The organism is Prescottella agglutinans, assembly GCF_004011865.1.
In the GTDB taxonomy this organism is placed as follows: Bacteria; Actinomycetota; Actinomycetes; order Mycobacteriales; family Mycobacteriaceae; genus Prescottella; species Prescottella agglutinans.
This window is the reverse complement of the sequence record NZ_RKLP01000014.1, coordinates 1-115,343: the sequence shown is the minus strand read 5'-3', so window position 1 is coordinate 115,343 and position 115,343 is coordinate 1. Positions and strand designations below refer to the sequence as shown.

At 69.6% G+C, this 115,343-nt stretch carries 104 protein-coding genes, 2 pseudogenes and 1 riboswitch (1 of these 107 running past the window's edge); of the genes and pseudogenes, 71 read left to right on the top strand and 35 right to left on the bottom strand.

Annotated elements, in window-relative coordinates:
* Both EGT67_RS23450 and EGT67_RS23445 read left to right on the top strand, forming a co-directional pair.
* On the top strand, positions 1–1,172 hold the end of the coding sequence (locus tag EGT67_RS23450; protein WP_127918506.1) for a helix-turn-helix transcriptional regulator. It extends 1,432 nt beyond the left edge of the window; the window shows 1,172 of its 2,604 coding nt (coding positions 1,433–2,604); its start codon lies beyond the left edge, outside the window; its stop codon occupies positions 1,170–1,172.
* 106 nt (positions 1,173–1,278) lie between these two features.
* Positions 1,279–2,283, top strand: coding sequence for a malate dehydrogenase (locus EGT67_RS23445; RefSeq protein WP_127918505.1), 1,005 nt, complete (start codon positions 1,279–1,281; stop codon positions 2,281–2,283).
* 23 nt (positions 2,284–2,306) lie between these two features.
* Here the strand turns inward: EGT67_RS23445 and EGT67_RS23440 are convergent, their stop codons facing one another.
* From EGT67_RS23440 to EGT67_RS23430, 3 genes are all read right to left on the bottom strand, one after another.
* Positions 2,307–3,641 carry a hypothetical protein gene (locus tag EGT67_RS23440; protein ID WP_127918504.1) on the bottom strand — a complete coding sequence of 445 codons (1,335 nt, stop codon included), beginning with the start codon at positions 3,639–3,641 and terminating at the stop codon, positions 2,307–2,309.
* Positions 3,638–3,967, bottom strand: coding sequence for a type VII secretion target (locus EGT67_RS23435; protein WP_127918503.1), 330 nt, complete (start codon positions 3,965–3,967; stop codon positions 3,638–3,640). Before EGT67_RS23435 ends, EGT67_RS23440 begins: the two co-directional genes overlap by 4 nt.
* A gap of 78 nt (positions 3,968–4,045) precedes the next feature.
* Complete coding sequence (locus EGT67_RS23430; protein WP_127918502.1) at positions 4,046–4,744, bottom strand: TetR/AcrR family transcriptional regulator; 699 nt, start codon at positions 4,742–4,744, stop codon at positions 4,046–4,048.
* 242 nt (positions 4,745–4,986) lie between these two features.
* On the opposite strand from EGT67_RS23430, the gene EGT67_RS23425 reads away from it, so the two are divergent.
* The 7 genes from EGT67_RS23425 (at position 4,987) to EGT67_RS23395 (ending at position 13,326) form a co-directional block, all read left to right on the top strand.
* Entirely contained in the window at positions 4,987–6,510 is a 1,524-nt protein-coding gene (locus tag EGT67_RS23425) for an amino acid permease (protein ID WP_127918501.1), read from the top strand.
* A gap of 1 nt (position 6,511) precedes the next feature.
* Positions 6,512–7,393: an urea amidolyase associated protein UAAP1 gene (locus EGT67_RS23420; protein WP_127918500.1), complete on the top strand. Its 882-nt coding sequence runs from the start codon at positions 6,512–6,514 to the stop codon at positions 7,391–7,393.
* Positions 7,390–8,052 carry an urea amidolyase associated protein UAAP2 gene (locus EGT67_RS23415; protein WP_127918499.1) on the top strand — a complete coding sequence of 221 codons (663 nt, stop codon included), beginning with the start codon at positions 7,390–7,392 and terminating at the stop codon, positions 8,050–8,052. The genes EGT67_RS23420 and EGT67_RS23415 overlap by 4 nt, the downstream gene beginning before the upstream one ends.
* Positions 8,049–10,034: a 5-oxoprolinase/urea amidolyase family protein gene (locus tag EGT67_RS23410; protein ID WP_127918498.1), complete on the top strand. Its 1,986-nt coding sequence runs from the start codon at positions 8,049–8,051 to the stop codon at positions 10,032–10,034. Before EGT67_RS23415 ends, EGT67_RS23410 begins: the two co-directional genes overlap by 4 nt.
* Before the next feature lie 153 nt (positions 10,035–10,187).
* Entirely contained in the window at positions 10,188–11,672 is a 1,485-nt protein-coding gene (locus EGT67_RS23405) for an MFS transporter (protein WP_241566208.1), read from the top strand.
* Positions 11,673–11,686: 14 nt separating this feature from the next.
* The gene (locus EGT67_RS23400) at positions 11,687–12,244 is read left to right on the top strand and encodes a TetR/AcrR family transcriptional regulator (RefSeq protein WP_241566207.1); all 558 of its coding nucleotides are present in this window, start codon (positions 11,687–11,689) and stop codon (positions 12,242–12,244) included.
* A 131-nt stretch (positions 12,245–12,375) separates the two neighbouring features.
* Positions 12,376–13,326 (top strand): LysR substrate-binding domain-containing protein, encoded by a 951-nt coding sequence (locus EGT67_RS23395; protein ID WP_338324896.1) that lies wholly within the window; start codon positions 12,376–12,378, stop codon positions 13,324–13,326.
* Here EGT67_RS23395 and EGT67_RS23390 read toward each other — a convergent pair.
* The 7 genes from EGT67_RS23390 to EGT67_RS23360 form a co-directional block, all read right to left on the bottom strand.
* Entirely contained in the window at positions 13,302–14,153 is an 852-nt protein-coding gene (locus EGT67_RS23390; RefSeq protein ID WP_206612477.1) for an MBL fold metallo-hydrolase, read from the bottom strand. The two genes, EGT67_RS23395 and EGT67_RS23390, sit on opposite strands and share 25 nt — an antisense overlap.
* 9 nt (positions 14,154–14,162) lie before the next feature.
* Positions 14,163–14,453 carry a hypothetical protein gene (locus EGT67_RS23385; protein ID WP_206612476.1) on the bottom strand — a complete coding sequence of 97 codons (291 nt, stop codon included), beginning with the start codon at positions 14,451–14,453 and terminating at the stop codon, positions 14,163–14,165.
* A 42-nt stretch (positions 14,454–14,495) separates the two neighbouring features.
* Positions 14,496–15,041, bottom strand: a complete 546-nt coding sequence (locus EGT67_RS23380) for a sugar ABC transporter (protein WP_127918494.1) — start codon at positions 15,039–15,041, stop codon at positions 14,496–14,498.
* Between the two features lie 145 nt (positions 15,042–15,186).
* The gene (locus EGT67_RS23375) at positions 15,187–16,020 is read right to left on the bottom strand and encodes a F510_1955 family glycosylhydrolase (protein WP_127918493.1); all 834 of its coding nucleotides are present in this window, start codon (positions 16,018–16,020) and stop codon (positions 15,187–15,189) included.
* A 27-nt stretch (positions 16,021–16,047) separates the two neighbouring features.
* Entirely contained in the window at positions 16,048–17,559 is a 1,512-nt protein-coding gene (locus EGT67_RS23370; RefSeq protein WP_421958163.1) for a multicopper oxidase family protein, read from the bottom strand.
* Positions 17,560–17,713: 154 nt separating this feature from the next.
* Positions 17,714–18,670: a M56 family metallopeptidase gene (locus EGT67_RS23365; protein ID WP_127918491.1), complete on the bottom strand. Its 957-nt coding sequence runs from the start codon at positions 18,668–18,670 to the stop codon at positions 17,714–17,716.
* Positions 18,667–19,044, bottom strand: coding sequence for a BlaI/MecI/CopY family transcriptional regulator (locus EGT67_RS23360; protein WP_127918490.1), 378 nt, complete (start codon positions 19,042–19,044; stop codon positions 18,667–18,669). The genes EGT67_RS23365 and EGT67_RS23360 overlap by 4 nt, the downstream gene beginning before the upstream one ends.
* 775 nt (positions 19,045–19,819) lie before the next feature.
* On the opposite strand from EGT67_RS23360, the pseudogene EGT67_RS25410 reads away from it, so the two are divergent.
* Positions 19,820–20,188: pseudogene (locus EGT67_RS25410) on the top strand (M23 family metallopeptidase); the annotation flags it as partial.
* Positions 20,189–20,261: 73 nt separating this feature from the next.
* Here the strand turns inward: EGT67_RS25410 and EGT67_RS23350 are convergent.
* Entirely contained in the window at positions 20,262–20,627 is a 366-nt protein-coding gene (locus EGT67_RS23350) for a RidA family protein (RefSeq protein ID WP_127918488.1), read from the bottom strand.
* 106 nt (positions 20,628–20,733) lie between these two features.
* Here EGT67_RS23350 and EGT67_RS23345 point away from each other — a divergent pair, with 106 nt between their 5' ends.
* On the top strand, positions 20,734–21,759 hold the full coding sequence (locus EGT67_RS23345; protein ID WP_127918487.1) for an Rv2578c family radical SAM protein: 1,026 nt from the start codon (positions 20,734–20,736) through the stop codon (positions 21,757–21,759).
* Positions 21,760–21,765: 6 nt separating this feature from the next.
* On the opposite strand, the gene EGT67_RS23340 is transcribed toward EGT67_RS23345, so the two are convergent.
* On the bottom strand, positions 21,766–22,917 hold the full coding sequence (locus EGT67_RS23340) for an acetyl-CoA C-acetyltransferase (RefSeq protein ID WP_127918486.1): 1,152 nt from the start codon (positions 22,915–22,917) through the stop codon (positions 21,766–21,768).
* A 175-nt stretch (positions 22,918–23,092) separates the two neighbouring features.
* On the opposite strand from EGT67_RS23340, the gene EGT67_RS23335 reads away from it, so the two are divergent.
* Positions 23,093–24,235: an AI-2E family transporter gene (locus EGT67_RS23335; RefSeq protein WP_127918485.1), complete on the top strand. Its 1,143-nt coding sequence runs from the start codon at positions 23,093–23,095 to the stop codon at positions 24,233–24,235.
* On the opposite strand, the gene EGT67_RS23330 is transcribed toward EGT67_RS23335, so the two are convergent.
* Entirely contained in the window at positions 24,169–25,782 is a 1,614-nt protein-coding gene (locus EGT67_RS23330; RefSeq protein WP_127918484.1) for an AMP-binding protein, read from the bottom strand. The two genes, EGT67_RS23335 and EGT67_RS23330, sit on opposite strands and share 67 nt — an antisense overlap.
* 68 nt (positions 25,783–25,850) lie before the next feature.
* Entirely contained in the window at positions 25,851–26,792 is a 942-nt protein-coding gene (ypfJ, locus tag EGT67_RS23325) for a KPN_02809 family neutral zinc metallopeptidase (RefSeq protein WP_127918483.1), read from the bottom strand.
* Positions 26,793–26,960: 168 nt separating this feature from the next.
* Here ypfJ and aspS point away from each other — a divergent pair, with 168 nt between their 5' ends.
* From aspS to EGT67_RS23310, 3 genes are read left to right on the top strand one after another with little or no spacing between them, the layout of a single operon-like run.
* Positions 26,961–28,739 carry an aspartate--tRNA ligase gene (gene aspS, locus EGT67_RS23320; RefSeq protein WP_127918482.1) on the top strand — a complete coding sequence of 593 codons (1,779 nt, stop codon included), beginning with the start codon at positions 26,961–26,963 and terminating at the stop codon, positions 28,737–28,739.
* Between the two features lie 50 nt (positions 28,740–28,789).
* On the top strand, positions 28,790–29,755 hold the full coding sequence (locus EGT67_RS23315) for a DUF389 domain-containing protein (protein WP_127918481.1): 966 nt from the start codon (positions 28,790–28,792) through the stop codon (positions 29,753–29,755).
* A 48-nt stretch (positions 29,756–29,803) separates the two neighbouring features.
* Entirely contained in the window at positions 29,804–30,976 is a 1,173-nt protein-coding gene (locus EGT67_RS23310; protein ID WP_127918480.1) for a phosphotransferase family protein, read from the top strand.
* A 7-nt stretch (positions 30,977–30,983) separates the two neighbouring features.
* Here EGT67_RS23310 and EGT67_RS23305 read toward each other — a convergent pair whose 3' ends face one another.
* Entirely contained in the window at positions 30,984–31,757 is a 774-nt protein-coding gene (locus EGT67_RS23305; RefSeq protein WP_127918479.1) for a TetR/AcrR family transcriptional regulator, read from the bottom strand.
* A 168-nt stretch (positions 31,758–31,925) separates the two neighbouring features.
* Here EGT67_RS23305 and EGT67_RS23300 point away from each other — a divergent pair, with 168 nt between their 5' ends.
* The 12 genes from EGT67_RS23300 (at position 31,926) to aroQ (ending at position 44,162) form a co-directional block, all read left to right on the top strand.
* Entirely contained in the window at positions 31,926–32,582 is a 657-nt protein-coding gene (locus EGT67_RS23300) for a PIG-L family deacetylase (protein ID WP_127918536.1), read from the top strand.
* A 96-nt stretch (positions 32,583–32,678) separates the two neighbouring features.
* A complete protein-coding gene (locus EGT67_RS25180) occupies positions 32,679–32,837 on the top strand; it encodes a hypothetical protein (RefSeq protein ID WP_164877645.1) in 159 nt (52 codons plus the stop codon).
* 53 nt (positions 32,838–32,890) lie between these two features.
* On the top strand, positions 32,891–34,300 hold the full coding sequence (locus EGT67_RS23295; RefSeq protein WP_127918478.1) for a replication-associated recombination protein A: 1,410 nt from the start codon (positions 32,891–32,893) through the stop codon (positions 34,298–34,300).
* Between the two features lie 186 nt (positions 34,301–34,486).
* A complete protein-coding gene (gene alaS / locus EGT67_RS23290) occupies positions 34,487–37,159 on the top strand; it encodes an alanine--tRNA ligase (RefSeq protein WP_127918477.1) in 2,673 nt (890 codons plus the stop codon).
* Positions 37,160–37,221: 62 nt separating this feature from the next.
* Positions 37,222–37,746, top strand: a complete 525-nt coding sequence (ruvX, locus tag EGT67_RS23285; RefSeq protein ID WP_127918535.1) for a Holliday junction resolvase RuvX — start codon at positions 37,222–37,224, stop codon at positions 37,744–37,746.
* Positions 37,743–39,293, top strand: coding sequence for an endolytic transglycosylase MltG (gene mltG, locus EGT67_RS23280; RefSeq protein WP_127918476.1), 1,551 nt, complete (start codon positions 37,743–37,745; stop codon positions 39,291–39,293). The genes ruvX and mltG overlap by 4 nt, the downstream gene beginning before the upstream one ends.
* Positions 39,290–40,111: a shikimate dehydrogenase gene (locus EGT67_RS23275; protein WP_127918475.1), complete on the top strand. Its 822-nt coding sequence runs from the start codon at positions 39,290–39,292 to the stop codon at positions 40,109–40,111. The genes mltG and EGT67_RS23275 overlap by 4 nt, the downstream gene beginning before the upstream one ends.
* Positions 40,112–40,193: 82 nt before the next feature.
* Positions 40,194–40,790, top strand: a complete 597-nt coding sequence (locus tag EGT67_RS23270; protein WP_241566205.1) for a prepilin peptidase — start codon at positions 40,194–40,196, stop codon at positions 40,788–40,790.
* 71 nt (positions 40,791–40,861) lie between these two features.
* Positions 40,862–42,049, top strand: a complete 1,188-nt coding sequence (aroC, locus tag EGT67_RS23265; RefSeq protein WP_277750175.1) for a chorismate synthase — start codon at positions 40,862–40,864, stop codon at positions 42,047–42,049.
* 4 nt (positions 42,050–42,053) lie between these two features.
* The gene (locus EGT67_RS23260; RefSeq protein WP_127918473.1) at positions 42,054–42,623 is read left to right on the top strand and encodes a shikimate kinase; all 570 of its coding nucleotides are present in this window, start codon (positions 42,054–42,056) and stop codon (positions 42,621–42,623) included.
* Positions 42,624–42,627: 4 nt separating this feature from the next.
* Positions 42,628–43,737: a 3-dehydroquinate synthase gene (gene aroB / locus EGT67_RS23255; protein ID WP_127918472.1), complete on the top strand. Its 1,110-nt coding sequence runs from the start codon at positions 42,628–42,630 to the stop codon at positions 43,735–43,737.
* Entirely contained in the window at positions 43,734–44,162 is a 429-nt protein-coding gene (gene aroQ, locus EGT67_RS23250; RefSeq protein ID WP_127918471.1) for a type II 3-dehydroquinate dehydratase, read from the top strand. The genes aroB and aroQ overlap by 4 nt, the downstream gene beginning before the upstream one ends.
* 108 nt (positions 44,163–44,270) lie before the next feature.
* Here the strand turns inward: aroQ and EGT67_RS23245 are convergent, their stop codons facing one another.
* Positions 44,271–44,906, bottom strand: coding sequence for a B-4DMT family transporter (locus tag EGT67_RS23245; protein ID WP_127918470.1), 636 nt, complete (start codon positions 44,904–44,906; stop codon positions 44,271–44,273).
* Positions 44,907–45,053: 147 nt separating this feature from the next.
* On the opposite strand from EGT67_RS23245, the gene EGT67_RS23240 reads away from it, so the two are divergent.
* From EGT67_RS23240 to EGT67_RS23165, 16 genes are all read left to right on the top strand, one after another.
* Positions 45,054–46,172, top strand: a complete 1,119-nt coding sequence (locus tag EGT67_RS23240) for a M24 family metallopeptidase (RefSeq protein ID WP_127918469.1) — start codon at positions 45,054–45,056, stop codon at positions 46,170–46,172.
* A 17-nt stretch (positions 46,173–46,189) separates the two neighbouring features.
* Positions 46,190–46,753: an elongation factor P gene (gene efp / locus EGT67_RS23235; protein WP_127918468.1), complete on the top strand. Its 564-nt coding sequence runs from the start codon at positions 46,190–46,192 to the stop codon at positions 46,751–46,753.
* Positions 46,754–47,293: a transcription antitermination factor NusB gene (nusB, locus tag EGT67_RS23230; RefSeq protein WP_127918467.1), complete on the top strand. Its 540-nt coding sequence runs from the start codon at positions 46,754–46,756 to the stop codon at positions 47,291–47,293.
* Positions 47,294–47,462: 169 nt separating this feature from the next.
* Positions 47,463–48,071: a bifunctional pyr operon transcriptional regulator/uracil phosphoribosyltransferase PyrR gene (gene pyrR / locus EGT67_RS23225; RefSeq protein WP_127918466.1), complete on the top strand. Its 609-nt coding sequence runs from the start codon at positions 47,463–47,465 to the stop codon at positions 48,069–48,071.
* Positions 48,068–49,009, top strand: coding sequence for an aspartate carbamoyltransferase catalytic subunit (locus EGT67_RS23220; RefSeq protein ID WP_127918465.1), 942 nt, complete (start codon positions 48,068–48,070; stop codon positions 49,007–49,009). Before pyrR ends, EGT67_RS23220 begins: the two co-directional genes overlap by 4 nt.
* A gap of 41 nt (positions 49,010–49,050) precedes the next feature.
* Positions 49,051–50,370 carry a dihydroorotase gene (locus EGT67_RS23215; protein WP_127918464.1) on the top strand — a complete coding sequence of 440 codons (1,320 nt, stop codon included), beginning with the start codon at positions 49,051–49,053 and terminating at the stop codon, positions 50,368–50,370.
* A gap of 2 nt (positions 50,371–50,372) precedes the next feature.
* The gene (locus EGT67_RS23210) at positions 50,373–50,924 is read left to right on the top strand and encodes a PH-like domain-containing protein (RefSeq protein WP_127918463.1); all 552 of its coding nucleotides are present in this window, start codon (positions 50,373–50,375) and stop codon (positions 50,922–50,924) included.
* On the top strand, positions 50,921–52,081 hold the full coding sequence (gene carA, locus EGT67_RS23205; RefSeq protein ID WP_127918462.1) for a glutamine-hydrolyzing carbamoyl-phosphate synthase small subunit: 1,161 nt from the start codon (positions 50,921–50,923) through the stop codon (positions 52,079–52,081). The genes EGT67_RS23210 and carA overlap by 4 nt, the downstream gene beginning before the upstream one ends.
* The gene (carB, locus tag EGT67_RS23200; RefSeq protein WP_127918461.1) at positions 52,081–55,425 is read left to right on the top strand and encodes a carbamoyl-phosphate synthase large subunit; all 3,345 of its coding nucleotides are present in this window, start codon (positions 52,081–52,083) and stop codon (positions 55,423–55,425) included. The genes carA and carB overlap by 1 nt, the downstream gene beginning before the upstream one ends.
* Before the next feature lie 8 nt (positions 55,426–55,433).
* Positions 55,434–56,258, top strand: a complete 825-nt coding sequence (pyrF, locus tag EGT67_RS23195) for an orotidine-5'-phosphate decarboxylase (protein WP_127918533.1) — start codon at positions 55,434–55,436, stop codon at positions 56,256–56,258.
* Between the two features lie 499 nt (positions 56,259–56,757).
* Positions 56,758–57,078 carry an integration host factor, actinobacterial type gene (gene mihF / locus EGT67_RS23190; RefSeq protein ID WP_007535578.1) on the top strand — a complete coding sequence of 107 codons (321 nt, stop codon included), beginning with the start codon at positions 56,758–56,760 and terminating at the stop codon, positions 57,076–57,078.
* A 96-nt stretch (positions 57,079–57,174) separates the two neighbouring features.
* Positions 57,175–57,723, top strand: coding sequence for a guanylate kinase (gmk, locus tag EGT67_RS23185; RefSeq protein ID WP_127918532.1), 549 nt, complete (start codon positions 57,175–57,177; stop codon positions 57,721–57,723).
* Positions 57,724–57,809: 86 nt separating this feature from the next.
* A complete protein-coding gene (gene rpoZ, locus EGT67_RS23180; protein ID WP_207390550.1) occupies positions 57,810–58,094 on the top strand; it encodes a DNA-directed RNA polymerase subunit omega in 285 nt (94 codons plus the stop codon).
* 14 nt (positions 58,095–58,108) lie between these two features.
* Positions 58,109–59,368 (top strand): bifunctional phosphopantothenoylcysteine decarboxylase/phosphopantothenate--cysteine ligase CoaBC, encoded by a 1,260-nt coding sequence (gene coaBC, locus EGT67_RS23175; protein ID WP_241566204.1) that lies wholly within the window; start codon positions 58,109–58,111, stop codon positions 59,366–59,368.
* 175 nt (positions 59,369–59,543) lie between these two features.
* The gene (metK, locus tag EGT67_RS23170; protein ID WP_127918459.1) at positions 59,544–60,755 is read left to right on the top strand and encodes a methionine adenosyltransferase; all 1,212 of its coding nucleotides are present in this window, start codon (positions 59,544–59,546) and stop codon (positions 60,753–60,755) included.
* Positions 60,756–60,777: 22 nt separating this feature from the next.
* Positions 60,778–62,799 carry a primosomal protein N' gene (locus tag EGT67_RS23165; protein WP_206612480.1) on the top strand — a complete coding sequence of 674 codons (2,022 nt, stop codon included), beginning with the start codon at positions 60,778–60,780 and terminating at the stop codon, positions 62,797–62,799.
* Positions 62,800–62,852: 53 nt separating this feature from the next.
* On the opposite strand, the gene EGT67_RS23160 is transcribed toward EGT67_RS23165, so the two are convergent.
* From EGT67_RS23160 to corA, 4 genes are all read right to left on the bottom strand, one after another.
* Positions 62,853–64,193 (bottom strand): DUF1254 domain-containing protein, encoded by a 1,341-nt coding sequence (locus tag EGT67_RS23160; RefSeq protein WP_127918458.1) that lies wholly within the window; start codon positions 64,191–64,193, stop codon positions 62,853–62,855.
* Between the two features lie 93 nt (positions 64,194–64,286).
* Positions 64,287–64,517, bottom strand: a complete 231-nt coding sequence (locus tag EGT67_RS23155; RefSeq protein ID WP_127918457.1) for an EthD domain-containing protein — start codon at positions 64,515–64,517, stop codon at positions 64,287–64,289.
* Positions 64,518–64,563: 46 nt separating this feature from the next.
* Positions 64,564–65,295, bottom strand: a complete 732-nt coding sequence (locus EGT67_RS23150; RefSeq protein ID WP_127918456.1) for an MgtC/SapB family protein — start codon at positions 65,293–65,295, stop codon at positions 64,564–64,566.
* 131 nt (positions 65,296–65,426) lie between these two features.
* Positions 65,427–65,598: riboswitch (M-box (ykoK) riboswitch) on the bottom strand.
* A 47-nt stretch (positions 65,599–65,645) separates the two neighbouring features.
* Positions 65,646–66,662, bottom strand: a complete 1,017-nt coding sequence (gene corA, locus EGT67_RS23145; protein WP_127918455.1) for a magnesium/cobalt transporter CorA — start codon at positions 66,660–66,662, stop codon at positions 65,646–65,648.
* Between the two features lie 176 nt (positions 66,663–66,838).
* On the opposite strand from corA, the gene EGT67_RS23140 reads away from it, so the two are divergent.
* Complete coding sequence (locus tag EGT67_RS23140; RefSeq protein WP_127918454.1) at positions 66,839–67,846, top strand: esterase/lipase family protein; 1,008 nt, start codon at positions 66,839–66,841, stop codon at positions 67,844–67,846.
* A gap of 577 nt (positions 67,847–68,423) precedes the next feature.
* Positions 68,424–69,047, top strand: coding sequence for an ANTAR domain-containing protein (locus EGT67_RS23135; RefSeq protein ID WP_164877644.1), 624 nt, complete (start codon positions 68,424–68,426; stop codon positions 69,045–69,047).
* Positions 69,048–69,136: 89 nt separating this feature from the next.
* On the opposite strand, the gene EGT67_RS23130 is transcribed toward EGT67_RS23135, so the two are convergent.
* The 9 genes from EGT67_RS23130 to EGT67_RS23090 all read right to left on the bottom strand — a co-directional run bounded on the left by EGT67_RS23130 (position 69,137) and on the right by EGT67_RS23090 (position 79,761).
* Positions 69,137–69,775 carry an MspA family porin gene (locus tag EGT67_RS23130; RefSeq protein WP_127918452.1) on the bottom strand — a complete coding sequence of 213 codons (639 nt, stop codon included), beginning with the start codon at positions 69,773–69,775 and terminating at the stop codon, positions 69,137–69,139.
* 66 nt (positions 69,776–69,841) lie between these two features.
* Complete coding sequence (locus tag EGT67_RS23125) at positions 69,842–71,209, bottom strand: glycosyltransferase family 2 protein (protein ID WP_127918451.1); 1,368 nt, start codon at positions 71,207–71,209, stop codon at positions 69,842–69,844.
* 49 nt (positions 71,210–71,258) lie between these two features.
* On the bottom strand, positions 71,259–72,008 hold the full coding sequence (locus tag EGT67_RS23120) for a hypothetical protein (RefSeq protein ID WP_127918450.1): 750 nt from the start codon (positions 72,006–72,008) through the stop codon (positions 71,259–71,261).
* A gap of 106 nt (positions 72,009–72,114) precedes the next feature.
* Positions 72,115–73,692, bottom strand: coding sequence for a polysaccharide deacetylase family protein (locus EGT67_RS23115; RefSeq protein ID WP_206612474.1), 1,578 nt, complete (start codon positions 73,690–73,692; stop codon positions 72,115–72,117).
* A 113-nt stretch (positions 73,693–73,805) separates the two neighbouring features.
* A complete protein-coding gene (gene glmS / locus EGT67_RS23110) occupies positions 73,806–75,593 on the bottom strand; it encodes a glutamine--fructose-6-phosphate transaminase (isomerizing) (RefSeq protein ID WP_127918448.1) in 1,788 nt (595 codons plus the stop codon).
* Positions 75,594–75,653: 60 nt separating this feature from the next.
* A complete protein-coding gene (locus tag EGT67_RS23105) occupies positions 75,654–76,676 on the bottom strand; it encodes a glycosyl hydrolase family 18 protein (protein WP_164877643.1) in 1,023 nt (340 codons plus the stop codon).
* Between the two features lie 38 nt (positions 76,677–76,714).
* Entirely contained in the window at positions 76,715–77,716 is a 1,002-nt protein-coding gene (locus EGT67_RS23100) for a dTDP-glucose 4,6-dehydratase (protein ID WP_127918446.1), read from the bottom strand.
* Positions 77,717–77,757: 41 nt separating this feature from the next.
* Positions 77,758–79,095 (bottom strand): nucleotide sugar dehydrogenase, encoded by a 1,338-nt coding sequence (locus tag EGT67_RS23095; RefSeq protein ID WP_127918445.1) that lies wholly within the window; start codon positions 79,093–79,095, stop codon positions 77,758–77,760.
* 459 nt (positions 79,096–79,554) lie between these two features.
* Complete coding sequence (locus tag EGT67_RS23090; protein WP_127918444.1) at positions 79,555–79,761, bottom strand: hypothetical protein; 207 nt, start codon at positions 79,759–79,761, stop codon at positions 79,555–79,557.
* A 105-nt stretch (positions 79,762–79,866) separates the two neighbouring features.
* On the opposite strand from EGT67_RS23090, the gene EGT67_RS23085 reads away from it, so the two are divergent.
* From EGT67_RS23085 to EGT67_RS23070, 4 genes are all read left to right on the top strand, one after another.
* Positions 79,867–81,582 carry an alpha/beta hydrolase gene (locus EGT67_RS23085; protein WP_241566202.1) on the top strand — a complete coding sequence of 572 codons (1,716 nt, stop codon included), beginning with the start codon at positions 79,867–79,869 and terminating at the stop codon, positions 81,580–81,582.
* A 119-nt stretch (positions 81,583–81,701) separates the two neighbouring features.
* Positions 81,702–82,625, top strand: coding sequence for a methionyl-tRNA formyltransferase (gene fmt / locus EGT67_RS23080; RefSeq protein WP_127918443.1), 924 nt, complete (start codon positions 81,702–81,704; stop codon positions 82,623–82,625).
* Entirely contained in the window at positions 82,622–84,097 is a 1,476-nt protein-coding gene (locus tag EGT67_RS23075; protein WP_127918442.1) for an RsmB/NOP family class I SAM-dependent RNA methyltransferase, read from the top strand. Before fmt ends, EGT67_RS23075 begins: the two co-directional genes overlap by 4 nt.
* 112 nt (positions 84,098–84,209) lie before the next feature.
* The gene (locus tag EGT67_RS23070; protein ID WP_127918441.1) at positions 84,210–85,067 is read left to right on the top strand and encodes a mycofactocin-coupled SDR family oxidoreductase; all 858 of its coding nucleotides are present in this window, start codon (positions 84,210–84,212) and stop codon (positions 85,065–85,067) included.
* Between the two features lie 18 nt (positions 85,068–85,085).
* Here the strand turns inward: EGT67_RS23070 and EGT67_RS23065 are convergent, their stop codons facing one another.
* Positions 85,086–87,485 (bottom strand): phosphoketolase family protein, encoded by a 2,400-nt coding sequence (locus EGT67_RS23065; protein ID WP_127918440.1) that lies wholly within the window; start codon positions 87,483–87,485, stop codon positions 85,086–85,088.
* Positions 87,486–87,702: 217 nt separating this feature from the next.
* Between EGT67_RS23065 and EGT67_RS23060 the strand changes: the two genes are divergently transcribed.
* The 15 genes from EGT67_RS23060 (at position 87,703) to tpiA (ending at position 104,240) form a co-directional block, all read left to right on the top strand.
* Positions 87,703–88,704, top strand: a complete 1,002-nt coding sequence (locus EGT67_RS23060) for a zinc-binding alcohol dehydrogenase family protein (protein WP_127918529.1) — start codon at positions 87,703–87,705, stop codon at positions 88,702–88,704.
* Between the two features lie 76 nt (positions 88,705–88,780).
* A complete protein-coding gene (locus EGT67_RS23055; protein WP_127918439.1) occupies positions 88,781–91,156 on the top strand; it encodes a glycoside hydrolase family 65 protein in 2,376 nt (791 codons plus the stop codon).
* A 10-nt stretch (positions 91,157–91,166) separates the two neighbouring features.
* The gene (gene rpe, locus EGT67_RS23050; RefSeq protein ID WP_127918438.1) at positions 91,167–91,850 is read left to right on the top strand and encodes a ribulose-phosphate 3-epimerase; all 684 of its coding nucleotides are present in this window, start codon (positions 91,167–91,169) and stop codon (positions 91,848–91,850) included.
* A 10-nt stretch (positions 91,851–91,860) separates the two neighbouring features.
* On the top strand, positions 91,861–92,910 hold the full coding sequence (gene ribD / locus EGT67_RS23045) for a bifunctional diaminohydroxyphosphoribosylaminopyrimidine deaminase/5-amino-6-(5-phosphoribosylamino)uracil reductase RibD (RefSeq protein ID WP_277750172.1): 1,050 nt from the start codon (positions 91,861–91,863) through the stop codon (positions 92,908–92,910).
* A gap of 63 nt (positions 92,911–92,973) precedes the next feature.
* On the top strand, positions 92,974–93,594 hold the full coding sequence (locus EGT67_RS23040) for a riboflavin synthase (protein WP_127918437.1): 621 nt from the start codon (positions 92,974–92,976) through the stop codon (positions 93,592–93,594).
* Positions 93,595–93,692: 98 nt separating this feature from the next.
* Positions 93,693–94,940, top strand: a complete 1,248-nt coding sequence (locus EGT67_RS23035) for a bifunctional 3,4-dihydroxy-2-butanone-4-phosphate synthase/GTP cyclohydrolase II (protein WP_127918436.1) — start codon at positions 93,693–93,695, stop codon at positions 94,938–94,940.
* Positions 94,937–95,434 carry a 6,7-dimethyl-8-ribityllumazine synthase gene (gene ribH / locus EGT67_RS23030; protein ID WP_127918435.1) on the top strand — a complete coding sequence of 166 codons (498 nt, stop codon included), beginning with the start codon at positions 94,937–94,939 and terminating at the stop codon, positions 95,432–95,434. The genes EGT67_RS23035 and ribH overlap by 4 nt, the downstream gene beginning before the upstream one ends.
* Positions 95,431–95,892 (top strand): PH domain-containing protein, encoded by a 462-nt coding sequence (locus EGT67_RS23025; RefSeq protein WP_127918434.1) that lies wholly within the window; start codon positions 95,431–95,433, stop codon positions 95,890–95,892. The genes ribH and EGT67_RS23025 overlap by 4 nt, the downstream gene beginning before the upstream one ends.
* A 42-nt stretch (positions 95,893–95,934) precedes the next feature.
* A complete protein-coding gene (gene uvrC / locus EGT67_RS23020; RefSeq protein WP_127918433.1) occupies positions 95,935–98,067 on the top strand; it encodes an excinuclease ABC subunit UvrC in 2,133 nt (710 codons plus the stop codon).
* 29 nt (positions 98,068–98,096) lie between these two features.
* The gene (gene rapZ / locus EGT67_RS23015; protein ID WP_127918527.1) at positions 98,097–98,963 is read left to right on the top strand and encodes an RNase adapter RapZ; all 867 of its coding nucleotides are present in this window, start codon (positions 98,097–98,099) and stop codon (positions 98,961–98,963) included.
* A complete protein-coding gene (locus tag EGT67_RS23010) occupies positions 98,960–100,024 on the top strand; it encodes a gluconeogenesis factor YvcK family protein (RefSeq protein ID WP_127918432.1) in 1,065 nt (354 codons plus the stop codon). The genes rapZ and EGT67_RS23010 overlap by 4 nt, the downstream gene beginning before the upstream one ends.
* Positions 100,021–100,998: a DNA-binding protein WhiA gene (gene whiA / locus EGT67_RS23005; RefSeq protein ID WP_206612478.1), complete on the top strand. Its 978-nt coding sequence runs from the start codon at positions 100,021–100,023 to the stop codon at positions 100,996–100,998. Before EGT67_RS23010 ends, whiA begins: the two co-directional genes overlap by 4 nt.
* A gap of 217 nt (positions 100,999–101,215) precedes the next feature.
* A complete protein-coding gene (gap, locus tag EGT67_RS23000) occupies positions 101,216–102,235 on the top strand; it encodes a type I glyceraldehyde-3-phosphate dehydrogenase (RefSeq protein ID WP_127918430.1) in 1,020 nt (339 codons plus the stop codon).
* A 4-nt stretch (positions 102,236–102,239) separates the two neighbouring features.
* Complete coding sequence (locus tag EGT67_RS22995; protein ID WP_127918429.1) at positions 102,240–103,451, top strand: phosphoglycerate kinase; 1,212 nt, start codon at positions 102,240–102,242, stop codon at positions 103,449–103,451.
* Between the two features lie 3 nt (positions 103,452–103,454).
* Positions 103,455–104,240 carry a triose-phosphate isomerase gene (gene tpiA / locus EGT67_RS22990; RefSeq protein ID WP_127918428.1) on the top strand — a complete coding sequence of 262 codons (786 nt, stop codon included), beginning with the start codon at positions 103,455–103,457 and terminating at the stop codon, positions 104,238–104,240.
* A gap of 74 nt (positions 104,241–104,314) precedes the next feature.
* On the opposite strand, the gene EGT67_RS22985 is transcribed toward tpiA, so the two are convergent.
* The gene (locus EGT67_RS22985) at positions 104,315–105,226 is read right to left on the bottom strand and encodes a tyrosine-protein phosphatase (RefSeq protein ID WP_241566201.1); all 912 of its coding nucleotides are present in this window, start codon (positions 105,224–105,226) and stop codon (positions 104,315–104,317) included.
* A 21-nt stretch (positions 105,227–105,247) separates the two neighbouring features.
* Positions 105,248–106,138 (bottom strand): tyrosine-protein phosphatase, encoded by an 891-nt coding sequence (locus EGT67_RS22980; protein ID WP_421958164.1) that lies wholly within the window; start codon positions 106,136–106,138, stop codon positions 105,248–105,250.
* 239 nt (positions 106,139–106,377) lie between these two features.
* Between EGT67_RS22980 and EGT67_RS22975 the strand changes: the two genes are divergently transcribed.
* From EGT67_RS22975 to EGT67_RS22950, 6 genes are all read left to right on the top strand, one after another.
* Positions 106,378–106,686: a hypothetical protein gene (locus EGT67_RS22975; RefSeq protein ID WP_127918425.1), complete on the top strand. Its 309-nt coding sequence runs from the start codon at positions 106,378–106,380 to the stop codon at positions 106,684–106,686.
* A gap of 112 nt (positions 106,687–106,798) precedes the next feature.
* Positions 106,799–107,032 (top strand): preprotein translocase subunit SecG, encoded by a 234-nt coding sequence (secG, locus tag EGT67_RS22970; RefSeq protein WP_127918424.1) that lies wholly within the window; start codon positions 106,799–106,801, stop codon positions 107,030–107,032.
* A 2-nt stretch (positions 107,033–107,034) separates the two neighbouring features.
* Positions 107,035–107,445, top strand: coding sequence for a PPOX class F420-dependent oxidoreductase (locus tag EGT67_RS22965; RefSeq protein WP_127918423.1), 411 nt, complete (start codon positions 107,035–107,037; stop codon positions 107,443–107,445).
* 52 nt (positions 107,446–107,497) lie between these two features.
* Complete coding sequence (gene ppc / locus EGT67_RS22960; protein WP_127918422.1) at positions 107,498–110,296, top strand: phosphoenolpyruvate carboxylase; 2,799 nt, start codon at positions 107,498–107,500, stop codon at positions 110,294–110,296.
* Between the two features lie 8 nt (positions 110,297–110,304).
* A complete protein-coding gene (locus tag EGT67_RS22955; RefSeq protein WP_127918421.1) occupies positions 110,305–110,871 on the top strand; it encodes an ankyrin repeat domain-containing protein in 567 nt (188 codons plus the stop codon).
* Positions 110,872–111,171: 300 nt separating this feature from the next.
* The gene (locus EGT67_RS22950) at positions 111,172–111,582 is read left to right on the top strand and encodes a hypothetical protein (protein WP_127918420.1); all 411 of its coding nucleotides are present in this window, start codon (positions 111,172–111,174) and stop codon (positions 111,580–111,582) included.
* A gap of 100 nt (positions 111,583–111,682) precedes the next feature.
* On the opposite strand, the gene EGT67_RS22945 is transcribed toward EGT67_RS22950, so the two are convergent.
* Entirely contained in the window at positions 111,683–112,591 is a 909-nt protein-coding gene (locus EGT67_RS22945) for a LysR family transcriptional regulator (protein WP_127918419.1), read from the bottom strand.
* Between the two features lie 70 nt (positions 112,592–112,661).
* Here EGT67_RS22945 and dapA point away from each other — a divergent pair, with 70 nt between their 5' ends.
* Positions 112,662–113,555, top strand: a complete 894-nt coding sequence (gene dapA / locus EGT67_RS22940; RefSeq protein WP_127918418.1) for a 4-hydroxy-tetrahydrodipicolinate synthase — start codon at positions 112,662–112,664, stop codon at positions 113,553–113,555.
* Here the strand turns inward: dapA and EGT67_RS22935 are convergent.
* Positions 113,552–114,446: pseudogene (locus tag EGT67_RS22935) on the bottom strand (IS5 family transposase). The gene dapA and the pseudogene EGT67_RS22935 overlap by 4 nt on opposite strands.
* A gap of 72 nt (positions 114,447–114,518) precedes the next feature.
* Positions 114,519–114,977: a hypothetical protein gene (locus EGT67_RS22930; protein ID WP_127918417.1), complete on the bottom strand. Its 459-nt coding sequence runs from the start codon at positions 114,975–114,977 to the stop codon at positions 114,519–114,521.
* Positions 114,978–115,343 lie beyond the last annotated feature (366 nt).

Below are 115,343 nucleotides of genomic sequence, written 5' to 3'. Positions count from 1 at the left end.
TCGGCGAGGCCATCGCCTTGGCCCGGGAGGTCGAGGCGGCACCCGAGGCACACCCGTGGGCCCGGGCCAGCGGCGTGTTCGCCGGGGTCGCCGCCCTCACCGTGTCGGGGCGCGGCTTCGAGGTCGGCGCGCTCGCGTCGTCCGCGTGGGAGGCGATCTCGCACGGTGACGGCCTGCTCCGGTTCCACATCGGCTACTTCGAGGTGCAGGCGCTGACCCTGGTCGGGCGGCTCACCGCGGCGCGGGACACCGCGGCCCGGTACCGCGATCTCGCCGCCGGGCAGCCGAACAGTGCCGCCCTGGCGGACGTGGCGTCGGGCGTGGTGGAACTGACCTCGGGCCGACTCGACGACGCCGCCACCCACCTCACCGAGGCGCTGGCGGTCCTCGACCGGAAGACTCGGTCGGAATGGATGCTGCTCGCCGCGGTCAGCCTGTGCCAGGTGCGGGCGGCGCAGGGCCGGCCCGAGGACGCCGCCGCGGCGCTGGCGATCGCCGAGCGGAACACGGGACCCGAACTCGCGTTCTTCGATCCGCTGGTCGACATCGCGCGCGCGTGGGTGGCCGGCGCGGACGGTGAGGTGTCCGCGGCGGTACACGCGGCCCGGCGTGCCGCCGTCCTGGCCGCCGAGTCGGGGCAGTTCGCGGTGGAGGCGCTCGCCCTCGACGTCGCGACGACGTTCGGTGACTACTCGACCGTCGAGCGACTGAGCGAGCTCGAGACGCTGGTGGACGGGCCGTTCGCGAAGGTGGCGACCGCGCGGGCGCGGGCGTTGGCGAAGGCCGACGGTCCGGCCCTGGACGCGCTCGCGGCCGAGTTCGAGCGGGTGGGAGCGCTGCTCGCCGCGGCCGACACGTTCGCCCAGGCGGCGACCGCGTACTCACGGTCGAACGACCGCCGGGGCGAGTTGGCGGCCGCGGCGAAGGCGCACTGGCTGTCGTCGCGCTGCGACGGTGCGACCACGCCGGCCCTCGCGAAGGCCGCGCGCCCGCTGCCGCTGACCGACCGCGAGCGGGAGGTGGCGGTGCTGGTGGGCCGGGGGCTCTCGAACAAGGACATCGCCCGGCGTCTCGTCCTGTCGGTGCGGACGGTCGAGGGGCACATCTACCGCGCCTGCGAGAAGCTGGCGCTCAGCCACCGGAGCGACCTCGCGAAACTCGTCCAGGTGTGACGGACCGCACTTCGGGCGACGGTCGTGGGGTGTGACCGACGTCCTTCTCCCGCCACGCAATTGATGACTAGCGTGGAAGCAGCCGACTACGACGCGAGGAGGCGGTATGAGTACTGCAGCTGTCGGTAGCGCACCGGTCACGGTCACCGTCACGGGGGCATCGGGGCAGATCGCCTACGGTCTGCTCTTCCGGATCGCGGCGGGCGACATGCTCGGCCCCGACACCCCGGTTCGACTGCGACTGTTGGAGATTCCCGCGGCGGTTCGGAACGCCGAGGGCGTCGCGATGGAACTCGAGGACGGCGCGTTCCCGCTGCTCGACGGGATCGAGATCACCGACGACCCCCGCGTCGGATTCGACGGGGCGGAGATTGCACTGCTCGTCGGGGCGCGGCCTCGCACCCAGGGCATGGAACGGTCGGATCTGCTGGCCGCGAACGGTGCGATCTTCACCGACCAGGGACGGGCGATCCAGGACCGCGCCTCGGGCGACATCAAGGTCCTGGTGGTGGGCAACCCCGCCAACACCAACGCACTGATCGCGATGAACAACGCGCCGGACGTGCCACGCGCCCGTTTCTCGGCGCTCACCCGCCTCGACCACAACCGCGCGATCGCTCAGCTCGCACGCAGGACCGACGAGGCCGCCGCCGACATCCGGCGAATGACGATCTGGGGCAACCACTCCGCAACCCAGTACCCGGATCTGTCGCACGCGCTCGTCGGTAACAAGCCCGCCGAGGACGCGGTGTCCGACCGGACGTGGATCGAGAACGACTTCATTCCCACCGTGCAGCAGCGCGGGACCGCGATCATTGCGGCCCGGGGGTCGTCCTCCGCGGCGAGCGCCGCCAGCGCCGCCATCGACCACGTGCGCGACTGGGTTCGCGGCACCGCCGACGGGGACTGGGTGTCGATGGCGGTGTGCTCCGACGGGTCGTACGGCGTCCCGGACGGGCTGATCAGCTCGTTCCCGGTCACGTGCGCCGACGGGGACTTCCGCATCGTCGAGGGCCTCGACATCGACGAGTTCTCGCGACACCGGATCGACCTGTCGGTCGCGGAACTCGAACAGGAGCGTGACGCCGTGCGGGGCCTCGGCCTGATCTGACGACCGGCCGAGGCGAACGGCGATCAGCGTATGTCGTCGAAGCCGAGATCGTCCGGGTCGACCGCCCCGATGACGGCGGGCGACACGAGCGGCAGGTCGCCGACCACGGTGTTGCTCGGTGCGGCGCCGACGAGGTATCCCGGCGTCGACCGGTCGACAGTGTCGTCGTAGCCGTGCCGGGCGGCCGGCGACATCATCCCGGGAGAGGCCATCCCACCGGACGCGGTGGTCATGGCTCCCGATCCCGTTGCGGCCATGCCTGATTGACCCGGGCTCGAGGCCGTCGCCCCCGCGGACAGTTGCGTCGCCGAGGGCCCGCGCGCGGCCGAACCCGCCGCCGCGAAGCCCCCGCCGAAGCCGGCGACACCCCCGCCGCCCGACGCGGAGACCGCGGCACCGGCGGCACCTGTCGCGGCAGAGCCGCCGCTCATCGCGCCGCGGAGCGCGTAGTCACTGCTCACGGTGGATGTGGTGCCGGCCGCGTAGGTCTGCGCGGGCGCGTCCGGCGACGCCGCATCGATCAGCGGCTTGCCGACGGCCTCGAGCAGCGACGCCGCGACGGAGATCGGGGACGGACCGCCCCCGGCGGTGAGTCCGGGCGCCGGGATCGGGGCGGGCGGTACCGGGACGGGGGTGCCGAGCGCCGCCATCGCTGCCTGGTGACCGGACAGTTCGGCCCGCGTCTTCGCCACGACCGACAGTGCGCGCTGCAGGTGATCGGCGGCCGCGGCGATGAGCAGGGTCTGGCCGGGAGGAGTGAGGACGACCGGCCCGGCGGCGACGGCCGTCGCGACGAACGACTCGGCGACGGCGACGAGTTCGGCGTTGCCCCGCGCCACCGTCCCGGCCGCTTCCTGGGTGACTGTCGCGATCTCGTTGCCGCGTTCGCTGAGCTGCGTGCCGGCGGCCTGCGTCTGCAGTCCCTGCGTCTGCGCCGCGGCGGCGGCCTGACCGTCCCAGGCTCCGTCGAGGGCCTTCAGCCCCGAGATGCCCATCGACAGAGCCGTGTCGATGATCGACGACGACTGCTGCAGCATGGCCGTCGGATCGAATCCGCCGATCGTGCCGGTGCCGAACGCGCTCGCCATCTCGGACAACGGCTGAAGCAGCTGATCGATCCCGGGAAGCGGGGGCAACGGCGGCAGTGCCGGTAGCGGAGGCAGCGCCGGCAGCGGGGGCAGTGCGCCCGCTGCGATGTCGGTGAACGGTGTGTCCAGCAACGGCCCGAGGGGCGAGGCTTCGAGCGCCTCCATCGGGGTGCGGGGGACCGGCATGTCCAGGACCGGGCCGACGGGCGACGCCTGCAGCAGGTCGAGCACCGTCTGCTGGCCCGGAGGGGTCGTGTCGGGCGTCGTCATGCGTTGTCCCCCAGATCGGTTCGTGCGGAGCCCAACACGGCCGCGGTGGCTTGATCCGCGGCGTCGTACGCGGCGGCGATCGCGTGCGCGACCGACCCGGTGCCGGCGAAGACGTTCGCCAGTGCGGCGACCGATCCGGCGTGTGTCGCCTGTGTCGCGGCGTATGTCGCGAGGAAGTCGGCGCCGATGACGCCGAACACCGGTGTCAGTGCCGCGACGTTGGCGGCGACGTCCAACCCCTCCGTCGCGGCTATGTGCGCCGCGGCCCCCGCCGCGACGCTCCCGTACGCGCGAATCTCATCGGGCGCAGCCGAGAATCCGTCCAAGATGACCCCCCAGTCGTCGAATTCGGGTGACCGATTTCGGAAGACACTGTAACCGACCCGCGGCCGGCTGCGCGCCCGTCACTCGGCGGGCTGTGGACAACTCTCGGCAATCCGGTCGAGCAGGTCCACGGCCCGGGTGGCGATCGGATCGGTGGGACCGGTCCAGCCGAGCGTGCGCAGCGCGGCCGCGGCGACGGTGTGTGGGGTGAGGACGGAGGTCGTCCCGTGCGCGGTGGCGTCCGACCGGGCACTGATCGTGGACTCGACGAGCCGGAACGGCAGTTCGGTCGTCGCGGGCCCGCAGTCGGGTCCGCCGATCGCCTCCCGCGCGTCCCGCGCGAACGCGGAGTAGCGGGCCATGAGGTCGTCGCGCAGTGCCCGGAACTCGGCGAAGCGTTCGGTGGTGACCTCGGGCAGCAGGTACAGGGCGCCGAGATTCCATCGGGAGTCCGCGAGTTGGCCGGCGTCGAACAGGACGAGGGCGCAGAGCCGGACCACCGGGTCGTCGCATGCCTCGACGAGCCGCTCGGCGCAGTCGACGGGTGCCGTGACCGTGCCGAGCAGCAGCGCCGCGAGGATGTCGTCCTTGGTGTCGAAGTGGTGGTACATCGACGCCTGCCGGATCCCGACGGCGTCGGCGATCATCCGGGTGGAGGTGCCGGTGAATCCGCGGGTCGTGAACAGCTCGGCCGCGGCGTCGAGGATCTCGTCGCGTGGGGTCGCGCCCGGTCGCTTGCGTGTGGACAGCCGTGGTCGACCGGAACCCGTCGTCGTCATGACTCCATCCTTACAGGAAAGCGCCGCAGCGCCATTCGCTCCACCAGGGGATGTGAGCGGCCGGTCACCTGCGTGTAACCGGGGACATGCCCAGGCAACAGGAACGGCCGGTCTGGACCCACGATCGCAACCTGCGCGACATCGGACGTGTCGTTCCGCTCGGAAAACTATCGAGCGACAGATACCAGTGCCCCGGGATTTCCCCGGGGAGGTGACGATCTCCATCTCCCGCAGGAGGCTTCATGACGGCCACCGTGACGACGGCGTCGAACGACCGGGGTGACCTGGCCGAGTTCGGCTACGAACAGCAGTTGCATCGTTCCCTCGGGAAGTTCGGGTCGTTCGCGGCCGGCTTCTCGTTCGTCTCGATCCTCACCACGATCTTCCAATTGTTCGGTCTGGGTTTCGGTTTCGCGGGCCCGGCCTTCTTCTGGACGTGGCCCGTGGTCTTCCTCGGGCAGTTCATGGTCGCGCTGTGCTTCGCGGAACTGGCGGCCCGCTATCCGATCTCCGGCGCGATCTACCAGTGGTCGCGGCGCCTGGGCGGGGAGATCGTCGGCTGGTTCGCGGGCTGGTTCATGATCATCGCGCAGGTCGTGACCGCGGCCGCCGCGGCGATCGCACTCCAGGTGGTGCTGCCGTCGATCTGGAGCGGGTGCCAGGTGATCGGCGACGATTCCGCACTCACCTCGCCCAGCGGCGCGGCCAACGCGGTCCTGCTCGGGTCGGTACTGCTGGTCGCGACCACCACCATCAATTGCATCGGCGTGAACTGGATGTCGCGCATCAACAGCATCGGCGTGACCTGCGAGATCGTCGGCGTCGTCGCGGTGATCGGCATGTTCCTCACCCACGCGCGGCGGGGTCCCGAGGTCGTCTTCGACACCGGCGTCGCCGGCTCGCAGCCCGGGTACATCTGGGCCTGGATCGTGTCGGGCCTGATGGCCGCTTACGTCATGGTGGGGTTCGGCTCGGCGGGTGAACTGGCCGAGGAGACGCACAACCCGCGCCGGGTCGCGCCGCGCACGATCCGTCTCGCGCTGTCGGTCTCGGCGCTGGGCGGTGGCCTCATGATCGTCGGCGCCCTGATGGCCGCCCCGAGCCTCACAGACGGGCGCCTGGCCGCCGAGGGCCTGCCGTACGTGCTGACCTCGATCCTCAGTTCGCCGTGGGGGACCGTGCTCCTGGTCGACGTCGCGATCGCGGTGTTCGTCTGCACGCTCGCGATCCAGACCGCCGCGTCCCGACTCGTGTTCTCGATGGCCCGCGACGGTCGCCTGCCCGCGAGCGAGGTGCTGTCGAAGGTGAATCGCCGCACCGGCACGCCCATCGCGCCGAGCGTGCTGATCGGGCTGCTGTGCATCGCCGTCCTCGCGGTCAACGTGGGCAACGCGGCCATCTTCACGACGCTCTCGAGCGTGTGCATCGTGCTGATCTACCTCGCCTACCTGATGGTGACCGTGCCGCTGCTGGTGCGCCGCCTGTCCGGTCGTCCGCCGGGTGGGCCGGAGGTGGATGCCGACGGCCGAAAGCTCTTCTCCCTGGGCGTGTTCGCGATTCCCGTCAACGTCGCGGCCGTCGCCTACGGAGCCGTCATGGTCGTCAACCTGTCCTGGCCGCGCGCCGAGATCTTCAACCCCACAGGGGAATACCCGATCCTGCAGTGGGCCGCCCCGCTGGCCGTGCTCGCCGTGGTGCTGGCCGGCGCCGCCTGCTACTCGTCCCGCGCCGAGCGCCTGCCGAACCACGCCACGATTGGAGCCTGAAGTGACCACCCCCGACCTCGTCGAGATCCCGAACGACACGTCCACCACCGCCACCGCCCGCGCGCACGCCCGTGCCCAGGCCGGGGCGAGCACGGACGCGATGCCGGTCGTGCCCGCCACGGCCTGGCCGGCCCCGCCCGAGGGGGTCGCCGCAGAGCGTCTCGTGTGGGCGGAGACGGTCCCCGGCGGGCGCTACACCTCGAAGGTGCTCGCCCGCGGCACCCGCCTGCGGCTCCGCGACCTGGACGGCAACGCGTGCGCCCACCTGCTGCTCTTCCGCGCCGACGCCCCCTGGGAGCGAATCAACGCGGCCGACACGGTCAAGGTCCCGTGGCAGGCCTACCTCGGGTCCGGGCACCCGCTGCTCTCCGACGCGGGCCGCGTGCTCGCCACCGTCGTCGCCGACACCTCCCGTCACCACGACGCGCTGTGCGGAACCACGAGCGCGGCCGCGAACCTGGCCAAGTACGGCGCCGGGGCACTGCACTCGGCGTCGCCGGCCGGGCGTGAACTGTTCACGGTCGCCGCGGCCAAGCACGATCTGGGGCCGCGGGACCTGCCGCCGTCGCTGTCGTTCTTCCACGGAGTGCGGGTGGCGCCGGACGGCGCCCTCGCCGGCACCGGAACGGCTGGCCCCGGGGTTCACGTCGATCTGCTGGTGCACCTGCCCGTGATCGTGCTGGTCGCCAACACCGCGCACCCCCTCGATCCCGCGCCGGACTTCGCGACCACGCCGCTCGAGCTCCTCGCCTGGTCCGCGCCCGACGAACTCGACACCCTCCCGAACGACGACCCCGAGTACCGGCGTGCCGTCCTCAACACCGAGGACGCCTGGGCCGCACTGCACGGCGCCGCACCGCACGCCGGAAAGGACGCACGATGACCACCCTGCTCCCCGCCGCCGACCTGGCCCTCGTCCCGGGCGCGATCGTCCTCGACGAGACCGTCGCCCCGCGCGGCCCCTGGTCCGCCGTCGTCGCCGCCGGCGACGTCCTGACCATCGTCGACCTGCACGGCAACCAGGCCGTCGACACGCTGATCTACGCGGCCGGGGATCACTCCCGGCGCTACTCGGCCGCCGCCACCGTCGTCGGGCAGCGCAACCTGTTCCTCACCACCGGCAGCGTGCTGCGCGCCGACGACGCAAGCCCGCTCATGACGATCGTGGCCGACGAGGTCGGCAACCACGACACGGTCGGCGGTGCGTGCTCGCAGGAGTCGAACACGCTGCGCTACGGGCACCACACCAAGCACCAGCACGCCTGCGTCGAGAACTTCCTGATCGAGGGCGCCCGCTGGGGCCTCGGCAAGCGCGACCTGGTGTCCAACATCAACTTCTTCATGAACGTCCCCGTCGACCCGGACGGCGCGCTCGGCATCGTCGACGGTCTGTCCGCCCCGGGCAAGCGACTGGCACTGCGCGCCGACGTCGACGCGCTGGTGCTGGTGTCGAACTGCCCGCAGATCAACAACCCGTGCAACGGCTTCGACCCCACCGCCGTCCGCATGATCGTCACCCGACCGCAGGAGGTGCGGCCGTGACCGCGAAGTGCACGGTGCTGCGTCCCGGTATGGGCACCACCGTCCAGGACTACCCGGGCCGGACCGGCTACTGGCAGATCGGGGTGCCGCCGTCGGGGCCGATGGACGATCTGTCGTTCCGTCTCGGCAACGTCGCCGTCGGGAACCCGGAGGGCGCAGCGGGATTCGAGGCGGTCATGGCCGGGCCCGCGCTCCGCTTCGACGATCCCACCCACGTGTGCGTGACGGGCGCGCCGACCACCGTGACCGTCGACGGCACCGTCGTCCCGCAGTGGCGGCCGGTGCTGGTGCCGGCCGGGGGAGTGCTCGACGTCGGCGCCGTCGCCGGTCCCGGGCTCCGCATCTACGTGCTGATCGCCGGCGGCCTCGACGTCCCCGAGTTCCTCGGCAGCGCTTCGACGTTCACGCTGGGCCGGTTCGGCGGGCTCGACGGCCGGACGCTCCGCGAGGGCGACGTGCTGGCGCTCGGCGGTGCGCCGGCGTCCCCGCGGGCGGCGGTCCCGGCCGAGTCGGTGCCCGCGCTGTCGCGGCGCTGGGAGATCGCGGTGACCGAGGGGCCGCACGGGGCCCCGGAGTTCTTCACCCGCGCCGACATCGACAGGCTGTACCGCACCGACTACGAGGTGCACTTCAACTCCGACCGCACCGGGGTACGGCTGATCGGCCCGCAGCCCGACTGGGCGCGTCCCGACGGCGGCGAGGCGGGCCTGCACCCGTCGAACATCCACGACAACGCGTACTCGATCGGTGCGCTGGACTTCACCGGCGACACCCCGATCCTGCTCGGCCCCGATGGGCCCAGCCTCGGCGGATTCGTCTGCCCCGTCACGGTGGTCGCCGCCGACCGGTGGAAGCTCGGTCAGCTCGCGCCCGGCAACACGGTGCGATTCGTGCCGGTCCGGTCCGACCGGGCGGCGTCGCGGCGGGACCTCGGACTCGGGCGCCGTGCGGGCCTGCCCGCGGTGCTCTCGGCCGGCGGCGACCGCGACGACGGCGTGCTCGCCCGCCGCGACGGGGACACTGCCGTCACGTATCGCCGCTCGGGCGACGACAACGTGCTCGTCGAATACGGCGACATGACGCTCGACCTGGCGCTCCGGGCGCGCGTGCACGCGCTGCACCAGCGGCTCGAGTCGGAGCGGCCCGCGGGCCTGCTCGACCTGACCCCGGGGATCCGATCGCTGCAGGTACGCGTCGACCCCGACGTGCTGCCGGTCCCGACGCTGCTCGGCCTGCTGGCGGAGGCCGAGGAGCAGATCCCGGCGGCCAACGAGTTGGTGGTCCCGAGTCGGGCGGTGCGGATGCCGCTGTCGTGGGACGACCCGGCGACCCGCGAGGCCATCGCGCGGTACATGCACGGCGTCCGCGCCGATGCGCCGTGGTGCCCGTGGAACATCGAGTTCATCCGCCGCATGAACGGCCTCGACTCGGTGAACGACGTGTTCGACACCGTGTTCGGAGCCGACTACCTGGTGCTCGGGTTGGGCGACGTGTACCTGGGTGCTCCGGTCGCGACCCCGCTCGATCCGCGGCACCGCCTGATCACCACCAAGTACAACCCGGCCCGCACCTGGACGCCGGAGAACGCGGTGGGTATCGGCGGCGCCTACCTGTGCATCTACGGCATGGAGGGTCCGGGCGGCTACCAGTTCGTCGGCCGCACCACGCAGGTGTGGAACCACCGGCACCCGCAGTCGTCGGGGCCGTTCGAGGGAGGCACCCCGTGGCTGTTGCGCTTCTTCGACCGGATCTCGTGGTACCCGGTAGAGCCCGACGAACTGCTCGACCTGCGGTCCGATCTGGCGGCGGGACGCGGTTCCGGCGGAATCGAGATCGCCGACGGTAGCTTCTCGTTGGCCGAGCACGAGCGGTTCCTCGACGACAACGCGACCTCGATTGAGGCGTTCCGGGCGAAGCAGGCGGTCGCGTTCGCCGAGGAGCGGCGCCGGTGGGCCGACGCCGGTGAGTTCGCGCGCCGCTGACGACCCGAGCGCATCTCCCTCGCAGTGGGACGTCGATTTGCCCGCGCATGGTGAATGGGTGTTCACTGCGTGGTGAACGCTCATTCACCATGGTCGTTCCCGAGGCCGCCACCCAGTGGCCCCGGCGGCGGCCGCACGTTCGGAGATGATCCATTGGCAGCACGACCCACCACCACCGCGCTTCCGCTGGAGCAGGCGCGGCCGCGTCGCTCCAGCGCCCTGATGACCGCGGTGCTGTGCCTGTGCGGCACGCTCGTCTCGCTGCAGCAGACGCTCGTGGTCCCGCTGCTCCCGGATCTGCGTCACATCCTCGGTGTCAGTGCCGACAACGCGTTCTGGCTGGTCACGATCACGCTGCTCACCGCGGCGGTGGCCACCCCGATCGTCTCGCGCCTGGCCGACATGGTCGGCAAGAAGCGGATGATGCTCGTGGCGATGTCGGTGATGGTCAGCGGTTCGCTGCTCGCCGCGATCGGTGGCACGTTCGTGACGGTGCTCATCGGCCGCGGCATGCAAGGGTTCGCGTCGTCGCTGATCGCGGTCGGGATCGGCATCCTGCGGGACGAACTGCCGCGGGAGAAGGTGCCGGCGGCCACCGCGCTGATGAGCGCGACGCTCGGCATGGGCAGCGCCCTGGGGCTGCCGCTGGCCGGCGTGATCTATCCGCACCTGGGCTGGCATGCGATCTTCTGGATCTCCGCGGCGGCGGGTGCCGTGATGCTCGCCGCGGTCGCGTTCGTGGTGCCGGAGTCGAAGGTCCGCTCGCCGGGGCGGTTCGACATCCTCGGCGCGGTCATCCTGTCGGTGGCGCTCACGGGCCTGCTCCTCGGAATCTCCAAGGGCGGTGCGTGGGGCTGGAGCAGCGGTCGCACCCTGGGCTGCTTCGCGCTCGCGGTGATCGTGCTCGCGATCTGGGTTCCGTACCAGTTGCGGGTCACCGACCCGATGGTGAACCTGCGCACGTCGGCGCGGCGCCCGGTTCTGCTCACGAACATCGCCTCCATGATCGTCGGGTTCGCGATGTTCGCGAACATGCTCGCGACCACGCAGCAGTTGCAGATGCCCGAGGCCACCGGCTACGGCTTCGGACTCAGCGTGCTCACCGCGGGTCTGTGCATGGTGCCGGCGGGCATGTCGATGGTGGTCTTCTCGCCGCTGTCCGCGAAGATCACCACCCGATTCGGTGCGCGCACCACGCTCATCACCGGCGCGCTCGTCCTCGCGGCGGCCTACGTCATCCGGTTCACCTTCAACGGGTCGGTTGCGCTCATCATCCTGGGCGCGATGGTGGTCAACATCGGAACCGCGATCACCTACTCGGCGATGCCGATCCTGATCATGCAGTCGGTGCCGATCACCGAGACCGCCGCCTCGAACGGCCTCAACTCGCTGCTGCGGTCGATCGGTACCTCGACGTCCAGCGCCGTGGTGACCGCCCTGCTGACCGCGATGACGATGGACGTCGCGGGCGTGCACCTGCCGACGCTCGACGCGTTCCGGACCGTGTTCGCCGTCGCCTGCGGGATGGCCCTGCTCGCGGCCGCGGTCGCGTGGTTCATCCCGCGGATGCCGCGGACCGTGCCGGTCTCGACGGTGGTCGAGGCGGCGGCCGAGGCCCGGGTCGAAACCGCGTCGTGACTAGGGTGGGCGTAGTGAGTGGAAAGTCCACGCGGGACAACATCATCGACGCCGCTCGGCGGCTGTTCGCCGAGCGCGGCTACACGGCGACGACGATCAAGGACGTCGCCGAACTGGCCGGCTACTCACCGGCCATGGTGATGAAGATGATGGGGAGCAAGGCCGAGTTGTACAAGGCGGCGGCACCGACCCTGCCGTCGGCGGCCGACGACCCGCACGTCTGCGAGGACGAGGCGCCGGGCTACCGCCTGGTGCGCAACATCGTCGAGCGGCGTGACGCCGACGAGTCCGAACCATGGGTGATGATGCCGCTGCTGATCCACGAGGCACCCGACCGGGACGCGGCGCAGGCCGACGCGCGGGAACGGTACATCCGCGGCATCTCCGGGAAGATCGGCGACACGACCGCCGACAAGCTGCCCACGCAGATGGTCGTCGCCGTCCTTCTCGGTCTCGCCAGCGGCATCCGGACCGTCGGACTCCTGCCGCCGGAGACGATCGACACCGACGACCTGGTCCGGCGCTACGGCGCCGTGGTCCAGTCGATCATCGACGGGATCGCGGCGCGGTAGCGGCGACTGCGCTCCGTCGGTCGTCCACCTTGATCATGAATCAAGGCGAGATGACCCAGCGCCTCTGAAACATCCTTTGTCACCGGGCGGTTGAGAAACCCTTGTTTACGATAGGTCGAGCCTCGAGGAGGGTGCCTGTGCCGGCTAGACAGATCCCCAGCACCTCGACGTTGTTGGCCTTCGAGGCTGCGGCACGCCACGGCAGCTTTTCGCTGGCCGCCCAGGAGTTGGTCGTCACCGACGGGGCGATCAGCCGCCAGGTTGCGCGGCTGGAGGCGTTCCTGGGGGTGTCGCTGTTCCTTCGAGGCGGTAACCGCGTCGAGCTGACGGCGCACGGGGAGCGCTACGCCCAAGAGCTGGGGCGGTTGCTCGTGTCGTTGGAGCAGTCGACGTTTCAGGTGATGACGACACCCCCGCAGCAGCGCGTGCTCGAGCTCGCGTCGATCGGGACCTTCGCCGTCAGATGGCTGATACCGCGACTTCCGTTGTTCTTGCAGGAACATCCGGACGTGGTCGTGAATCTCAGCACACGAAACGATCCGTTTGTGCTGAACGGCAGCGTTTTCGATGCCGCGATCACATTCGCCCATCCCGCGTGGGCAGGAGCCGAATCGCGACACTTGTTCCGAAGCTCCCTGGTCCCGGTGTGCCGCCCTGCCGTGCTGCGGGGCGACAGCGCAGATTCCGCGGTGTTGCAGCGACTGCCGTTGCTGCACAAGACCGCGACACCCGAGAGCTGGCGCGACTACTCGCGCGAGTTCGGGATCGATCTTCAGGACGCGACGGCGGGGAGCCGCTTCGAGCAGTTCTCGATGCTGATCGAGGCGGCGCTGGCCGGTCTCGGTGTGGCGCTCGTCCCCTATCTGTACGTCGCCGACGAAATTCGAACCGGGACACTCGTTTCAGTCGGGCCCCCCGGACAGCAGGTGGGCAAGGACTTCATCCTCGTCACCAACTCGCGGAGCTCCCGCACCGAGCTACTCGACGAGTTCTCGGACTGGATGGTGGAACAAGCCGAGCCGGATTCGTCGCTCGCTGCGTCGGAAGCCGCAGCCACTCAGCCCTCGTTCGTGATCGAGTAGCCGGTGGTCGACCGCTCGACCCGGGCGAATCCCCGATCGTTCAGATGCGGGCCGGCGACGAGCAGGTGCTCGGTGCTGACGATCTCGAGCACCTGGGAGCGTGTATCGGCGGCACGGACCGGATCGTTGTCCAGCGTGACCGATGCATCGGGCCGGGCTACCTGGACGGCCGGGAAGTGAACAGTGTCGCCCCAGAAGAACACACCCTGATCTTCGGAGTTGACGAGATAGCCCGTGTGCCCATCCGTGTGGCCGGGAAGCGGAGCGGCTGAAATGCCGGGCAAGACCTCACCTTCCTCGAATGTGCGCAGCCTGTCGGCATAGGCGTCGAGGGCCCGGCGGGCGATCCGGAAGTTGCCGCGCGCGCGTTCGTTCGCGCGTGCAAGGTTTCCGTCGTCCTGCCAGAAGGCAACCTCGCGCTGGTGAATCAGCAGTTCCGCGTTGGGGAAGACGACGTGTCCCGACCCGTCGAGGAGGCCACCGACGTGATCGGGGTGTGCATGCGTGAGAAGAATCGTGTCGATGTCTGACGGCCGTACCCCTGCCAGCGGCAATCCGGCCGTCAAATGACCACCCCAGTGCTTGATGCCGCCCGCCCCGGCGTCCACCAGGACGGAGTGACCGGTGCCACGCACCAGATAGCTGTTGATATGCATGGGCGACTGATCGTTCAGCCCGCCTCGCTGCTGCAACTCGGACGCCTCGTGGTGGTCGACGTTCAGGAGAAGGTCCAGGCTCGCCGGGAGGTACCCGTCGCTGATGGCGGTGACGGTGTAGTCGCCGATCCTCTTGATGGGAGATGGAATTCCTGTCATGTTCAGCCTCACTCAGTTTCGCTAGTTGCGTGCGTGAATGTGCTGCTTCGCGAAGCTGAAGCAGCGGATGCGGGCGGTCAGGCCCGCGGTGTCCTTGATCGCGTCGTCGATCTGTTGCATGAAGCGGTCCATGACCGCGGGCGGACGAAACAGCTCCTCGCGGAACAAGATTTCCGCGAACACCGGGTGACCTCGGCCTTGTCGCGCGGGGAGGTAGGTGATGTGCACGTTCTCGAGATCGGCCTGCAACGTGTCCGTGCACAGCTCGGTGCACTGTTCGGTGAGCCTTTCCAGTATCTCGTCCGACGGCATCGTTCCCGAGTCGATATACAGCGTCAGATTCGGCATGCCGTACTACCTCGTCTCGGATGCCGCCAGTGACGATGCGTTCCTGAGCTGGGGAGTCAGCGCCACGTAGACGTAGACATCCTTCGGCAGGCTTGCGAGGAGCGGGAGATCAGTGCCTGCCGTCGTGGCCAGCCAGCGCTGTTCCGGGTTCTTCTCCATCGCGACGGCACGCATGACATGCGGTGCGAGTCCGAGCTGTGTCAGAGCCTCCGGACCGGTCGAGCTCAGTACCAGGTACTCGCCTGCGGCCACGTCGGGTGCGCGATCGAGTCCGGCGTAGAGGTTGCGGTGCCAGTCGGTGATGTCGGGCTGCCAGCGAGCGAAGCTTCCCCCGCCCTTCTCCCTGTACTCGTCCCCGTTCAGTAGCTCGAGGCCGTCGATGGTGTGAAGGGCAAGGTAGACCGGACATCCGGTGCTGATCGCCTTGAACCGCTGCGACGTGTGGAACCCCGTGACGGAGATGAGCGCCGGCAGCTTGCGGTCGGAGTAGTACTCGTTCCACTCGTCCTCTCGTGTCGGCTCGGCAAAGCTGCACTCAACGGTGTAGATCATCTGAAACGCCCTCCCGCTATGACTGATGCTCAAATCATAGGTCGGAAAATGACACGAAAATGGGGCGTGATCACGATATTTTGGCATTCTGGATTGACCATAGATCAATCTTGGTATGGCGGAGAAGCGTGCAGGCGGCCATCGGTCAGCGCAGGGTGTGCAGTTCCTGCGCGGTCGCCGCGTACGCGGTGTCGTAGTCGAGCGCGGTCAGGGCCTCGACGTCGCCGACGCGGGTGAACTCCTCCCACGCCCGGCCGTCCCGGCTGCGCCACGCATTGCCGTCGTCGTCGATGCTCCACAGCGCCCCGTCGCGGCCGGCGGCGATCAGTCCGACCGGCGGGGCGCCCGGAACCGGCGTGAACGTCCGGGCCCCGTCGGTGCTGAGCAGTAGACCGTCCGGAGTGGCCGCCCACACCCCGGAGTCGTTGACGGCCAGTGCCGATGCGTCGATGGCCGCCCCAGGGGCCCAGGTGGCGCCGTCGTCCGCGGACACCAGTAGGCCCGACGACGTGTCGAATCCGACCAGGATCGCGCCGTCGGTCGCGAGGGCGTGGAAGTCGACCTCACCGACGAGTGAGCGCGACTCCCACGTCACGCCGCCGTCGGAACTGCGCGCGAGTCCCAGCGGGTCGGGTGCGCCGCTCGACGGCCCGGGATGACCGGAGGAGAACAACGTGTCGGTGCCCGGGACGCCGGTGAGCCCCATGAGGTCATCGTCGGAGGTGCCGATGCGCGTCGTGTTCCCGGACGGTGCGAGGGCGAGGAGGCCGGAATGAGTGCCGGCGAGGACCGTTCCGTCGGTATCGACGTGCAACCCGTGCAGATGGTCCAGTTCGGGGCTGAGCGGAATCGTCGCGCGGCGCGGGTCGATCACCGGCGTCGGGGCGTCGGCGTCCGTCTCGGCGGCGGTGGTGCATCCGCCGGTCACCAGTGCGGCGGCGGCGATGAGGGGCAGTGCGACACTTCGGAATCGGGTCATCGGTTCTCTCGTCCTCGAGGGCGTGCGTCAGTCGACGTAGGAGAGGACGGTCATCATCCCGCCCTCGCCGTGATAGAGGTTGTGGCAGTGCACCATCCACTGGCCGGGGTTGTTCGCGTCGAGATCGACCTCGACGGTGTTGCCGGGCAGGACGAGCGAGGTGTCCTTGCGGGCGCCGGCGCCGCTCCGGTCGACCACCTGGAAGGTGTGGCCGTGCACGTGCATCGGGTGGAACATCATGGTGCGGTTCACGAATCGCAGGCGCACCCGCTCTCCCTCGGAGATTTCGAGCGGAGTGTGCTCGCCGTATGTGTCGCCGTTGATCGTCCAGCGGTAGCCCGACATGCCCATCCCGAGGACGACGTCGTGCACGCGGTCGGGCTCACGGCCTGCCAGCCGGACGTCGCGGGGAGCGCGGAGCTGTGCCCCGGTGGTGGGGTGTGCGGCCAGTTCCGCGGGCCGCGCGTCCGGAGACGGGGCGGGGCCGCCGCTCGTCCGCAGGATCGCGAGGCCCTGACCGTCCTTGCCCTCGGCGGCCGCGACGACGGGAAACACGCCGTCGCCCAGCGTCACCACGACGTCGAAGCGCTCGCCCATCCCGATCAGCAGCGACTGCGTGTCGAGGGGTTCTACGACGTAGCCGTCGCTGTGGGTGACGGTCATCCGGTGCCCGCCCACCGCGAAGCGGAACGCGGTGTCGGCGGCCGCGTTCACGATGCGGAGGCGGATGCGCTGCCCCGGGCGGCCCGTGACGGTGACCGGGTCGCGGGCGGTCCGGCCGTTGACGAGGTAGTACGGGTACGCGACATCGCCGGTGTCCGAGCCCAGCGGGTTCGCGGGGTCGACGGTCATCGCCATGCCGGACATGCCGCCCATCCCGGGCATCGAACCGTGGTCCATCCCGCCCATGCCAGGCATTCCGTCGCGGCGAAGCGTCTCGAGTTGCTCGTCGGGTGTTCCGGCGACGCCGTCGAGCCAGTCGTCCAGGACGAGGACGGCTTCGAGGTCGTAGTCGTCGCCGTCCGAGGGGTTCTCGACGATCAGTGGCGCATACAGGCCGCGGTCGAGTTGGACGCCGACGTGCGGGTGGAACCAGTGGGTGCCGGCGTCGGGGACGGTGAACTCGTACGTGAAGGTCGATCCCGGCGCGACCGGTGGCTGCGTCAGTTCGGGGACACCGTCCATGTCGTTTCGCAGGGCGAGGCCGTGCCAGTGCACGGTCGACTCCTGCGGGAGCTCGTTGGTGAAGTCCACGCGCAGGACGTCGCCCGCGGTGACACGCAGTTCGGGGCCGGGAACGCGGCCGTCGTACGCCCACGTGTCGACGGCGACGCCGCCGAGATCGACGGTGGTGGTCCGTGCGCGCAGTGCGGCGGTGACGGTCCTCGCGTTCGCGGTTCGGCGTGACTGCTCGACGGATCCGACGGCGGCGGCGGACGGGGCGATCGGGGTGGGGGAGCCGGCGGTGTTGCTGCAGGCCCCGGCGAGGGCGGCGGCGCCGAGCCCGCCGGTGAGCAGCATGAACCTTCGGCGGGACATTCGGCTGTGATCGGCTGTGTGACGGCGCTGGGGCATCGGGACTCCTCGCTCGACGACTCGTCCGAGTGCCGAGAAACTACGTATCTACGTAGTAGGTTAGTAGATGTTGGGAGTCGATGCCCGCGACGACCCGGTGGGCCTGGTCACGGGAGGTTCACACGAGCACGGTGAGGCACAGCATCCGGCCGGTGAGCACGAGTGCCGAGGCCGCGAGCGGAACGGCGGTCAGTGCCGCAATCGCGGTGGTGAGGAGGGCGCGGATGCGCGCGCGGTCGAGTGCCCGAGGCGGCGACGCGAGTCGGTCGGCGCGGTCGAGGACCGCGACGTTGCCGGCGCTGAGTGCGCCGGACGGGGTGGGGCCGGTGAGCGCGATCAGACCCCGCAGGAGGGTGTGCGGGCTGTGGGTGCGCATCGCGCGATCGTCGGCGCACATCTCGAGCAGGCGGGCGACTTCCGCTGCGCCGGTGGTGAACAGCGTCAATCGGGGCGCGCTCCTGGCGAGCGCGCGGACGACCGCGAGCACCTGCGGGTGCCGACCCGTGAGATGGGCGCGTTCGTGCGCGAGCACCGCATCGAGTTGTCCGGCGTCGAGGGCGTCGAGAGCCGCGCTGGTCACGACGATCGCGTGCGGGCGGCCGGCGACGCAGTAGGCCGCGCGGTGCGGTGCGTCCAGCACGACGGCGTCGTGCCCGTCGATCGGCCGGCCCACGAGACGGGCGGTGCGGGCGTGCCCGTGGGTGCTGCGGCGGCTCGCGGACAGGTTGTGGGCGAGGCGGACTCCGGTGAACGCGACGGCGACGACGACCGTCGCCGTGAGCGCCGCCGCTCCGTATCGGGCGGCGGGGGTGGCGTGTTCCCCGGCGAGGAGGCGGGCGAGGTGCTCGCACGCAGCCATGAACGAGGTGCCCGACGCGGAGGGGGAGTGGGCGAGGTCGGCGACGGCGACCGTCGTCGCGGCGACGGAGGATGCCACGACCGAACCGATCGCGGCGATCCACGCGACGACGCCCAGTCGCGGGGCGATGCCCCGGCGGGTCAGGCGGGTCAGGACACGCGGCGCCGCGACGGCGACGATCGCCGCGTACGACAGCAGGCAGAGCGCCGCACTCATCGACGGTCCCCGGGCGGCGTCAACCGCTCGAGGGCGATCCGCAGGCTCGCGGACTCCTCCTCGCTCATCTGCTCGATGAAATGCGTGAGTACCAGGTCGGATCGGCCGCCGTCGTCGAAGGCGTCCCGCATCAGGCGGGCGGTGTGCTGCTCCCGGGTGAGCGTGGGCCAGTAGCTGAACGCCTTGCCCACGCGTTCGCGCTCGAGCCAGCCCTTGCGGTGCAGGTTGTCCATCGTCGACATCACGGTGGTGTAGGCGATGTCGCGTTCCCGGGCGAGCTCGTCAAACACCTGCCGGACCGTCGCGGCGCCGTCCCGGGCCCAGAGTCGGTCCATCACGACGGCTTCGAGCTCGCCGAATCCGCGAACGCGCACGCTTGCCTCCCGTTATCGTCGCTCCTCAGGATACGACGCCGGTTTTGCCCCGGCCCCCGCACGAAGCGGGGATCGAAATCCGGCCACGGAATACCGACGCTTTGTTACGTTCTACGTACGTAGACCGTAGATGGGGTGGTGTGCCAGTTCGCCACCGTCCACTTCGAAAGGCGGATCCGCGCATATGCCGTTCCCATCATCTGCGTTTCGGTCGTGTGGGGTGGTGGCGAATCCGGTGCCGGGTGTGGGTCTTCCGTCCGTCGGCGGCGAGTGGTCCGCCGATTTTCGTTCCGGTTTGCGAGCGACTGTCCAGGCTGCGGCAAAGATGCAGGTCGGGGCGTCGATCGCGGTCGATTCCGCTCGTGTGCGGTGTCGTTCGTCGCGCCGTTCGAGTTGCGAGCTCCGCCGGGGTGTGGGAGTTCTTCGTCTCGAGGATTCGTAGCGAGTTTTGTCCAAGTCGGTTCCCTGGAACCGATCAAACGCTCGACGAAAGGGTGTGGGAATGGGACGTTCGAAGTGGCAGTTGGGAGTCCGGCGCGTCGTCGCCGGTGTCGTGTCCGCGGCGGGGCTGACGGGTGCACTCGTGATCGGATCCGGATCGACCGCGTCGGCGCAGCCCGCGCTCCCCCCGATCGGTTCCTCGGACGTCGCGCAGTTCCTCAACGACGCGGCGTCGATGGTGGAGAACGTGACCGGTGCGGTCCGGAGCCTGCAGAGTCTCGACTTCGGTTCGAGTTCGGGGCTGCCGTTCGGCAGCCTGGGGCTGGGTGGGGTGGTCAGGCCCGCGTCCGGACCCATCACGACGCGATTCGGTGGCGGGCACATGGGTATCGACATCGCCGCGCCGATGGGGGCGCCGATCCTCGCCGCCGCGGACGGCACCGTCATCGACGCCGGCCCGGCCTCGGGATTCGGGCTGTGGATCCGGATCCGTCACAACGACGGCACCGTCACCACCTACGGCCACAACGACGTCAACCTCGTCTCCAAGGGGCAGCGGGTGGTCGCGGGCCAGCGAATCGCGAACGTCGGCAGCCGCGGCAACTCCACCGGCCCGCACCTGCACTTCGAGGTCGACCTGCCGGGCTGGATCAAGGTCGACCCCGTGCCGTGGCTCGCGGCGCGCGGCGTGTTCATCTTCTGACCCTGCCGCGGTCGGGTCGTCGAACGACTCGGACCGTCCGACACTGCTCGTCGGACGGTCCGAGTCGGGGGCGTCAGTCGGTGACGACGGCGTCGGCCTCGATCTCGATCAGCAGGTCGGAGTCGATGAGAGCGCTCACCTCGAGAATGGTGGTGGCCGGGCGGATGTCGCCGAACACCTCACCGTGCGCGAGGGCGGCCTCCTCCCACTTCGACATGTCCCGCAGGTACATCCGGGTGCGAATGACGTCGGTCAGCGACGCGCCCGCCTCGGTCAGGGAGGCCGCGATGGTCGCCAGGGCGCCGCGGGTCTGCTCCTCGAGCGTGGCGCCGGGCGACGTCGTGCCGGACACGGCGATCTGGTTGCCGATGCGCACCGCGCGCGAGTAGCCGATCTTCGGCTCCCACTCGGAACCGGACGAGATGTTCTTTCTGGTCATGGGCCAGATTCTGTCAGGCCGACGGGCCGGCGCCGCGCGCGCACCGTTCGAACACGAATTCGACACTTCTGTTGACACTGGTTCGCACGCGTGTTCGACTGTCGTCATGAGGTGGCAGGGGCAGACGCTCGACGCGAACGACGACGCGCTCCCGGGGCTGGAACGGGCCGGGCTCATGCGCAGCGTCCGGACGCCGGAGTTCGACGGGATCACGTTCCACGAGGTGCTGTGCAAGAGTGCGCTGAACAAGGTGCCGGAGGAGTCGGCGCTGCCGTTCCGCTACACGGTCAACACCTTTCGCGGCTGCACGCACGCGTGTCGGTACTGCTTCGCACGGCCCACGCACGAGTACCTGGACCTCGATTCCGGGCGCGATTTCGACACCCAGGTCGTGGTCAAGATGAACATCGCCGCCGTGCTGCGCAAGGAGTTGGCGCGTCGATCGTGGAAGCGCGAGCACGTCGCGCTCGGCACCAACACCGATCCGTACCAGCGCGCCGAAGGCCGCTACCGGCTCATGCCGGCGATCATCGGTGCGCTCGCGGAATCGCGCACCCCGTTCTCGATCCTGACCAAGGGCACACTGCTGCAACGGGATCTGCCGCTGTTGCGGCAGGCCGCCGAGCAGGTGCCCGTCGGGATCGGGGTCTCACTCGCGATCCACGATCCCGAACTGCAGAAGGCGGTCGAGCCCGGTACCCCGTCCCCGCGGGCTCGCCTCGACCTGATCCGGGCCGTCACCGATGCGGGTCTGCCGTGCAATGTCATGGTCGCGCCGGTCATTCCGTATCTCACCGACTCGACAGCGCACCTCGACGGGCTGCTGTCCTCGATCGCCGACGCCGGGGCCACCGGCGTGACGATCTTCCCGATGCACCTGCGGGGGAGCACGCGCGGGTGGTTCCTGAACTGGCTCGCGTCGGAGCATCCGGCGCTGGTGCGGCGGTACCGCCAGCTCTACGGGCGGGGCGCCTACGTCACCCCGGAGTACAAGACGTGGCTCAAGGCGCGGGTCGAGCCGATGGTCGAGAAGTACGGGCTCGGAGGACGTTCCGAGCATCGCGACGCGCCCGCCCCCGAGCGGCGCGAACTCGTCGGGGCCGGCGCCGCGCCGGACCCGACGCTGTTCTGAGCCGGGTCAGCCCAGGCGTTCGACGATGAGCACGTTCGCCGTGCCACCGCCCTCGCACATCGTCTGCAGCCCGTAGCGGCCGCCGGTCCGCTCGAGCTCGTTCAACAGGGTTGCGAACAGCTTGGTTCCGGTGGCGCCCAGCGGATGTCCGAGGGCAATGCCACCGCCGTTCGCGTTGACCTTGGCGGGGTCGGCGCCGGTCTCGGCCAGCCAGGACAGCACCACCGACGCGAACGCCTCGTTGATCTCGATCGCGTCGAAGTCGTCGATCCGCAGGCCGGTCTTCCGCAGGGCGTACTCGGTCGCAGGGATGGGCGCGCTCAGCATGAAGATGGGATCGGCGCCGCGGACGCTCATGTGGTGGATCCGGGCCCGCGGAACCAGGTTGTGCGCCTTGACGGCCGACTCGGACGCGACGAGGACGGCGCTCGCGCCGTCGGCGATCTGGCTCGCCAGCGCGGCGGTGAGACGGCCGCCGGGCCGCAGCGGCTGCAGTCGGGCCATCGCCTCGAGGCTGGTGTCGCGCGGACCCTCGTCCACCGCGAAGTCGCCGACGGGGACGATCTCGCGCGCGAACCGTCCCTGCGCGATCGCCGCGTGCGCCCGGTCGTGGCTGCGCAGCGCCCAGCGTTCCATGTCCTCCCGGTCGATGCCCCACTTCTCGGCGATCAGCTCGGCACCGTGGAACTGGGACACCTCCTGGTCGCCGTAGCGGCGCGCCCACTCGGTCGATCCTGAGAACGGGTCGTCGAACCCGAAGTCGCGGCCGACGGTCATCGCCGCGGAGATCGGGATCCGACTCATGTTCTGCACGCCGCCGGCCAGGATCAGGTCGGCGGTTCCGCTCATCACCGCCTGCGCCGCGAAGTGCAGTGCCTGCTGGCTCGACCCGCACTGCCGGTCGACGGTGGTGCCCGGAACCTCCTCGGGCAGCCCGGTCGCGAGCCACGACGTCCGCGCGATGTTGCCGGCCTGCGCGCCGATCGCGTCGACGCAGCCGAAGACGACGTCGTCGACGGCCGCGGGATCGACGTCCGTGCGGCTCATGGCCGACCGGATGATGCTCGCGCCCAGGTCGATCGGGTGGACGGACGACAGCGCGCCGTTCTTCTTCCCGACGGGTGTGCGGACTGCGTCGACGATGTACGCCTCGGACATGGGACCCTCCTCACTAGGTCTAATCAGGTAGATAATTTATCTATACCGTACCCGTTGGTGTACGTCCAGCGCCGGACACGAGGGGACGCTCCGGCCTCGGGAAGCGCCGCCGAATCCCGCTGCGGCGGGTAGGTTCCCGCAGGAGGGCAGCAATCGTCACGGGGCGGAGGGTGCGATGGCCGGCGACGACTCGGACACCGGCTCGGGCAGACCGGCGTCGACCGACGACGGCCGGAACTCGAACCTGCGCTCGCTGCGGGTCGTGATCGTCTACGTCCTGCTCGCGATCGCGGCCTACCAGATCGCGGGCTGGCTGTTCCACAACATCCGCGGATTCCTCGGCGTGTTGTTCCTCGCGTGGCTGGCCAGCGTCACCATCGAACCGGTCGTCGACCGCCTCGAACGGGCCGGGCTGCGGCGCGGCGCGGGAACCGGATTGGTGCTGGTCGGGACGATCGTCTTCGCGATCGGGTTCATCGCGGTCTTCGGCGCGTTGCTCGCCGAGCAGTTGGCGCAGCTGCTGGGTGCCTTGCCGGACGCGCTCACTCGCGTCACCGAATGGGCCAATCGCACGTTCGGCACCGACTTCGCCACCGGCAAGGACCTGATCAAGATCACGCCCGAGAACATCCGGGACCTCGCCGAGAGGTACACGCCCGGGGTTCTCGGTGTCGTGTCCACCCTGGTCGGGGTGGTGTTCCAGGCGGCGACCGTCCTGCTGTTCGTCTTCTACATGTCGGCGCAGGGGCCACAACTGCGGCGCACCATCTCGAGTTGGTTCCCGGCGAGGCAGCAGAAGGTCATCGCGACGGTGTGGGAGATCTCGGTCGACAAGGCCGGCGGCTACGTGGTGTCCCGGGTGATCCTCGCCGCGATCAGTGCGGTCGTCACGGGGATCTTCTTCCTGGCGATCGGGGTCCCGTACTGGCTACCGCTCGCGATCTGGACCGGCGTCGTCTCCCAGTTCATCCCGACCCTCGGCACCTACCTCGCGATCGCGCTGCCCGCGATCATCGCGGCGGCGGCGCAACCCTTCGACGGCGTGTGGGTGGTGCTGTTCGGGACCGCGTACCAACAGATCGAGAACTACATCCTCCATCCACGGATCACGTCCCGCACGGTGTCGATCCATCCCGCGGTCGCGTTCGGGTCGGTGATCGTCGGTGCCTCGCTGTTCGGGGCGATCGGCGCGCTGGTCTCGGTCCCGGTGGTGGCGGTGATCCAGGCGATCGTCGAAACCTACGGACACCGCTACGAACTGGTCCACGAGGAGGAGGAAGCGGAGTCCGCGCCCGGCGAGGACGACGAACCCGACTGATCGTGTCGGTCGGTCGCCCGGTACGGGGCCCGCAGCACCCGCTTGCTGATCTTGCCCATCGTGCTGCGGCCGAGGTCGTCGCGGAACTCGATCGCGCGCGGCACCTTGTAGCCGGCGAGCGTGCGGCGGCAGTGCTCGACCAGGTCGGCGGCGGCGGGCACGCGGTCGGCGCAGCGGGGGACCACCAGTGCCAGGACGGATTCGCCCATGTCCTCGTCCGGCACGCCGATGACCGCGACATCCCCGACGTCCGGATGGGACGCGAGGACGTGCTCGATCTCCGCCGGATAGATGTTCACGCCGCCCGAGATGATCATGTCGGTCTCCCGGTCGGTGATGAACACGAAACCGTCGTCGTCGACGTAGCCGACATCGCCGAGCGTGAACAGGCCGGGCCGGATCAGCGACTCCGACGTCTTCCGGGCGGCACCGAGGTAGGCGACCGACCGGCCGTCGCGTTCCTCGAACGCGAGCCTGCCCTCCGCACCGGACGGTAGTTCGTTTCCGCCTGCGTCCACCGCGACGGCACGGACGAACGGCGGTCGCACCCGCCCGACGCTGCCCGGCCGCCTCAGCCACTCGGCCGAGGAGATCCCGCACAGCGGACCGGATTCGCTGCCGCCGTACGAATCGAACAGCACCGGGCCGAACCAGTCGATCATCGCGCGCTTCACGTCGTGCGGGCACGCCGCGCCGGTGTGGGTCACCAGTCTCAACGAACCCACGTCGTAGTGGGCGCGGACGTCGGCGGGCAGGGACAGCAGGCGGTGGAAGTGTGTCGGCACCATGAGCGAGGTCGCGACCCGGTGCCGGTCGATCGCGGCGAGCACGGCCTCGGCGTCGAATCTCTCGAGCACCGTCACCGGCCGTCCGCACGCGACGAGGCGCACGCCCGCGAGCGGACCGGTGTGGTGGAGCGGGCCGACGACCAGATGGCCGGGCCACTGCGCGAGCGGCAGTGTCCGCATCGACCGCACGTAGTCGTCGACCGTCGCACCCGGATCGGGGCTTCCCGCAAGGGCATTGACACCCTTGGGGGTGCCCGTGGTGCCGGACGTGTACGACAGGAACGGCTGTGCGGGCACGTCGGACGGCGGGTCGTCGGCCGAGGCCTGCGCGAGCCACCCGTCCCACGGCGTGATACCGCCCGCGGTGGCGTCGTCCGCGCCGCGCCAGCCCACCACGAGCGGAACCCCAGCGAGGCGAGCGGCTTCGGTGCCGACGGCCGCGTTCTCCGGGCCGACGAACACCGCTGCGGCCCGCGAATCCTCGAGGATGTAGGCGAGTTCCGGGGCGGTCAGGTGGTAGCTGGCCGGAACGGGGGAGCACCCCGCGTGGATGATCCCGACGTGCGCCAGGATCGTCTCCGCGCTGTTGCGGGCGAACACCGCGACCCGACGTTCGGGGCCGAGCGCGATCGCCCGGAGCGCGTTCGCGATCCGGTTGACCGCCGTGTCGACGTCCGGCCACGTCATCTCGACGCGGCCGTCGCGCAGGGCGATCTCGTCGGGCGCCTCGAGGGCGCGCTCGCGGTGCACGGTCGCCACAGTCGGCCTCCCCGGAAGTGTCGTCGGCGGCCGTGGTCCGACCGCCAGGACAGGCTATGCGGGAGCTTTCAGCGCAGTCCGGCGGGACTGTCCAGATTGCGGGCGGAGTAGGTGTCGCACGCGTCGACCCGTCCGGTGTTGTAGCCGGTGAGGAACCACTTCTGCCGCTGGTCCGACGAGCCGTGCGTCCACCCCTCCGGATTGACGCGCGCGCCGGCGGATCGCTGGATCCGGTCGTCGCCGACGGCGGATGCCGCCGAGAGCGCGTCGCGGACGTCGGCCTCGGTGAGCGGATCCAACAGCGGCTCGCCGGTGTCCGGGCGGGGCTGGGAGGCTGCGTAGTGGGCCCAGATCCCGGCGTAGCAGTCCGCCTGCAACTCGGTGCGCACCGCCTGAGACGTGGCACCCCGCGGATCCTGCTGCGCGCGACCGATGTCGCCGAGTTGGTTCTGGATGTGGTGACCGAACTCGTGGGCCACCACGTACTCCTGGGCAAGCGCGCCGTCGTTGGCGCCGAACCGGTCGGTGAGCAGTTGGAAGAAGCTGGTGTCGAAGTACGCCGTCGAGTCGGCCGGGCAGTAGAACGGTCCGACGTCGCTGGTCGCGTTGCCGCACCCGGTGTTGATCGCGCCGGAGAACAGGCGCACCCGCGGCGCGACGTAGTCGACACCCGTCTGGGCGGGCAGCTGCGCACCCCACACGTCGTCGAGGCTGCCGACGGTGTAGAGGACGCGGCAGTCGACGTCCCGGTTGGCGTCCGCGCCGCTCTTACACTTCTCGGCGAGGCTGCCGCTCACCGCGCTCGTCCCGGACTCGAACGGCGCCCCCGTGGCCCCGGACAGCCCACCGAGAATCGAGCCGGGATCGCCGCCGAGAAGCAGCGCGAGGATCAGCACGACCAGGCCGCCAGCACCGCCGCCGAGCACGAACTTCCCGCCGCGTCCACCACCACCGCCGCCACCGACGGAGACTCGCCCCGCATCGACGTGTGCGCTGTCGTTGAACGTCATCGCGATCGCTCCCTTGCCCGAAACTGCGTGTGCTGGTCGTTACACCCTTCCAGCAATCCGGGATGCGTTTCCGATAACACGCGGTGCGTCCGTAGGATCGCACCAGACAGAACACCGTGCTGGAAGCACGCATCGACATCCGTGCTGGAAGTTTGTGAAAGGAATCCCGTGCTGCGCACCCACCTGGCCGGCTCGCTACGACCCGAGCACGCTGAGCAGACCGTCACCCTCACCGGTTGGGTGGCTCGGCGGCGCGATCACGGCGGGGTGATCTTCATCGACCTCCGCGATGCGTCCGGCGTCTCCCAGGTCGTGTTCCGCGCAGGCGACGTGCTCGAGCAGGCGCACCGACTGCGCGCCGAGTACTGCGTCAAGGTCACCGGTGTGGTCGAGGTTCGCCCGGAGGGCAACCAGAACTTCGAGATCCCGACCGGCGCCATCGAGGTCAACGCCGTGGAACTCGAGGTGCTCAACGAGAGCGCCCCGTTGCCGTTCCAGCTCGACGACCAGGTCGGTGAGGAGGCCCGCCTCAAGTACCGCTACCTGGACCTGCGTCGCGAGGTTCCCGGTCACGCGATCCGGCTGCGGTCCAAGGTCAACGCCGCGGCCCGCTCCGTGCTCGCGCACCACGAGTTCGTCGAGGTCGAGACCCCGACCCTCACCCGGTCCACCCCCGAGGGCGCCCGCGACTTCCTGGTTCCCGCGCGTCTGCAGCCGGGCAGCTTCTACGCGCTGCCGCAGAGCCCGCAGCTGTTCAAGCAGCTCCTCATGGTCGGCGGCATCGAGCGGTACTACCAGATCGCCCGCTGCTACCGCGACGAGGACTTCCGCGCCGACCGCCAGCCCGAGTTCACCCAGCTCGACATCGAGATGAGCTTCGTGAACCAGGAGGACGTGATCCTGCTGGCCGAGGAGATCCTGCACGCGGTGTGGAAGCTCATCGGTCACGAGATCACTACCCCGATCCCGCGCATGACGTATGCCGAGGCGATGCGCCGGTACGGCTCCGACAAGCCCGACCTGCGCTTCGGCATCGAGCTCGTCGAGTGCATGGACTTCTTCAAGGACACCACGTTCCGCGTGTTCCAGGCCGAGTACGTCGGCGCCGTCGTGATGCCGGGCGGCGCAAGCCAGCCCCGTAAGCAGCTCGACGCGTGGCAGGAATGGGCCAAGCAGCGCGGCGCGAAGGGCCTCGCCTACGTCCTCGTGGGCGAGGACGGCACCCTCGGCGGCCCCGTCGCGAAGAACCTCACCGACGCCGAGCGTGACGGCCTGGCCGCGCACGTCGGCGCGAAGCCCGGCGACTGCATCTTCTTCGCCGCCGGCGCCACCAAGCCGATGCGTGCCCTGCTCGGTGCCGCGCGCGGCGAGATCGCCCGCAAGCAGAACCTCATCGACCCCGACGCGTGGGAGTTCGTCTGGATCGTCGACGCGCCGCTGTTCGAGCCCACCGCCGATGCCACCGCGAGCGGTGACGTCGCCCTCGGGTACAGCGCGTGGACCGCGGTGCACCACGCGTTCACCTCGCCCAAGCCGGAGTCGATCGACACGTTCGACACCGATCCGGGTGCGGCGCTCGCCTACGCCTACGACATCGTCTGCAACGGCAACGAGATCGGCGGCGGCAGCATCCGTATCCACCGCAAGGACATCCAGGAACGCGTCTTCAAGGTGATGGGCATCTCCCACGAGGAGGCCGAGGAGAAGTTCGGCTTCCTGCTCGACGCCTTCGCGTTCGGCGCACCGCCGCACGGCGGCATCGCGTTCGGCTGGGACCGCATCACCGCGCTGCTCGCGGGTCTCGACTCGATCCGCGAGGTCATCGCGTTCCCGAAGTCCGGTGGTGGCGTCGATCCGCTCACCGACGCTCCCGCGCCGATCACGGAGCTGCAGCGCAAGGAGTCGGGCATCGACGTCAAGCCGGAGCCGGCCGCCCTGTCCGAGTAGGACCGGGTCGGACGCGGCCGGGGAGACCGCACAGAACGGGGGGAGCGCACGTGCTGCATCTGCGCGTGATCTGTCCGGCGGACTGCACCGACGAGGTGCTCGCACTGCTCGAGGAGGAGCCCGGCGCCACGCACATCACCGTGGCGCGGGGCTCCGCCGTCGAGCCCGACGGCGACGTCGTCCAGGCCGACGTCGCCCGGGAGTCCGCCAACGAGGTCCTGGCCCAGTTGCACGACCTCGGTATCGAACGGACGGGCGCGATCACGCTCGTGCCGATCGAGACGGTGCTGTCGGAGTCGGCCCGGGCGGCCGAGCGGGCGGCCCCCGGCGATCCGAGCGACGCCGTCGTGTGGGAGGAACTGATCTCCCGCACGCGGGAGGAATCCACGCTGAACGTCACGTTCCTGGCGTTCCTGACGATCGCATGCCTGCTGGCGGCGGTCGGCATCGTCACCGATTCACCCGTCACGGTCGTGGGGGCGATGGTCGTCGGACCCGAGTTCGGCCCGCTGGCCGCGCTCGCCGTCGCCCTGACCCGTCGGAAGTTCGGTCTCGCCCGGCGTTCCCTGGTCGCGCTGGTGGTCGGGTTCCCCTTCGCGATCGTCGTCACGGTGCTCGCGACGCTGTTCGCCGAACTGGTCGGATGGGTGAACCTGGAGCGGATCGAGGACCTCCATCAGGTCGACTTCATCTATCAGGTCGGCCCGTCCTCGTTCGTCGTCGCGCTGCTGGCGGGCGCGGCCGGCATGCTCGCGCTCGTGTCCGCGAAGTCGGCGGCCCTCGTGGGCGTGTTCATCTCGGTCACGACCGTGCCGGCGGCGGGATTCGTGGCGGTGGCCGCGACCGTCGGGGAGTGGCGGGTGGCGCTCATGTCCGCGGGACAACTCGGCGTCAATCTCACCGGCATCGTGATCGCCGCGGTGGTGGTCCTGATGCTGCAGCGCAAGGACAAGGTCCGTGACCGAGCTGCAACACAGGGTTTGCCGAGGTCAGCGGGCTTCCTCCCGCGCCGCTGATCCCGATTGCCCGGTCCGGACGGTCTTGTACAGGTAGGTTGGTGACCGATGACCGCAATATTGGCGGAACCCCTCTCAGAGGTCGTTGCCGCAGCAGAGAAGTTGCTCACCCGTCGGGCCGGCGCGCCGGTCCGACTTGTCGACCCAGTCGACCTCGGGGGAAGCGGCCGTACCATCGTGCTCCGCGTTCGCGTCGCGGAGAACCCGTTCTCACTGCCCCGGACCCTGGTGGTCAAGCAGGTCCGCGACACATCGCCGAAGGCCGGCACCCGAATCGACTTCGACGTTCCGGACCACGCGACGGTCGACGTCGCCTTCCTCCGCGAAGCGGTCTCGTACCAGTTCGCCACCGCGCTGGCCACCGAGAGCCGTCCCGGGGCGGAGTTGCTGGCGTACGACTTCGAGGCGCGCCTGCTCGTGCTCGGAGACCTCGGCGATTCGACCCCGTTCGCGTCGCTGCTCAAGAACGCGGATCCCGACACCGTCACCAACTCGTTGATGGCGATGGCGCAGGCGCTCGGTCGCATGCACGCCGCGACCGTCGGCCGCGAGGAGGACTTCACCGCCCTGCTGCGCCGGGCCGAGGTCGCACACTGCGGCGACGTGGTCGCCGAGCAGGCGACAGCATCGCTCGAGACCGTTCCGGGCCTGCTCGCCGAGCATCTCGGCATCGACGTCTCCCCGGACGTCCTCGACATCGCGGCACGGGCCGGAAAGCTGTTCGGCGGTGGCCGGTTCCGGGCGTTCAGCCCGTCGGATCTGTGCCCGGACAACATCATCGTCAACGACGAGGGCGTCCGGTTCCTCGACTACGAGTGGGGCGGTTTCCGCGACGCCACCCTGGACCTCGCCTACGCGCTGGTGTCGTTCCCGGCGTGCCTGTGCAGCATCGACCTGTCGTACGAGCGCGCCCGCGCCATGACCGAGGCGTGGCGCGCCGAGGTCGTCGGGATGTGGCCGGCCCTCGCCGACGACGACCTTCTCACCGAGCGCGTCCTCGACGCCCAGCTCGCGTGGGTCTGGCTCAGCACGTTCCTGTTCCTGCCGGAGGACTACACCCGGATCGCGGCGGTCCGCGGGCACCAGTTGTCGGCGCCGCGCGCCGACGCCCTGATCGCACGCTGGGAGAGCCTGGCGACGTTCGCCGAGCAGTCCGGGCACGACGTCATCGCCGGGCACGCCTCGCTCGTGGTCGCTCGCCTGCGCGAACGCATCCAGTAGCGAGTACTCAGTCGCGCCGCCGCCGTTCGGCGCCGGCGAGCAGCAGTTCGACGGAGGTCCGCAGGTTCTGCCGCGCGGCGTGCTCCATGATCGGAAGGTCGTCGGGACCCGCCACGTCCGGGTCCCGGCGGTCGCCGGAATCCATCAGCGCTGTGGAGAGCGGGAAGCGGACGGCGAAGTCCGGTGCCGCGGCGGCCAGGGCGTCCATGCGTTCGGCCCATCGCTGCCCGGCGTCGTCGTTCGTCTCGTCGAGGATCCGGCGGGCGTCGACGATGGTCCGGGCCGCTGCGGCCGTGAGCGAGAACGCGGACGATGCGATCGCCGCCACCTCGCGGTGGGCGATCCCGGTGGGCAGCAGCGTGGCCAGCAGTGATTCGAAGACCTCCTGCTGGTGCGGTCCCAGCGCCGGGCGCGTGTGCGTGAGGTCCAGCATCCACGGATGCGCGACGTAGAGGTCGAGTAACCGTTCCGTCCACGCGGTCACCGTCGTCGGCGCCGCCGCGGTGAAGCCCGCGTGTGCGCGGTCGTACATGACGTCGAGCAGTTCATCCTTGCCGTCGACGTACGTGTAGAGCGCCATGGCCGTGCAACCGAGGCGTTCACCGACGGCGCGCAGCGGAACGGCCGCGGTGCCGGTCTCGTCCGCCAGGGCGGTGGCGGCATCCACGATCGCCTCGAGTGTCAAGCTCGCCCCGTCGTCGGGGTCGTCGCGCAGCGGCGGCGACGCCCACAGTCGCGCCATGGTGCGGGCGGCGTCGTCGAGTCCAGAGGTGGATCCCATCCTGCTCCTTACGCCGTAAGGTCCTCGGCCCACACTCACTATACGGTGTAAGGCCTGCTGGTGGCCAGCGGTTTTCGGGAGATCATCGCCGGTGGCCTCGCGGGTCCGGGAAACTGGAGGGAACGCAGAGAAGGGGTGGTCGGTGTGGGCGGAAACTCCGAAGGGTCCGTGCTGCGGGACGTGGCATCGCGGGGCCCGGCGCTCGCGGTGGTGGCACATCCCGACGACGAGAGTTTCGGTCTCGGGGCGGTGCTCGCAGCGCTCGCCGCATCCGGTGCCGATGTCCGGGTGCTGTGCCTGACGCGCGGCGAGGCCAGCACTCTCGGCGCGGGCGTCGACCTCGCTGAGGTGCGCCGCGCCGAACTGGCCGCGGCGGCGCGGCGCCTGGGTGTCGGCGGCGTTGAACTGCGCGATTTCCCCGACGGGGGACTGCACGAGGTGGATCCGGCGGTGCTGGACGCGGTGGTGCTCGACACGTTGGGTGCGGCGTCGACGCTCGTGGTGTTCGAGTCGGGCGGCGTCACCGGTCATCCGGATCACCGGGCGGCGACGGCGGCCGCGTTCCGGGTCGCGGCCGCCGAGGGCCTGCATGTGCTCGAGTGGGGTGTCGCGCCGGACGTGGTGGACACGTTGAACGCCGAGTTCGACGCGGGCTTCGGCGCCCTGGCCGGCGACGGCGTGGTCGACGTCGAGGTCGATCGAGGCGTGCAACTGGCGGCGATCGCGTGTCACGAGAGCCAGGCGACGGACAACCCGGTCCTGGTCCGGCGCCTCGGGTTGTCCGGCCCGGTCGACCGCATCCGGGTCCACGCGCCGAACGGCTGATCCGCACGCTCCGCGCTGTGGGGACGAGCACATTGCCTCATATACCCCAGGGGGTATGGTTGGGGAAACCGTAAGCCGCTCCCGAGGAGAGTCGTCGTGTGCTACCCCGTCACCTGCAAGACCTGTTCCAAGACCACCTGGGGAGGGTGTGGCCAGCACGTCGACAACGTGATGCGCTCGGTCCCCGCCACCCAGCGCTGCAAGTGCGAGCAGCCGGCCAAGCCGGGCTTCTTCGCGTCGCTGTTCGGCCGCTGACCCGGTCGCGAGCGGCCCGGGTTCGCGTCGGGGACGGCTAGTAGCGTCGGGGTGTGACTGATTTCTTCGGCGAGACGGACGCGGCCGGCGACGCGGCGGGGCTGTTCGAGGCTCCGGCCACCGAGTCGGAGCCGGAACCGCTCACGTCGGTTCCGCCGCGGGTTTCGCGACCGAACCCCGGTGCCCCGCTCGCCGTCCGGATGCGGCCCGCGACCCTGTCCGAGGTCGTCGGCCAGCAGCACCTGCTGGCGCCCGGCGCGCCGCTGCGACGCCTCGTCGAGGGCTCGGGCGCGTCGTCGGTGCTGCTCTACGGGCCGCCCGGGACCGGCAAGACGACGCTCGCCTCCCTGATCTCCGGCGCCACCGGGCGCAAGTTCGAGGCGCTGTCGGCGCTCTCGGCGGGCGTCAAGGAGGTGCGGGGCGTCATCGAACTGGCCCGGCGACGGCTGCTCCAAGGCGAGCAGACGGTGCTGTTCATCGACGAGGTGCACCGCTTCTCCAAGACCCAGCAGGACGCGCTGCTCGCCGCGGTCGAGAACCGGATCGTGCTGCTCGTCGCGGCCACCACCGAGAACCCGTCGTTCTCGGTGGTCTCGCCGTTGCTGTCGCGGTCGCTGGTGCTGCAACTGCAGTCCCTCACATCGGACGACATCCGCCTCGTCATCGAGCGGGCACGCGCCGACGAGCGCGGTCTGGGCGGGTCCGTCGAGATCGCCGACGACGCGCTCGAGCACCTGGTCCGTCTCGCCGCGGGTGACGCCCGGCGCGCGCTCACCGCGCTGGAGGCCGCCGCCGGGACGGCCCTCGACCGGACCGACGAGCGTCCCGCGCTGCTCGATCTCGAGACCGTCGAGTCCAGCGTCGACAAGGCCGCCGTCCGGTACGACCGCGACGGCGACCAGCACTACGACGTCATCAGCGCGTTCATCAAATCCATCCGCGGCTCCGACGTCGACGCCGCGCTGCACTACCTGGCGCGGATGCTCACCGCGGGGGAGGACCCCCGGTTCATCGCCCGTCGTCTCGTCGTGCATGCCAGCGAGGACATCGGCATGGCCGACCCGACGGCGCTGCAGACCGCAACCGCCGCCGCGCAGGCCGTGCAGCTCATCGGCATGCCGGAGGCGCGGCTCGCGCTGGCGCAGGCCACGATCCACCTCGCGACCGCACCCAAATCGGGGGCCGTCATCGCCGCACTCGGTGCCGCGATGGCCGACGTCGCCGCCGGCAAGTCGGGCCTCGTGCCACCGCACCTTCGTGACGGCCACTACGCCGGCGCCGCGCAACTGGGCAACGCCGTCGGCTACAAGTACCCGCACGACCATCCGGACGGCGTCCTGCCGCAGCAGTATCCACCGGACGAGCTCGTCGGCGTCGACTACTACGAGCCGACCACGCACGGGGCCGAACGGGAGATCGCGGGGCGGGTCGGGAAGCTGCGGAGGATCGTGCGGGGACGCTGAGCCGCTCTGAGATCCGTGTCACAACGCGCCCGGTGATTCGGATCACGAGCGTCGAGGCCCGCGACGAGGCGTCACATGCGCCGAATAATCGGTTCGCGCGAGCGCGTTAAGCTTGCCAATGGCTGATTCGCACCTCGGAGGCGATATCGGCGGCTGAACACTGCGACATGCGAAGGACGAACACAGGTGCAGACCCACGAGATCCGTAGGCGCTTCCTCGACCATTTCGTCAAGGCGGGCCACACCGAGGTGCCCAGCGCCTCGCTGATCTTCGACGATCCGAACCTGCTGTTCGTCAACGCGGGCATGGTGCAGTTCAAGCCGTTCTTCCTCGGCCAGCAGACCCCGTCGTACGACACCGCGACCAGCGTGCAGAAGTGCGTGCGCACCGGTGACATCGAGAACGTCGGCGTGACCACCCGCCACAACACGTTCTTCCAGATGGCCGGCAACTTCAGCTTCGGCGACTACTTCAAGCGCGGCGCGATCAAGCACGCGTGGGCGCTGCTGACGAACAGCGTCGAGGACGGCGGCTACGGCTTCGATCCCGAGCGCCTGTGGGTCACCGTCTACCTCGACGACGACGCGGCCCGCGACATCTGGAAGGAAGAGGCCGGCATCCCGGACGAGCGCATCCAGCGCCGCGGCATGGCCGACAACTACTGGTCGATGGGCGTTCCCGGCCCGTGCGGGCCCTGCTCGGAGATCTACTACGACCGCGGCCCCGAGTACGGCGCCGAGGGCGGCCCCGAGGCTGACGAGGACCGCTACCTCGAGATCTGGAACCTCGTGTTCATGCAGAACGAGCGCGGCGAGGGCACCGGCAAGGACAGCTTCGAGATCCTCGGCCCGCTGCCGAAGCAGAACATCGACACCGGCATGGGCGTCGAGCGTGTCGCGTTCCTGCTGCAGGGCGTCGACAACGTGTACGAGACCGACCTGGTCCGCCCGGTGATCACCAAGGCCGAGGAGCTCTCCGGCCGCACCTACGGCACCGACCCGGAGGCCGACGTCCGGTTCCGCGTCATCGCCGACCACGCCCGCACCGCGGTCATGCTGATCGCCGACGGCGTCAACCCGGGCAACGAGGGCCGAGGCTACGTGCTGCGCCGTCTGCTGCGCCGCATCATCCGCTCGGCGAAGCTGCTCGGCGCCGAGAAGCCCAGCATGCGCGAGTTCGTGACCGTCGTGCGCGACACGATGTCGCCGTCGTACCCGGAGCTCGCCACCGACTTCGACCGCATCGTCGGCGTCGCGGTCGGCGAGGAGACCGCGTTCCTGCGCACCATCGCGGCCGGCTCGAAGATGTTCGAGGCGGAGGCCGACCAGGTGAAGTCGGCCGGCAAGAAGGTCTTCGGCGGCAACGAGGCGTTCGTGCTGCACGACACCTACGGCTTCCCCATCGACCTGACCCTGGAGATGGCGGCCGAGGCCGGCCTGAGCGTCGACGAGGACGGCTTCCGCTCGCTCATGGCCGAGCAGCGCAAGCGCGCCAAGGACGACGCGCAGGCACGCAAGCACGCCCACGCCGACCTGACGGTCTACAAGGAGTTCGTCGACCGCGGCCCCACCGAGTTCACCGGCTTCAACGAGTTGGTGTCCGAGGCGCACGTGCTGGCGCTCATCTCGAACGGTGTCCGCGTGCCCACCGCGAAGGCGGGCGAGGACGTCGAGGTCATCCTCGACCGCAGCCCGCTGTACGCGGAGGCCGGCGGCCAGATCGCCGACCTCGGCACGATCACCGCCGCGGGCCTGCGCGTGCAGGTCAACGACGTGCAGAAGATCGCCAAGAAGGTGTGGGTCCACAAGGTCACCGTCAAGGAGGGCCAGATCACCGAGGGCGACGTCGTCCTCGCGCAGGTCGACGCCGAATGGCGCAAGGGCGCGACGCAGGGCCACTCGGGCACCCACATGGTGCACGCCGCGCTGCGACAGGTGCTGGGGCCCAATGCCGTTCAGGCCGGCTCGCTCAACAAGCCGGGCTACCTGCGCTTCGACTTCAACTGGCAGGGCCAGCTGTCGGAATCGCAGAAGCAGGAGATCGAGGTCGTCACCAACGAGGCCGTGGCCGCCAACCACACGGTGAACACCTTCGTCACCGATCTGGACAAGGCGAAGCAGATGGGCGCGATGGCGCTCTTCGGTGAGAACTACGGCGACGAGGTCCGGGTCGTCGAGATCGGTGGACCGTTCTCGATGGAGCTGTGCGGCGGCACCCACGTGCAGACGTCGGCGCAGATCGGCCCGGTCACGCTGCTCGGTGAGTCGTCCGTCGGCTCCGGCGTGCGTCGCGTCGAGGCCTTCGTCGGCCTCGACTCGTACCGCTACCTCGCGAAGGAGCGGGCCCTGCTCGCCGGTGTCGCGTCGTCGCTCAAGGTGCCGTCGGAGGAGGTCCCGGCCCGTGTCGAGGCGCTGGTCGAGCGCCTGAAGGCGGCCGAGAAGGAACTCGAGGCCACCAAGGCGGCCGCGGTGCTCGCGTCCGCGGGCACGTTCGTCGACAAGGCCCACCGCATCGGTGAGGTGCTGCTCGTCGCCGAGCAGGCACCCGACGGTGTCGCCGGCAACGACCTGCGCGGCCTCGTCACCGACATCCGTGGCCGTTTCGGCACGCAGCCCGCCGTCGTGGTGCTGCTCGGCAGCGCCGACGGCAAGGTGCCGTTCGTTGTCGCCGCCACCAAGGCCGCCCAGGACCTCGGCATCAAGGCCGGGGAACTGGTGTCGAGCTTCGGCCCGCAGATCGGCGGCCGCGGCGGCGGCAAGGCCGACATGGCGCAGGGCTCGGGCTCCGATGTGTCCGGTATCCCCGCGGCGCTCGAGGGCGTGCGGGGCCGGGTCGCCGAGTTGGCAGGGAACTCCTAGCGGTGCCGTCGGCACCGTCGGGGCCCGACCATCCCGCACCGTCGGGTCCCGACCGCCCTGCCCTGCCGGGGCCCGACAGGCCCGGGGTCGACGATCCCGGGCGCGGGCGTCGCATCGGCATCGACGTCGGCAGCGTGCGGATCGGGGTCGCGTCGTGCGACCCGGACTGCATCCTCGCGACGCCGGTGGAGACCGTTGCCCGGTCCAAGGAGAAGGGGCCCGACGCGCCGGACATCCGGCGGATTGTCGCGCTTGTCGAGGAGTACGAGGCCGTCGAGGTTATCGTCGGTCTGCCGCAGACCCTGCGCGGCGAACGCGGCAAGGCAGCGGCCCTCGCGTCCGCGTTCGCGCAGCGGTTACGTCGCAGCATCGCCCCGATCCCGGTGCGCATGGCCGACGAGCGGTTGACGACAGTCACCGCGTCGCGGGCACTGCGCGAGAGCGGAGTCCGGGCGAAGGGCCAGCGGCCGATGATCGATCAGGCAGCGGCGGTGGCGATCTTGCAGGGATGGTTGGACGAGCGGAGCAGAGCGGTGAACGTGACGGACTCGGACAGTAGTGGCCGACCCACGGAGGGCGGCCTGTGAACGATCATCGGCAGCCGCCGGGCCGTCCCGAGTTCGAGTCGACCCCCGGTTACGCGGGTGATCACGGCTACTACCAGCACAACCGATCCGCCGATCACGACCTCGGAGACGGGTACGGGTATCCGCCGGAACACGACCACGACGTCTACGACCCCCGGGGTTACGACACCCAGGGGTACGAGGTCGAGGACTACCAATCCCCGGACTATCAATCCCAGGACTACGACCCCCACGGGTATGCGCCCCAGGGTTACGAGAACCGGGATCACGACGACGAGTACGGCTACGAACCGGAGTACGACGAGTACGAGTACTCCGACGCGCGCCGACGGGCCCTGCCGACCGCAGTGGGTGCCCAGCCGCTGAGCCGCGACGAGCGGCGGCGCATGAACGAGCTGGCCCGTCGCAAGCGGCGTGGCCGAGTCATCGGCGTCCTGGCCGGTGCGGTCCTCCTCGGCGGAATGGGCGCCGCCGCCGTCGCCGTGTACGACCAGATCAGCGGTCGCGATGTCGCCGACTACGCGGGCCCCGGCGGCCCCGAGGTGGTCGTGCAGGTGCACTCCGGCGACACCGCGGAGCAGATCGCGAACGAGATGGCCGCCAAGGACGTCGTCAAGAGCGAGGCCGCGTTCTACCGCGCCGCGCTCCGCAACGACGCCATGAATTCGCTGCAGCCCGGCTACTACTCGGTCGCCACCCAGATCTCGGGCAGCGACGCCGTGTCGGCGCTGGTGTCGCCGGACGCCCGTGTCGGCGCGCTGGTGATTTCCGAGGGCCGTCAACTCCACGACACCCGGGACGTGCAGACCGGTGCGGTCAAGAAGGGCATCTACACCCTGATCGCGGAGGCAAGCTGTGTCGGACCGGCCGATACGCAGAAGTGCATCACCTACGACCAGCTCAACCAGGCCGGCGCCGGCGCCGACCTCGCCGCGCTCGGGGTGCCGGACTGGGCGCGCACACAGGTTGCCAACGTCCCGGACCGGGACCGCCAGCTCGAGGGGCTGATCGCCGCCGGCAGCTGGGATTTCGATCCCACCGAGACTCCGGTGGAGATCCTGCAGCAGCTCGTGAGTGCCAGCGCCGAGAGCTACGAGGCGACCGGGCTCGAGACCGCCGGGGCGAAAGTCGGGCTGGGCCCGTACCAGATGCTCATCGTCGCGTCGCTCGTCGAACGTGAGGGACTGCCCGGGGACTTCGACAAGGTCGCGCGGGTGGTGGTCAACCGTCTCGCGGTGGACCAGCCGCTCCAGTTCGACTCGACCGTGAACTACGCCCTCGACACCACCGAGGTCGCCACCACCGATGAGGACCGCGCCCGGGTCACCCCGTGGAACACGTACGCGATGCCGGGCCTGCCGGCCACGCCGATCTCGTCGCCGAGCATCAATGCGCTTCGCGCGACCGAGAATCCGGCCCCGGGTGACTACCTGTACTTCGTGACGATCGACAAGAAGGGCACCACGCTCTTCACCCGTAACTACGACGAGCATCTCGCGAACATCCTGCTGGCTCAGCAGAGCGGCATCCTCGACAGTGGAAGGTGATCGACGTGTCGGCGCGTAAGGCGGCGGTTCTGGGCAGTCCGATCTCGCACTCGAAGTCCCCGCAACTCCACCTGGCGGCCTATCAGGCGTTGGGGCTGACGGAGTGGACGTACGAGCGGATCGAGTGCACGGGTGACGAGTTGCCCGGTCTGGTGTCCGGGCTCGGGCCCGAGTGGGTCGGGCTGTCGGTGACGATGCCCGGCAAGGTCGCGGCGCTCGAGTTCGCGACCGAGCGCACCGAGCGGGCCGTGACGATCGGGTCGGCCAACACCCTCGTCCGCCTCGACGACGGTTGGCGGGCCGACTGCACCGACGTCGACGGCGTCCGCGGCGCCCTCGTCGACGGTGGCGTCGGCGACCTCGCCGGAGCCTCGGCCGTCGTGGTCGGCGCCGGCGGGACCGCCCGCCCGGCCCTCGTCGCGCTCGCCGACATGGGGGTGGCGTCGGTGACCGTCGTCGCGCGTGACGCCGCCCGCGCTCGGCCCACCCTCGAGTGCGCGGAGGCGGTGGGGCTGTCCGTGCGGCACGTGACGTTCGACAGCGACCGACTCGGCGACCTGTGCGCCGACTCCGGCGCGCTCGTCAGCACCGTCCCCGCGTCGGGCGCCGCGCCGTACGCCGACGTGATCGGCCGGGCCCGGTTCGTCCTCGACGCCATCTACGATCCGTGGCCGACGCCGCTCGCCGAGGCGGTCGAGCGCGCCGGTGGCACCGTCGTCGGGGGCCTGGCGATGCTGCTCAATCAGGCGTTCGGCCAGGTCGAACAGTTCACCGGTCTGCCGGCGCCGCGCGAAGCCATGGCGGCCGCGATCCGCTAGTCGCCGGGCGCCTGTCCACAGCCGCGCATTCATCCACAGACTTGTTCTCCGAGGCAGCCGGCGGCACAGTCCCGTCCGGACGGTGGACCATCCTCACGGCATGTGGTGGATCGTCGTGGGTGGGCTCGTCGGTGCCGTGACCGGCTGCGGAACCCGTCGGATGCTGGGCGGGTTCACGCGGGACGCTCCGATCCCGCTCGGCTGGTGCGAGGCCGCGTGCGCCGCCGGGTTCGCGGCCGTCACGCTGCGGGTGGGCTGGTCGCCGGCGCTGGTGCCCGCGTTCGCGTTGGTCTGGTGGATGCTCGCGGCGAGCGTCGTGGACCTGCGGGTGCGGCGGCTGCCGAATGCGCTCACCCTCCTGGGTGGCGCGGCGATCGTCGGCTTCGCGCTGGGGGCGGGGGAGATGCGCGGCGCGGTGGCCGGTGCCCTGATGCTGGCCGGTTCCTATCTGGTGCTGCACCTCGTCGCACCGTCCGGGATGGGCGCGGGCGACGTGAAACTCGCGATCGGTCTGGGGGCGGTGACCGGGATGGCGGGCGCGTCGGCTTGGCTGCTCGCGGCGGCGCTGGCGCCGGTACTCAGCGCGCTGGTCGGCGTCGCGCGGCGTCGCGCCGGCGACACGATCGCGCACGGTCCGTCGATGTGCGCGGCGACGGCGGTGGCCCTGTGGTGCCTGTGACGGGAGCGACGGCACGGCCGGGACCGGCCCACTGTCGAAGCGGGTGCTACGGACGTGGAAAGATGCTGGATGTGTTGCGCTGGATAACTGCTGGAGAGTCCCATGGTCCCGCCCTCGTAGCCATGCTCGAGGGGATGGTCGCCGGCGTCGAGGTGACGTCCGACGACATCGCGGCGCAGCTTGCGCGCCGCCGCCTCGGCTACGGCCGCGGCGCCCGCATGAAGTTCGAGGCCGACAAGGTCACGATCATCGGCGGCGTCCGCCACGGTCGCACCCTCGGTGGCCCGATCGCCGTCGAGGTCGGCAACACCGAATGGCCCAAGTGGGAGACCATCATGTCCGCCGACCCGGTGGACGAGGCCGAGCTCGCCGGTCAGGCGCGCAACGCGCCGCTCACCCGGCCGCGTCCCGGCCACGCCGACTACTCGGGCATGCTCAAGTACGGGTTCGACGACGCCCGCCCGGTCCTCGAGCGCGCCAGCGCCCGCGAGACCGCGGCCCGTGTCGCCGCCGGTACCGTCGCCCGCCAGTTCCTGCGTCAGCTCTTCGGCGTCGAGGTCCTCTCGCACGTCATCTCGATCGGCGCGTCCGATCCGTACGTCGGCCCGGGCCCCGAGGCCGGCGACCTCGAGGCGATCGACGCCAGCCCGGTGCGGGCTTTCGGCGAGGACGCCGAGAAGTCGATGATCGACGAGATCGAGGCCGCGAAGAAGGACGGCGACACCCTCGGTGGCGTCGTCGAGGTGATCGTCCACGGGTTGCCCGTCGGACTCGGCTCCTTCATCAGCGGCGCCGACCGCCTCGACTCCAAGCTCGCCGCCGCGCTCATGGGCATCCAGGCGATCAAGGGTGTCGAGGTCGGCGACGGCTTCGAGACCGCCCGCCGCCGCGGCAGCGCCGCGCACGACGAGATGCGTCCCGGACCCGACGGCGTCCTCCGCTCGACCAACCGCGCGGGCGGCCTCGAGGGCGGCATGACGAACGGCGAGGCCCTGCGGGTGCGTGCCGCGATGAAGCCGATCTCCACCGTCCCGCGGGCGCTGTCGACCATCGACATGGCGACCGGTGAGGAAGCGGTCGCGATCCACCAGCGTTCCGACGTGTGCGCGGTCCCCGCGGCCGGTGTCGTCGCGGAGGCGATGGTCGCGCTCGTCGTCGCGCAGGCGGCGCTGGACAAGTTCGGTGGCGACTCGATCGCCGAGACCCGCTCGAATTTCCAGCGCTACGTCGACGGCATCGCGGCGCGTCCGCCGCGGTGATCGGATGACACCGCGCGCAGTCCTGATCGGGCCGCCGGGCGCGGGCAAGTCGACCATCGGCCGACGGCTCGCGCAGGCGCTCGATCTCGAGCTGCTCGACACCGACGTCGAGATCGAACGCCGGACCGGCCGCACCATCCCGGAGATCTTCGCCGCGGACGGGGAACCGTACTTCCGGGAGATCGAGGAGCAGGTGGTCGCGGAGGCGCTCGAGTCGCACGACGGGATCCTGTCCCTCGGCGGCGGTGCGATCCTCTCCGAACGCACCCGTTCCCGACTGGCCGGGCATACCGTGGTGTATCTGGAGATCAGCGTCGCCGAGGGTCTCAAGCGGACCGGCGCCACTTCCGGACGGCCGCTGCTGACCGGCGGCGATCCGAAGGCGAAGTACCACGCGCTGATGCGCCGTCGACGGCCGTTGTATCGGCAGGTGGCGACCATCCGGGTGCGTACCGACAGCCGGAGCCCGAGCCGGGTGGTCCAGCAGTTGGTGACCAAGTTGACCGACGGGTCCGTGCCGGACGCTCCGGCGATGGACGACCTGGCAAGAGACGACACAGAAGCGGAGCAGTAGAGAAGTGACCGAACCGGTACGCGTCGAGGTGGCAACGGCCGATCCCTACCCGGTGATCATCGGGCGGGGTCTGCTCGGTGAGCTCGTCGAGGAACTCGAGGGCACCCGCACGGTGGCGATCTTCCACCAGCCGCCGCTCGCCGAGACCGCGGAAGCGGTGCGATCGGCTCTGGCGGAGAAGGGAATCGATGCACACCGCATCGAGATCCCGGACGCCGAGGAAGGCAAGGATCTCGCGGTCGCGGGCTTCTGCTGGGAGGTGCTCGGCCGCATCGGACTGACGCGCAGCGACGCGATCGTCAGCCTCGGTGGCGGCGCGGCGACCGATCTCGCGGGATTCGTCGCGGCCACGTGGATGCGCGGCGTGCGCATCGTGCACGTGCCGACGACGCTGCTGGCGATGGTCGATGCCGCGGTGGGCGGCAAGACCGGCATCAACACCGAGGCCGGCAAGAACCTGGTCGGCTCGTTCCACGAGCCGTCGGCGGTGCTGATCGACCTGGCGACGCTCGAGACGGTGCCGCGCAACGAGATCGTCGCGGGCATGGCGGAGGTCATCAAGACCGGCTTCATCGCCGACCCGGTGATCCTGGACCTCATCGAGGCCGATCCGGAGGCCGCCCTCGACCCGGCCGGGACGGTGCTGCCCGAACTGATCCGTCGCTCCGTCGAGGTGAAGGCGAAGGTCGTCGCCGCGGACCTCAAGGAGTCGAGCCTGCGCGAGATCCTCAACTACGGGCACACCCTCGGCCACGCGATCGAGCGGCGTGAGCGCTACCGCTGGCGTCACGGCGCCGCGGTGTCCGTCGGCCTCGTGTATGCCGCGGAACTCGGTCGCCTGGCGGGTCGTCTCGACGACGCCACCGCCGACCGGCACCGGTCGATCCTCGAGCTGGTCGGCCTGCCCACCACGTACGACGGGGACGCGTTCGCCGACCTGCTGAAGGGCATGCAGACCGACAAGAAGAACCGCGCCGGTCTGCTGCGCTTCGTCGTGCTCGACGGTCTGGCCAAGCCGGGCCGGCTCGAGGGCCCGGATCCGTCGCTGCTCGTCGCCGCCTACGGCGCGATCGCGCGCGACGCGAGCCCCAGCGGCGGGACGGTGCTGCTGTGAGGGTTCAGGTCGTCAACGGACCCAACCTGGGTCGGCTCGGCAAGCGTCAGCCGGAGGTCTACGGCTCCACCACGCACGACGACCTCGTCGCGTTGTGCGAGCGGACCGCGAAGGACCTCGGGATCGAGGTCGTCGTCCGGCAGTCGGACAGCGAGGGCGAGATCCTGGGCTGGATCCACGACGCGGCCGACGCGGGTGACCCGGTCATCCTCAACGCGGGCGGCCTGACCCACACGTCGGTCGTCCTGCGCGACGCGTGCGCCGAGCTGACCGCCGGTCTGGTGGAGTTGCACATCTCGAACGTCCACGCGCGTGAGGAGTTCCGCCACCACTCGTACCTGAGCGCGGTGGCGACGGGCTCGATCGTCGGACTGGGCGTCGCCGGCTACGCCCTCGCCCTGCGCTTCCTCGCGGAGCGAGGGTAGGGGCGCAGTCCGGCGGAGCGAGGGTAGGGCCACGGACGGACCTCCCTGACACGAACAGCGAAGGGGCCGAGGCGGATTCACCGCCTCGGCCCCTTCCTCGTGTTCGTTCTACTGTTCGGCGCGATGTGCGCCGTCGGGCTTCGCGTCCGGTTGGATCCGCGTGAACACCTCGGTATCGGTGTTGTCCGAGTTGTCGCCGTTGTCGGCGCCGTGTCCGTGTTCGTACGACCATTCGCTGCCGGCGTAGGACTCGGCGGCCTGTTCCTCGACTTCGAGGTCGGCCTCGTGCGGGTACGCGACGTGGTCCTCGGCGCTGCGCGAGGCCCCGCGGCCGGCGAGGAAGCGCCCGAGGGCGACCGCGATCGTCGCGGGGACGAAGACGAGAAGGACGGTGAACGCCGCGCCTGACGTCACCTCGAAGAACAGTCCGCCGTTGGTGATCGCGATGTCGAAGAGGATGCCGACGAGCCAGGACGCTGCACCGGCGAGGATGCCGGCGACGAATGCGGCCTTGAGCCACATCATCGTCAGGTCGGCTCCGTCGTCCGGGTCTGGGTGGGCGCGCCGGTCCCGTAGTCCGTCGAGCGCTCCCCACAGGAATGCCGCGAGGATCACGAGGATCAGCGAGAACCAGCGCATGATGCTGCCCTGCTGGGGCCACTGCGTCACCGCAGCCCCCAGGAAAGTGCGCACCACGACGTGTACCAATGCGAGACCGAGACCACGTACGACCCACCCATTCATGTGACACAGGGTAACCAGCAGGATTCCGGGCTTGTGTCCTAACCCACACAAACGGCCCGGAGAGGCGTCGGACACGTTTTCCGTCCGGGTGGGGCGACACGGATCGCGGGCTGTGTCCGGGCCGGGAGCGACCGGTAGTTTCGAGGTATGTCGATCGATCCGGTGACCGCTCCGACCGCCGCCCGACGGGCGAATCTGCGCGCGCTCCTTCGTGAACGTGGCCTCGACGCCCTGTTGGTGACCGATCTGCTCAACATTCGCTACCTCACCGGGTTCACCGGATCGAACGCCGCGCTCCTGGTGTCCGCGACCGACGACGCCGGTGCCGAGGACCGCACCGTGATCTGCACCGACGGCCGCTATCTGGTCCAGGTTGCCGAGCAGGTGCCGGACCTGCGGGCGGAGATCGCGCGCTCGAGTGCGCCGCGACTACTCGAACTCGCGGTCGCGTGGGGCGCCGCCAAGCTGGGATTCGAGAGCCACGTCGTGACGTTCGACCAGCACGCGGCGTTGTCGGACGCGGCGCCCGGCATCGACTTCGTGCGGGCGCCGGGGCTGGTCGAGCAGCTGCGTGCGGTCAAGGACGAGGGCGAGGTCGCGTTGCTCCGTCGCGCGTGTGCCGCGGCCGACGCCGCGCTCGCGGCGTTGATCGAGCGCGGCGGGCTCCGTCCGGGGCGCACCGAACGCGAGGTGGGTCGCGACTTGGAATGGCTGATGTTCGAGCACGGCGCGGACGGCATCTCGTTCGAGACGATCGTCGCGGCGGGCGCCAACTCCGCTGTGCCGCACCATCGCCCGACCGGCGCAGTGCTGAGGTCCGGTGACCTCGTCAAGCTGGACTTCGGTGCGCAGATCGGTGGCTACCACTCGGACATGACGCGCACCTACGTCCTGGACACCGTGGCGCAGTGGCAGCGCGACCTCTACGACCTGGTGTCGCGGGCGCAGGCCGCCGGCCGCGCCGCACTCGAACCGGGGGCGGTGGTCGGTTCGGTGGATGCGGCGGCGCGTTCGGTGATCGAAGACGCCGGATACGGCGACCTGTTCCTGCACGGACTCGGGCACGGAGTCGGGCTCGAGATCCACGAAGCGCCCGGGATCGGCAAGCTCGGCACCGGTACACTGCTACGCGGTGCGGTGGTGACCGTCGAGCCGGGTGTGTACTTCTCCGGGCGCGGTGGCGTCAGGATCGAGGACACGCTCGTCGTGCGCGAGCAGGAGCCCGAACTCCTCACTCTCACCAGCAAGGACCTCACGATCGTCTGAAGGAGACGCGAAACCAAGTGGCAGATACCAGTGATTTCAAGAACGGACTCGTGCTGAAGATCGAGGGCCAGCTGTGGCAGATCCTCGAGTTCCAGCACGTCAAGCCCGGTAAGGGTCCGGCCTTCGTGCGCACGAAGATCAAGAACGTGCTCTCCGGCAAGACCGTCGACAAGACCTGGAACGCCGGCGTCAAGGTCGAGACCGCCACGGTCGACCGTCGCGACATGACCTACCTGTACCACGACGGTAGCGACTTCATCTTCATGGACGGCGAGACCTACGACCAGCTGTCGATCAGCGAGGACACCGTCGGCGACGGCGCGCGCTTCCTGCTCGAGAACATGCAGGTCCAGGTCGCCACGCACGAGGGCGCCCCGCTGTTCGTCGAGCTCCCCGTCACCGTCGAGCTCGAGGTCAAGCACACCGATCCGGGTCTGCAGGGCGACCGCTCCACCGGCGGCACCAAGCCGGCGACGCTGGAGACGGGTGCCGAGATCCAGGTCCCGCTGTTCATCAACATCGGCGACAAGCTCAAGGTCGACTCGCGTGACGGCAACTACCTCGGGCGTGTGAATTCCTGAGTGTCGGGCACGCATAAGAAACTCGGAGCACGTCACAAGGCCCGCAAGCGGGCCGTCGACTTCCTGTTCGAGGCCGAGGCGCGTGACGTCGACCCGGTCGATCTCGCCGACGAGCGCTCCCAGCTCGCCGGGCGCGACGACTCCGTCGCGCCGGTCGCCCCGTACACGGCGACGGTCGTGGAGGGCGTCGCCGAGAACCTGGATCGCATCGACCAGGTGATCGAGTCCCACCTGCAGGACTGGACCCTGGACCGGCTGCCGGCGGTGGATCGCGCGATCCTGCGCATCGCCGTCTGGGAGCTGTTCCACGCGACCGACGTCCCGCCGGTGGTGGCCGTCGACGAGGCCGTCGAACTGGCCAAGGAACTGTCCACCGACGACTCGCCGGGCTTCGTGAACGGTGTGCTGGGGCAGGTCGTCCTGGTGGCCCCGCAGGTGCGGGCCGCCGCGGCCGCGACCTCGCAGCGCGCGAAGTCGGACGACGCCGCCGACGGTGCTGGATTTGTCGGCACCGCCGACGGCGAAGATTCCGAGTCCTGAAGTGATCCTGCTGCCGCCCACCCCGTATAGGGGTGGGCGGCAGCATGTTCTGGTCGCCTTCCGGACTCGACCTACCCGGAGTCTGGCGCAAAGCCGGCCGCTGATAGGCTGACCCGCGTCAGACATCCTTTAACGATCCGTCCAGAGAGGCGGAGAAGGAGGTCGCTGAATGCGTATGCCCGAAGGGCCCTCATCCGGTCTTCCCGCGAACGCTCGCGAACTGCTGTCCCCGGCCGACGTCGGCAGGACCATCGCCCGTATCGCCCATCAGATCATCGAGAAGACTGCTCTCGACGCCACGGACGGCTCCGCCCCGCGCGTCGTCCTGATCGGAATTCCCACCCGCGGCACGACGCTCGCCACCCGCCTCGCCGACAAGATCGAGGAGTTCGCGGGTGTCCGCCCGCCGGTCGGTTCGCTCGACATCACGCTCTACCGTGACGATCTGCGCACCAAGCCGCACCGGCCGCTCGAGCGCACGTCCGTGCCCGAGGGCGGCGTCGACAACGCACTCGTCGTCCTCGTCGACGACGTCCTGTTCTCCGGCCGCACGGTCCGCTCCGCGCTCGACGCGCTGCGTGACCTCGGCCGCCCGCGCGCGGTCCAGTTGGCGGTCCTCGTCGACCGGGGTCACCGTGAGCTGCCGCTGCGCGCCGACTACGTAGGCAAGAACGTGCCCACCGCACGCACCGAGGATGTCGCCGTGCTGCTGGCCGAGCACGACGGCAAGGACGGCGTCGTGTTGTCGAGCGGGCACGCAGAGGAGAACGAGAAGTGAAGCACCTGCTCTCCATCGCGGACCTGAACCGGGATTCCGCGACCGAGCTACTCGACGAGGCCGAGCGCTTCGAGCAGGCCCTGCTCGGCCGCGAGGTCAAGAAGCTGCCGACGTTGCGCGGCCGGACCGTGATGACCGTCTTCTTCGAGAACTCCACCCGCACCCGGGTGTCGTTCGAGGTGGCCGGCAAGTGGATGAGCGCGGACGTGATCAACGTCAGCGCGTCCAGCTCGTCGGTGTCGAAGGGCGAGTCGCTGCGGGACACCGCCATGACCCTGCGCGCTGCCGGCGCCGACGCGCTGATCGTGCGGCATCCGGCTTCCGGCGCGGCGCACCAGATCGCGCAGTGGACCGGCGCCGCGGCGGACGGCGGCCCGTCGATCATCAACGCCGGTGACGGCACCCACGAGCACCCCACGCAGGCGCTGCTCGACGCGCTGACGCTGCGTCAGCGTCTCGGCGACATCGAGGGCCGACGCATCGTGATCGTCGGCGACATCCTGCACAGCCGGGTGGCGCGTTCGAACGCCCTGCTGCTGTCGATGCTCGGCGCCGAGGTGGTCCTCGTGGCCCCGCGCACGCTGCTGCCCGCCGGGGTGGAGACGTGGCCGGTGCGGGTCTCGCACTCGCTCGACGCCGAACTGCCCGGCGCGGACGCGGTGCTGATGCTGCGCGTGCAGGCCGAGCGGATGAACGGCGGGTTCTTCCCGTCGCCGCGCGAGTACTCGATCACCTACGGCCTGTCCGAGAAGCGTCTGGGGCTGCTGGCCGACCACTCGGTGGTTCTGCACCCGGGCCCGATGCTGCGCGGCATGGAGATCGCGTCGTCGGTCGCGGATTCACCGAAAGCCGCTGTGCTGCAGCAGGTCACGAACGGCGTCCACGTCCGGATGGCCGTGCTGTTCCGGCTGCTGGTGGGAACGGAAGAGGTCGCGTGAGCGACCTGAACACAACGAGAAACGAGAAGGTGACGCCGGAGATGTCCGCAAGCAGGAACGTGCTGATCAGAAACGTTCTGGTGTACGGCGAGGGTGAGCCGACCGACCTGCTGCTGGGCGACGGCCAGATCCTCGAGATCGGCAGCGGGCTCGCCGCGGGAGACGACGTCGAGGTCATCGACGGTGCGGGCCAGATTCTGTTGCCCGGTTTCGTCGACATGCACACGCACCTGCGTGAGCCGGGTCGCGAGGACACCGAGACCATCGACACCGGCTCGGCGGCCGCCGCGCTCGGCGGCTACACCGCGGTGTTCGCGATGGCCAACACCAGCCCGGTCGCCGACTCGGCCGTCATCACCGATCACGTGTGGCGCCGCGGCCAGGAGGTCGGCCTCGTCGACGTGCATCCGGTCGGCGCGGTCACGGTGGGGCTCGAGGGCAAGCAGCTCGCCGAGATGGCGACGATGGCCGCCGGTGTCGGCAAGGTGAAGCTGTTCTCCGACGACGGTCACTGCGTCGCCGACCCGCTGATCATGCGCCGTGCGCTCGAGTACTCGGCGTCGCTCGGTGTCCTGATCGCGCAGCACGCGGAGGAGCCGCGCCTGACGGTCGGGTCGGTCGCGCACGAGGGCCCGACCGCGGCGCGTCTCGGCCTGACCGGCTGGCCGCGCGCTGCCGAGGAATCGATCGTGGCCCGTGACGCCCTGCTGGCCCGCGACGCCGGTGCCCGCGTGCACATCTGCCACGCCTCGACGGCGGGGTCCGTCGAGCTCGTGAAGTGGGCGCGCGGCCAGGGCATCGCCATCACCGCCGAGGTCACCCCGCACCACCTGCTGCTCGACGACTCGCGCCTGGAGACGTACGACGCGGTCAACAAGGTGAACCCGCCGCTGCGTGAGGCGTCCGACGTCGCGGCGCTGCGCCGTGGACTGGCCGAGGGGATCATCGACTGCGTGGCCACCGATCACGCGCCGCACGCCGAACAGGACAAGTGCTGCGAGTTCTCGCAGGCTCGCCCCGGCATGCTCGGGCTCGAGACGGCGCTGTCGATCGTCGTGGAGACGATGGTCCGACCGGGTCTGCTCGACTGGCGCGGCGTGGCCCGCGTGATGAGCGAGCGCCCCGCCGAGATCGTCGGGCTGGACGACCAGGGTCGCCCGATCGAGGTGGGGGAGCCGGCGAACCTGGTGCTGGTCGACCCCGACACGGAGTGGACCGTGCACGGGCCGGAGTTGGCGAGCGTCGCGAACAACACCCCGTACGAGGCCATGACCCTGCCCGCGAAGGTGACCGCCACGGTGCTGCGCGGCCGCGTCACCGCCCGGGACGGGAAGGTCCGTCCCCTCGGAGAGGAGCGCTGACGATGGAGCGACTTCTGTGGGTCGTCGGCTGCATCGCGGTATGGGCACTGCTGGTGTTCCTGATGTACCGCGGGTGGAAGGGGCGCGCCGCGCGTCAGGCGGACCGGATCGGTGAGCTGCCGCAGGTTCCCGCGGATCTCGGTGACCAGCTGATCGCGCCGAGCACCGGCCTGTACGTGGGCAGCACGCTCGCCCCGAGCTGGCAGGACCGCGTCGCGGTGGGCGACATCGGGTACCGCGCGACCGGCGAGCTCAGCCGGTGGTCGCGCGGCATCCTCCTCGAACGCAACGGCGCCTCGGCGATCTGGATCCCGGACGAGTCGATCCGCGCGATCCGGACCGAACGCGGCCTGGCCGGAAAAGTGATGACGAAGGACGGAGTCCTGGTGATCCGGTGGGAGCTGCCCACCGGCACCGAGATCGATACGGGATTCCGCGGAGACGACAAGACGGTGTACCCGCAGTGGGTGCGCGATACAGACAGCACGGACAAGACAGACACAGCGAATGCGGCGGGCTCTGGTGAGGTCGAGCAGAACGGAGAAGACGCATGAGCGGCTTTGACACCAATACGGCGGTCCTGGTTCTCGAGGACGGCCGAGTCTTCCGGGGAACCACTTTCGGTGCCGTGGGGCAGACGCTCGGTGAGGCGGTCTTCAGCACCGGCATGACCGGCTACCAGGAGACCCTGACCGATCCCAGCTACCACCGTCAGATCGTGGTGTCGACGGCACCGCAGATCGGCAACACCGGCTGGAACGACGAGGACAACGAGTCCGTCGGCCCGACCGGCAAGTCGTCCGAGTCGAAGATCTGGGTTGCCGGCTACGTCGTGCGTGACCCCTCGCGTCGGACCTCCAGCTGGCGTGCCACCGGCTCGCTGCAGGACGAGCTCGAGCGTCAGGGCATCGTCGGTATCGCCGGCATCGACACCCGCGCACTGGTCCGCCACCTGCGTACCCGGGGTTCGATGCGCGCCGGCGTCTTCTCCGGCGATGCGCTCGCCGACGTCGACGTCCTGCTCGACCGGGTCAAGAGCCAGCCGACGATGCTCGGCGCCGACCTGGCCGGCGAGGTCTCCACCCCGAACGGCTACATCGTCGAGCCGGCCGGCGGCGAGGCCCGCTTCACCGTCGCGGCCATCGACCTCGGCATCAAGACCAACACGCCGCGGATGTTCGCCGAGCGCGGCATGCGGGTGCACGTGCTGCCTTCCACCGCGACGCTGCACGACATCCTCGACATCAAGGCCGACGGCGTCTTCCTGTCCAACGGCCCGGGCGACCCGGCCACCGCGGACGGCGCGGTCCACCTCACCAAGGAGGTGCTGGGCCAGGGGCTGCCGCTGTTCGGTATCTGCTTCGGCAACCAGATCCTCGGCCGGGCGCTGGGGATGAGCACCTACAAGATGAAGTTCGGCCACCGCGGCATCAACATCCCGGTCGTCGAGCACGACACCGGCCGCATCGCGATCACCGCGCAGAACCACGGCTTCGCGCTCGAGGGCGAGGCCGGCCAGGAGTTCGACACCCCGTTCGGCCGCGCCGTGGTCAGCCATACCTGCGCCAACGACGGCGCCGTCGAGGGCGTGCGCCTGCTCGACGGCTCGGCGTTCTCCGTGCAGTACCACCCCGAGGCCGCGGCCGGCCCGCACGACGCCGCGTACCTGTTCGACCGTTTCGCCAACCTGCTCGAGGGAGTCAAGAAGTAATGCCACGTCGTACAGATCTCGAGCACATCCTGGTGATCGGCTCCGGGCCGATCGTCATCGGACAGGCCTGCGAGTTCGACTACTCCGGCACACAGGCATGCCGCGTCCTCCGCGAGGAGGGCCTGCGCGTGAGCCTGGTCAACTCGAACCCGGCCACGATCATGACCGACCCCGAGTTCGCCGACTCCACCTACGTCGAGCCGATCACCGCCGACTTCGTCGAGAAGGTCATCGCCCGGGAAGCGGCGAAGGGCAACAAGATCGACGCGGTCCTGGCGACGCTCGGCGGTCAGACGGCCCTGAACACCGCCGTCGCGCTGCATGAGCAGGGCATCCTGGAGAAGTACGACGTCGAGCTCATCGGCGCCGACTTCGACGCGATCCAGCGCGGCGAGGACCGCCAGAAGTTCAAGGACATCGTCGAGAAGTGCGGTGGCGAGTCCGCGCGCTCGCGGGTCTGCTACACGATGGAAGAGGTCAAGGCCACGGTCGCCGAGCTCGGCTACCCCGTGGTCGTGCGCCCGTCCTTCACCATGGGCGGCCTGGGCTCGGGCATGGCCTACGACGAGGTGGACCTCGAGCGCATCGCCGGCGGCGGCCTGGCCGCGTCGCCCACCGCGAACGTCCTGATCGAGGAGTCCATCCTCGGCTGGAAGGAATACGAGCTCGAGCTGATGCGCGACGGCCGCGACAACGTCGTGATCGTCTGCTCGATCGAGAACGTCGACCCGGTCGGCGTCCACACCGGCGACTCGGTGACCGTGGCCCCGGCCATGACGCTCACCGACCGCGAGTACCAGGCGATGCGCGACCTCTCGATCGCGATCCTGCGCGAGGTCGGCGTCGACACCGGCGGCTGCAACATCCAGTTCGCGATGGACCCGACGGACGGCCGCCTGGTCGTCATCGAGATGAACCCGCGCGTGTCGCGCTCGTCGGCGCTGGCGTCGAAGGCGACCGGCTACCCGATCGCGAAGATGGCCGCCAAGCTGGCCATCGGCTACACGCTCGACGAGATCGTCAACGACATCACCAAGGAGACGCCGGCCTGCTTCGAGCCGACGCTCGACTACGTCGTCGTCAAGGCCCCGCGCTTCGCGTTCGAGAAGTTCCCCGGTGCCGACGGCACGCTGACCACCACGATGAAGTCGGTGGGCGAGGCCATGTCCATCGGCCGCAACTTCACCGAGGCGTTCGGTAAGGTCCTGCGCTCGCTCGAGACCAAGCGGGCCGGCTATTGGACCGGCCCCGAGGTCGAGGGCACGCTCGACGAGCTGCTCGAGGCGATCAAGGTCCCGACCGACGGTCGCATGTACCAGATCGCGCAGGCCTTCGAGCTGGGCGCTACGCTCGAGCAGCTGTTCGACGCCACCAAGATCGACCCGTGGTTCCTCGACCAGATGCAGCAGATCGTCGAGCTGGGGGACAAGGTGCGTTCGGCCGAGACCTTCGGCGAGACCGAACTGCGGTTCACCAAGCACCACGGCTTCTCCGATCGTCAGGTCGCGGCACTGCGCCCGCAGCAGTTCGCCGACGAGGACGCCGTCCGCGCCTACCGCGACGAGCTGAACGTGCACCCGGTCTACAAGACCGTCGACACGTGTGCCGCCGAGTTCGAGGCGAAGACCCCGTACCACTACTCGACCTACGAGCTCGATCCCGAGGCCGAGACCGAGGTCGCGCCGCAGGCCGAGCGCCCCAAGGTCCTGATCCTGGGTTCGGGTCCGAACCGTATCGGTCAGGGCATCGAGTTCGACTACTCGTGTGTCCACGCCGCGCAGACGCTGTCCGAGGCCGGCTACGAGACCGTCATGGTCAACTGCAACCCCGAGACCGTGTCGACCGACTACGACACCGCCGACCGCCTGTACTTCGAGCCGCTGACGTTCGAGGACGTGCTCGAGGTGTACCGCGCCGAGACCCTGTCCGGCACCGTCGCGGGCGTCATCGTCCAGCTCGGTGGCCAGACGCCGCTGGGCCTGGCCAAGCGCCTCAAGGCCGCCGGTGTCCCGATCGTCGGCACCAGCCCCGAGGCCATCGACCTGGCCGAGGACCGCGGCGAGTTCGGTCGTGTCCTCACCGAGGCCGGCCTGCCCGCGCCGAAGTTCGGCACCGCCACCACGTTTGAGGGTGCGCGCGACATCGCGTCCGGTATCGGTTACCCGGTGCTGGTGCGCCCGTCGTACGTGCTCGGCGGTCGCGGCATGGAGATCGTCTACGACGAGAAGGCGCTGGAGAACTACATCTCCCGGGCCACCGAGATCTCCGACGACCGGCCGGTGCTGGTCGACCGCTTCCTGGAGGACGCGGTGGAGATCGACGTCGACGCGCTGTGCGACGGCACCGAGGTGTACCTCGGCGGCGTGATGGAGCACATCGAGGAGGCCGGCATCCACTCCGGTGACTCGGCCTGTGCGCTGCCGCCGATCACCCTCGGCCGCGCCGACCTCGAGAACGTGCGCCGCTCCACGGAGGCGCTCGCGAAGGGCATCGGCGTGAAGGGCCTGCTCAACGTCCAGTACGCGCTCAAGGACGACATCCTGTACGTCCTCGAGGCCAACCCGCGCGCGTCGCGGACCGTGCCGTTCGTCTCGAAGGCCACCGCGGTGCAGCTGGCCAAGGCCTGCGCGCGGGTCATGTTGGGCGAGACGATCGCCGATCTGCGTGCGAGCGGCATCCTGCCGGCCGAGGGCGACGGCGGTCACGCTGCCATCGACGCACCGGTCGCGGTCAAGGAGGCGGTCCTGCCGTTCAACCGGTTCCGTCGCGCCGACGGCACCGGCATCGACACGCTGCTGAGCCCGGAGATGAAGTCCACCGGCGAGGTCATGGGCATCGACGCGGACTTCGGTACCGCCTTCGCCAAGAGCCAGACCGCGGCGTACGGCTCGCTGCCGACCAGCGGTTCGGTCTTCGTCTCGGTCGCCAACAAGGACAAGCGCTCGCTGATCTTCCCGGTCAAGCGGCTCGCGGACCTCGGCTTCCGGATCCTCGCCACCGAGGGCACCGCGGACGTCCTGCGCCGCAACGGCATCACCTGCGAAGAGGTCCACAAGCAGTCCGGTGAGGACCTGCCCGCGGGCGCCCGGACCATCGTCGACCAGATCAAGGACGGCGAGGTCGACATGGTGATCAACACCCCGTACGGCAACTCCGGCCCGCGCGTCGACGGCTACGAGATCCGCAGCGCCGCGGTGTCGAAGAGCGTTCCGTGCATCACCACCGTGCAGGGTGCCTCCGCGGCGGTGCAGGGCATCGAGGCCGCCATCCGTGGCGACATCGGCGTCCAGTCGCTGCAGGAGCTGCATTCGCGGCTGCGTGAATCCGGGGATTCCCAGCAGTGACCTCGGAGATGACGTTCGGGGCGCGGCTCCACGCGGCGCTGGGCCATTACGGCCCTCTGTGCGTCGGCGTGGACCCGCACCCCGAGTTGCTGCAGGCGTGGGGGCTGCCGGAGACCGTCGACGGCCTCGAGAAGTTCTCGGAGATCTGCGTCGAGGCGTTCGTCGGCCGGGTCGCGCTGGTGAAACCACAGGTGGCGTTCTTCGAGGCGTACGGCTCGGGAGGTGTCGCGGTCCTCGAACGCACCATCTCGGTGCTGCGCGAGGCCGGCACCCTCGTCGTCGCCGACGCGAAGCGCGGTGACATCGGGTCCACGATGAGCGCGTACGCGCGGGCATGGTTGGGTGCGGGATCGCCGCTCGAGTCGGATGCGGTGACGGTGTCGCCGTACCTCGGATTCGGTTCCCTCGACCCGGTCCTCAACCTCGCCGAGCGCAACCACGGTGGATTGTTCGTGCTGGCCGCGACGTCCAACCCGGAGGGCGCGCAGGTGCAGTCGTCCACCGCGGCGGACGGTCGCCGGATCAGCCAGGTGATGGTGGACGAGGCCGCGGCCCGCAACGCCGGCGCCGACGTCCTCGGCTCGGTCGGTGTCGTGGTCGGTGCCACGTTGACCGACGCCCCCGACCTCGGCGCGCTGCACGGGCCCATCCTGATGCCCGGTGTCGGGCATCAGGGCGGCACCGCGGAAGACGTCCGCCGCCTGGCGGGGGACTGCCTGCGCTCCGTCGTGCCCAGCGTCTCGCGTGAGGTGCTGCGTGCCGGGCCGTCGGTTACGGGTATCCAGGAGGCCGTGTCGCGCTCCGTGGAGGGGTTCGGGTTCCTGCAGGACTAGGACGGGCTCGACTGGTTCGAGCGACGTATTCCGGCGAGGCCGGGTTCGGGGCTGTCCCCGGGCCCGGCCTTCGTCGTATGTGCACACCGATCGAAGATCGGCAGGTCCACGCCCGACACGCACTGGACCACGGAAGTTTTCGCGAATTTTTCGGCCGCGTCGGCTACGGTCCGATGAACTGTGTGCCACGCCACGTCGGATTGGGCGGCACGTCCGGTTCCCGTGTGCCGGAAATAGACTCCTACCTGCGTATATTCCAGTTTTTCGGGTGCTCGGACCGGTCGTTGCCGCCGGTGGGGGCGGTGCCGCGAGCCGCCTTCGAACGCACCGTCGAATGAGCGCATAACCCACCCGAATCGGGCGCTGACGTCGGGGGGTGGGTTAGCAATCGGGGCCCGGCGTGAGTACGGTCGCTATCGCCCCTGGTTATCCGGGGGTTGTAGACGCCCCGGCTGTGCCGGGAGTGGTTGGAGTTTGCACACGACGAGACGGAGGAACCGTGGCCCTTCCCCAGTTGACCGATGAGCAGCGCGCTGCTGCTTTGGAGAAGGCGGCTGCCGCCCGCAAGGCCCGGGCTGAGCTCAAGGAGCGCCTCAAGCGCGGCGGCACCGACCTGAAGCAGGTCCTGAAGGATGCCGAAGAGGACGAGATCCTCGGCAAGATGAAGGTGTCGGCTCTGCTCGAGGCCCTTCCCAAGGTTGGCAAGGTCAAGGCTCAGGAGATCATGACCGAGCTGGAGATCGCTCCGACCCGTCGCCTTCGTGGCCTCGGCGATCGGCAGCGCAAGGCTCTGCTCGCCCGGTTCGATTTCGAGGCCTGAGCGCGACAAGTGATTGCTGACGCACAACAGGTGTCAGGCAGCGAGACCGCTTCGGCATCGGTCGAGAGCGGTGACGCAGTGCGGAGGGGCCGGCTGGTGGTACTGGCCGGCCCCTCGGCCGTCGGTAAGTCCAGCGTCGTCCGCCTGCTGCGTGACCGGATGCCCGAGGTCGTCTTCAGCGTCTCGGTGACCACCCGGGACCCGCGTCCCGGCGAGGTGGACGGGCAGGACTACCACTTCATCTCGCGGGACGAGTTCGATCGCATGATCGACTCCGGCGACCTGCTCGAGTGGGCCGAGATCCACGGTGGCCTGCAGCGGTCCGGCACCCCGGCCGAGCCGGTGCGCCAGGCGCTCGCCGACGGCAAGCCGGTCCTGGTCGAGGTCGATCTGGTGGGTGCTCGGTCGGTGCGGGCCGCGATGCCCGAGGCCGTCCTGACGTTCATGGCGCCCCCCAGTTGGGAGGCCCTGGTCTCCCGCCTGACGGGCCGCGGCACCGAACCGGCGGACGTCGTCGAGCGTCGACTGCAGACCGCGAAGGTGGAACTTGCCGCTCAGGACGAGTTCGACACCGTGATCGTCAACGAGGATGTCAGCCAGGCCTGCGATGAGTTGGTATCCTTGTTGGCTGGACGACAGCCCTAAGCGCCGTCGCCCCTGATTCAGGCATTCAATTTGGCACTTTTCAAGTCCAGTTCAGGAGAAACCGAGTGAGCAGCACCGAAGCAGTAGTGTCCGACACCGCCGGTCGTGGCGCCCTGCCTGCCTACGACACCCCGCTCGGCATCACCAACCCGCCGATCGACGAGCTGCTCGAGCGCACGTCGTCCAAGTACGCCCTGGTCATCTACTCGGCCAAGCGTGCGCGGCAGATCAACGACTACTACAACCAGCTGGGCGACGGCATCCTCGAGTACGTCGGCCCGCTCGTCGAGCCGGGTCTGCAGGAGAAGCCGCTGTCGATCGCGCTGCGCGAGATCCACGCCGACCTGCTCGAGCACACCGAAGGCGAGTGAGCGGAGCAACGCCCGTGTCCGATCGGGAATCCGATTCGGCGGGACCCAAGCGGATCGTCGTCGGCGTCGGCGGCGGTATCGCCGCGTACAAGAGCTGCGCGCTGGTCCGCAGCTTCACCGAGAACGGTCACCGCGTCCGGGTGATCCCCACCGAGTCCGCACTGCAGTTCGTCGGCCGGGCCACGTTCGAGGCCCTGTCCGGCAATCCGGTGCAGACTGGCGTGTTCGCGGACGTGCCGGAGGTCGCGCACGTGCGTCTCGGGCAGGAAGCGGACCTGGTCGTCACCGCCCCCGCCACCGCAGACCTCATGGCTCGTGCGGTGGCCGGGCGGGCGGACGACCTGCTGACCGCCACGCTCCTGACGGCGCGTTGTCCGGTTGTGTTCGCCCCCGCGATGCACACCGAGATGTGGGAGCACCCTGCCACCGTCGCCAACGTCGCGACGCTGCGCGCCCGCGGCAACATCGTCATCGAGCCGGCGTCGGGCCGGTTGACCGGCAAGGACACCGGCGCCGGCCGGATGCCCGAGCCGGAGGAGATCTTCGCGCTCGCCTCGCTCCTGTTGGAGCGGCCGTCGGCGCTGCCGCGCGACCTCGAGGGCCGACGCCTGGTCGTGTCGGCGGGCGGAACCCGTGAGCCGCTCGACCCGGTTCGCTACCTGGGCAACCGTAGTTCCGGCAAGCAGGGGTACGCGATCGCGCGCCTGGCCGCGCAGCGCGGTGCCGAGGTGACGCTGGTCGCCGGCGCGACCGCCGAACTGGCCGATCCGGCCGCAGTCGACGTCGTGAACGTCCGCACCGCCGAGCAGATGCGCGAGGCGGTCATGAAGCACGCCGTCGACGCCGATGTGGTGATCATGTCGGCCGCCGTTGCGGACTTCCGGCCCGCCACCGTCGCGACGAGCAAGATCAAGAAGGGCGCGGACGAGCCGAACTCGATTCCGTTGATCAAAAACGATGACATTCTCGCCGGTCTCGTGCAGGCTCGGCGGGACGGCACTCTCGCTCCCGGCACCGCGATCGTGGGATTCGCGGCCGAGACGGGTGACGAGTCGGGAAGTGTCCTCGACCATGCGCGAACGAAATTGGCGCGCAAGGGTTGTGATCTTCTCGTCGTGAATGCGGTCGGTGACGGCAAGGCGTTCGAGGTGGACCACAACGATGGTTGGCTCCTCGGGGCCGACGGCACCGAATCGGCGATCGAACCGGGTTCGAAGTCGCTGATGGCCAGCCGCGTGCTCGATGCGGTTGCGGGTCTGTTGGCCCCGAAGTAGCACGTGGCGACCGCGGTGCCGCACCGGGGACCGGTCTCCTGGCACCGTGGCCGTCTGCGGTATTGAATATGAAGTAGTAACGAAAATGAGCTCAGGTGTCGTAGCGGGGCCACACGATTCGAGAATTCGAATTCGAGCGGAGTCGGCCTCGGACAGAACGTCGAGAGGGAGATCTGTGAGCACGTCCGGCAAGCGGCTATTCACCAGTGAGTCCGTGACCGAAGGTCACCCCGACAAGATCTGTGATGCGATCAGTGACTCCATCCTCGATGCGTTGCTCGATAAGGATCCGCGCAGCCGCGTCGCAGTCGAGACCCTGGTGACCACCGGACAGGTGCACGTCGCCGGTGAGGTCACCACGACGGCGTACGTCGACATTCCGAAGATCGTGCGCGACAAGGTGCTCGAGATCGGGTACGACTCGTCGGCCAAGGGCTTCGACGGCAACTCCTGCGGCGTCAACATCGCGATCGGCGCGCAGTCGCCCGAGATCGCGCAGGGCGTCGATCACTCGCACGAGGCCCGCGTCGACGGTGTCACCGACGACGAGATCGACCGCCAGGGCGCCGGTGACCAGGGACTGATGTTCGGGTACGCCTGCACGGACACCCCGGAACTGATGCCGCTGCCGATCGCGCTGGCCCACCGCCTGTCGCGTCGCCTGACCGAGGTCCGCAAGAGCGGCGTGCTGCCGTACCTGCGCCCGGACGGCAAGACCCAGGTCACCATCGAGTACGACGGTGACCGCCCCGTCCGCCTCGACACGGTCGTCATCTCGACCCAGCACGCGGCCGACATCGATCTCGACAACCTGCTGACCCCGGATCTGCGGGAGAAGGTCCTCGGCCACGTCCTGTCCGAGCTGACCATTCCCCTCGACACCGCCGACGTCCGCCTGCTGGTCAACCCCACCGGCAAGTTCGTGCTGGGTGGTCCGATGGGTGACGCCGGTCTGACCGGCCGCAAGATCATCGTCGACACCTACGGCGGCATGGCTCGCCACGGTGGCGGCGCGTTCTCCGGCAAGGATCCGTCGAAGGTGGACCGCTCGGCCGCCTACGCGATGCGCTGGGTCGCCAAGAACGCGGTCGCGGCGGGTCTCGCCGACCGCATCGAGGTCCAGGTGGCCTACGCGATCGGCAAGGCCGCCCCGGTCGGCCTGTTCGTGGAGGCGTTCGGCACCGAGAAGGTCGACATCGCGAAGATCCAGCAGGCGATCAGCGAGGTCTTCGACCTGCGTCCCGGCGCGATCATCCGGGACCTGGACCTGCTGCGCCCGATCTACTCGGACACTGCGGCGTACGGCCACTTCGGTCGCACCGACGTGGACCTGCCCTGGGAGCGCACCGACCGCGCGGAGAAGCTGCGCGCGGCCGCCGGCCTCTGATCGCGACCGAGAGATCGGTTCGCTGACCGGCACCGACAAGACAGCGGCAGCACACGCGCCCGTGGCGCGAGTGCTGCCGCTGCTTCCTGTTGCGCACCTGGACCGCGAGTTCGACTATCTGGTTCCGTCCGAGCTGGACGAGCAGGCCCGGCCGGGCGTGCGGGTCCGGGTCCGGTTCGCGGGACGGCTGGTGGACGGATTCCTCCTCGAACGGATCGAGACGAGCGAGCACGACGGCAAACTGGCGTGGCTCGACCGGGTCGTCTCGGGCGAGCCCGTCCTGACCGCCGAGGTGCGCCGACTGGTCGACGCGGTGGCGCAGCGCTACGCCGGGACACGCGCGGACGTGCTGCGTCTGGCGGTCCCGCCGCGGCACGCGAAGGTCGAATCGGAGGAGGCCGTGGCGCGCCCGGCACCGGACTCGCCGATCGTCGACCGGGAGGCGTGGTCCGCCTACACCCACGGGCTCAACTTTCTCGACGCGCTGCAAGCCGGACGCGGTCCGCGCGCGGCGTGGCAGGCACTCCCCGGCGAGGACTGGTGTGCGCGGCTCGCGGAGTTGGCCGGCGTCGTCGCGGCATCGGGGCGGGGCGCGGTACTCGTGGTGCCCGACCAGCGTGACCTCGATCGCCTGGTGCGGGCATGCGAAAGTCTGCTCGGCACAGAACATGTCGTGGGTCTCGCGGCGGGACTGGGGCCGTCGGCACGGTACCGGCGCTGGCTGGCCGCGCTGCGGGGAACGGCCCGGGTGGTTGTCGGGACCAGGGCGTCGGTGTTCGCCCCGGCACCGGACCTCGGCCTGACGGTCGTGTGGGACGACGGCGACAGCAGCCTGTCCGAGCCGCGTTCACCGTATCCGCATGCGCGGGAAGTCGCGCTGCTGCGGGCCTACGGCACGGGGTGTTCCGTCGTGCTGGCCGGGCATTCGCGGACCGCGGAGGCCCAGGCCCTCGTCGACTCCGGTTGGGCGCACGACCTCGTCGCGGCCCGTGACGTCGTACGGACACGTGCCCCGAAGATCACCGCACTCGCGGACAGCGATCACGCGCTGGCCCGTGATCCCGGGGCGCGTGCGGCCCGTCTTCCCGCGATCGCGTTCGCCGCGGCCCGGCAGGCACTGGCCGCGGGAGCGGGTGTGCTGGTGCAGGTTCCGCGTCGGGGCTACGTGCCGTCGCTGGCCTGCGCCAAGTGCCGGGCCCCGGCGCGCTGCCGTCGGTGCAACGGACCGTTGTCGCTGCCGGCGGCCGCCGGTCCGGACGGCGCCGGTTCGCCGACGTGCAAGTGGTGTGGCGTCGCGGACACCAATCACCGCTGTCACGCCTGCGGTGCGCGGGCGCTGCGGGCGGTCGTCGTCGGGGCGGGGCGCACGGCCGAGGAATTGGGGCGGGCGTTTCCCGGCGTCGCGGTGCACACGTCGGGCGGGGCCGACGTGAAGGCCGAGATGGAGCCGGGGCCCACGCTGGTCGTGTCGACGGTGGGCGCCGAACCGGTGATGCCCGGCGGCTACGGCGCGGCCCTGCTGCTCGACGGGTGGGCGCTGTTGGGGCGCGCCGACCTTCGCGCCGCCGAGGAGACGTTGCGACGGTGGATGACCGCGTCGGCGCTCGTGCGATCGCACGCCGACGGCGGTCAGGTCGTGGTCGTCGCCGACTCCGGGATCCCCACCGTGCAGGCGCTGGTGCGGTGGGATCCGGTGTGGCATGCGCGGGCTCAGCTCGAGGAGCGGGCGGAGGTGGGGTTCCCGCCCGCCGTGCACATGGCCGCGATCGACGGCACCGCGGCGTCGATCGGGGAGCTGCTCGAGGTTGCGGGACTTCCGGATTCGGCCGAGGTCCTGGGGCCGGTCCCGTTGCCGGCGGGGGAGCGGCTGCCGTTCTCGAGCGAGGAACCGGAGCCGGAAGACGTGGAGCGCATGCTCGTTCGGGTGCCGCGCCGCGACGGGCGCGCGCTGGCGAACGGCCTGGCGGAGGCCCAGGCGATTCGCAGCGCCCGACGATCGGGCGGCCCCGTTCGAGTCCAGATCGATCCGCTCCGGATCGGCTAGGACGCCTCGCGCCCGGCGCGTCGAGCGAAGTGCCGTGTAGCCCCGCCGAGTTGTCAGTCGACTCTGACGATCGGAGGGGGATCGTATGCCCCGTCGAGAATCGTCTTGCGCGGCGAGTACATCCGCAGGACCGGGCGGAACGGTCCCTTCGGCGCGGGCAGCCAGTTGGCGCGGGCGTCCGGGTCGGCGGGTTCGTCGGAACTGATCGTGATCGTGACGGCGCCGGCACCGTCGGCGACGAGGCCGGGCGTGCGGTCGCCGATGGAGAAGCGTCCGATCGGGTTGTCGACGAGGTAGAAATCCGGAACGGAGTACATCGTCAACGACCAGAACGCATCGACGGGGGGTACCGGGTCGAAGGTGATCCGGTAGGCGTGCGCGCCGTCCAGCGGAGCGCCGTCGCTGTCGATGTAGGTGAGTCCGTAGGTGGCCTCGTAGCCGTGGTTTCCCCACAGCCCGGCCCGTGCGGCCGCGGCCCGGCTCACGATCCGGAGGGTGTCGTCGGAGATCTGCCAGTCGGGACTGTCGATCGTGCCCAGTTCGAACCAGTCGACGTTGTAGTCGAAGCCGTGGATGCTGAGCAGCCACCCGTCGACCCTCCTGATTCCGGGTGCCGTCCGCGCGATCTCCTCGACGTGTGCGCGCCCGGTCGTCCAGGCCGTGCCGAGCGCGGCGTCGAGTTCCGCATCCCCTCGGGCCACGGAGTCGGCACCGGTGAGCCCGAGGGCGGAGAAGCCCTGTTGCAGTCGCACATCGCGCAGGGCGGGCGGGAACTCCTGCGACCAGACACGGAACTTCTCGAAGAACTCGACGGCCTCGGTCTGTCCGGACCCGACCGCTGGAATCCCCGCCGGGGCCTGTTCGGTCAGCGGGCTGAGGATGGTCGCATCCTGCAGCGCGTGGACCGCCGGCAGGTCGTCGTCGCCTGCCACGGCCCACCGGCCGACGATCGAGGCGATGCGGGTCGGGAAGCGAACGACACGCAGACCGAGGTCGTCTCCCGCCCATCCGGGAGGTACGAGAAGGAACTCGCCCGCACCCGTGCCGGTGGCACGGGTCCCGACGTAGGCGAAGTTGTCGGTCCAGGCGTCGACGAACTGCAGCACGTAGTACCGGCCGGCGGTGTCCGGGACCGTCAGCTTGACCGGGCCCACGCTCAGGTCCAGTTGGGCCATCGAATACACGGTGTCGTTGTTGATGGAGACGAACGTGTCCTGCGGTCCGGCCAGTGTGCGTGCGTGGCTGAAGGTGTTGTACGCCGCAGGGGGATTCGCGCCCACGCCCTCGCTGACGTAACGCTGCACCTGTTCGAGATTGAACACCAGCGGAAACGCGTACACGTACACGAATCCCGGGTCGTCCATGTCGATGCTGTTCTCCGTGGGCCTCGTCATGTGCCGACCGTAAGAACTGCACCCGGCGAGCGACATCACCCGTACGGGATGAACCCGCACTCCGGCCCGCTGTCGGGAGGCGGGCGGCGTGCCCTAGCTCTCCCGGACGTCGACGACGTACATCCGGGTGCGCGAGCGGTCGAGGAAGTTCGCCTCGTCGGCCGCGATCGCGGCCGCGACCTCCGGCCGGGCGTGGGTGGCGAGCATGTCCTCGTAGGCGGCCATGTCGTCGAAGACGAACTCGCTGATGACGTCGAAGTCCGGGTCGGGCGCGCCGTCGAGTGGAGCGCGACGGTACCGCGGAGTCCGGTTGGGCGGAACCACCGTTCCCGGGCTTCGGGAGGATTCCCGGCGGGGCGGTGTCCCGCGGTCACCGCCCGGCGTCGAACAGTTCCTCGTACTCGCTCGGGGAGGTGCTCCAGCGGACGCTCGTGACCAGTGGCTCGAGACTCATCCGGTTCACGGCCGACTCGAGGAGGGTGTCGTCGCGCCGGCGCGCGGTCAGTTCCGCTGTCACCTGCACCCGGGCGGCGTCGGAGGTGTCGTGCGACTGCACCGACCGCAACCGGAACTCGGGTCGCGAGATCGCCTGCACGGTCAGCGCCCGGACGTGCGCCTCCGCGTCCTCGTGGCACGTCACCTCGAAGCGGTAGTCGACGGGCGCCTCGTCGCGGCCGGCGCGTGCCGGCTGATGGTCCATGAGTCGGCCCACCGGGCGCAGGATCATGTTGGCCCCCATGATCGCAACGGCTCCGATGACGGCGGCCCAGTACATTCCGCCGCCCACCAGTGCGCCGACGGCCGCGGTGGCCCACAGGGTGGCGGCGGTGTTCAGGCCGGTCACGGACGCGCCCTGCTTCATGATGACGCCCGCCCCGAGGAACCCGATTCCGGAGACGATCTGCGCGGCGACGCGGGTGGGATCGGCGTCGGGTCCGTCGAATCCGTAGGCGCTGAGGATCACGAACAGCGTTGCGCCCAGACTCACGAGGGCGTTGGTGCGCAGACCCGCCATGCGGGCGCGCCATTGCCGCTCGATACCGACCAGGGCGCCGAGCCCCAGGCCGAGAGCCACCCGAAGAATGATGATCGTGGTGTCCATGGCGGATACCTCCGTGCACGAGCCGCACCGGGCCCGGGGCCCGGTGCGCGATTTCGTCGACAACGCGACGCAGGGACAATGCAACGCAGGGGTTTCGCGGCGACCACGCATTCGGCAGTGACCGTCCGGTCGGAACACCTCCACGTAAGAGCTTCGGCACTGCACGACGTATCCCACGTCCGTGGGAAGCCACTTGGGATCACCCCTTAAGCCGGGGAAATCTGTCCTGATCTTGGGCGTCTCTCGACGTCGTGAGATCAGTGGCCTGTGTTCGTGCAGGAGCCTCGCCTAACGAGGTGCTGCACGTCGAGGGTGCCAGCGGGTATGGGCACTGTCAACCTCGAGGACGCTCACAGCCAGCGCTGGCGTTTGAAGACGTAGAACAGTGTCAGCGACGTCGCGACCATGAGCAGCAACGCCATCGGGTAGCCGAACGCCCAGCCCAGTTCCGGCATGTCGTTGAAGTTCATCCCGTACACCGTGCCGACCAGCGTCGGAGCGAAAAGTATTGCGGCCCAGGCGGAAATCTTCTTCACTTCCTCGCTCTGGTTCAGGCTCGTGACCGTCAGCCGACGCATCTCCTCGTTCTGCTGCTGAGCGACGAGCGTGGCGTGCACCGACAACGCGGTCTGCAGGTGCGCGCGGGACGAGTCGGCCCGCTCGACGACGCGCAGTGTGTGGTCGAGCACATCGCGCAGGTGGCGTCGGAGTTCGAGATCCACGTGGTACTTGTCCGATCCGCGTTCGAGGGCCTCGAGGATCGACACCAGCGGATGCGTCGCGCGCTGGAAGTCGATGACCTCGCCGGACAGGTCGTAGATGCGCTTGGCGACGGCGGGGTCGCCGGTGAACACCTGGTTCTCGATCTCGTCGATGTCGTTCTCGAGGCCCGCGGCGACCGGTAGGTATTCGTCGACGACCTGGTCCAGGATCGCGTACAACACGGCCTCGGGGCCGAGGCGCAGCAGTTCGGGATTCGCTTCGAGTCGGCGTCGTACCTGCGCGAGATCGGGGGACTCGGCGTGCCGGATGGTGATGACGAAGTCGGATCCGACGAACACGTGCACCTCGCCGAACTCGACCTTCTCGACGTCGTCGAGATAGCGGGCGGGCCGCAGGACCACGAACAGCGTCTCGTCGTAGCGCTCGAGCTTGGGGCGCTGGTGTGCGGCGATCGTGTCCTCGACGGCGAGGTGGTGGAGACCGAATTCGCTCGCCAGGGAATGGACTTCGTCGGCGTCGGGTCGGTAGAGGCCGATCCAGGCCATTCCGCCGAGCCGGTTCATCGTCTCGTAGGTGCAGTCGAGCGTCTGTGGGGTGTCGACGCGAACACCGTCGACGTAGACAGCGTTGTCCACGATGGTCATACCGCACCGTTCCTGTCCGGGAGACTCGCCCCATTGCACCATGGGGCCGGTCGCGGGTGTGAGCGGATCAGCGCAGATTTCGTTCCACTTTCGTTATTCGGGCGGGTTGGCGCGTGGCCGGCCCCGGCAGTGATCTTGATGGAAACTGCTGGCAGTCCTGCGGGTCACGGAGGTGCATGGTGGATCGGGTGACGAGGCGCTTCGCTGCTGGAGTTTCCGTTGTGGCTGCGGCCGGCCTGGCCGTGCTCGCCCCGCCCGCGGCGTCCGCGTCGCCGGCGCCCCCGGCGCCGTCCACGACGCGACCCGATTACGTGGTGCCGGTAGATCCGGGCCCGATCCAGATCGGCCACGCCGGAGCACTGCGGTACGCCGAACGGCACCGGGACTCCGCGCCGCCCGGGACGAACGACTTCGGTTGCCGACCGGATCCGGGCCACCCCAACCCGGTCGTCCTCGTGCACGGCAGTGACTCCGACGCCTACACGGACTGGTCCGCGCTCGCTCCGATCCTCGCCGACCGGGGGTTCTGCGTGTTCGCTCCGAACTACGGTGCGGACGGCAAACCCGGAAAGTATGCGCGCGGCGACATGGCTCGCAGCGCAACGGAACTCGCGGACTTCGTACGCATGGTCCGGGTGTCGACCGGCGCTGCCGAGGTCGACCTCGTGGGCTACTCCCAGGGCGCGACCGTGGCGCGGTACTTCGTCAATCGGTTGGGCGGCGCCGACGTCGTGGGCCGTTGGATCGGGATCGCGTCGCCGACCTACGGCGGGGTGATGTACGGGATCGTGCCGCTGCTGAGGCTGCTGCCGGATCCCGACCGGATCGCCGAGGGGCTCACCTCGAAGGCGATCAGCCAGCAGATGCAAGGATCGCCGTTCCTCGTCGCACTCAACGCGGGAGGCGACACCGTTCCGGGCGTCGCCTACACGACCATCGGGTCGCGCTACGACGAGATGATCCAGCCCCACACCAACATTGCGCTGCGGGACCGAGGTGCGACGAACATCCTGGTGCAGGACCTGTGTCCGGAGAACCGGGGCGGGCACTTCAACATGGTGTACGACCCCTTCTCGCTTTGGCTCGCGGTGCGGGAACTCGACCCGTCGGCGCCCGCCCCGGTGTGTGCGCCGGTCCCGCTGGGTTCGGGGGTCGCGGGGATGATCGTCGAGAGCAATTCGTGACTGCACGCAACGAACTCTTCCGGTCTTCCCCGGGTCGGCGTTGCATTTGCGTGAGATGTCGTTGTCGTCGGGTTGCGGGAACTGTCGGTCTGTCGTTTATCTTACTGATCAAGATCGAATAAATAGGATCCCAATTCGGGTGCCGAATGTGTGTATCGGATCGGATATTCGGCGTGATTGGTGCAGGTATCGCAGATCGCCGGCGTCGGGGTGAACGGCCGGGTGAACGATACGGCACCGTAGGTCGTCCTCTGGCGGCATCTCGGCTGCGTGCGATAGCATTCTGGCGCAAGTGTTTCTGTCGGGTCGAAGGCATCGGGTCGGTCGCACGTGGGGGAGCGGCCGCGGTCGAAGGAGCGGAAGAGCGACAGTGAACATGGGAATTTCGAACGAATTACGAACGGCTCGCGAGTGTGTAAACGCCACTGCGGGTCCCGGTGGGTGCCGAAATCTTCGATTGTCGGGGGAGCCTCAGTTCTCGAATGAGGGGGGCTATCGATTGTCTGTTCAAAGCCATTTCGCGGTTGCCGTGGAGAGATTCACGAGACTGCAGGCGGAATCATCCGAAACGGACGCGGTGCTGACGGGTCTGGTCGAACTGGTCTCGGGCCTTCTCGGTCTTGCCGGCGGCGGCGTCGTGACCGATCTCGACGGCGCGACGGCCACGGTGACGACGTCGACCGGGCCGGGGATCGCCCTCGACCGCCTGGCGCAACTGGTTTCGGACGGCCCGGGCGCGGACGCGATCGCGCGCGGGAGCATTCTGCGTATCGCCGCCGTCGACGATCACCGCGAGGCCTGGCCGCAATTCGTCGCCGAGGCGCGACGCTCGGGTGTGGTGTCGTTGGCGGTCTTTCCGCTCCGGCACGGTCTACGCTCCGTCGGCGCACTCGTCCTGGTCTCGGATCGTCCGCGCCGTTGGCTCGAGGACGAGATCGCCATGGTCGGTTGCCTGGCCGAGATGACATCGGTGTTCCTGAGCCAGAGGTCGGCGGTCAGTCACTTCCAGCGTCTGTCGGGGCAACTCGAGCAGGCACTCACCAGTCGCATCGTCGTGGAACAGGCGAAGGGGATCATCTCCAACGCGAACGGCATCGGCGTCGACGCCGCCTACCAGTTGATCCGTCGTCACGCACGGTCGCACAACGCGAGCGTGCACGCGGTCGCCGAAGCGATCGTCACGCTCGAACTGCGCGTGTGACTTTCTCCGAAATCTCATCCCGACCAGGTCAGTCGCCGACGAATGAGCTTCTCGCCCGCACCATGTGGTGCGGGCGAGAAGTTCTACCGTCAGAGCGCGCGGGGACTTCCGTACGTCGCGACCGAGTGGCTCCCGTGGGCGGTCGTCACCGTGTAGACCGCATACGGACGAACCGTGACTCCACCGATGCATCCCTCGGCCTTGACGCGGACCGCGTCGAACGACACCGCGGCGTCGGGCCCGTTCACCACCTGCTTGCCGAGCGAGACATCCTGGCTGACACCGAACTTGGGATTGATCAGGACCGACGGCGTGACGCCGAAGTTCATACCGATTCCGGGTGTCGGGAAGAGCGTGAGCGTGGGACCGGCGGGTGTCTCGACCGCGAATTGCACACCGCCGGAGACGTCGACAGCACATCCGACCTGATAGCCGAGGTCGAGCGTGCCGCCCGTGATGTCCTGTGCGCCCGGCCCGGTCGCAGTGGCGACGGCCGCGGCGGACACGACGCCTTCGCTCGACGTCGGCATCATGGTGAGGCTGGGAACCGACTCGACGACGTCGTTGGTGAGGGTCACCGTCAGTGCGCCGGCGGGGGTGGATGCGGTCTGTTCGGCGGCCGTCGCCGTGCCGGCGGTCCCGAGGAGCAGGGCGCCGGCCGTGGTCAGGATCGTGGCCGCGGGCAGGGCGGCCCGGCGGCGGCGTGCGTTGGTCGACTTCGAGATCATTGCGAAGGTTCCTTACGTATAGTGCGGACAAGTGGTGTTTCCGTGTGCCGGTGGTGTGCCGCGGTGTCAGGCGATCTCACCTCGCGGTTCGCGACCGTCGTCCTCGACGATGTGCAGTCGCGATCGGCTGGAGCCGGTGACCGGCAGAGGTGTCGCCGAGACGGTGCCGGCCCGGTGCTTCGCGTTGGAACGGCGCGTGGGACTTCGCCATACGCCGGTGTCTCGACTGCGCCACGCGAGCGGAATCGTCCGCAGACACATTGCGGCGTCGACGATGCGAATGACGGGGAACGCCAGTCCGTAGAGCAGATAGTGAGGGCGGCGACTGACGACGGCTGCCAACACGGTGAGCAGGAAATCGGGGACCAGTACACCGAGGAGTACTGCCTGGGGCGGCAGCACACCGGCCAGCTCCCACCTCCCGGCGCCGTTCCCGAAGACCCCCGCGACGACGGAGACGAGCAGCAACGGTACGAGGAGAACGAACAGGAGACTGCTGGTCACCAGTTCGGCGACATACGCGGCCAATGCCACCCAGAATCGGCCGACGTGAAGTCGGTGGCGCCGCAGCGTCTGCCAGAACCCGAGTGCCCAGCGTCGAACCTGCTTGACGTAGTCGCGGAAGTTGTCGGGATCCTGGGTGTAGGCGATCGCGGCCCGGGGATGGAAGGCGATGCGGCCCAGCTGCTTGGCGTGGACCTCGAAGGTCATGTTGAAGTCCTCGATGACCAGGCCGGGCGCGCTCACGTCGATCTGTTTCAGGGCCTCGGTGCGGTACATGCTGGCGAACCCGGGCACGATCGTGACGGCGTTCGCCCAGCGTGCGGCCTGACCGTACTTGAGCAGGTACTGCACCGCGACGTACACCCGCTCCCGATACGCCACCAGGAGCCGCCCGAAGCGGGTCAGCTGATCGGGCGCGGAGATCGTGGTCGCCCGCCCCGCGACGGCGACCACCCCGGGTTCGGACATCTGAGCGAGCCCGGTGGTCAGGTAGTCGGGCGCCAGATGGGTGTCGGCGTCGAGCATCGTGACCACCTGGAATCGCTCACACAGATCGAAGTGCTCGATCCCCGCTGCGAGTGCCCCGGCCTTGCCCCTGTTCGGGCTCAGCTCGAGGACCCGTGCGCCCGCCGCGCGGACGATATCGGCGGTCCGGTCGGAGGATCCGTCGGAGACGACGAAGACGTTGGCGGCCGGCACGAGCGACGTCGCGGAGGCGATCGTCTCGGCAATCACCAGTTCCTCGTTGTGGGCTGCCACGAGCACGGCCACGTCGGCCGGCGTCAGGAGCGGTGGGCCGGGCCGAACAGCGGAACGTTTCCCGCGCCACCGGACCCACCAGGAGGCGACCTCCCGCCCCAGACCCACCGTGGTCCAGAACAGCGTGTTGAGACCGAACACCAGCAGCATGATCAGGACAGTTGTCGACATCGAAACCCCCTGCACTCGAGAAGGAGAGGAACACGTTGAGGTGAATCGGTCACTGCCGGACCCCGCTCGTCGTGACGACCGTGCGCCACGGTCCGGGCGGGACGTCGCCGTCGTCGACGAACTGCCAGTCGACGCGGTCGTTCTCGCCGTCGAGTTCGCTGAACCCGAGGCAGCCGTTCAAGGCCGGGGAAACGTCGAGGCCCGCGCCGTTGAACTCGTCGCTGGCGGGTCTGGCGTCGTCCGCGCCGAAGACGTACGCGGAATCGTGGTAGTTCGCCGGCCCGGCATCCTGGATCTGGCCGTAGCAGGTGTTGTCTCCGCTGCGGATCCGCACCCAGCGGTTCTTCATCAGGCTGACCGAAGGATCCGACAGGTGATCGCGGTAGGGCGCCTCGTCGGCCCAGGGAATCACCGAACCGCGCTGCTCGAACGCGACGTCGTCGTTGACGTCGTCGAACGGCAGGTCGAGGTAGAAGGGGTTCTCGCGTGGTGTCATCTGCGTCGGGAAGTAGCCGTTGCCGGCGGTGCGGGGCTCGGTCCGGCAGGCCCCGTCGACGGCGACACCGTCGCATCCGCCGTAGCTCCCGAGCCAGTTCGAGTCGTAGGCGGACATCTCCTGGCTCCCGTCCTCGGCAGCGGGATCGAAGATCTCGCCGACCCAGAAGGTGGTCGCCACGATGTCCGTGTGCCACGGGTATCCGTCGGCGGCGGTGGGTTGGGCCGCATCCGCGGCGCATCCCGTGACGGCGATGCCGACGGCGGCGACGCCGAGCAGGCCCGAGATGGTTTTGATGGCCATGCGCTGCTCCTCCATCTGGTTTCCCTGTCGAGCTGATTTCTCCCCGGTGGTGCCGACCGGGCCGAGATCCGACCTCGGCCCGGTCGGCGATGGGTGGACGCCGCGGCTACTCGCCGAGGTTGCCGGCGTCCGGCAGGAAGGTCTGACCGGGCCTCAGCTCGTCCGGACCCGGGACGTAGTGGACGGGCGGTTCGGCCGGACCCCGTCGGCTGCTCCGATCGGTACCGGGTGCGGGCTTGCCCGGTGCGTGCTTACCGGGTGCGGCCTTCTGCTTCGCATGTCCGGCCGCCGCAGTCACCGGCCCGGGCGTGGTGGTGGGGGCGGTCGGTGTGGTGGTCCCGACGGTCCAGGACCCGCTGGAGGGCTGCGTCGCGGCGGTGTCGTGGAGTTCGTAGTCGTCGGTGTGCAACTGCCCGTTGCCGAACAGGTTCAGCCCGAAGCTGATTCCGGTCGCACCGGCAGGAACCGGCGGTGTGGTCCACTCCGCGGCGGTGTACTCGGGTGCGGCCGCGAACCAGGGGCTCGACGTCCAGTACGCCCATGTGCCGATCGCGGTCCGGTAGTACACCGCGAACTGGGTCGGTGCGGTGGACTTGTACCAGGCCTTCAGGGCGTAGGTGTGTCCGGGAGTGGCTCCCGGCGAGCATTCACCGAGATCCAGCTTGGGAAGCAGCTTCGCGTCGCCGTCCACGTAGCCGGCCATCGTCAGGCGCTCGGCGATACTGCCGGCGTGCGCCTCGGGCACCGTGGCGAAAGTCGGTGTGTTGACGCCGTAGCCGCCGGCCATCCAGCACTGCGGCAGTCCGGTCGTCGCGTCGACCGTCTCCAGGCCGGGGTTGGGTGCTCCGTTGGCACCGGGGGCCGGTGCGGGCGGGACGGGACCGGGTGCGGCCGGAGCGACGGCGCCGCCGACCACCTCACGTACGGTCTGCACCACCGTGTTGTTGCTCGACCGCGCGGCGAGCCACGCGGCGAACTGGTCGAGCAGCGTCGGCGAGATCGACAGTCCACCCGGATCGCAGTTGTTCGCGCACACGTGGTGGAAGGTCAGCTGGACCCACCCGCCGCCGTTGTTCTCGGCGTTGGTGACCACGTTCTGCAGGTCGGCGAGGGTCCAGGTGTTGTCCACCTGGTCGGGAGCCTTCGTGTAGTACGGGTTCGCCGGCGGAATGCTCTCGGCGAGATCACAGCCGGCGCACCCGAATCGGGTCTCGACGTCCCCGAGGCCACGGGCGCTGTTGTAGCCGCACTGCTGCGCGATCGATTCGGTCTCGGCGGTTGCCGACGCGAAAGGATAGGCGAGCGAGGTGACCTGGAATCCCCAGTTGGTGAGGTTCACGCGGTCGTTGCACAACTGCCGGGTCGCCTCGTCCCGCGACATCGTGCTCAGGTCCGGATGCGTCACGGAATGGCCGCCGATTTCGTTGCCTGCGGCGGCGATACCGTGAAGATCGGCCTGTGACATGTACCCGGGCTGATCGATGTAGCCGGACGGGACGAAGAAGGTTCCGCGGAGCCCGTTGGCCTGCAGCGTCTGTGCAGCAACGGTCGCGTCCGCGTTACCGTCGTCGAACGTCAGACTCACCACGGTGCGTGCGCCTGCCGCACCGGCGGGCGCGCCGGCACCGACCGCGATCAGGGCCGGTCCGACCAGCAGCGCCAGGACGCTGATCAGCCCGAGCACGCGGTTCCGCCGGGGTCGCGTCGGTGGTCGGTGCTGACGTGGATGCCGAGTTCCGTGGCGGGAGGGCCGTGTCCAGTCGCGACTGTTCATGCTGTTCCTTCCGGTTCGGTCGATCATTCGACGGTCACTGACTTGGCGAGATTGCGGGGCTTGTCGACGTCCCGTCCGAGCGCGAGCGCGAGTGCGCGGGCGAGGACCTGCATCGGGACGACGGATTCCAACGGTCCGCACGGAGCCGGACCGGGGTGCAGCACGGGAACCGTGGTCCCCTCGGTGCCGATGCTGATGATGCGTCCGCCGCGGGCGCGGACCTCGGCGACGTTCGCGTCGAGCCGCGCGTCTCCGTGGTCGACGACGACGACCGGGGTCCCCGGTTCGATCACCGCGAGCGGCCCGTGTTTGAGTTCGCCCGCCGGATGGTGTTCCGCCCAGCGGTAGGTCAGTTCCTTCAGCTTGAGCGCGCCCTCGGCGGCGTAGGGGACGCCGGCACCGCGGCCCAGGAACACGAAGCCTGTCGCCGTGGTCAACTCGTCCACGAGGGGCGGGATGAGTCGTTCCGCCGTCTCGGTTGCCGCTGCGAGCCGTGCGGGGGCGCCGTTGAGCGCCCGCATCAGGCGCGCGGCGGCGTCCGGCGAGAGCCGTTCGTTGGCGACCATCGCCGACATCACCAGTGCGACACCGGAGATGACCTGGCACACGAACGTCTTCGTGGCGGCCACGCCGATCTCGGGTCCGGCCGAACAGGGGAGGACCGCGTCGGCGCGACGCGCCAAGGTGGAATGGGAGGAGTTGGTCAGTGCGAGTACCGGGCCATCGCCGGGTGCCTGCAGGTCCAGTGCGCGTAGTACGTCGGCGGTTTCGCCCGACTGGCTGATGGCAAGGGTGAGCGTGCCGGGCTCGAGCGGTTCCCGGAGGGTCTCGCTGGCGACCGTCGTGGTGGGACGTATCCCGCCGATCCCGCGGGCACAGTTGCCGATCACCTGACCCGCGTGCAGCGACGTGCCACACGCGATCACCCGCAGCCGATCGAAGTCGGGAAGGCCGAGCCCGGACCACAGCGATCCGTCGGCCACCCCACCGCCGATCTGTCCGAGCAGGCGCGCCGCGACCTGGGGTTGCTCGCCGATCTCCTTGCTCATGTAGTCGGTGTGCCGGCCGAGGCTCATGTCGGTCGGATTCCAGGTGTGCCGGGTGATCGGCGGAGGCGCACACCGCTGCCCGCGGCGACTCCACGTGAAGGTTTCGCCGAGTTCCACGACGTCGCCGTCCTCGAGCGGGCGGAACTCGTCCACCCAGTCGGAGATCGCGGCCGCGTCGCTGGTGGCGAAATCGCCGCCGTTGGCGCGGGCGATCAGCAGCGGTGAGCGATGCGCCGCGGCGACGAGTCGTCCGGTTCCCTGTTCGAGTACCGCGAGCGCCCACGACCCGGACAGGCGTTCCACCGTCCGCTGGACCGCCGTCAACAGGTCACCCGACAGCGCGAGATCGTCCTCGACGAGGTGTGCCACGACCTCGCTGTCGACCTCGGAGGTGAACCGGTGGCCGGTCGCACGGAGCTCCCGGGCCAGTTCGTCGGCGTTGGTGATGATTCCGTTGTGCACCAGCGCGATCCGCCCGGTGCAGTCGAGATGCGGGTGGGTGTTCTGCTCGTCGACGCCGCCGTGCGTGGCCCAGCGGGTGTGTCCGATCCCGAGTCCGTCCAGTTCGGGGCCGGACCACTCCGTGACCTGCTGTTCGAGCGCGCCGATCCGCCCGATCGTCCGGAGTCGCGCGATGTCGCCGTCACCGGTCCGGACCGCGACGCCGACGGAGTCGTAGCCGCGGTACTCGAGTCGCTTCAGGGCCGGCAGCAGATAGTCGAGGGCCGGACCGGCGGTCCGGCAGGCGATGATTCCGCACATGGCTGATCCTCCGATGCGGGTGGGAACAGGGTCGTGTCGATCGACAGGTCGCCTCGACGGTCACGGGCCGAGTCCCCAGATCGACGGGTCCTCCCCGCCGAGGCGCCACAGCGCGACACCCGCGAGCCCGTGCCGGCGTGCGAGGTCGATCTTGGCCTCGACACTGCGCGCGTTCTCGAACCAGACCTCGTGCAGGATGCCGTCGAGGATGTAAGCGAAGTGGGTCGACCTGCTGGTCTCGTCCCAGGACAGCAGGGGTTTCTGCGCCGCTGCGATCGACATCACCTGGGTCCAGGTGAGGGGAGTGGCGGACGAACCGACCCAGTCGTAGCCGTACAACCCGACGCCGAGTACCAGCTTCTCGCGCGGGATCTGCGTGATCGCGTACCGCAGGACCTCCTCGACCCAGTCGTACGGAGCGATGGGCCCGGCGGTGCTCGTCGCCCAGTGCCGGTCGTACGCCATCACGATCACCTTGTCGGCGCCGCGGGCGACGGCGGCGTAGTCCTGCGCCTCGTTGTGCGGCCCGTAGCCGGCGTCGTTCGGCTTGGCGTGTACGGCGACGTGGAGGACCCGGCCGATCCGGTGAAGTGCCGCGCCCAGTTCGCCGACGAACGTCGAGAAGCCGACACGATCCGCGGACAGCAGATTCTCGTAGTCGATCTGGACCCCGTCGAACCCGTGCTCGCGGACCAGCGCGGTCAGCGCGTCGATGTGCGCGCCACGCAGGCTCGGATCCGACAGGACCGATGCCACGGTGTCACGATCCCACTCCCCGGCGGTGGTGTTCGTGATCGTCGGGATGGTTCGGATGTTGCTGGCGCCCAGCCGGGTCGCCATCGCGGAGTCGGCATCCAGGTCCGATCCCGAGGTGGCCGCCACCGTCCCGTCGGCGGCCACCGAGTACGACCAGGGCGAGACGATGTCGAGGTATCGCACGTGGGTGTACGTCGACATCAGTGCGGCACTCCGGTCCCAGTACGGAATCGCACCGATCACCAGCGGCAGCTCCGGCGGACGGGCGAGGTAGGCGTCCGAATTGAGCTGCGAGAGCGCGGCCGTCGCCGCGAGCGCGACGGTCATGCACGTCCGTGGACCTTCCCGGCGCGTGAGGCGATGCGTCATCGGCGCGCCACCACCTGTTCACGGACCGCGTGCGCGTCCGTCTCCGGCAGTCCCGCGGCGACACGCACGATGATCTCGTCGAGCGGCGTGACGGGTTCGAAGCCCACCAGTTCGCGGGCCCGCCGGTTGTCGGGCACCCGCCGACGCATGTCCTCGTACCCCGGGGCGTACGCCTGGTCGTACGGCACCAGAGTGATCGGACTGTCGGAGCCCAGCACCTCGATCACCCGCTCCGCGAGTTCGAGGATCGAGATCTCACGCGCCCCGCCGAGGTTGAAGGCCTGACCGTACGTGGCGGGCTCCTCGGCGATTGCGACCATCGCCGGCACCACGTCCTCGACGAACGAGAAGCACCTGGTCTGCAGTCCGTCCCCGAACACCGTGAGCGGTTCGCCTCGCAGTGCCTGTCCGACGAGCGTCGGGACGACCATCCCGTATCGGCCGGTCTGCCGCGGGCCGACGGTGTTGAACAGGCGAACTGTCGCCACCTGCAGTCCCAACTCGCGCCAGTACGCGTGGGCGAACGCCTCGTCGATCCCCTTCGCGGCGGCGTACGTCCATCGAGCGGTGAGGGGCGAACCGAGGATTCGATCGGACTCCTCGGACAGGGCATCGGAGGTGTTCTTCCCGTAGATCTCGCTCGTCGACGCCAGCAGCAGAACGGATCCGGCGGAGCGGCATGCGTCGAGGACGTTCTCGGTGCCGTGGATATTCGTGCGGAGGCTGTCCAGCGGGCGGTCGACGATCAACCGGACGCCGACCGCGGCCGCGAGGTGGAACACCCGGTCGGTGCCCGCGATCACGCTGTCGACCGTGGCGCGGTCGAGGATCGACCCTTCCACGAAGCGGAAACCGTCGGCGTCGGCAACCGATGCGAGGTTGGCGAGTCGCCCGGTCGACAGGTCGTCGAGCACGACCACCTCGTCTCCCTGCCGCAGGAGGTACTCGACCAGGTGGCTGCCGATGAATCCGGCCCCTCCGGTGACTGTGGTTCTCATCGTGCGCATTCCCTTCGTTCGTCGCGGATTCGGGGCGTTCGCTACAGCGGGACTCGACTCGGAACGCGATCCAGTCGGTAGGTGGTGTCGAGGACCGCCCGTGCCGTCTCGAGCCAGCCGAGATCGACCTCGTCGTGCACGGTGTGGACGATCACCAGATCCGCCTCGAACGCTCCCGGGTCGGCGACGTCGGTGAGGACGGTGCCGTCGGACAGGGTCAGGACCGGGAAGTTCGGGTCGTGGTACCGCACGTCCGCGCCCATCTCGACGAGTTCGGCGATGATCTCCAACGCCGGCGATTCCCGCAGATCCTCGACGTTGGGCTTGTAGGAGATGCCGACGACCAGGACGCGTGCGCCGACGATCCCGCGGCCGTGTTCGGACAGCGTCTGCCGGGCGCGTTCGGCGACCTGGTGGGGTCGGGCCGCGATGCCGCTCATCGCCTGCTCGATGAGCGGAGTGCTCAGCCGCTTCTTGCGCAACTGCCACAGCAGGTAGTGCGGATCGCACGGGATGCAGTGGCCGCCGACCCCCGGCCCGGGGAAGAACGGCATGAACCCGTAGGGCTTCGTCGCCGCAGCGTTGATCACGCCCATCACGTCCAGACGCAGCGATCGGCAGATCTCCGCGAATTCGTTTGCGAGCGCGATGTTCACGGCTCGGAAGGTGTTCTCCACGAGCTTGGTCATCTCGGCGGCGTCGGTCGAATCGACCCCGTGGACGTTCTTCGTGTAGCGGCGCAGAACCGCGGTCGCGGCATCCGTGCACGCCGGCGTGACGCCTCCGACGACGCGCGGAACCTCCTCGTGGGTGAACCGGTCGTTGCCCGGGTCGATGCGCTCCGGGCTGAAGGCGACGAACACGTCGGTGCCGACCGTCAAGCCGCGCGCGTTCAGTTCGGTGGCGAGCAGGTCCCGGGTGCTGCCCACGTAGGTCGTGGACGTCAGGATCAGCGCCTGGCCGGGAACGGCATGCTCGACGACGGACCTGCATGCCCTGCGCAGGATCCCGAGTTCCGGCGTGAGGTGCTCGTCGACCGGGGTGGGTACGCACACGATCACCGCGGCGGCCTCGGCGAGGCGCGCGGTGTCGCTGGTGGTCTCGTAACCGTCGTCCTCGAGTGCGTGGGCGAGGCGCTCACGATCCGCGTCGACGAGATCGGCGCGTTGTCGTCGGACGACGTCGAGTCGTTCCTCGCTGACGTCGATGCCGAGGACCCTGCATCCGGCGGCATGGAAGGCCAACGACGTCGGTAGTCCGACGTACCCCAAACCGACGATCGCCACGTCGAACTTGAATCCTGTTGCGATATAGCTCTTTTCGAGCAGGCCCGTGTGGGCGGTGCCGGCGTTGCCGGGCTTCGTATCCCCCAAAAGCATTGCGATACCCCTTACCGAGAAGGCGAGTGTGCTCGGACCGGTGGTGGAGCGTACGGTTCGCGGCGTTGCGAAGTGCGCATGTCGTGAGCGAGGAAGAATCTCGGAAAATCAAGTCGCACAAGTGGTGTCGCGCGAATGGGTGTCCGGAGCCGGCCTTGCTCATCGGTCCGGCAGGCGCGGACTGACTGCGAAGGTGAAGTGATCAGGAAGAAGCCACCGGTATTCCGGGGTGGCTCCGAGATGCCCGGTACTGCCGGGGTGCTGGGGCAGCGGGTGAGTGGAAAGCTACCTCGAGAATTTGGCCGACGCGCGGTAATCGCGGGAATCCGAAGCCGGGCGATCGGCGTGGCGCGCGAGATTGCGGGCGAATCCGTGGTAACGGACGCGTGCTGCGGTGTGCCGCCGAGGCGGGCGCGCCGGGACCCCGCACGATCCGAAAGGCGCGGGCGCCGGTGTCGGCTATTCGGCGAGCCTGGCGATCGCCTGGGCCCAGACGAAGAACCTGTTCGTGCCGAGATCGCGGACCGTGCTGATCCCGAATGCGGCCCGCAGGTGCTCGGCGTCGGATTCGCTCAGCCCCCGCAGTGCGGTCACGGGCGCGTCGGCCAGGTCGTCGACCGACCTGGACTCGAATGCCTTGTCGAACTTGCTCGCGATGCCGGACATGTCCACCTCCGAACGGTGCCGCGGGAGTGCCCCGCAGTTCCGGTGTACACGCCGTGCCGGGGTCAGGTCTACAGACCGCTCGGTGTGGCATCTATCGTTCGGCGCATGACCATAGCTCCCGAGCGGGCCGACAACAGCTCTGCCAACCCGCCTCCGGCGGACTCCGGCCGCTGGGCCGGACTCCGGGCCTACCTGCGCCGTGCGAACCCCGTCGGGTTGGCGGTGGCGCTGGTCTTCTTCACGTGGTCGATCAGCCCGTCGCTGTTGCCCCGGGCCTGGTACCTGCAGGGTGTCGCGACCGGCATCTCGGTGGCCGCGGGATACGGCGTCGGCTGTCTCGCGGCGTGGGTGGTCCGCTCGTGCGGCGTGCAACCGGCGTGGTCGGCGCGTACCAGGCGGATCGGCTGGTGGATCCTCGGCGCCGCCGCCGTGATCCTCGTCCCCGTGTTCCTGGTGCTCGGTGCGGTGTGGCAGAACTACGTCCGCGACCTCGTCGGTATCGAGCGCAACAACCAGGCGAACACCCTGCTGGTGGCTCTCATCGCTCTCGTGGTGTGGTTCGTCCTGCTCGAGGCGTCGCGGGGGATCCGGTTGGGGACCCGCAGGCTCATCGCCGTGGCCCGGCGCGTGGTGCCCCGCCCCGCCGCGAACGTGGCGGGACTGGTGGTGGTCGTCGTGCTCGCGGTCCTGGTCGTCAACGGCGCGCTGTACAACGGCCTGATCGCCTTCGCGAACTGGAGCTTCAAGGGTGCCGACACCGCGACTGCGGAGGGCGTCGAACAGCCGACCGTGCCCGAACGGAGCGGGTCGCCGGCGTCCGCGCAGGCGTGGGACACCCTCGGGCAGGAGGGGCGCACGTTCGTCGGCCGCGGACCGAGTGCCGCCGACATCACCGCGGTGACCGGACGTCCCGCCGAGGAGCCGATCCGGGTCTATGCCGGCCGCGAGTCGGCGGACTCGGTCGCAGGCGTCGCCGATCTGGTCGTCGAGGAACTGGATCGGACGAAGGCGTGGGAACGAAAAGTCCTCGCGGTCAATACGACCACGGGCCGCGGCTGGGTGAACCAGGACGTGGCGTCGTCGCTCGAGTTCATCGAAGCGGGCGACACCGCGATCGCGTCCATGCAGTACTCCTTCCTGCCGAGCCCGTTGGCCTTCATCGCCGACCGGGAGACCCCGCAGGTGGCCGGACGGGCCCTCTTCAACGCCGTGTTCGCGCGGTGGATCGATCTTCCCGTCGAAACCAGGCCGAAGCTGGTGGTGTTCGGCGAGAGCCTCGGCTCCTACGGCGGCCAGAATGCCTTCGCCGGCTATCAGGACATGGCCGCGCGCGTCGACGGAGGTCTGTGGGTGGGAACCCCGAACTTCACGCCCCAGTGGCAGGAGGTGACCGCCGCCCGCGATTCCGGCTCGCCCGAGATCCTGCCCGTCGTCGACGACGGCGCGTCGGTGCGGTTCGCGTCGGACCCGGAGGACCTCGATCTCGGTACGCCGTGGAAGCCGCGGCGGATCGTGTACTGGCAGCACGCGAGCGACCCCATCGTGTGGTGGTCGCCGAGCCTGCTCTTCAACGAGCCCGACTGGCTGAAGGAACCGCGGGGCCGCGACGTGGACCCGAACATGACGTGGATGCCGTTCGTCACCTTCTGGCAGGTGACGCTCGACATGGTGTTCTCCGCGGACGTCCCGGCCGGGCACGGTCATTCGTACGGCCCGGAAGCGGCCGGGATGTGGGCGCGAATTCTGCAGCCGGAAGGGTGGTCCGACGACGACACCGCACGGGTGCAGGCGGCGCTGACCGGGGAGGGGAGCGCTCCGTAGAATCTCGGGGTGAACCTTCTTCCGGCACCGCCGGGATTCGACGCTCCGGGAGCCGCCCTCGTGAACTCTGTGACCACCCGCCCGCTCACCCGTCCAGACCGAGTGGAGGTCCGGCGCTGATGCGGATCGTCTTCGCGGGGACGCCCGAACCGGCCGTGCCGTCGTTGCGGCGACTCATCGACTCCGAGCGGCACGAGGTGGTCGCCGTGATCACCCGGCCCGACGCCGTCGCGGGGCGTGGTCGCAAGCTCGCGCGCTCCCCGATCGGGCAACTCGCGGACGAGCACGGGATCGAGGTGCTCACGCCGACGTCGGCGTCCGACCCGGAGTTCCTGGCCCGACTGCAGGAAATCGCGCCCGACGCCTGCCCCGTCGTCGCGTACGGCAACCTGCTGCCGCGACCGGTCCTCGACGTGCCGCGCCACGGGTGGATGAATCTGCACTTCTCGCTGCTGCCGGCGTGGCGTGGAGCCGCCCCCGTCCAGGCAGCGATCAACGCGGGTGACGAGATGACGGGCGCGACCGTGTTCGCGCTCGACGAGGGCATGGACACCGGGCCGGTGTACGGCGTGGTGACGGAGACGATCCGCACCACCGACACGGCGGGCGAGCTGCTCGGCCGGCTCGCCGAGAGCGGCGCGATCCTGCTCGACAGCGTGCTCGACGGCATCGAGGACGGCGCCCTGCAGGCCGTCCCGCAGCCCCGGGACGGCATCTCGCACGCTCCGAAGGTGACCGTCGAGTCGGCCCGGATTCGTTGGGATCAGCCGGCGCTCGCGGTGCACCGCCACGTTCGGTCGGTGACGCCGGCCCCGGGCGCCTGGACGATGATCGGCGATCTGCGGGTGAAGGTCGGGCCGGTGACCCTGGTGGAGGACACGCTGCCACCGGGACGGATCGAGGTCCGCAAGGACGGCTTCTACGTGGGCACGTCGACGACGGCGGTCCGGCTCGGACAGGTCCAGCCACAGGGCAAGAAGCAGATGGCGGCGGTGGACTGGGCGCGCGGTGCGCGTCTCGACGGAGAGGTGCGGGCACAGTGAGCGACGAGAAGCGACCGGCGCGGCGATCGGGATCGGGTCGACAGGGCGGACGTCCCGGCGGTCAGGGCAGGCACGGCGATCGCAGCCGCCCCCGGCAGGCACGGCGACCCGACCCCGCGGAGGCATCGCTCGATCAGCCGCGGCGGGCGGCGCGCGACGTGCTGCGGGCGGTTCGTGAGCGGGACGCCTACGCGAATCTCGTTCTGCCGGGACTGCTTCGGGAACGTCGTCTCGACGGCCGCGACGCCGCGCTGGCGACCGAACTGGCCTACGGCGCGGCCCGCGCCCGCGGCCTGCTCGACGCCGTCATCGCACGCTGCGCGGGACGCCCGATCGAGGAGATCGACGGCCCGCTGCTCGATGTCCTGCAGCTCGGCACCTACCAGTTGCTGCGCACGCGGATCGCGCCGCACGCCGCGGTCGCGACGTCCGTGGACCTGGTGCGGGCCGAGGCCGGTCCCGGAAAGGCCGGATTCGTCAACGCGGTGCTGCGCCGCGTGTCGGAGAGGACCGAGGACGAGTGGGTGGCCGAGCTGGCGCCCGACGCCACCACCGACCCGGTGGGCCACCTCGCGTTCCGGTACGCCCATCCGAAGTGGATCGCGCAGGCGTTCGCCGATGCGCTCGGGGCGGACGCGGGTGAGCTCCAGGACGTGCTGATCGCCGACGACGCCCGCCCGGCCGTGCACCTGGTGGCCCGGCCCGGCGAGATCTCGGCGGAGGAACTCGCGCTCATCACCGGTGGCGAGGTGGGTCCATACTCGCCGTACGCGGTGCACCTCGACGGCGGCGACCCCGGCCTGCTCGACGCGGTCCGTGAGGGTCTGGCGGGTGTCCAGGACGAGGGCAGCCAGCTGGTGGCCCGCGCGCTGACGCTCGCGCCGCTCGACGGCCCGGACGGCGGCCGCTGGCTCGACCTGTGCGCCGGCCCCGGTGGCAAGGCCGCGCTGCTCGGCGCACTGGCCGACATCGAGGGCGGTCGGCTCGACGCGGTGGAGCCGGCCGAGCATCGCGCCGACCTGATCCGCAAGACCACCCGCGGTCTGCCCGTCGACGTCCACGTCGCGGACGGCCGCGATCCCGGGCTGGAGGGTGGCTACGACCGGATCCTCGTCGACGCCCCGTGCACCGGCCTCGGGGCCCTGCGCCGGCGGCCCGAGGCGCGCTGGCGGCGGCAGCCGTCGGACGTGGCCGGTCTGGCGAAGTTGCAGCGTGAGCTGCTCGAATCGGCGCTCAAGCTCGTCCGGCCGGGCGGCGTCGTGCTCTATTCGACGTGCTCGCCGCACGTCGCCGAGACGGTCTCGGTGGTCGCGGACGCGGTGCGTCGGTACGGCGCGATCCCGCTCGACACCCGTGAGTCGGTCCCGGGCGTCCCGGGCCTCGGGGACGGTCCGGGTGTCCAGCTGTGGCCGCACCGGCACGGCACGGACGCGATGTTCATGGCGGCGTTGAAGCGGCCGCTCGAGGGCTGAACTTCACCCCGGAAAATGTGCCCTGCCTCACAGTGACACGTGTTCTAATTCACTGTGGGCGGCGACGTCGCCGCCCACAGTGGATGTGCACGGACTGCACGGAGGACATCTGATGAATCGGGTTGCCGGGAAAGTCGTTCTGATCACGGGCGCCGCGCGCGGGCAGGGGCGCAGTCATGCGGTCCACCTCGCCGACGAGGGTGCCGACATCATCGCCTTCGACATCTGCGCCGACATCGAGAGCAACGAGTACCCGCTCGCGACCGAGGCCGATCTGGACGAGACCGCGCGGCTGGTCGAGAAGGCGGGACAGCGGATCGTCACCGCGAGGGTCGACGTGCGGGACCGGGCGGCGCTCGACCAGGCACTCGCGTCGGCCGTCGCGACGCTGGGCCGCCTCGACGTCGTCGTCGCCAACGCGGGCATCTGCCCGCTCGGCAACCACGTTCCGCCGCAGGGGTTCGTCGACGCGTTCGACGTCGACTTCGTAGGAGTCGTCAACACCATCCACGCGGCCATGCCGCACCTGAAGGCCGGGGCGTCGATCATCGCCACCGGTTCGGTCGCCGGCCTGGTTCCCCAGACGGGCATCAACGGCCAGCAGGCGATGCAGGGGCCCGGCGGCGACGGCTACGGGCTCGCGAAGAAGATGATCGGCGCCTACACCGAGTCGCTCGCGCTCACCCTGGGGCCCGCGTCTATTCGGGTGAACGCCATCCATCCCACGAACGTGAACACCGACATGCTGCAGAGCGCGCCGATGTACAGGACGTTCCGCCCCGACCTCGAGAACCCGACGGCCGAGGACGCGAAGGTCACCTTCCCGTTCATGCAGGCCATGCCGACGCCGTGGGTGGAGCCCGAGGACATCTCGCACGCGGTGGTGTACCTGGCGTCGGACGAGTCCCGCTTCGTCACCGGTCAGCAGTTGCGCGTCGACGCCGGTGCCGGGCTGAAACTCGGTATCTGACCGGGCCCGCCGGCCCGGTCACACCGGTTCCGGCCACACCCAGCCCCGCACCTCCGGCATGTCCTCGAGGTGTTCGCGGACATAGGCGTGGTGGCGCTCGAGCATCCGCTCGCAGTAGCCCGTCAACTCGGCGGCACCGTCGGGTGCCCGACGGCAGCGGCGCAGCGCCTCGATGGCGAGGTGGTAGCGGCTCATGTGGTTGAGCACCACCATGTCGAACGGGGTGGTGGTCGTGCCCTGCTCGGTGTAGCCGCGGACGTGGAACCGATCGGGGTTCGCGCGGCCGTGCAGCAGTTGGTGGAACGCGCGGGCGTAGCCGTGCCACGCGACGACGACGTCGACGTCCTCGGTGAACAGTTCCTCGAACGCGTCGTGTCGGCGCCCGTGCGGGTGGATGTCGGCCGGCGCCATCGACATCAGGTCGACGACGTTGACCACCCGGACCCGGAGGTCGGGCACGTGCCCGCGCAGCAGCGCAGCGGCCGCGAGGGTCTCCTCGGTGGGCACGTCGCCCACGCACGCCAGCACGATGTCGGGTTCGCGGCCGTCGCCGCTCTCGGTCCCGGCCCAGTCCCACACCGACGCACCGGCCGCGACGTGCTCGCGTGCCTGGTCGAGCGTCAGGTACTGCGGGTGGGACTGCTTGTCCACCACGAGCAGGTTGACGCAGTCACGGGACGCGAACACCCGCTCGGCAACCACCAGCAGCGAATTCGCGTCCGGCGGGAGGTACACCCGGGTGACGCCGCCCGACAGCGACAGGACGGTGTCGATCAGGCCGGGCCCCTGGTGGGAGAACCCGTTGTGGTCGTTGCGCCAGCACGTCGACGTCAGCAGGATGTTCAGGCTCGCCACCGGGGCACGCCAGTCGATGGAGCGGGAGCGCTCGAGCCACTTGGCGTGCTGGATGGTCATCGAGGCGCTGACCATCGCGAAGGCCTCGTACGTCGCGAACAGCCCGTGCCGGCCGGTGAGGAGGTAGCCCTCGAGCCAGCCCTGGCACAGGTGCTCCGACAGCACCTCCATCACCCGTCCGTGAGGGCTGACGTGATCGTCGGCGGGAACCACGGTGCCCACGAAGCAGCGGTCGGTCACCTCGAACACCGCGCCGAGTCGGTTGCTGTTGGTCTCGTCGGGGCAGAACAGCCGGAAGTTGTCGGGGTTGGCGACGTAGACGTCGCGGAGGAACTCGCCCAGGGGCCGGGTGGTCTCGTGGTGGACCGCGCCCGGGGACGGCACGTCGACGGCGTACCGGTCGGCGTCGGGCAGGTCGAGCGGGCGCAGGAGTTCGCCGCCGTCGGCGTGCGGGTTCGAGCCCATGCGTCGGTCGCCGGCCGGCGCCAGCGCCGCCAGCTCGGGGACCAGTCGGCCCTGAGGGTCGAACTGTTCCTCGGGCCGGTACGACAGCATCCACTGTTCGAGGATCCGCAGGTGCTCCGGGTCGTCACGGACGTCGGCGACCGGTACCTGGTGCGCGCGGAACGTGCCCTCGACCTCGAGGCCGTCCACGATGGTCGGGCCCGTCCACCCCTTCGGCGTGCGCAGGACGATCGCCGGCCATCGCGGGCGCTCCGTGAAGCCGGATTCCCGGGCGTCGCGGCGGATCCGGGTGATCGCGGTGTGGGCGCGGTCGAGGGTCTCGGCCATGTCCCGGTGAACCTGCGGCTGATCGTCCCCGGCGACCAGCACGGGATCCCAGCCGAAAGCGTGCAGCAGCGCCAGCACCTCGTCGTCGGTGCGGCGTCCCAGCACGGTCGGGCCCGAGATCTTGTACCCGTTGAGGTGCAGGATCGGGAGTACGGCCCCGTCGCGTGCCGGATCGAGGAAGAACGGGGCCTTCCACGACCCCGACAGCGGCCCGGTCTCGGCCTCGCCGTCACCGACGACACACGCGACGATCAGATCGGGGTTGTCCATGGCCGCGCCCGCGGCGTGCGCGAGCGAGTACCCGAGTTCGCCGCCCTCGTTCACGGATCCCGGCGTCTCCACCCCGGAATGGCTCGGGATGCCGCCGGGCGTGGAGAACTGCCGTGCCAACCGCCGCAGCCCGGCTTCGTCCTGTGTGACGTCCGGGTACAGCTGCGAGTACGTGCCCTCGAGGTAGGTGTTCGCGACGACAGCGGGGCCGCCGTGGCCGGGGCCCGCGACGAACAGCACGTCGGCGTCGGTGCGTCGGATCAGCCGATTCAGGTGCGCGTACACGAGCGACAGTCCGGGGCTGGTGCCCCAGTGGCCGAGCAGGCGTGGCTTGATGTCGGGCGGCACCAGCGGCCTGCGCAGCAGCACGTTGTCGCGCAGATAGATCTGCGCCACCGTCAGATAGTTGGCCGCCATCCAGTACCGGTGGAGCCGTTCGAGATCGTCGTCTGGGCTGGTGTCCACTGGGTCGACCCTCCGATCGGGCGAAGGTGCTTCCATCCTGACTGGAGCGAGCGCCCCTCGCCACAGCTTTGCGCGACGCGACCGGTTCCTCCGATTCCCCCTGTCGCGAGCGCGCGGAACCAGGCATCCTTGGAAGAGACGACAACCGGCACCTCCGACGCTGTCGCGTACCGGCTGTAACCCATCGCCGACGACGAAGTACGGATCCGGCATGCCGAGCGAGACCACACGAACCACGACGGCGACCACCACGATGCGCGCCTGGCGTACCACCAGACCCGGGCCGCTGGCCGGTCGCCCGCTCCAGATCGGTCGCGAACTGCTACCGCGCCCCACCAGCAGGGACCTGCTGGTCAAGGTCCTCGCGTGCGGCGTGTGCCGGACCGACCTGCACGTGGTGGAGGGCGAGTTGCCGCCGCACCGACTCAACGTGATCCCCGGCCACGAGATCGTCGGCGAGGTCGTCGGGGTGGGCGCGGATGCGGGCGGCCGATTCGAGGTGGGGCAGCGGGTCGGCATCGCGTGGCTGCGAGGCACGTGTGGGCACTGCCGCTACTGCGTCCGGGGTGACGAGAACCTGTGCCCGTACTCGACGTACACCGGGTGGGACGCCGACGGCGGCTACGCCGAGTACACGACGGTGCCCGCCGACTACGCGCTCGAGCTTCCCACCGGGTACCCGATCGTGGAGATCGCGCCGCTGCTGTGCGCGGGCATTATCGGCTACCGCTCGCTCCAGCGCGCCGACCTGCCGGAGGGGGGTCGTCTGGGGATCTACGGCTTCGGCGGCAGCGCCCACCTCACGGCCCAGGTCGCGCTGGCCCGCGGCGCCCGCGTCCACGTGATGACCCGCGGCGAGGAGGCCCGCGAACTGGCGTTCAGCCTGGGCGCGGCGTCGGTGCAGGGGGCGGCCGACCCGCCGCCGGAACCGCTGGACTCCGCGATCCTCTTCGCCCCGGCCGGGGACCTCGTGCCGCCCGCGCTGGAGGCGCTCGACGCCGGTGGCACACTCGCGCTCGCCGGCATCCACCTCAGCGACATCCCTCCGCTGAACTACCAGCGGCACCTGTTCCGGGAACGGCAGGTCCGCAGCGTCACCGCGAACACCCGGCAGGACGCGAAGGAGTTCCTCGCGTTCGCGCAGCAGCACCGCCTGCGGGTGAGCGCTCACCGCTATCCGCTCGACGCCGCCGACAAGGCGCTCGCGGACCTCGCCGGCGGGGTGTTCGGTGGTGCGGCCGTTCTCGTGCCGTGACGGCGCGGGTGTCCTAGCGTGAACTGACGGGTCCGTCTCAGAAGGATTCGGCAGGCGACTGGGAGGTTCGGACGTCGTGATCACTCATCCCGCCTTTCCCGTCGAGCCCTGGAGTCTGCGTGCGACGAGCCTCGATCTCGAGGTCCTCGCGCAGACCGAGTCGCTGTTCACCGTCTCCAACGGTCACCTCGGCTGGCGGGGCAACCTGGACGAGGGGGATCCGCACGGATTGCCGGGCAGCTACCTGTCCGGGGTCTACGAGGTCCGCCCCATGCCGTACGCCGAGCCGGGGTACGGCTACCCGAACTCCGGCGAGACCATCATCAACATCACGGACGGCAAGATCGTGCGGCTGCTGATCGACGACGAGCCGTTCGACGTCCGGCGGGGACAGATCCTCAGGCACGAACAGGAACTCGACCTGCGGGCCGGGCTGCTGCGGCGCACCGTGGAGTGGTGCTCGCCCGCCGGTCGGACCGTGCGGGTGAGCGCCACCAGGATGGCGTCGTTCACGCAGCGGGCGATCGGCGCCGTCGACTTCCGGGTCGAGCCGCTCGACGGCCCGGCCCGGGTGGTAATGCAGTCCGAGTTGGTCGCGAACGAGCCGATGCCCGAGCCCGAGGCGGATCCGCGCGCGGCAGCGGTGCTGGCCGAGCCGCTGGTCGCCGAGGAGAACTTCGACCACGACGCCCGGGTGCAGCTCATCCACACGACGGGCGAGAGCGGGCTGCGCGTGGCCGTCGGTATGGATCACGAGGTGTCGGGCCCGCACCTGCACGTCGAGTCCGAGAGCTACCCGGATCAGGGGCGGGTCACGATCGCGTCGCAGCTCGCGTCCGGCGAGCAGGTGAGGATGGTCAAGTACGTCGCTCACGCGTGGTCGGCTCGGCGGACCGCACCGGCCATGCGCGACGAGGTGGCCGGCGAGCTGACGATCGCGCGGGAAACCGGTTGGGACGGGCTGGTTTCCGAACAGCGCGCGTTCCTGGATGCGTTCTGGGAGCGCGCCGACGTGGTCGTCGAGGGTGACCCGGAGGTGCAGCAGGCGGTTCGGTTCGCGCTGTTCCACATCCTGCAGGCGTCTGCACGCGCCGAAGGCGTCGCGATCGCCTCCAAGGGGCTCACCGGTCGCGGCTACGACGGCCACGCGTTCTGGGACACCGAGATGTTCGTGCTCCCGGTCCTGACGTCGGTCTTCCCGCAGGCCGTCGCCCACGCGCTGCGCTGGCGGCACTCCACGTTGGAGACGACCCGGGTTCGGGCCCGGCAGCTGGGATTCGGCGGTGCGGCGTTCCCGTGGCGGACCATCACCGGCAAGGAATGCAGTGGGTACTGGCCGGCCGGGGCCGCCGCGTTCCACGTCAACGCCGCCATCGCTCGAGCCGTCATCGGATATCTGCGGGCCAACGGCGACACCGACTTCGAGCGCACGGAGGGACTGGACCTGCTGGTGGAGACGGCACGGCTGTGGCGATCCCTCGGCTACTTCGACGAGGACGGGCGGTTCCGGATCGACGGCGTCACCGGCCCGGACGAGTACAGCGCACTGGTGCGAAACGACCTGTACACCAACCTGATGGCGCGCGAGAACCTGACCGCGGCGGTGGGGATCGTCGAACGGCATCGCGATCGGATGCCGGATCTCGGCGTCACCGACGAGGAGGTCGGCGGGTGGCGGACTGCGGCCGACCGCATGTACGTGCCGTACGACGAACGCTTCGGTGTGCACCCGCAGTCGTCGGGATTCACCGACCGTCAGGTGTGGGACTTCGCAGCGACACCGTCCGAGAACTATCCGCTGCTGCTGCACTATCCGTACTTCGATCTCTACCGCAAGCAGGTGGTCAAGCAGGCCGACGTCGTATTGGCGATGCAGTGGGTGCCCGACGCGTTCACCGCCGAGGAGCGGGCGCGGAACTTCTCGTACTACGAGCGGATGACGGTGCGGGATTCGTCGCTGTCGGCGTGCAGCCAGGCGGTGGTCGCCGCGGATGTCGGGGCGATGGACCTGGCCTACGACTACCTGGGGGAGACGGCGCTGATCGATCTGCTCGACCTGGAGCACAACACGAGCGACGGTCTGCACCTGGCATCGCTGGCCGGCATCTGGATCGCGCTGGTGCAGGGGTTCGGCGGGGCGCGGCGCCGACGGTCGGGGCTGACGTTCCGGCCGACGCTCCCGCGCGGCATCGATCGGCTCGCGTTCGGCGTCGCCGCGGCGGGGTGCCGGTTGCGGGTCGAGATCGACCGGAACGAGACGCGGTACCGGCTCGTCCACGGTGACGAGCTGACCCTGGGCCACGACGGAACTTCGGTGACGTTGCGCGGCAGAGAGGTTCGGGTGATGCCGACGGTCCACCCGCCGGCGGGTCCGGTGGTGACGCAGCCGCCGGGCCGGGAACCCGCGCGGCGATACCCCGGCAGCGTCGGGGCGTCGGCGCCTGCCGACTAAACTCGCCCCCGTGGCAACCCCGATGATCGCTCCGTCCATTCTCTCCGCCGACTTCGCGCGCCTCGCCGAGGAGGCCGACGCCGTCGCCGGAGCCGACTGGCTGCACGTGGACGTGATGGACGCCCACTTCGTGCCGAACCTCACGCTCGGCCTGCCGGTCGTGCAGAGCCTGCTCAAGGCCACCGACATCCCGCTCGACTGCCACCTGATGATCGACGATCCGGGCCGCTGGGCGCCGCCGTACGCGGAGGCCGGCGCGCACAACGTCACGTTCCACGCCGAGGCCACCGACGATCCGGTCGCGGTGGCCCGCGACATCCGCGCCGCCGGCGCCAAGGCGGGCCTGAGCGTCAAGCCGAACACGCCGATCGAGCCGTACCTCGAGATCCTGAAGAACTTCGACACGCTGCTGGTGATGAGCGTCGAACCGGGCTTCGGCGGCCAGTCGTTCATCCCCGCCGTGCTGGACAAGGCGCGCGCCGTCCGCAAGCTCGTCGACTCCGGTGAGCTGCGACTGCTGGTCGAGATCGACGGCGGCATCAACGCCGACACCGTCGAGCAGGCCGCGGAGGCGGGCGTCGACTGCTTCGTCGCAGGGTCGGCCGTCTACGGCGCCGCCGATCCCGCCGCCGCCGTCCGCGGGCTGCGGGAGCAGGCCGCCAAGGCTTCGCCGCACCTGACGCTGTCGATCTGACGAGCCCCTCGTGACGACGTCAGCGCGCGTTCACGAGGCCGCGATGCGCCTCGCGATCGACGCCTCCCACGGGGTCCGGGGCACCACGAGCCCGAATCCGCCAGTCGGGGCGGTGATCCTCGACGCGTCCGGCGAGGTCGTCGGGATCGGCGCCACCCAGCCGCCCGGCGGACCGCACGCCGAGGTCGTCGCGCTGACCGAGGCAGGCGACCGCGCGCGGGGCGGCACCGCTGTCGTCACGCTCGAACCATGCAACCACTACGGACGCACCGGGCCGTGTTCGCAGGCGCTGGTCGATGCCGGGATCGCGGCGGTGCACTACGCGGTGGGCGATCCCAACCCCGCGGCCTCCGGCGGCGCCGACACGCTCCGCACGGCCGGTGTCGCGGTGTCCGGGGGCATGCTCGCCGACGACGTCGAACGCGGGCCGCTCCGTGCCTGGCTGCACCGGCAGCGAACCGGTCGGCCGCACGTGACCTGGAAGTTCGCCGCGACCCTCGACGGCCGCAGCGCCGCCGCGGACGGGACGAGCCAGTGGATCACCGGACCCGCGGCGCGCGCACGCGTGCACGCCGACCGGGCACGGCTCGACGCGATCGTCGTCGGTACCGGGACCGTGCTGGCGGACGATCCGTGGTTGACGGCCCGCCTGCCCGACGGCTCCCTCGCCCCGCACCAACCGCTGCGGGTGGTGGTGGGGAAGCGCGCGATCCCACCCACCGCGAAGGTCCTCGACGCGGCGGCCCCCACGCTGGTACTGCGCACCCATGACGTCGCCGACGTCCTGGCCGCCCTCGCTGATCAGGACGACGTGCTGGTCGAGGGCGGGCCGCGGCTGGCGGGGGCCTTCCTCGCGGCCGGTCGGATCGACCGGATCCAGGCCTACATCGCGCCCGTGGTGTTGGGCGCAGGGTCCCACGCAGTGGAAGGCGCGGGGGTCCGGACCATTGCCGAGGCGTTACGGTTTCGTCGAGAGAGCGTCGAGACGATCGGCGACGACGTGTTGTTGAACCTGGTCCCGGAACGAGCGGGCCGCCCCGCGGCCTGGGACCGTCCGTGACGTGATCCCGTCCGGGATCACCGCCGAACCGATCCTCCGGGATCCGAAGGAGTGAGCGAAGAGATGTTCACCGGAATCGTCGAAGAACTCGGCGAGATCGTCGCCAAGGAAGACCTGGCGGACGCGGCCCGGTTCACGGTCCGTGGCCCCGTGGTCACCGCTGACGCCGGCCACGGCGATTCGATCGCGGTCAACGGTGTGTGCCTGACGGTCGTCGACGTCCTCGACGGTGAGGCGTTCACTGCGGACGTGATGCGGGAGACCCTCGTGCGGTCGAGCCTCGGCGCCCTCCAGGTCGGCAGCCGGGTCAACCTCGAGCGGGCCGCCGCGGTGAACAGCCGTCTGGGTGGTCACATCGTCCAGGGCCACGTCGACGGTACGGGTGCGGTCATCAGCCGGAGCCCGTCCGAGCACTGGACCGTCGTCCGCATCTCGCTGCCGTCGAGCATCTCCCGCTACGTCGTGGAGAAGGGATCGATCACGGTCGACGGGGTGTCCCTGACCGTGTCGGCGCTCGGCGGTGAGCCCGGCGACGAGTACTTCGAGATCTCGTTGATCCCGACGACGCTCGCGCTCACCACCCTCGGCTCGGCGGAACCGGGGACCCCGGTCAACCTCGAGGTCGACGTCATCGCCAAGTACGTCGAGCGTCTGCACACCGCCGCCGCCCGACAGCCGGAATAACGACCTCGTATCGAAAGGTCGTACTGTTGAGGTGCATCTGAAGCGATGCACCGGGACATACTCGAGCACACCAGTTCAAGATTTTGGAGCCCAAGCACGTGACCAGGTTCGACAGCATCGAGCGCGCAGTCGCCGATATCGCCGCAGGTAAAGCGGTTGTGGTCGTCGACGACGAGGACCGCGAGAACGAGGGCGATCTCATCTTCGCGGCCGAGAAGGCCACCCCGGAACTCGTGGCGTTCATGGTGCGCTACACGTCCGGCTACCTGTGTGTCCCGCTCGACGGCGAGGACTGTGACCGACTCGGTCTCCCGCCGATGTACGCGACCAACCAGGACAAGCACGGCACCGCGTACACCGTCACGGTCGACGCGCGCGAAGGTATCGGCACCGGCATCTCGGCCTCCGACCGCGCCGCGACGATGCGGTTGCTGGCGGACCCGAACAGCGGTGCCCAGGACTTCACCCGACCCGGTCACGTCGTCCCGCTGCGGGCCAAGGAGGGCGGCGTCCTGCGTCGTCCCGGCCACACCGAGGCCGCCGTCGACCTCGCCCGCATGGCGGACCTGCGTCCGGCCGGCGTGATCTGCGAGATCGTCAGCCAGAAGGACGAGGGCCACATGGCCCAGACCGAGGAGCTTCGGGTCTTCGCCGACGACCACGACCTGGCCCTGATCTCGATCGCGGACCTGATCGCGTGGCGTCGCAAGCACGAGAAGCACGTCGTGCGCGTCGCCGAGGCCCGCATCCCCACCCGGCACGGCGACTTCACCGCCGTCGGGTACAAGAGCATCTACGACGAGGTCGAGCACGTGGCCCTCGTGCGCGGCGACATCTCGGATCAGGACGGCAGCGACGTGCTGGTCCGCGTCCACTCCGAGTGCCTCACCGGCGACGTCTTCGGCTCGCTGCGCTGCGATTGCGGTCCGCAGCTCGACGCGGCGCTCGACATGATCGCGCAGGAGGGCCGCGGTGTGGTCCTGTACATGCGCGGACACGAGGGCCGGGGCATCGGCCTGATGCACAAGCTGCAGGCCTACCAGCTGCAGGACGCCGGATCCGACACCGTCGACGCGAACCTCCAGCTGGGGCTGCCGGCCGACGCGCGGGACTACGGCATCGGCGCGCAGATCCTCGTCGACCTCGGCATCAAGTCGATGCGCCTACTGACCAACAACCCGGCCAAGCGGGTCGGACTCGACGGCTACGGCCTGCAGATCCTCGATCGGGTCCCGATGCCGCTGCGCGCGAACGCCGAGAACCTGACCTACCTGCGTACCAAGCGCGACCGCATGGGTCACGACCTCATCGGACTCGACGAGTTCGAGGCCGGTGACGCCCTGTGAGCGGTGTGGGACGTCCCGACCTGCAGCTCGGGATGGCGAAGGACCTCAAGCTTGCGATCGTCGCCGGTCAGTGGCACCCCGAGATCAGCGAGGCGTTGATCGCCGGAGCCAAGCGGGTGGCGAAGCAGGCGCAGATCGAGGAGCCGACGCTGGTGCGGGTCGCGGGCGCGATCGAGCTGCCGGTGGTCGCGCAGGAGCTCGCCAAGTCGCACGACGCCGTCGTCGCGCTGGGCGTCGTGATCCGCGGCGGCACCCCGCACTTCGAGTACGTGTGCGACGCGGTGACCGCGGGCCTCACCCGAGTCTCCCTCGACGAGGGCACCCCGGTCGGGAACGGCGTGCTCACCACCGACACCGAGCAGCAGGCGCTGGACCGTTCGGGTCTGCCCGGCTCGGTGGAGGACAAGGGCGGCGAGGCATGCGCAGCGGCGATCGACACGGCCGTGACGCTGGCGCAGCTGCGACGCCACCGGACGGGGTCGACGTCGCGATGAGCTCTCCGCAGGGCGAGTGGGATTTCGAGGTCCGGTCGAAGAAGTCGGCCAAGTACGCGTGGATCGCTGCCGGTGTGCTGGTGCTGGTGCACGTCACGTTGGCGATCCTGCTGCGGACGTCGGCGACCGGCGTCTACTTCCGGCTGGTGGACCAGTTCGCGATGGCGGGAATCGGAGTCCTTCTCGCATGCGGCGTCCTGCTCCTCACGCGTCCGCGCCTGAGGGTAGGGCCGCGCGGCATCGCCGTCCGTAACGTCCTCGGTGAGCGCTTCATCGAGTGGGACCTCGAACAGGGGCTCTCGTTCCCGGACGGTGCATCGTGGGCACGGATCGAGCTGCCCGACGACGAATACGTGCCGGTGATGGCGATCCAGGCCAACGACGGCGATCATGCCGTGCACGCCGTCCATAGGTTCCGTGAGCTCGAGGCGAAGTACACGGGCTCGCGCACGGAGTGACTGCGAGCGAATACCGTCGGTACTGCCGACTAGCCTTGAATCGTGCCTGATCCTTCGACGTATCGTCCCGCGCCCGGAACCATCCCGGTGGAGCCGGGCGTGTACAAGTTCCGTGATCCGCACGGCCGCGTGATCTACGTCGGCAAGGCGAAGAGTCTGCGCTCGCGACTCAACTCGTACTTCGCCGACGTCTCGTCGCTGCACCCGCGGACCCGGCAGATGGTCACCACCGCGGGCAGTGTCGAGTGGACGGTCGTCAGCACCGAGGTCGAGGCGCTCCAGCTCGAGTACAACTGGATCAAGGAGTTCGACCCGCGGTTCAACGTCCGGTACCGGGACGACAAGACCTACCCGGTGCTGGCGGTGACGCTCAACGAGGAGTTCCCGCGGCTGTTCGTCTACCGCGGGCCGCGCCGCAAGGGTGTGCGCTACTTCGGTCCGTACTCGCACGCGTGGGCCATCCGCGAGACCCTCGACCTGCTGCTACGGGTGTTCCCGGCGCGAACCTGCTCGGCGGGGGTCTTCAAGCGGCACAACCAGATCGGCCGGCCCTGCCTGCTCGGCTACATCGACAAGTGCTCGGCGCCGTGCGTCGGCCGGGTCAGTGCCGCCGAGCACCGGCAGATCGTCGAGGACTTCTGCGACTTCCTGTCCGGCCGCACCGACCGGCTCGTCCGACAGCTCGAGGCCCGGATGCAGGAGGCGGCCGAGGACCTCGACTTCGAGACCGCGGCCCGGCTGCGCGACGACGTCGGCGCACTGAGGAAGGCACTCGAGAAGCAGGCCGTCGTCCTCGGTGACGGCACCGACGCCGACCTGGTGGCGTTCGCGTCCGACGACCTCGAGGTCGCGGTCCAGGTGTTCCACGTCCGCGGCGGCCGGGTGCGCGGTCAGCGTGGGTGGGTGGTCGAGAAGGCCGGCGACGTCATCGAGCGCGACGCCGTCGCCCTGGACGGCGCGGGTTCCGGGTCCGCCGGGGCCGACTCGGAGGCCGCGATCCTGGTCGAACAGTTCCTCACCCAGTTCTACGGTGAGCAGGCCGCCCTCGGCGCGGGCGGGAGTCCGGCCGACCAACCGGCCAACGTCGTGCCCCGCGAGGTCCTGGTGCCGGTGCTGCCGCGCAATGCCGACGAGGTCCAGAAGTGGCTGAGCGCGCTGCGCGGCTCGGCGGTGAAGCTGCGGGTCCCGCAGCGGGGCGACAAGAAGGCGCTCGCGGAGACCGTCGAGCGGAACGCGAAGGAGGCGTTGGCGCAGCACAAGCTGAAGCGGGCCGGCGACTTCACGTCGCGGTCGGCGGCGCTGCAGGGCATCCAGGAGGCGCTGGATCTCGACTCGGCGCCGCTGCGGATCGAGTGCGTCGACATCAGCCACGTGCAGGGCACCGACGTCGTGGCGTCGCTGGTCGTCTTCGAGGACGGGTTGCCGCGCAAGTCGGACTACCGGCACTACGCGATCAAGGAGGCTGCCGGAGACGGCCGCTCCGACGACGTCGCGAGCATCGCCGAGGTCACCCGTCGACGGTTCCTGCGGCACAACCGGGACGCCGGAGCGGCCGGAAGGGTGGACGGGGACGGCGGCGATCTCGCGCCGGAGGCCGCCCTCGATCCGACGACCGGCCGTCCCCGCAAGTTCGCGTACCCGCCGAACCTGTTCGTGGTCGACGGCGGCGCCCCGCAGGTCGCGGCGGCCGCGGAGGTGCTCGACGAACTCGGCATCACCGACGTCGCCGTCATCGGCCTGGCGAAGCGGCTCGAGGAGGTGTGGGTGCCGGGGGAGGAGGACCCGGTCATCCTGCCCCGCACCAGCGAGTCGCTCTACCTGCTGCAGCGGGTCCGCGACGAGGCGCACCGCTTCGCGATCACGTTCCACCGCAGCAAGCGGTCGCGGCGGATGACGGCGTCCGCGCTCGATTCGGTGCGCGGTCTGGGCGAGACGCGGCGAACCGCGCTCGTCAAGCACTTCGGTTCGGTGGCGCGGCTGCGGGACGCGACGATCGAGGAGATCACGGAGGTGCCGGGCATCGGTGTCGCGACCGCGCGGGCCGTGCTCGATGCGCTCGGTGGCGGCGACGCAGAGCAGGACGCGGGGTCTGATGTCACTGCGGGACCGGCGACGGTGGGGGATGATGTGACGGACATCGACTTATCGGAACGAACAGGACAGAGACTCCAGTGAGCGACCAGCAGGAACGTGGCGAGGGCGGCATGGAGGTCGCGCTCGTCACGGGGTTGTCCGGGGCCGGGCTGAGCACGGCGGCCAAGGTCCTCGAGGACCTCGGCTGGTACGTCGTCGACAACCTGCCGCCGGAACTGATCACGCGGATGGTCGACCTCGGTGTCGAATCCGACCCGCCGATTCGTCGGCTGGCCGTGGTGATCGACGTCCGCAGCCGACCCTTCCCGGGTGATCTCGCCCGCGTGATCGACGAGCTCGAGCGGATGCCCGTGCAGATGCGGGTGCTGTACCTCGAGGCGAACGATTCGGTGCTGATCCGCCGTTTCGAGCACGTGCGCCGCAGCCATCCGCTGCAGAGCGACAGCAAGGAAGGCACGCTGTCGGAGGGGATCGCCGCCGAGCGCGTCAAGTTGGCGCACGCGAAGGCGGCGGCCGATCTCGTCGTCGACACGTCGGCGCTCGCGGTCCGCGAGCTGCGCGAGAAGATCGAGACCGCCTTCGGCGGCGAGGGTCGGGGCGAGATCCAGGTGACGGTGCAGTCCTTCGGGTTCAAGCACGGCCTGCCGATGGACGCGGACATGGTGTGCGACGTCCGGTTCCTGCCGAATCCGCACTGGATTCCGGAACTGCGCGAACACACCGGACTGGAGGAGGCGGTGCGGGACTACGTCCTGTCCCGGGACGGGGCCGAGGAGTACCTCGACACGTACCTGCGCCTGCTGGAACTGACGACGGCGGGCTACCGCCGGGAGGGAAAGCGCTACATGACGATCGCGGTCGGGTGTACCGGCGGCAAGCATCGCAGCGTGGCCATGTCGGAGGCGCTCGCGGCACTTCTGCGGAAGGAGGACGGCCTCGCCGTCCGCGTCGTGCACCGCGATGTGGGGCGCGAATGAGCGACGATCGACTGCGCGGGGACGGCCGCGCGCCTCGGATCGTCGCGTTCGGCGGTGGACACGGCCTGTACGCGACGCTCAGCGCCGCCCGGCGACTGAGTTCGGACGTCACCGCGGTGGTGACCGTCGCCGACGACGGCGGGTCCTCGGGTCGGCTGCGCGGCGAGCTCGGTGTGATCCCGCCGGGTGACCTGCGGATGGCGCTGGCCGCGCTCGCGGCGAGGGAGCCGCGCGTGCAGACGTGGACCGACACGGTCCAACACCGCTTCGGTGGCACCGGCGCGCTCGCCGGCCACTCGGTCGGCAACCTGATCCTGGCCGGACTCACCGAGGTGCTCGGCGACACGGTCGCCGCCCTCGACACCGTCGGTCGCCTCCTCGAGGTCGAGGGGCGGGTGCTGCCCATGTCGCGGGTCGCGCTCGAGATCGAGGCGGACGTCGTCGGGCTCGAGACCGATCCCCGGGTCAGCCGCTGCATCCGCGGACAGGTCGCGGTCGCCACGACGCCGGGGAAGGTCCGAAGGGTGCGGCTGCGCCCGGCCAACCCGCCCGCGTGCCCGGAGGCACTCGACGCGATCGACGTGGCCGACCTCGTCGTGCTCGGTCCGGGATCGTGGTTCTCGAGCGTCATTCCGCACGTCCTGGTCCCGGAACTGCGCGACGCGGTGCGGCGGGCGTCCGCCCGCAAGGTGCTGATCCTGAACCTCGCGCCTGAGCCGGGGGAGACCGCCGGATTCTCCGCGGAGCGTCACCTGCACGTACTCTGCCAGCACGCGCCGGACCTGCGCGTGGACCACATCGTCGTCGATTCGGCGTCGGTTCCGGCGGGCCGGGAACGCGATCACCTGTGCCGAGCTGCGCAGCAGCTGGGTGCGGATGTCGTGTACGCGGACGTCGCGGAGGACGGAACCCACAAGCATCACGCGGGCAAGCTCGCCGCCGTGCTGGACCGGCTCTCCGCGCCGGCACCCGTCGGTGCGCGCCGGGAGGACGTGCACGACGTGAACGAACAGGCCGCCGAACGGACAGCCGGGGGAAGGGAGAGCGCCACGTGGCGATGACAGCCGAGGTCAAGGACGAGCTCAGCAGGCTCGCGGTCACGCAGGTCAGCTGCCGCAAGGCGGAGGTGTCGTCGCTGCTGCGTTTCGCGGGCGGTCTGCACATCGTCGGCGGCCGCGTCGTCGTGGAGGCCGAGGTCGACATGGGATCGATCGCGCGCCGGTTGCGCGGCGAGATCCTCGACCTGTACGGCTACCACTCGGACGTGCACGTGCTCAGCGCCGGTGGCCTGCGCAAGGGGTCGCGATACGTGGTGCGGGTCGCCAAGGACGGCGAGGCGCTCGCCCGCCGCACCGGGCTGCTCGACATGCGCGGCCGGCCGGTGCGTGGGCTTCCCGCCCAGGTCGTCGGCGGCAGCGTCGGCGACGCCGAGGCGGCGTGGCGGGGTGCGTTCCTGGCGCACGGGTCGTTGACCGAGCCCGGCCGCTCGTCGGCGCTCGAGGTCAGCTGCCCGGGCCCGGAGGCGGCGCTCGCGCTCGTCGGTGCCGCCCGCCGGCTGGGGATCACCGCCAAGGCGCGCGAGGTCCGTGGCACCGACCGGGTGGTGGTGCGCGACGGTGAGGCGATCGGCGCCCTGCTCACCCGGATGGGCGCCCAGGACACGCGTCTGACGTGGGAGGAGCGCCGCATGCGGCGCGAGGTGCGCGCCACGGCGAACCGTCTGGCCAACTTCGACGACGCCAACCTGCGGCGCTCGGCTCGGGCGGCGGTCGCGGCGGCGGCGCGGGTGGAGCGGGCGCTCGAGATCCTCGGCGAGGACGTGCCCGACCATCTCGCGGCGGCCGGCACCCTGAGGGTCAAGCATCGGCAGGCGTCGCTCGAGGAACTCGGGCAGCTCGCGGATCCGCCGATGACCAAGGACGCGGTGGCGGGACGCATCCGCCGACTGCTGTCGATGGCCGATCGCCGGGCCAAGGAGCTGGGCATCCCCGACACCGAGTCGGCGGTCACCCCGGAGTTGCTCGAAGAGGCCTGACGCAGGGGGAACGAACGGGAAACCGACTTGTCGGACGTGCCCCGCTTCCGGTGACCGGGGCAGATGCGCGCCCGTGTGGGCGCGCGCACTAGGGTGGGACACACATCGACCGATGAATCCCGCGTTTCGGTTCGATCGGCGTGGGTATCAACGTGCTCGCGGGGTTCGCGCGGGCGAAAAACTGGCACACCAGAGTAGATGGGCAAAGGAGCTAACTGTGACGGTCCGGGTAGGCATCAACGGCTTCGGTCGTATCGGACGTAACTTCTTCAGGGCGGTCGATGCGCAGAAGGCGCTCGGCACCACCGACATCGAGATCGTGGCGGTCAACGACCTCACGGACAACGCGACGCTGGCTCACCTGCTCAAGTACGACTCGATCCTGGGTCGTCTGCCGCACGAGGTCTCGCTCGAGGGCGACGACACCATCGTCGTCGGTGACACCAAGATCAAGGCGCTCGCGCACCGCGGCCCGCTGAACGAGCTCCCCTGGGGCGAGCTGGGCGTCGACGTTGTCGTCGAGTCCACGGGCATCTTCACGGACGCCGAGAAGGCCAAGGGCCACCTCGAGGCCGGCGCCAAGAAGGTCATCATCTCCGCGCCCGCCAAGGGCGAGGACATCACGATCGTCATGGGCGTCAACGACGACAAGTACGACGGCAGCCAGGACATCATCTCCAACGCGTCCTGCACCACCAACTGCCTCGGCCCGATCGCCAAGGTCCTGGACGACGAGTTCGGCATCGTCAAGGGTCTGATGACGACGATCCACGCGTACACGCAGGACCAGAACCTGCAGGACGGCCCGCACAGCGACCTGCGTCGCGCCCGCGCTGCCGCGCTGAACATCGTCCCGACCGGCACCGGTGCGGCCAAGGCCATCGGCCTGGTCCTCCCGCAGCTGCTGGGCAAGCTGGACGGCTACGCGCTGCGCGTGCCGATCCCCACGGGCTCGGTCACCGACCTCACCGTCAACCTCGCGAAGCCGGCCACCGCCGAGCAGATCAACGCCGCGATGAAGGCTGCCGCCGAGGGTCCGCTGAAGGGCATCCTGAAGTACACCGAGGCTCCCATCGTGTCGGCGGACATCGTCACCGACCCGCACTCCTCGATCTTCGACGCCGGCCTGACCAAGGTCATCGACGACCAGGTCAAGATCGTCTCCTGGTACGACAACGAGTGGGGCTACTCGAACCGCCTCGCGGACCTCATCGGCCTCGTCGCGAAGTCCCTCTGACGCCGTGGCTGTCAAGACGCTGAAGGACCTGCTGGACGAGGGGGTCGAGGGCCGCACCGTGCTGGTGCGCTCCGACCTCAACGTCCCGCTGGACGGCGACACGATCACCGATCCCGGTCGCATCATCGCGTCCGCGCCGACCATCTCGGCGCTGGCCGAGGCAGGCGCCAAGGTCATCGTGATGGCGCACCTCGGCCGCCCCAAGGGCGAGTTCGACGCCGCGCTGTCGTTGGCCCCGGTCGCCGCGAAGCTCGGTGAGGTGCTGGGCCGCAACGTCCAGCTCGCCGGCGACGTCGTCGGTCAGGACGCGCTCGCGCGTTCCGAGGGCCTCACGGACGGCGATGTCCTCCTGCTGGAGAACATCCGCTTCGATCCGCGCGAGACCAGCAAGGACGACGCCGAGCGCGAGGCTCTCGCCAAGGCGCTCGTCGACCTGGTCGACGGTGAGGGTGCGTTCGTCTCCGACGGTTTCGGTGTCGTGCACCGCAAGCAGGCGTCGGTCTACGACATCGCCAAGCTGCTCCCGCACTACGCGGGCAACCTGGTCGCGGCCGAGGTCGAGGTCCTGCAGAAGCTGACGCAGGACTCCGAGCGCCCGTACGCGGTCGTGCTCGGCGGCTCCAAGGTGTCGGACAAGCTCGCCGTGATCGAGGCGTTGGCCCCCAAGGTCGACACCCTCGTCATCGGTGGCGGCATGTACTACACCTTCCTTGCGGCGCAGGGCATCTCGGTCGGCAACTCGCTGTGCCAGGAAGAGATGATCGGCACCTGCAAGGAGCTGCTCGAGCGCTACGCGGACGTCATCCACATCCCGCAGGACGTGGTGATCGCCGACTCGTTCTCGGCGGACGCCGAGTCGAAGACGGTCTCCGTCATGGAGATTCCGGACGGCTGGATGGGCCTGGACATCGGACCGCAGTCGGTGGAGCGCTTCGCGGCGATCCTCTCGGGTGCCAAGACGGTGTTCTGGAACGGCCCGATGGGCGTGTTCGAGTTCGCGAAGTTCTCGGCGGGCACCAAGGGTGTCGCCGAGGCGATCATCGAGGCCACCGGCAAGGGCGCGTTCAGCGTCGTCGGCGGCGGCGACTCCGCGGCGGCTGTGCGTCAGCTCGGTCTGCCGGAGGATGGCTTCTCGCACATCTCGACCGGTGGTGGCGCCTCCCTCGAATACCTCGAGGGCAAGACGCTTCCCGGCATCGCGGCGCTGGAGGACTGAGGCATGGCACGTAAGCCTCTGATCGCGGGCAACTGGAAGATGAACCTCAACCACCTCGAGGCCATCGCTCTGGTGCAGAAGATCGCGTTCTCGCTGCCCGCGAAGTACTTCGAGAAGGTCGACGTGACGGTGATCCCGCCGTTCACCGACATCCGCAGCGTGCAGACGCTGGTCGAGGGCGACAAGCTTCTGCTCACCTATGGTGCGCAGGACGTGTCCGCCCACGCGTCGGGTGCGTACACCGGCGAGATCAGCGGCTCGATGCTGGCCAAGCTGGGCTGCACTTTCGTCGTGGTCGGTCACTCCGAGCGGCGCACGCTGCACGGCGAGTCCGACGAGACGGTGCTTGCCAAGACCAAGGCGGCGCTGGCGAACGGGATCACCCCGATCGTCTGCATCGGTGAGGGCTTGAACATCCGCGAGGCCGGCGAGCACGTGGCGTACAACGTCGCGCAGCTGCGCGGTTCGCTGGCGGGTCTGTCGGCCGACGAGATCTCCAAGATCGTCGTCGCCTACGAGCCCGTGTGGGCCATCGGCACGGGCAAGGTGGCCTCGGCCGCCGACGCCCAGGAGGTGTGCGCCGCGGTGCGTGCCACCCTGGCCGAGCTGGCCTCGCCGGAGATCGCAGCCGCCGTGCGGGTGCTCTACGGCGGATCGGTCAACGCCAAGAACGTCGGCGAGCTGGTTGCCCAGCCCGACGTCGACGGCGGCCTCGTCGGCGGAGCCTCGCTCAAGGCGGACGAGTTCTCGACCCTGGCGGCCATCGCGGCCGGCGGGCCGCTGCCGTGATCCGGTAGCACAAGGACGAACGCGGGGCGCGTGACCGGAAAGGTCACGCGCCCCGCGTTTTTCGTCGGTGCCGATCAGCCGAGAAGCTTCAGCCGCAGCTTCGTGACGGTGTTCGGCGAGAGGCCGAGACCGTCGGTCAGGTAGCGCTCGAGCGAGCCGTAGTTGCGGTCCACCTCGGCGAACGCGGCGTCGAGATAGCTGCGGTCCACCGTGATCAACGGTTCGACGGCGGCGGCCGCCTCGGGGCCCTTCGCTGCCGAGATGTAGGCCAGGCTCGCCGCGATCGACGCGGCCGAGTACTCGTTCGACAACAGGTAGTCGGCCGTGACGGTCTCGCGCGGCACCCCGGCGATCCCGAGGAGCAGCGCCGTCGTCCAGCCGGTCCGGTCCTTGCCCGCAGTGCAATGGAACAACTGTGGGCCCGGAGTGTCGGCGAGCGCGGTGAGTAGTCGACCGAACCCCGCGCGCGGGGTGGCGTCGTTCACCATCGACCGGTAGGCGTCCTGGAGGTACGCGAGGGACTTTTCCGGCGTGTCGAGGAACGAGTAGTCGGTACCCGGGTTCTCGTCCAGAACCGGGATGTTCCGGTACGCCGTCCCCGCGGGGAGGATGTCGGCCTTGGCCGCGATCTCACCGTCGGAGCGCAGGTCGTACACCGCGGTCAGTCGGAGGGACTCGAGCGTCGCGAGATCCTCCGGATTCGGGGTGAGGGCGTTGGAACGGTAGAACACTCCGCGGTTCACGTGCAGGCCGGCGAATCCGGCGTAGCCGTCGCCGGTTCCGGCGATGTCGCGGAAGTTGTCGACGGACGCCAGCCTCGGCGCCTCGGCGATCTCGGGTGCGGTCGAGCCGAACGCGGCCGAGCCCGACCCGAACGGTGCGAGCGGGGTGGCGGCCGCGACGGTGGGGGTGGTCACGAGCAGGGCGCCGGTGAGACCGAGCGCGGCTGCGGTCGAACGGCGCAGGCGAAATGTGTGATGGCGCAATGCAATCTCTCCTCTACGGGGTCAGCCGAGCAGCTTCAGCGCGAGCTTGCCGATGGTGGTCTGGGACAGGCCCAGGCCGGTGCGGAGGTAGTTCTCGACGGTGCCGTACTGCGCCTTCAGCTCGTCGAGGCCGGCCTGCAGGTAGCTGGCGTCGACGCCGAGGAGCGGCCGGTAGACGTCGGCGACGGCCTGGCCCTGCGTTGCCGCGATGCCCTGGTAGCTCCGCTCGATCGAGGCGGCCGAGTACTCGTTGGTGAGCAGGTAGTCGTCCATGACCGTCTCCCGTGACGCCCCGGCGATCCCGAGGAGCAGCGCCGACGTCCAGCCGGTGCGGTCCTTACCGGCGGTGCAGTGGTAGAGCTGCGGGCCGGACGTGTCCGCGAGGTCGGTGAGCAGTTGTGCGAACCCGGCGCGGGCCGCGGGATCGGTGACGAACGAGCGGTTCATGTCCTGCATGAAGCGCCGGGCGTCGTCGGGGGTCTTCAGCTTCGCGACGCCGGCGGCCAGGTCGCCGGACAGGATCGGGATGCGGACGTACTCGGCGCCGTCGACGGGCCGGTCGGGCTTCTGGGCGACTTCCTCGTTTGTGCGCAGGTCGTAGATGGCGGACAGCCCCAGCGATCCGAGCGTCGCGAGGTCTGCGTCGGTCGGCGTGATCGCATTTGCCCGGTAGAAGACGCCGGTGTTCAGGCGCAGTCCGAGGGTGTTGGTGTAGCCGGGGCCCGCGACGTCTCGGAAGTTGTCGACCGACGCGAGGCGCGGCGTCTCGACGGTCGGGGCGCTCGACCCGAATCCGGCGGAGCCGAACGGGGCGAAGTCGAGGGAGCCCGCCGCTGTGGCGGCAGTGGTTCCCGCGAACAGGAACGATCCGGAGACCGCCAGGGTCAGGGCGGTGCGGGTGGTACGGCGCAGGGCTGTGTGGCGCTTGGTCATAATTGTGGCCTTCCTCACAGGGATGCAGTCGGACTGCTCGGAAGGTAGTGCGGCACGTTGTGCCACATAAGTGAGTCGTCTCACCGAGTGGGAGGAAATGTGGTCCGGATCATGAAGGGTGCTACTCGCCGGGCGGTCGAGGCCACGGGACTCAGGCGACACCGGACGGCACCGAATGATGTGATGACACGGAACGTGACAGGCGAGAACGGGGGGACATGGACCGGTTGCGGCTTCTCTCCGCCCTGGCGTGGTGGGTCGGGATCGTCGGACTTTTCGTCGTGCCGGCCTGGACCGTCTACGTCGTGCTGATCTCCGAGGCGAGCTTCTTCGGTGAGGTGCCGTCGTCGACCAGTGTCGCGCGCGCCGGCGAGGCGCGCGTGTGGGGGCGCGTCGCGGCGACGTCCGCCTTCGCCTTCGTGGTCGCGGTCGCCGCGGGCTGCTTCCGTGGGGGTGTGCGTGCCTGGGGGCTCGCGGCACTGGCGGGGATCGGTGCCGCCACCACGGCATTCGTCTGGGCGATGTGACTCGCTCGTGCACCGCCGCGTCGGCGGGATTGCGACCAATCGACCAGGTTGCAGGTAAGCTGGGCGCGCTAGTGGCCGAATCCGTCGTGCGTGAAGGGCAGCGAATACCGAAATGGCACTGTTCCTGGACATCCTGCTGGTGATCACCAGTCTGCTGCTCGTCCTGCTGATCCTGCTCCATCGCGGCAAGGGCGGCGGTCTGTCCAGTCTCTTCGGTGGTGGTGTCCAGTCCAGCCTGGCGGGGTCGAGTGTGGTCGAGAAGAACCTCGACCGGCTGACGGTCTTCACCGCCGCGATCTGGTTGATCGCGATCATCGGGATCGGGCTCGAGATCAAGTTCGGCTGACGATGGCGGGATACCAGAGTTCCACCGTGATCCCGGACGCCGCGGCGGCACTGATCGACGCGCCCGAGTTCGCCACCCTCTCGACCATCGAACCGGACGGGCAGCCCCAGTTGTCCGTCGTCTGGCTCGAGCGTGACGGCGACGAGGTGCTGATCTCCACGGTGCGTGGACGACGCAAGACCGACAATCTGCTGCGCGACCCGCGGGCCACGGTGCTGATCTACCCGGCGAGCGCCCCCTACAGCTATGTCGAGATCCGGGGCACCACCAGCATCACGGACGATCCGGGCGGCTCGCTGATCCACAAGCTGGCGAACAAGTACACCGGCGCCGAGCGGTGGGAGCACGACACCCCGGACACCCCGCGGGTCATCGTCCGCTTGAAGCCGTCCAAGGTGATCTGGAAGGGCTGACCGCCCGCCGCGTTGCCCTGCGGCCGACGGGTCGCCGGTCGATAATCGGGTCATGACCGGGATCCCTGAGTCGTCGCCTTCCGCCGAGTCCACGTCCTCGACCGCGTCGCGCGCGGCGACGGAACCGCTGCGCGAGGACATCCGCCTGCTCGGCGGGATCCTGGGCGAGATCGTGCGCGAGCAGTCCGGTGACGACATCTTCGGGCTCGTCGAACGGGCGCGCGTCGAGTCGTTCCGGGTCCGCAGGTCCGAGATCGATCGGGCGCAGTTGGCGGAGCTGTTCGCGCGGATCGACACCGCTGACGCGATCCCGGTGATCCGCGCGTTCAGCCATTTCGCGTTGCTCGCAAACGTCGCCGAGGACATCCACCGCGAGCGCCGACGCGAGATCCACGTCCGGGCGGGGGAGCCGCCGCAGGACAGCAGTCTGGCCGCCACGTACGCGAAACTCGATGCGGCCGAAGTGGACCCGGTATCCGCCGCCCGCGCGCTCACGGGCGCACTGGTGGCGCCGGTCATCACCGCGCACCCCACCGAAACCCGGCGCCGGACGGTGTTCGAGACCCAGCACCGGATCATGGAGTTGATGCGGTGTCGCGAATGGGTGTCGGGCGACCCGGCCGAGGTGGCGGCGGTCGACGTCCAGTTGCGGCGGCAGATCCTGACGCTGTGGCAGACGGCGCTGATCCGGCTGTCGCGCTTGCGGATCCAGGACGAGATCGAGGTGGGGCTCCGCTACTACGACGCCTCGCTGTTCGCGGTCGTGCCGCAGATCAATGCCGACCTGCGCGACGCGCTCCGGTCGCGCTGGCCGGGCACCGGCGTCCTCGCCGAGCCGATGCTGCGCCCGGGGTCGTGGATCGGCGGGGACCGCGACGGCAACCCGTTCGTCACCGCCGACGTGGTGGGGCGGGCGACGCACCGCGCGGCCGAGACGGCGATCGAACACCACCTGGCCGAACTGGAGGTGCTCGAGCGGGAACTGTCGATGTCGGCGCGACTGGTCACGGTGACACCGGAACTCGACGCACTCGCCGACGAATCCGGGGACGAGTCGGCGTTCCGTGCCGACGAACCCTACCGCCGGGCGATCCGCGGGCTGCGGGTCCGGCTCACGGCCACCGCCGCCCGCATCCTCGGACACCCCGCCGCGCACGCCCTCGACGGCGACCTGCCCGGATACGACGCACCGGCCGGCCTGCTCGCGGACCTGACGACCATCGACGTGTCGCTGCGCGGCCACGGGGACGGAGCCGTCGCCGACGATCGGCTGGCCCGGCTGCGAAACTCGGTGGAGGTGTTCGGGTTCCACCTGTGCGGTCTCGACATGCGGCAGAACTCGGAGGTCCACGAGACGGTGGTCGCGGAACTGTTCGCATGGGCGGGCGTGCACCCCGACTACCGTTCGCTGCCGGAGGACGAGCGGATCCGGTTGCTCGCCGGTGAACTCGCGACCCGCCGACCCCTGGCGGGCCCGCACGCCGAGTTCAGCGAGCTGACCACGAAGGAACTCGGCATCCTGAACGCGGCGGCGGACGCGGTGCGGCGGATCGGTCCCGAGGCCGTACCGAACTACGTCATCAGCATGTGTGACTCGGTCAGCGACATGCTCGAGGCCGCGATCCTGCTCGCCGAGGTGGGGTTGTTCGACCCGGACGGGGAGGGCGGTCCGCGCTGTCCGGTGGGCATCGTGCCGCTGTTCGAGACGATCGACGACCTTCGGCACGGCGCGGAAACCCTCACAGCCACCCTGGAAGTGCCGATCTACCGCACGCTCGTCGCGAACCGCGGCGACAGCCAGGAAGTGATGCTCGGGTACTCCGATTCCAACAAGGACGGCGGATACCTTGCCGCCAACTGGGCGCTCTACCGCGCGGAACTCGACCTGGTTCGTGCGGCCCGCAAGGCGGGAATCCGGCTGCGGCTCTTCCACGGCCGAGGCGGGACGGTCGGCCGTGGCGGCGGTCCCAGCTACGACGCCATCCTCGCCCAGCCGCCCGGCGCGGTCGAGGGATCGCTGCGGATCACCGAGCAGGGCGAGATCATCGCGGCGAAGTACGCCGAACCGCGCCTCGCGCGACGCAACCTCGAGGCACTCGTCTCCGCGACGCTGGAATCGACGCTGCTCGACGTGGAGGGACTCGGCGACGATGCCGCACCGGCCTACGCGATCCTCGACGAACTCGCCGAACTGGCGCGCGTCGCGTATGCCGACCTGGTGCACGACACACCGGGATTCGTCGAGTACTTCAAGGCGTCGACCCCGGTCGCGGAGATCGGGGCCCTGAACATCGGGAGCCGTCCGGCGTCGCGCAAGCCGACCGAGTCGATCTCCGATCTGCGGGCCATCCCGTGGGTGCTGTCGTGGAGCCAGTCCCGGGTGATGCTGCCCGGCTGGTACGGCACCGGAACCGCGTTCGAGCAGTGGGTCGGCGGCGATACCGAACGACTCGCGGCGCTGTCCGGGCTGTACGAGCGGTGGCCGTTCTTCCGGACCGTGCTGTCGAACATGGCTCAGGTGATGTCGAAGTCCGACATGGGCTTGGCCGCACGGTATTCCGAACTGGTGCCCGACGACGCGCTGCGGGAGGAGGTGTTCGGCAAGATCGCCGCCGAGCACGCCCGCACCCTCGCGATGTACCGGGCCATCACCGGACACGACAACCTGCTCTGGGACAACCCGGCGCTCGACCGGTCGGTGCACAACCGCTTCCCGTATCTCGAGCCGCTCAACCACCTGCAGGTGGAGTTGCTGCGCCGCTACCGTGCCGGCGACGACTCCGACGGCGTCCGCCGCGGTATCCAGCTGACCATGAACGGGCTCGCGACGGCGCTGCGCAACAGTGGTTAGCTGTCGCGGTGAAGACCTTCTGGAAGCGCCGCGCGGCGAAGGCCGTGCAGCAGGACGAGTACCGCCTCCACAGATCGGCAATGAAGGAAGATCCGTCGCAGCTGAAGGAATTGCTGGTCGGGCATGGGTGGGATGTCGACGAGGTCGAGAAGGGCATGCTGCACACTCCGCTGATGCTGGCAGTGGAAATGGAGCGCACAGAATCGATCGAACTGCTTTTGGATCATGGAGCAGATCCGAATCTTCAGAACATCGAAGGACGGACGGCCCTGCACCTGCTTCCGGAGCGTCAGCCGATTACCTGGACGCGTATCGAAAACAAAGTGAGAATCGCGGAACTGCTGCTTCGGCACGGGGCGGACCTGGCGATTTCGGATCGCTACGGGGGACAGCCACTGTGGTACGCCGTCTTCCACGTCAAGGAACCGGAGGATGTGCAACTGGTCGAAATGTACCTGAATCACGGTGCGGATCCTCGGTACAAGAACGAGAAGAATGGGCAAAGCCCCCTGGATTTCGCCAAGAAGGTTGCGTATCGGCCTCTGGTGGAGAGCTTGGAACGCCACCTGGGTTGATAGCCGCCGCGAGTGTGTCGACACGCAGCGCCCGACGCCCCGAATCCGGGCGGGACGGAACAGTGGGAATTCCCGAAGGCCGATGGTTGTGGCATGGGTGACGCGCTGCCGCGCCCGTAGGCTGCGCGCGGTCGTGTTGTCGAGATGCAGCGAAGATTAGCGAAGCGCGACGGTAGTTCAGCTAGACCGCAGCCGACCCTCGACGCCGTTGACCTGGTCTTTGCCTGAAAGTGCTGCTCGAACGCGGCGCCGGTGATCTAGGTTGATCATCGTTCGATCTGCTCGTGACGGGGGAAATACGTGTTCGGCTTCTATGTGACGATGCTGTTCGTCAGCGGAATCGTCTTGATCGTTTTTGCGCTGGTGGCCTCCGGACTGCACCCCGGCCGCCACGTTTTCAACGGTCTCATCGGCACCGCGTTCCTGAGCTACGGCATCTACCTGGCCGTGTTCTTCCACAGCGGTGAGTACCGAATCTTCTTCTTGGTCTTCACCGTCCCGTTCATCTTGCTGGCCGACGCGGTGCGCACCGCCGAAGCCCCCGCGCCTCCGCGGCCCGCGGCGCGTCGCCCGGGCATTCCCCGCCGACCTCCAGTCCCGGCACCGGCTCCGCGTCGTACCGCCGCCACCCGCGAACGCAGGGCCGCGGCCAAGTCTGCCCAACTCGAGGCCCTTCGCGCCAAGCATGCCGCCAAGAGCGACAAACTTTGACGAACTTCGGCGACTCGCCCGAGGCCCGTCAAAGTAGCGGGGCGTGTCTCGCTAATCTGCGCTGCATCTCGACAGTCGTGGCGGCGTTGTGCGACAGCGGTCAGCTGCCGTGGGCCGTGACGTGAAGGTGGCGGGCCGCGCGATGCAGTTCGTCAGTCACCGCGGCGAATGCCGGCTGGGATCGGTTGCCACGGCGGTAGGCGATCCGGGTACGCCTACCGATCGGCAGAGGCGTGAGCACCACCCCTGCAGGGGAATCGATCGCCCCCAGCTGCGGAACCAGCGCCACACCGGCGCCGGCGGCGACGAGTCGGAGGACGGTAGCGAAGTCGTCGACCTGATGGGTGACGCGTGGTTCGAACCCCTGGGACTGGCAGGTGCGAACCGCCATGGTGTGGCAGAGGGTTCCGGGGTTACCGAGGATCCAGCGACTCCCGGAGTGGTCGCGGATGCCGGCGACGCCGGGAGAGTCAGGCGTCGCGGCGGAGGCCAGGTAGACGATCTCGTCGAGCAGTGGTTCGAGTTCGATGCCGGATCCCACGGCGGTGGGGACGTTGTCGTATTCGTGGACCAGCGCGAGGTCCAACCGGCCGCCCCGCAGCCGGTCCGGTGCATCGGCCGGATCGGCCTCGGTCACGGTCACCTCCAACTCCGGTTCGGCGCGACCGATTTCGAGGAGCGCTGGCAACACCAGCGCCTGGAGGGCGGTGGGGAACGCCCCCAGCCGAACCGATCCAGACAGCCCGGCGTCGCTCGCGGCGAGTGCGGATTCGGCCCGCTCGAGGTCAGCGAGAATCGCCTCGGTGTGCTCGACCAGAACCGCGCCCGCCGGGGTGAGGCTTACTCGACGTCCCGTCCGTGTCAACAGCGGCCGACCGGCCTCACGCTCGAGTGCCGCCAGTTGTTGCGACACCGCCGAGGGCGTGTACGAGAGCGCCTCCGCGACCGCCGCGATGGTCCCGCGGTGCGCGAGCTCGCGAAGAAGCCTGAGCCTGCGAATGTCGAGCATCAGATCAGCTTACGTTTGGAATCGGAAACCGTAACTGGATCTTGATCCTGCGGTCGGTGAGGCTTGGTGCATGACCTTCCGACCAGCAGGAATCTACGTCCCACTCGTGACACCGTTCACCGACGACGGCGAGGTCGCGGTGGCCGATCTGGAACGACTCGCGCACAGCGTGATCGAGGAGGGTGCGGCCGGGATCGTCGCGCTGGGGACCACTGCGGAGCCGTCCGCGCTGGGCCCCGAGGAACGCCGTGACGTCCTGGAGATCTGCGGGAGGGTGTGCCGCGAGCACGGCGTCCCGCTCGTGGTCGGGGCCGGATCCAACGACACGGCCGGCACCGTGCGCGCCGTCGAGGAACTGGGCGAGAACGGCCACGTCGCGGGCGTCCTGGTCGTCGTGCCGTACTACACCCGCCCGTCCGAGGCCGGAGTCGTGTCGCACTTCGAGTACCTCGCCGATCGCAGCCGGTTGCCGTTGATTCTCTACAACGTTCCGTATCGCACCGGCCGAGAACTGGGTTGGGAGTCCATCGTCCGACTCGCGGAGCACCCGCATATCGTCGGGATCAAGCAGGCCGCCGGCGCGGTCGACACCGACACCGCGATGCTGCTCGCGGAGACTGCCTCCATGGACTCGTTCGCGGTCCTCGCGGGGGAGGACACGCTGGTCTCGCCGCTACTGGCGATGGGTGCATCGGGCGCGATCCTGGCGACGGCGAACGTGTGCGCTCGCGACTTCGTCGAACTGTTCCGTCTGTGGCGCAGCGGAAGATCCGTCGACGCACGGACTCTGGGCAACGGTCTCGTGGGGCCTGCGTGCGCGCTCATGTCCGAGCCCAACCCCACCGTCATCAAGGCCGTTCTTCATGCCCAGGGCCGGATATCGAGCGCGAACGTCCGGTTGCCGTTGCTGCCCGCCGGTGACCCCGCGGCGATTGTCGGCGCGCTCGAGAGTGTCCGCCGCTAGGGCATGTCTGACAAAGCGTGGGTCCAGGCGATTGCGGCGTGGATGAGGACGGCAGCTCGGTAGACGATCGCGTGCTTGTCGTAGCGGGTGGCGAGGCCTCGCCATTGCTTGGTCTGGCAGAACCGGCGTTCGATCACGTTGCGGTTCTTGTAATCGGCGGCGTCGAGCCCGACAGGCCTGCCGCCGCGTGAGCCGCGACGTTTGCGGTGCCCCTGCTGGTCTCTGGGTTCAGGGATGACGGCCTTGATACCACGCTCGCGCAGATGCTTCCGGATCGCGCGGGACGAGTACGCCTTGTCTCCGCGGACCGCATCCGGTCTCGTGCGCGGTCGCCCGATCTGCCGTCCGACGCGCAACTGCTCCAGAAGCTGCAACAGCATCGGAGAATCCCCGGCCTGGCCGGGAGTGATCAGCGTGACCAGAGGCAGCCCGTTGCCATCGACGAGCTGATGGATCTTCGTCGACAACCCACCCCGCGAGCGGCCGATCCCGTGATCAGGCGGCTCGACCGCTGGATTCGTGTAGTTCGCCCCATCCCCCTGTGGGGCGGATCGTGTTCGTCGCATGCTGATGCGCGCGAGTGATCGTCGAGTCCACCGACAGCGACCAATCGATCAGCCCCTCCGCGTCCGCCTGCGCGGTGAGCGTCGCCAGCACCTTGTCCCAGGTGCCCTCGACAGCCATCCGGTGATGCCACGTCCACACTGTCTGCCACGGCCCGAACGACTCGGGAAGATCACGCCACGCGATCCCGCACCGATAGCGGTAGATGATCCCCTCGACCATCAACCGCGCATCCGAGAACTTCCTGCCCGGACGTCCCGTCGGCCTCGGGAGCATCCCCGCGATCAACGACCACTGGGCATCCGAGAGCAACTGAAAACGCGACACGGGACCAGCGTTCCAGCCAGAACGCTCAACCTTCGCCAGACACATCCTGGGGATCCGGCCAATGGCTTCGGGTCAGGTCCGCTTGCGGCTCGCGATCTCGTCAGAGAGCTGCTGCACGTGGGCGGGGTCCGCGTCCCGGGCAAGGGCGACATAGTGGTCCATGACGGCCGGCCGGTAGCGCACGGGCAACATCTGTCCTGGGGCGAGTCCGGTGAGCTGGGTGATCGTGAGGCTTTCGTCTGCGATACCGCGGAACGAGATGCCATCGGCGGTCTCCACGTCGAGCATCAGGACCACGCGTGGATTGCTGTTGACCTCCCGCCAGTCGACGAGAACGCCGAGCGCAAGCGCCCCCGTACGCAGTTCGGCATTGCGCTTGCGTGCATCACTGCTCATGAGCGGGTTCGGGGCGACGCCCGGGAAGTCGGGCCCGACTCCGAGCGATTCCCGACTCAGGTCAGGCCTGAGCTTCGACATCACATCGTCGAGCGTCATCTTCGAATCGTTGCGCTTCTTCTTCCAACCGAACATCCTGGCCCCTCCCTCACACCGGTGCCGGAATCTCGGCCTGGCGCTTCGCGCTCACTGCGATGGTACGGCGCGGCCATTCCCGACCTCCGTTGCATCGCCCCGTCCCGATGGGGTCGCCGTCTGCGGTCGCAGACGGGCCCGGTCTGTGCACCTGTCTGGGGCATCCGAGAGCAACTGAAACCGCGACACGCCTCAAGAAACCCACCTGAACCTTGCCCAGTTGGGAGACACGCCCTAGGTGTACCCGGCCAGGACGTTGGTAGCGGGCGTGTCGGCTTGATGTGAAGAGAACCTCCGAGTGGGGTGTGGCTTGTCTAAGGCCCACATCCGCTCGGAGGTTCTCGTGTCCCACCGTAATGCCCGCAC

Coding starts and splice junctions, on each gene's coding strand:
- EGT67_RS23445 (WP_127918505.1), top strand. CDS start 1,279: ATGAGTACTGCAGCTGTCGGTAGCGCACCGGTCACGGTCACCGTCACG.
- EGT67_RS23440 (WP_127918504.1), bottom strand. CDS start 3,641: ATGACGACGCCCGACACGACCCCTCCGGGCCAGCAGACGGTGCTCGAC.
- EGT67_RS23430 (WP_127918502.1), bottom strand. CDS start 4,744: ATGACGACGACGGGTTCCGGTCGACCACGGCTGTCCACACGCAAGCGA.
- EGT67_RS23425 (WP_127918501.1), top strand. CDS start 4,987: ATGACGGCCACCGTGACGACGGCGTCGAACGACCGGGGTGACCTGGCC.
- EGT67_RS23415 (WP_127918499.1), top strand. CDS start 7,390: ATGACCACCCTGCTCCCCGCCGCCGACCTGGCCCTCGTCCCGGGCGCG.
- EGT67_RS23385 (WP_206612476.1), bottom strand. CDS start 14,453: ATGCCGTCGGACGAGATACTGGAAAGGCTCACCGAACAGTGCACCGAG.
- EGT67_RS23380 (WP_127918494.1), bottom strand. CDS start 15,041: ATGATCTACACCGTTGAGTGCAGCTTTGCCGAGCCGACACGAGAGGAC.
- EGT67_RS23375 (WP_127918493.1), bottom strand. CDS start 16,020: ATGACCCGATTCCGAAGTGTCGCACTGCCCCTCATCGCCGCCGCCGCA.
- EGT67_RS23370 (WP_421958163.1), bottom strand. CDS start 17,559: ATGTCCCGCCGAAGGTTCATGCTGCTCACCGGCGGGCTCGGCGCCGCC.
- EGT67_RS23365 (WP_127918491.1), bottom strand. CDS start 18,670: ATGAGTGCGGCGCTCTGCCTGCTGTCGTACGCGGCGATCGTCGCCGTC.
- EGT67_RS23350 (WP_127918488.1), bottom strand. CDS start 20,627: ATGACCAGAAAGAACATCTCGTCCGGTTCCGAGTGGGAGCCGAAGATC.
- EGT67_RS23345 (WP_127918487.1), top strand. CDS start 20,734: ATGAGGTGGCAGGGGCAGACGCTCGACGCGAACGACGACGCGCTCCCG.
- EGT67_RS23340 (WP_127918486.1), bottom strand. CDS start 22,917: ATGTCCGAGGCGTACATCGTCGACGCAGTCCGCACACCCGTCGGGAAG.
- EGT67_RS23335 (WP_127918485.1), top strand. CDS start 23,093: ATGGCCGGCGACGACTCGGACACCGGCTCGGGCAGACCGGCGTCGACC.
- ypfJ (WP_127918483.1), bottom strand. CDS start 26,792: ATGACGTTCAACGACAGCGCACACGTCGATGCGGGGCGAGTCTCCGTC.
- EGT67_RS23310 (WP_127918480.1), top strand. CDS start 29,804: ATGACCGCAATATTGGCGGAACCCCTCTCAGAGGTCGTTGCCGCAGCA.
- EGT67_RS23305 (WP_127918479.1), bottom strand. CDS start 31,757: ATGGGATCCACCTCTGGACTCGACGACGCCGCCCGCACCATGGCGCGA.
- EGT67_RS23260 (WP_127918473.1), top strand. CDS start 42,054: ATGACACCGCGCGCAGTCCTGATCGGGCCGCCGGGCGCGGGCAAGTCG.
- EGT67_RS23245 (WP_127918470.1), bottom strand. CDS start 44,906: ATGAATGGGTGGGTCGTACGTGGTCTCGGTCTCGCATTGGTACACGTC.
- EGT67_RS23240 (WP_127918469.1), top strand. CDS start 45,054: ATGTCGATCGATCCGGTGACCGCTCCGACCGCCGCCCGACGGGCGAAT.
- pyrR (WP_127918466.1), top strand. CDS start 47,463: ATGCGTATGCCCGAAGGGCCCTCATCCGGTCTTCCCGCGAACGCTCGC.
- EGT67_RS23215 (WP_127918464.1), top strand. CDS start 49,051: ATGTCCGCAAGCAGGAACGTGCTGATCAGAAACGTTCTGGTGTACGGC.
- EGT67_RS23210 (WP_127918463.1), top strand. CDS start 50,373: ATGGAGCGACTTCTGTGGGTCGTCGGCTGCATCGCGGTATGGGCACTG.
- carA (WP_127918462.1), top strand. CDS start 50,921: ATGAGCGGCTTTGACACCAATACGGCGGTCCTGGTTCTCGAGGACGGC.
- carB (WP_127918461.1), top strand. CDS start 52,081: ATGCCACGTCGTACAGATCTCGAGCACATCCTGGTGATCGGCTCCGGG.
- pyrF (WP_127918533.1), top strand. CDS start 55,434: ATGACGTTCGGGGCGCGGCTCCACGCGGCGCTGGGCCATTACGGCCCT.
- EGT67_RS23160 (WP_127918458.1), bottom strand. CDS start 64,193: ATGACGAGGCCCACGGAGAACAGCATCGACATGGACGACCCGGGATTC.
- EGT67_RS23150 (WP_127918456.1), bottom strand. CDS start 65,295: ATGGACACCACGATCATCATTCTTCGGGTGGCTCTCGGCCTGGGGCTC.
- corA (WP_127918455.1), bottom strand. CDS start 66,662: ATGACCATCGTGGACAACGCTGTCTACGTCGACGGTGTTCGCGTCGAC.
- EGT67_RS23140 (WP_127918454.1), top strand. CDS start 66,839: ATGGTGGATCGGGTGACGAGGCGCTTCGCTGCTGGAGTTTCCGTTGTG.
- EGT67_RS23130 (WP_127918452.1), bottom strand. CDS start 69,775: ATGATCTCGAAGTCGACCAACGCACGCCGCCGCCGGGCCGCCCTGCCC.
- EGT67_RS23125 (WP_127918451.1), bottom strand. CDS start 71,209: ATGTCGACAACTGTCCTGATCATGCTGCTGGTGTTCGGTCTCAACACG.
- EGT67_RS23120 (WP_127918450.1), bottom strand. CDS start 72,008: ATGGCCATCAAAACCATCTCGGGCCTGCTCGGCGTCGCCGCCGTCGGC.
- glmS (WP_127918448.1), bottom strand. CDS start 75,593: ATGTGCGGAATCATCGCCTGCCGGACCGCCGGTCCGGCCCTCGACTAT.
- EGT67_RS23105 (WP_164877643.1), bottom strand. CDS start 76,676: ATGACCGTCGCGCTCGCGGCGACGGCCGCGCTCTCGCAGCTCAATTCG.
- EGT67_RS23100 (WP_127918446.1), bottom strand. CDS start 77,716: ATGAGAACCACAGTCACCGGAGGGGCCGGATTCATCGGCAGCCACCTG.
- EGT67_RS23095 (WP_127918445.1), bottom strand. CDS start 79,095: ATGCTTTTGGGGGATACGAAGCCCGGCAACGCCGGCACCGCCCACACG.
- EGT67_RS23090 (WP_127918444.1), bottom strand. CDS start 79,761: ATGTCCGGCATCGCGAGCAAGTTCGACAAGGCATTCGAGTCCAGGTCG.
- EGT67_RS23085 (WP_241566202.1), top strand. CDS start 79,867: ATGACCATAGCTCCCGAGCGGGCCGACAACAGCTCTGCCAACCCGCCT.
- fmt (WP_127918443.1), top strand. CDS start 81,702: ATGCGGATCGTCTTCGCGGGGACGCCCGAACCGGCCGTGCCGTCGTTG.
- EGT67_RS23070 (WP_127918441.1), top strand. CDS start 84,210: ATGAATCGGGTTGCCGGGAAAGTCGTTCTGATCACGGGCGCCGCGCGC.
- EGT67_RS23065 (WP_127918440.1), bottom strand. CDS start 87,485: ATGGAAGCACCTTCGCCCGATCGGAGGGTCGACCCAGTGGACACCAGC.
- EGT67_RS23060 (WP_127918529.1), top strand. CDS start 87,703: ATGCGCGCCTGGCGTACCACCAGACCCGGGCCGCTGGCCGGTCGCCCG.
- EGT67_RS23040 (WP_127918437.1), top strand. CDS start 92,974: ATGTTCACCGGAATCGTCGAAGAACTCGGCGAGATCGTCGCCAAGGAA.
- EGT67_RS23025 (WP_127918434.1), top strand. CDS start 95,431: ATGAGCTCTCCGCAGGGCGAGTGGGATTTCGAGGTCCGGTCGAAGAAG.
- rapZ (WP_127918527.1), top strand. CDS start 98,097: ATGGAGGTCGCGCTCGTCACGGGGTTGTCCGGGGCCGGGCTGAGCACG.
- EGT67_RS23010 (WP_127918432.1), top strand. CDS start 98,960: ATGAGCGACGATCGACTGCGCGGGGACGGCCGCGCGCCTCGGATCGTC.
- whiA (WP_206612478.1), top strand. CDS start 100,021: ATGACAGCCGAGGTCAAGGACGAGCTCAGCAGGCTCGCGGTCACGCAG.
- tpiA (WP_127918428.1), top strand. CDS start 103,455: ATGGCACGTAAGCCTCTGATCGCGGGCAACTGGAAGATGAACCTCAAC.
- EGT67_RS22975 (WP_127918425.1), top strand. CDS start 106,378: ATGGACCGGTTGCGGCTTCTCTCCGCCCTGGCGTGGTGGGTCGGGATC.
- secG (WP_127918424.1), top strand. CDS start 106,799: ATGGCACTGTTCCTGGACATCCTGCTGGTGATCACCAGTCTGCTGCTC.
- EGT67_RS22965 (WP_127918423.1), top strand. CDS start 107,035: ATGGCGGGATACCAGAGTTCCACCGTGATCCCGGACGCCGCGGCGGCA.
- ppc (WP_127918422.1), top strand. CDS start 107,498: ATGACCGGGATCCCTGAGTCGTCGCCTTCCGCCGAGTCCACGTCCTCG.
- EGT67_RS22945 (WP_127918419.1), bottom strand. CDS start 112,591: ATGCTCGACATTCGCAGGCTCAGGCTTCTTCGCGAGCTCGCGCACCGC.
- dapA (WP_127918418.1), top strand. CDS start 112,662: ATGACCTTCCGACCAGCAGGAATCTACGTCCCACTCGTGACACCGTTC.
- EGT67_RS22930 (WP_127918417.1), bottom strand. CDS start 114,977: ATGTTCGGTTGGAAGAAGAAGCGCAACGATTCGAAGATGACGCTCGAC.